A 91,477-nucleotide genomic window follows, 5' to 3' on the forward strand; every position below is an offset into this window, starting at 1 on the left:
CGGCATCTTCTTCGAGGAGGAGTACGCCCGCTCGGCCGCCTCGACGCTGGAGCGCGAGGGCTGGACGGCCCGGGTAAGCCGCGAGCGCTACCAGGGCGAGGACGACGACGAGGACCACCCCTGGTCGGTGGAGACCGACGCCCCGGAGATGGTTCTGGAGCTCCTGGTCGACCAGTACGACGGCTGGCTCGACATCCCCGAGGACGCACCGGACGACTCGATCGCCCCCGAACCCGTCGAGCTCCCCGACAACCCGAAGCGGATAAAGCGCCCCGACCTAGGATCGAGTTCGTGACTTCTCAGAAGAGCCTGCTGCTCGTGCACGCCCACCCCGACGACGAGACGATCGCGACGGGGGCGACGATGGCGAGATACCTCGCCGAGGGCGCCCACGTCACCCTGGTGACCTGCACGGCAGGGGAGATGGGCGAGATCCTGGTGCCCGAGCTGGCCCACCTCGCCGCGGACCAGGACGACGCCCTCGGCGATCACCGCCGGGGCGAGATCGAGGACGCGATGGCGGCCCTGAAGGCGCCCGACGGCAGCCAGGTCGACCACCGCTGGCTGGGCGGGTTCGGCAACTACCGTGACTCCGGGATGACTTGGAGCGAGGACCGCACCCACGCGCTTCCCGACCCCGACGCCCGCGAGAACGCCTTCTGGTACGCCGACCTCAACGAGGCCGCCGACCACCTCGTCACGATCATCCGCGAGGTGCGCCCGCAGGTGCTGGTCACCTACGACGAGTTCGGCAACTACGGCCACCCCGACCACATCCAGGCTCACCGGGTCGCGACGTACGCCGCCCATCTCGCCGCCGTGCCGACCTACAAGAAGGAGCTCGGCGAGGCCCACGAGATCGACCGGATCTTCTGGACCGCGATCGCGGAGAGTTGGATCCGCGAGGGGCTGCGGGCGGCCCGCGCCGCCGGCGACGAGGACGCGCTCGGCGGGATGGACCCCGAGGGTCCGCTGCCGATGGCCACCCCTGATGTCGACATCGCCGCCGCGATCGACGGCACCGCCTTCGCCGACCAGAAGGTCGCCGCGATGCGCGCCTACCCCACCCAGATGGACATGGAGCAGGGCATGTTCGCGATGACCAACAGCCTCGGCACGACCGCGTGGTCCCAGGAGCACTTCCGGATCGCCAAGGGAGCCGTTGAAGGGACTGTCGAAGGGGCTGTCGACGGGACCACCCTGACTGACCTCTTCGCCGGGTTGTGAGGCCGCTCGGCGGCGGCCTGGCTCGTTGTGGGGCCGGTCTTCTCCTCGGTCTCGTCGTCGGGGTCGCGGCGGTCGCTGTCCACCCGTGGTGGTGGGGTCTGCCGCTCGCGTTGGCCGCGTCCTCGGCGATGCTGCTCGTGCTCCCGCGCGGGGTCTCGAGGATCGCGTACGCCGCGGCCTGGGCGATCGTGGTCGCGTTGGCCGCGACGCCGAGGCCGACCGGCGGGTATGCCGTCGCGGGCGACGTGGCGGGATACCTGATGATCTTCTGGGCCGTGCTGATGATCGTGGTGGCCACCGCGACCGTGTCGAGGGTCGCTTCCAGGGCGGATCAGGACCTCACCGGGAAGTGACGAACGTCCCAAGATGGGCTACGGGTTCGGCCTAGGGGGGTATAGGTCCTAGGCTCTCCCGCATGTCCAATGAGCCCGAGGCCTCCAAGGCCCCCGAGCCCGCGAAGCAAACTGACGCGGCCGGGTCCAACGCCAGCCAAGCTGGCGCGGACGATGCTGCCATCGAGACGATCATGATCCCTCAGATCGAGATCGACGCCCGTGTTGCCGAGTCCACGGGTGCCAAGCCGGTTCCGAACGACGCCGATGACGAGCCTGACGGCGCGACCCGAATGGTCCCCGCCGGCGACTTCGACGAGGATCCGGCCGAGGAGACCCTGCTGCGCAGCACGATGCTGCGCTCGGAGCTGCCGAAGCGTGCCGAGCTGCCGGAGGAGGACAACTTCCTGTTCGTCTCGAAGAACCGGAAGTTCGCCCCCGAGCCGGACGCGGTCGACGCCGCCCCCGAGCTGGCCAGCGACGCGGCCACCGAGATCGCGCTCGACAACCAGGCCCAGAACGCTCCCGACTTCGATGACGAGCCGCTCGAGGAGACCGTCATGGGCGTCGGGCCGTTCGTCGTGCACGAGCCGGCCCCCGCCGACCAGCCCGGCTTCGACCAGCCCGGCTACAACCAGTCGGGCTACGACCACTCCGCCTTCGAGCAGCCCGACTACGCAAAGCCGGTCGCGGCCGAGAGCAAGCCGCTCGGCACCGGCACCAAGGTCGCCGCCGCGATCGCGGGCGGCGTCGCCATCCTGGCCTTCGCCGGCTGGGCTGCTGCGTACGCCGTGGCCGGGGAGAAGATCCCCGAGGGCACCACGGTCGCGGGCGTGGACATCGGCGGCATGACGGCCAGCGAGGCGACGCCGCTGCTGGACCAGAAGTTCGCGCCGGCCCACAGCCAGCCGATCAACGTGACCGCCGGCGACAGCACGACCGAGGTCAACCCGGCCGACGCGGGCCTGAGCTTCGACGCCGAGGCGACGATCGAGAAGACCGACGCCGTACGCAGCTGGAGCCCGATCAAGCTGTGGAAGCACTTCACCGGCGGTGGCGAGATCGAGCCCGTCATCAAGGCCGACGACAAGCTGATCGCCAAGGTCGCGGCCAAGGTGAACAAGCGCGCCGGCACCCCCTTCAAGGACGGCGACGTCGTCATCAAGAAGGGCAAGATCAAGACCACCCAGCCGGTCGCCGGCGAGGGTGTCAGCGACGAGGCGCTCCGGACCGCGCTCGCCGGTCAGCTGCTCGTCGAGGGCGACCGCAAGGCCGACGTACCTCTCGCGGAGCTCACCCCCGACGTCGACGAGGCCGACGTCCAGGAGGCGGTCGACAAGGTCGCCACCCCGGCGGTCTCCGGCCCGATCACGCTGAAGTTCGAGAAGACCCCGGTGGAGCTGTCCCCGAAGGAGTTCGGCGACGCGATCCGGTTCGACCCCAAGGACGGCGAGCTGCAGGCCTCGGTGGCGCCCAGCAAGCTCAAGAAGGTGCTCAAGAAGGCCCTCGCCGACGACGCCGCGAAGCCGGTCGACGCGACCATCAAGATGGTCAACGGCGCTCCGAAGGTCATCCCCGCCAAGCCGGGTGTCACCTTCAACCAGAAGGACCTGGAGGCGGTCTTCCTCGACGTCGTCACGGCGCCCAAGGGCGAGCGCACCGTCGAGGTGAAGTCGAAGGTCGCAAAGCCGAAGGTCACCACCGAAGAGGCCAAGGCCTGGGGCGTGAAGGAGAAGGTCTCGACCTTCACCACCAACTTCCCCTACGCCGAATACCGCAACGTCAACATCGGCCGCGCCGCCGAGCTGGTCAACGGCACCGTGCTCGCGCCGGGCGACACCTTCTCCCTGAACGGCATCGTCGGGGAGCGTACTGCTGCCAACGGCTTCACCAAGGGCTGGATGATCCAGAACGGGATCTTCCGCGAGGACTACGGCGGCGGTGTCTCGCAGATGGCGACGACCACGTTCAACGCGATGTTCTTCGCCGGTCTCCAGGACGTCGAGCACAAGGCGCACTCGCTCTACATCGACCGCTACCCGATCGGCCGTGAGGCGACGGTCGCCTGGCCCTCGCTGGACCTGAAGTTCAAGAACAACACCAAGTACGGCGTCCTGATCCGCTCCTGGGTCAACCCCGCCAGCGCCAGCGGCCAGGGTTCGGTCACCGTCGAGATGTGGTCCACCAAGATCTGGGACATCAAGACCCGCACCGGCGAGCGCTACGACTTCAAGCAGCCGGGCAAGCAGAAGATCACCGACGGCAACTGCGAGAACACCGTCGGCGCCCCGGGCTTCTCGATCAACGTCTGGCGCGACTTCTACAACCCCGGATCGGGCGCGAAGGTCGACACCCAGACCTTCAAGACCACCTACATCCCGCAGGACGAGGTCGAGTGCACCGACGAGTCGGAGAAGCCGCCGCCGCCCGCCGACCCCAACTGACCCGAGTCGGCCGGTTCTGACCACAACCAACGCCGAGTCGGCGCGTCATGACGCGCCGACTCGCCGTCGTTGACCGTGACGCGGATCACAGCTGCTCGTTGAAGCAGTCATGCGCCCGTTTCTGTTGAGTCTTCTCGCTGCTGTCGCACTCGTCCTGACCCCGATCGCGTCACCCGCAGCGGCGGGGCCGAGCCGGACCGGGATCCCGCTGCCGGGATCGCCCTACGGCGACCCGGCCGGGTCCAACGACTGGGCGTGCGCGCCGTCGGCGGAGCGCCCGACGCCGGTGATCCTGGTGCACGGCACCTTCGGCGACCGCCGCTCGCTATTGGACCCGATCTCGCTGGCCATGAAGCGGGCCGGGTTCTGCGTCTACTCGTTCGACTACGGCAACCGTGCGACCGGCGACATCCGGGACTCTGCGGCTCACCTGGGTGAGTTCATCGAGCGCGTACGCGAGGTCACCGATGCCGACAAGGTGTCCCTCGTCGGTCACTCCCAGGGCGGGATGATGCCGCGCTACTACATCAAGAACCTCGGTGGAGCCGCTCACGTCGAGGACCTCGTCGGCCTCGCCCCCTCCAACCACGGCACGGCCATCGTCTTGGACGGGACCGCGTTCGGGGCCACCGGGCTGTGCCAGTCCTGTGCCCAGCAGGCCGCGGGCTCGCAGTTCCTCGCCGACCTGAACGCCGGCGACGAGACCCCGGGCGACATCTCCTACACCCAGATCGTCACCGCCACCGACGAGGTGGTCGTGCCCCACACCTCCGGCCTCCTCGCAGAGGGCCCGAACACCACCAACGTACGCATCCAGGACGCCTGCGCCCTCGACCTCTCCGACCATCTGCTCATCCCGATGAGCACCTCCGCCATCGCCCTCACCCTCGACGCGCTCACCCACGAAGGCCCCGCATCCCAGGCCCTGAAGACCTGCTGACCGCGCCCTACCGTTCACCCATGCACCTGGACCTGGTCACGATCGTCGTTCCCGACTACGACGAGGCGGTGGGGTTCTTCCGCGACGTCCTTGGCTTCGAGGTCACCGAGGACGCCCCGTCGACCACGAACGACGGCCGCCCGAAGCGATGGGTGGTCGTACGCCCGCCCGGCGGCGGCACCGGCTTCCTACTCGCCCGGGCCGACGGCCGCGCACAGACCGAGAGGGTCGGTGACCAGACCGGCGGCCGGGTGACGTTCTTCCTGCGCGTGGACGACTTCACAGCGGCGTACGAGAAGCTGGTCGGCGCCGGGATCGAGCTCGTCGGGACGGTGCGCGAGGAGCCCTACGGCACCCTCCAGGTCTTCAGAGACCCCTTCGGCAACCTGTGGGACCTGCTGGCGGGCTGACTCTACTGAGTGGGCGAGGCGTAGTAGCGGCAGCGGTGGTGCTCGGTGAAGCCGAGGCCCTCGTAGAGCGCGAGGCCGGGGGCGTTGTTGGTCTCGACGTGCAGCCAGGCGGCGCGGGCACCGCGTTCGGCGCCCCACTCGAGCAGGGTGGCGAGGGCCTTGGTGGCGAGGCCCTGGCGACGGTGTGGCTCGGCGACCTCGAGGTCGTGGATGGCCAGCCAGTCGCGTTCCATCGTGCCCATGATCCGGGCGGTGTCGCCGAGGGTGATCAGGACCTGTGCGTCGTTTGCCTGGATCTCGACGCGGGCGTCCTCGACGGGGGGAGGCAACAGGCGGCGGGTGGCGGCGAGTCCGGCGAGCTGGAAGCCGACGGTCACATCCTCGACCCAGCCGCGCGCGACCACGGCCTCCTCGACCGTGGAGCCGACCTCGATCTTCACCCGCGGGCGCTTGTGGCGGCTCCGGTAGTAGCTCTCGACCCGGTCGATGGCCTCATCCAGCCCGACGCCGGGGTCGCCGATCGCCAGCGCCGAGTTGGGCCGCCGCCGGACCGAGACCTCGTGGTCGAAGAGCACCCACTCGCCCAACGGCTCAGAGGTGGTGCCGGGGAAGATCGCGGCGCTGAGCAGCTCGGCCTCGCGCACCCCGATCCGCAGGCGTACGTTCGGCCGCGGCGGCACCGGTTTGCCGGAGACGATCTCGGCGACGGGCACGCTCACCTGCTCCCCGGACTCACGCTCGATGACCGCGATGCCGTCGGCCCAGGACGTACAGACTCCGAGGATGTCGGTGAAGGCGGGGCCGCCGGTGGGCCCGGTCTCGCCGGGCACAAGACGACGGATGACGATCCGCTTGCCGACGACATGTGGTCCCAGGAGATGAGCAGGCACGTGGGGATACTAGGCTGTTCCCTGAAGGGCCAGTCGTGCCCCTCTGACTTTCGTGATACCCCGCTTGGAGGAGCCCCGAATGACGTACGTCATCGCCCAGCCCTGTGTTGACGTGAAGGACAAGGCTTGCGTCGACGAATGTCCGGTGGACTGCATCTACGAAGGCAAGCGGATGCTCTACATCCACCCCGACGAGTGTGTCGACTGCGGCGCCTGCGAGCCGGTGTGCCCGCCCGAGGCGATCTTCTACGAGGACGACACCCCGGAGGAGTGGAAGGAGTACTACGACGCCAACGTCAAGTTCTTCGACGACCTCGGTTCGCCCGGTGGCGCTGCCCGCATGGGTGAGATCGACAAGGACCACCCGTTCGTCGCCGCGCTGCCCCCGCAGAATCAGGACTGATGCCGGCCTCGATCCCAGTCTCGCAGCGGCTGCCTGACTTCCCCTGGGACAAGCTCGCTCCCTTCAAGGAGAAGGCGTCCGCGCACGCTGACGGGCTGGTCGACCTCTCGGTCGGGACTCCGGTCGACTCGACCCCGGCGGTGGTGCAGAACGCGCTCCGTGGGGCCGCAGACTCCCCGGGCTACCCGACCACGATCGGCACACCCGCGGTACGTCAGGCCGCGATCGATTGGCTTGCGCGCAACCACGGGGTCGACGGCCTCGGGCTGGACAACATACTGCCGGTGATCGGCTCCAAGGAGCTGATCGGATCGCTGCCGCTGCACCTCGGCGTCGGGCAGGGTGACCTGGTCGCCTACCCGGAGCTCGCCTACCCGACCTACGAGGTCTCCGCGGCTCTCGTCGGCGCCGACACCGTCGCCACCGACTCGCTGGTAGCGCTGGGCCCGAAGGCGCCGAAGATCCTGTGGATCAACTCGCCCTCCAACCCGAGCGGCCGGGTGCTCCCGGTCGAGCACCTGCGCAAGACGGTCGAGTGGGCGCGCGAGCGCGGCACGCTACTGATCTCCGACGAGTGCTACATCGAGTGCGCCTGGGAGGCCTCGCCCGTCTCGGTGCTCCACCCGGACGTCTGTGGCGGCTCCTACGAGGGCATCCTCGCCGTCCACTCGCTCTCCAAGCGCTCCAACCTCGCGGGCTACCGCTGCGCCTTCGTCGCCGGCGACGCTTCAGTCCTGGGTGAGGTCCTCGCGGTCCGCAAGAACCTCGGCCTGCAGATGCCCGGCCCGCAGCAGGCCGCCATGGTGACCGCGCTGGGCGATGACCAGCACGCCAAGGAGCAGCACGCCCGCTACGCCGCCCGGCGCACCAAGCTCAAGACGGCGTTGGAGTCGGCCGGCTTCCGCATCGACCACTCCGAGGCCTCCCTCTACCTGTGGTCGACCCGTGACGAGGACTGCTGGGCCACCGTCGAATGGCTCGCCGAGCGCGGCATCCTCGCCGCTCCCGGCACCTTCTACGGCCGCGCCGGCAGCCAGCACGTGCGCATCGCCTTCACCGCCACCGACGAGCGCGTCGACGCGGCCGTCGCCCGCCTCGCGGCCTGAGACTGGAGTGTCTGACGGTCGCGACCGTGTCTCATGGGCCAGCCATGACTGGATGTTCGACCTGGTCGGCGACGATGAGTTACGTCGTCGACGTGCCGTGGCACGTAGCAACCGGCTGATCGAAGACCATCGACGGGCGAACGTCGCACGGAACGATGTCTGGTGGCGTGCGGGGAAGTCATGGGCCCCGGACGACGAGGCATTGGCCACGGAGATGAGGGCGGCAAGCGCGGTGCACTCTGCCACCTTCGACGAGACGATCTATGCGCCAATCAGTTCGTACCTTGAATCCCAGTACGTCCGTCGGTTCCAGTCGCTGGAACATGGAGAGCCCTACGCCGTGCTGTTCCTGACCTGGGGAGCGCGGTTTCCGGACGAGTGGAGGCGCGCCGACAAGTGGTGGTCTCGCGCGAGCACCAAGGACATGATTCTTCGGACGATGGCACGTCACGGGGTCACAGAGGAGCGCCGCGAAACTGTGGAAGGTCTGCTGCTGAGCGCCGTCAGCGGCCCGTACCGATGCAAGGACTGGCGCTACTCCGCGGTGGCTCGGATGATCGACAGTGAGGCATTGCGGGCCGGTCTCGACCAGATCGCGTCTGGCGCGGACGCGGATGCGAGCCTTCGCGCGCAGTTCGTGCTTTCCAGGCTTGAGGACCGCGCGCTCAGCGTCAATATCCGGTCATACGGGAACTGGCTCGCTCAGCGGTGACGACGGGTTCCTGTCCACTCGGCGAACGCTGACCAGAGCGGCGACCTAGTCGGCGACGTCGACGTGGACGTGGTCGCGGTGCTCGAGGATGGCCTGATCGCCGCCGCGGGGCGGGACCTCGTAGTCGCGCCAGCCGGCGCCGGAGCGGAACTTGGTCCAGATGCGGTCGTCGTAGATGACGGTCTCGATGTCGAGACGGTCGGCGTTGGCGACGAGATACTGCGCCAGGGACCAGCCCTTGATGTTGTTGGGGGCGTTGATGGGCCGAAAGAAGTAGTCGACCGCGCGGCCCTCGTAGTGGGCCGAGCCGACCATGTGTCCGGTGGTCACCCCGCCGGGCTGGAAACCGCCGTCGGGGAGGCTCCCGTAGATATTGCGTACGTCATCGCGCAGCGCCTCCGCGCGCGAGGTGAGCCCGGCGCCGCTGAGCCTGTCCGGGACCTCCTCGGCGCCGCCCTTGACGACACACGAGAACGCCTCGGGGGTGTTGCCGGTCAGCGCCGAGGCCAGGGCTCGCGCCTCGGGCTCGGCGTCGCGGTAGCTGTCGCGCGAGCCGTCGCTGATCTGCTGGGCGACGCCAGGGACGGACTGCTGGCGGTAGTCGGCGACGCCGGAGAGGCGGTCGTAGAGGCCGGCCGCCTTCGCCGGATCCCGTTCGAGCGAGTGGTCCGCGATCTCGACCGCCAGCACGACGGATGCCGCGCGGGCAGGGAGCCCGCGGCGTACAGCCTGGGCGGCGATCGCCGAGGCACGTTCGGCCTTCTCGGATGAGAGGTCGTAGGTCTCGCCCTCGGAGGTGACGGTGCAGGACTCGCGGGCGAGGACCGGGATGCCGCTGACTCCGACGCCGAGGAGCCGCAGGCCGGCGAAGACGAGGGCGACGGCGATCACGACGCCGAGGACTATGAGGTGCTTGCGAACCGGCCGCAGCTGCTTGCGGGCTTCCCGCGCCGACTTTCGCAGCGCCTCGCGCGCCGGTTCCGGCAGTCTCGGGGTCGCTGGCCGTCCAGTTGGGGGAGGCGCACTCGGAGGTGCACCGTGCGGTGGACTGGTCGGCGGACCCGTCGGGGTTCCCGGATTCGCGCTCACGGCACCAATCTTTACGTATGGAGCAAGTCAGGCGAGGGTGACGACGATCCGGTCGCCGTTGACCTTCGGGGTGTCGGCCCACTCCTCGTCCTTGCCGGCGGACCAGGTGCGGCCGTCGTAGGCGATGGAGGTGGCGCCGAACTCGCTGGCCCGGGCGAGTACGTAGTGGGCGACGGCCCAGCCGTTGCGCTGGCCGGTCTCGCCGGCGTCGACGGGGATGATCACCGTGCTGCCGTCGACCCGGGCGCGGCCGACCATCTGGCCGAGCAGCTGGTTGACCTCGGTCTTGGTCGCCTGAGGCTTCCCGGAGCCGGCCTCGGGCTCGTCGATCCGGCAGGTCAGCGCTGCGGGGGAGTAGCCGCTGATCGCGGAGGCGATGGCGCGGCCCTCGCCCTCGTGGTCGGCGTACGCCTCGGGGTAGGCCGAGCGCTGCACCTCCTGCGCCGCCTCGGTGACCACCATGTCCTCGTAGCCCTCGATCTTCACCAGCGCGTCGTAGAACTTGTTGGTGGCGTAGACCGGGTCCTGGACCTGCTCCTCGGTGCCCCAGCCCATCGACGGGCGCTGCTGGAAGAGGCCGAGCGAGTCCCGGTCGCCGTGGCTGATGTTGTAGAGCTTCGACTCCTGGATCGCGGTCGCGATCGCGATCGTGGCCGCCCGCGCGGGCAGGCCGCGCTTGAGCCCGAGCGCCGTGATCACGGCGGCGTTGCCCATCTGCTCGGGGTCGAAGCGCGCCTCGTACTCACCCGCGACCGCAGTGCACTGCTGCAGGTCGGGCAGGATCGAGTCCAGCTTGTCCGTCGCGGCCTGGACGACCCAGTAGATGCCGCCGGCGATCACGCTGAGCACCACCAGGGCGGTGAGAAGCTTCTTCAACTCGGCACTCTGCTCTTCGGTGAGAGTCAGTTGGCGTGGAGGGCGGCGTTGAGCTCGATGCCCTCGCCCTTCCACGGAACTGCCTCGATGGCGCCGCTGACAGAGTTGCGGCGGAAGAGAATGTTGGAGGCGCCGGAGAGCTCGCCGGCCTTCGTCACGGTGCCGTCGGGGAGCGTGACCTTGGTCCCGTACGTCACGTAGCACCCGGCCTCGACCACGGCGTCGTCACCCAGGGAGATGCCGATGCCGGAGTTGGCGCCGAGCAGGCAGCGCTGGCCGATGGAGATGACGGCCTTGCCGCCACCGGAGAGGGTGCCCATGATCGAGGCGCCACCACCGACGTCGGAGCCGTCGCCGACGACGACGCCGCCGGAGATCCGGCCCTCGACCATCGAGGCGCCGAGGGTGCCGGCGTTGAAGTTGACGAAGCCCTCGTGCATCACGGTGGTGCCGGAGGCCAGGTGGGCGCCGAGGCGGACGCGGTCGGCGTCGCCGATCCGGATGCCGCTCGGGACGACGTAGTCGACCATCCGCGGGAACTTGTCCACGCCGTAGACGGTGACGTGCTGGCCCGCGGCGCGCAGCCGGGCGCGGGTGAGCTCGAAGCCCTCGACGGCGCACGGGCCGGCGCTGGTCCACACCACGTTGGTGAGCAGTCCGAAGATGCCGTCGAGGTTCTGCCCGTGCGGCTGCACGAGGCGGTGGGAGAGGAGGTGGAGTCGCAGCCAGACGTCCTCGGTGGTCTCGGGCGCGGTCTCGAGGTCCTTGACCTCGACCAGGGCGACCCGCTGGGTGACCTGACGCACCTCGTCGGCGCCCTCGAGCGCGGTCAGCTCGGCCGGCGCCGTCGCGTCGGCGGGCTTCTCGCCCAACTGCGGGGCGGGGAACCACACGTCGAGGACGGAGTTGTCGGCGGCGTACGTCACGAGGCCGAAGCCCCAAGCTGCATTCGTCACGGGGCGCAGTCTAGTGGCCGAGCCTGAGTGGTCCCTTATCGACGGTCTCGACGTGCGAACATGTGGAGGTGAGTAAGAAGAGCGCGCCGCCGATGCCCCAGCTCCTCCAGGCCGAGGACGGCACCTGGACCCTGGAGATCCCCGGAGTGGCGACCAGCAAGGGTCATCCGGCGCCGGAGTGGGCGATGGCGAAGGGCGTGGAGGTCGTCCGCCGCGCCGCCTCCGACATCGTCCGCAGTTGGATCAACGGCAAGCCGGTGAGCGACGCCGAGAAGCAGGTGGTCCTGCTCGTCACCCGAGGTGACTCGCAGGTGTACGCCTGGCTCGACGCCGCCTTCGCCGACGACAGCCCCCGCTAGACCGCTAGCAGCAGCGGGCCTGCGGGTTGTGCTCCTTCTCGTCGGCCCGGTGACGTTCGAACGCGCGCCGGCTCATCGGCTCGACGCCCTCGCGCTCGCACCGGGCGACGTACTCGTCCCACTTCGCCTCCCCGGTCGCCTGGCGGAGCAGCCGCCAGGCGCCGGAGACACGCTCGGTGAGCTGACTCATGAGACCGGCGTCTTCTGGGAGGCTTCCCACTCGCGTACGGCTTCCTTCTCCTCCTTGGTGGCGAAGAAGTCGGAGGGCGCGACGATCGTCGACTCGACCTTCGGGACCTCGGTGGTCGGCAGCCCGCCGGCGCGGATCGCCTTGACCACAGTCACCGCGGCACCGGCGACGATCACGATCACCAGCAGCGCGAACGCTGCCTGCAGGATGCCGCTCTGGGTCGAGTTGTAGATGATCTGGTCGACGTCCGCCGGGGTCTTCGCAACGCCGTAGAGCTCACCGGCGTCGCGTGCCTCGCGCGCGGCAGAGGCCTGGGCGAAGTAGCCGATGGCGGGGTTGTCGCTGAACACCTTCTGCCAGCTCGCCGTCATCGTGACGATGAGGTCCCAGACCAGCGGGATGCCCGGCACCCACGCCCACTTGAGCTTGCCGTGCTTGATCAGCAGCGTCGTGGCCAGGGTCAGGGCGATCGCGGCGAGCAGCTGATTGGCGATGCCGAAGAGCGGGAAGAGCTGGTTGATCCCGCCGAGCGGGTCACCGACGCCGATCCAGAGCATGTAACCCCAGGCCAGTACGACCAGCGCGGAGGCCGACCAGGCCGCCGGCCGCCAGGAGGTGTCGGCGTAGCGCTTCCAGACGTTGCCGATCGTGTCCTGGAGCATGAACCGGCCCACGCGAGTGCCGGCGTCGACGGCGGTCAGGATGAAGAGCGCCTCGAACATGATCGCGAAGTGGTACCAGAAGGCGGCCAGGCCGCCACCGAACGCCTCGGTGAAGATCAGCGACATCCCGAACGCCAGGGTCGGGGCGCCACCGGTGCGGGAGATGATCGACTCCTCCACACTGGCCGCGGCTGCCTCGAGATCCGCCGGGGTGATCGAGAAGCCGAGCCCGTTGACGAAGGCGGCCGCGGTCTCCGGGGTGCCACCGGTCGCGCCGGCGGCGGCGTTCATCGAGAAGTAGATGCCCTGGTCGATGACCGAGGCCGCGATGAGGGCCGAGATCGCCACGAACGACTCCATCAGCATGCCGCCGTAGCCGATCATGCGGACCTGCGACTCCTTGGCGACCATCTTCGGCGTCGTCCCCGAGGCGATCAGGGCGTGGAAGCCGGAGAGGGCGCCGCAGGCGATGGTGATGAAGACGAACGGGAACAGCTTGCCGGCGAAGACCGGACCCTCGCCGTTGGTGGCGAAGTCGGTGACGGCCTCGTTCTGCAGCACCGGGGCCGCGAGGACCAGGCCGACGGCCAGCAGCACGATGACGCCCACCTTCATGAAGGTGGAGAGGTAGTCACGCGGAGTGAGCAACATCCACACCGGGAGGATCGAGGCGACGAAACCGTAGACGACCAGGCAGACCACCAGCGTCTCGTGGGAGAGGGTGAGGGCGTTGTCCAGGCCCATCTCCTCGACGTACCCACCACCGATGATGGCCAGCAGCAGCAGCGCGACGCCGATGACGGTCACCTCGCTGACGCGGCCGGGGCGCAGGTAGCGCAGGTAGAAGCCCATGAAGAGCGCGATCGGGATGGTGAGGCCGATCGAGAAGACGCCCCACGGCGACTCCGCGAGCGCGTTGACGACGACCAGCGCGAGCACCGCCAGGATGATGATCATGATCGCGAAGACCGCGATCAGCGCGGCCACGCCGGCAACAGTGCCGATCTCCTCACGCACCATCTGGCCGAGGCTCTTGCCGTCGCGGCGCATCGAGAAGAACATCACGACCATGTCCTGTACGGCACCGGCGAAGATGACGCCGACGATGATCCAGATCGTGCCCGGCAGGTAACCCATCTGCGCGGCCAGCACCGGGCCGACCAGCGGGCCGGCACCGGCGATTGCGGCGAAGTGGTGCCCGAAGAGCACACGCCGGTCGGTGACGTCGAAGTCCTGCCCGTTCTCCAGCCGCTCGGCCGGGGTGGCCCGGGTGTCGTCGACCTTCAGCACCTTGTTGGCGATGAACTTCGAGTAGAACCGGTAGGCGATCGCGTACGAGGCCAGCGCGGCAAACAGGATCCACAGTGCCGAGACATCCTCGCCTCGGGACAGGGCGAGCATGGCCCAGCAGACGGCGCCGACGACGGCGACGGCGGTCCAGATGACAATTGACTTCACGTTGGGCCCGGACCGTGGGCCCGAGCTGGTGGGGTTGGCGGTCGACGTCGACATGGTCTCCCTCTGATTCAGCGCGCGGTAACGGTCGTTGTGACCGCTGTCTCAGCCTAGTCTCAGGAAACCGCCTGGTGGGCGGGGGAGGGGCTACTGCCCGGTACGCCCGTCGATGACCTCACGCAGCAGGTCGGCGTGACCTGCGTGGCGGGCGTACTCCTCGATCATGTGGACCAGGATGTCGCGGATGCTGGTCGGCTCGTCGCCGCGGCCGACGTCCCGGGTCTCGCCGAGCACCGAGTCGTCGATCGAGTCGAGCCACTCGTCGGCCGCCGCGACCTGCTCGCGCCAGCTCGCGAACGCCTGGTCGACCGACTCCTGGGTCGGCTCCACCTTGTGGAACCCGCCGGTGGGGTCGTCGGCGTCGAGCCGCGGCAGCTCGAGGTTCTCCTTCAGCACCCGCTGGAACCAGCTGTGCTCGACCCGCGCCATGTGGCGGATGAGCCCGAGCAGGCTCAGGTCGCTCGGCGGGACGCTCTGCTTGGCCAGGTCCTCCGGACCGAGGTCCTCGCACTTGAGCTCGAGGGTGAGCCGGTAGTGGCGCAGATAGTCCCGGTACGTCGCCAGCTCGCCGACGGCCTGCTGATCCTGGTGGCGTGGATCCTTGCCCTCGGGAAGCCAGATTCCGCCGAAGCCCACCTGTCGCTGATCACTGCTCATGGGTTCACCCTCGCGGAACGAGCGCCTCTCGGCCAATGATTTCAGCCGGTGAAGCTGGGCGGCCGCTTCTCCAGGAAGGCGTTGATGCCCTCGCGGCCCGAGGCCGAGCCACCGAGCGCGGAGATCGACTGCGCCTCGCGGCGCAGCGCGGACTCGGGATTGGGGTCGGCTACGTCGCGGATGAGGTGCTTGGTGCTTGCCAGTGCCTCGGGGGAGCCGGCGAGTAGGGTCGCGACGACCTCGTCCACGGTGGCGGCGAGGTCATCGGCCGGTACGACGCGGGCGACCAGCCCGGCCTCGAGCGCCTCGGTCGCGGAGAGCATGTCGCCCAGCAGGGTCAGCCGGAGCACCCGGTGCAGGCCCAGGGTGTGTACGAGGAGCGACCCGCCGCCGTCGACCGACAGCCCGACCTTGGCGTAGGCCAGGCTGAACTTCGCCTTGTCGGCCGCGATCACGATGTCGGCGGCCGCGGCCAGCGGGAACCCGACCCCCGCCGCGGTGCCCTGGACGGCGCTGACCACGATCGCGTCGCAGCGTACGAGCTCGGTGATGATCCGGTTGGCGCCCTCGGCGAGCTCGAGGATGAACGGCCCCAGGTCGTCGGCGGCCGCGAACCCGGCCAGGTCGCCACCGACGGAGAAGTACTTCCCCTCCGCCGCCAGCACGATCACCCGCGCCGAGTCCGCCTTCGCACGCAAGATCGCCGCCAGCATCTCCGCGCCCGCCTCGGGCTTGAAGACGTTTCCCCGGTCCGGGTTGGTCATCGTGATGCGGGCGCAACCGTCGGCGTACTCGTAGCGAATCAGGCTCATGCGCGCATCCTGCCAGGTGCCCCGACGAGGCTGTCCGAACTATGGTCACGAGGTGACATCTCCGATCGCCTTCACCGTCACCCGTGTGCAGGCCGCCGAGACCTATCCGCTTCGAGCGCTGGTCCTCCATGGCGGTGCGCCACCCGCGACGGCAAGGGTCGCCGGCGACGACCGGCCAGACGTGGCCACCTTCGCCGCCAAGGACGCCCATGGCGAAGTGGTCGGATGTGTCGGCCTGTTCCCGGCTCCGGAATCCAACTGGCGGGTCCGGCGTCTGGCGACGGCCGAGGCGTGGCGCGGCCGTGGAGTCGGCACCGCCGTTCTTGCCGCAGCGCTGGCACATGCGGACCGCCTCGGTGGCGGGACCATCTGGTGCAACGCCACGCCCGCCGGCGCCGCGTTGTTCCAGCGGGCGCGGTTCGAGCAGGTTGGGGCACCGTGGGAGGACCCGGAGTTCGGGTGGAATGTGCGGATGGTGCGGGAGGTATGAGTGTGAGCTGCCGTTCGACGAGGCGCTGTGTGTCGCCGACTCCGCATTGCGCGTCGGTGTCGGCCAAGAGGAACTGATCTCGACGGCCGATCGGACATTCGGTCCGGGTGCCGGCAGCGTCCGGCGGGTGGCGCACCTGGCTCATGGGGGCGCCGACAATGCCTTCGAGAGCTGCCTGCGTGCGATCGCGATCCAGGTGGACGGGCTGGATGTGGAGCCTCAGGTCAGGATCGCCGAGCCCGACTTCCTCGGTCGCGTCGACCTCGCCGACCGTCGGCTTCGGATCATCATCGAGGCGGACTCGTACGAGTTCCACGGAACGCGCCGGGCGCTGGTGGAGGACGCGGGTCGGTACAACCGATTCGTGGCAGCGGGCTGGATCGTCCTGCGGTTCACCTGGGAGGACGTCATGCTGCACCCGGAAGTCGTCCACGAGGCTCTTTCTGGAGCCGTCGCCGATCGGTTGCGGTCCAGGTCTGCATGATTGACGGCATGATCGACGTGCGCCGGGTGGCGGTTGAGGAGACGTATCCGTTGCGGGCGAAGGTGTTGCGCAACGACGGACCGCCGGAGGCGGCGAGGGTGCCGGGGGATGATGGTCCCGAGGTCGCTACGTACGCAGCGCTGGATGTGGACGGGAGCCTGATCGGGTGCGTCGGGCTCTTCCCCGAAGCGTGCCCTGACCTGGCCGAACACCCCGGGAAGGGATGGCGGATCCGGGGGATGGCGACGGCGGACGGATGGCGCGGCAAGGGTGTCGGGGCCGAGGTGCTGCAGGCGGCGCTGGACCACGTCGCGGCCAGAGGCGGTGGGCTGGTCTGGTGCAACGCGCGTACGCCGGCGGTGCCGTTCTACGAGAGGGCCGGGTTCGTCGAGATCGGTGAGCCGTGGGACGACCCCGAGATCGGTCCGCACGTGCGGATGTGGCGCGCGGTGTAATCGGGTTCGCGTGGCGGGCGCCGGGCGGCGTACTCTCTTCCTTAGAGGCGTTCGAGCCGTCATCAGCGGCGAGCCCCGGGAAGAAAGCCTTCGGGCAAGTAGAACCCGGCGGGAGTGGCCCGTCACAGCCGTAACGAAGTGGTCCGGCAGGACAAGCAGGGTGGTACCGCGGTCGAAAGATCGTCCCTGTGGTGAAGACAACCCACTACCACCCAGCAGGAGATGCGTCGATGGCCTATCCGAAGGTCAACTCAGCCAAAGTCCCGGCCAGCCCACGCTTCCCGGAGATCGAGACGCAGATTCTCGATTACTGGAAGAAGGACGGGACCTTCCAGGCGAGCATCGACAACCGTGACGCCGGGGAGAACGGCGAGAACGAGTTCGTCTTCTACGACGGCCCGCCGTTCGCCAACGGCCTGCCGCACTACGGCCACCTGCTGACCGGCTATGTGAAGGACATCGTCCCGCGCTACCAGACGATGCGCGGCAAGCGCGTCGAGCGGCGCTTCGGATGGGACACCCACGGCCTGCCCGCCGAGCTCGAGGCGATGCGCCAGCTCGGCCTGAAGACGACCGACGAGATCGTCGAGATGGGCATCGACAAGTTCAACGCGGCCAGCCGTGCCTCGGTGCTGAAGTACACCGGCGAGTGGCGCGACTACGTCACCCGCCAGGCGCGCTGGGTGGACTTCGACCACGACTACAAGACCCTCAACCCCGACTACATGGAGTCGGTGATCTGGGCGTTCAAGACGCTCTACGACAAGGGCCTGGTCTACGAGGGCTTCCGCGTCCTGCCCTACTGCTGGCAGGACGAGACCCCGCTGTCCAACCACGAGCTGCGGATGGACGACGACGTCTACAAGGACCGCCAGGACCCGGCGGTCACAGTGGGCTACGCGCTCGACGCCACCGGTGAGGACGAGGTCCTCGACAACGCCCACATCCTGATCTGGACCACCACGCCCTGGACCCTGCCGTCCAACCTCGCCGTCATGGTCGGCTCCGAGATCGACTACGTCGTGGTCGAGGGCCCGGTCCCGGGCACCGACAAGACGGCCAAGTACGTCCTCGCGGAGGCTCGCCTCGCGGCGTACCAGAAGGAGCTCTTCCCCGACGCCGACGAGGCGACGGTCCTGGGCCGCTACAAGGGTGCCGAGCTGCTCGGCCGCACCTACCAGCCGCCGTTCTCCTACTACGCCGGTCACCAGAACGCCTTCCGCGTCGTGGCTGCCGACGACGCCGTCACCACCACCGACGGCACCGGGGTCGTCCACACCGCCGGTGCGTTCGGTGAGGTCGACAAGGAGGTGACCGACCGCGAGAACATCGAGGCGGTCATGCCGGTCGGCAAGGACGGGCGCTTCACCGCGCCGGTGGTCGACTACGCCGGTGTCCAGGTCTTCGACGCCAACCTGCAGATCATCGACCACCTCAAGGCGGTCACCCGCGGCGAGGCCGGAGGGTCGGTGACCGCGGGCACGATCCTGCTGCGCCGCGAGTCCTACAACCACTCCTACCCGCACTGCTGGCGCTGCCGTCAGCCGCTGATCTACAAGGGCGTCTCGAGCTGGTTCGTCGAGGTCACCAAGATCAAGGACCGGATGCTCGAGCTCAACCAGCAGATCCGCTGGGTGCCCGAGCACATCCAGGACGGCCAGTTCGGCAAGTGGCTGGAGAACGCCCGCGACTGGTCGATCACCCGCAACCGCTTCTGGGGCTCGCCGGTGCCGGTGTGGAAGTCCGACGACCCGGCCTACCCGCGCCTGGACGTCTACGGTTCGTTCGCCGAGCTCGAGCGCGACTTCGGCACCCTGCCCAAGGACGCCGAGGGCAACCCCGACCTGCACCGTCCGTACGTCGACGACCTGGTCCGCCCCAACCCCGACGACCCGACCGGCAAGTCGATGATGCGCCGCGTCTCCGACGTCCTCGACGTCTGGTTCGACTCCGGGTCGATGTCGTTCGCTCAGAACCATGTCCCGTTCGAGAACGAGGAGTGGTTCCAGCACCACTTCCCGGGCGACTTCATCGTGGAGTACATCGGCCAGACCCGCGGCTGGTTCTACACCCTGCACATCCTGGCGACCGCGCTCTTCGACCGTCCGGCGTTCTCGAGCTGCATCAGCCACGGCATCGTGCTGGGCTCCGACGGCCAGAAGATGTCCAAGAGCCTGCGCAACTACCCCGACGTCAACGAGGTCTTCGACCGCGACGGCGCGGACGCGATGCGCTGGTTCCTGATGTCATCGCCCATCCTTCGCGGCGGCAACCTGGTCGTCACCGAGCAGGGCATCCGGGACTCCGTACGCCAGGTGATGATCCCGCTGTGGAACAGCTGGTACTTCTTCCAGCTCTACGCCAACGCGGCCGACCTGGAGACCACCGGCTCGACGGCGTCCGAGGACCCGCTGGACCGCTACGTCCTGGCCAAGCTGCGCGACTACGTCGCCGAGATGACCTCGGCGATGGACGACTACTACGTCGCCGAGGCCTGCGAGGCGACCCAGCGGTTCATCGACGTGCTCACGAACTGGTACATCCGGCGGAGCCGGGAGCGGTTCTGGAACGAGGACAAGGCCGCCTTCGACACCCTCTACACGGTGCTGGAGACTGTGACCCGCCTGGTCGCGCCGCTGCTGCCGCTGACCACCGAGGAGATCTGGCGCGGCCTGACCGGTGGCCGCTCGGTGCACCTGGCCGACTACCCGGTCGTCGAGGACCTTCCTGCTGATGCCGACCTGGTCGCCCGGATGGACGCGGTCCGCACGGTCTGCTCCTCGACCTCCGCCCTGCGCAAGGCCCGCAAGCTCCGCAACCGCCTGCCGCTCGGTGGCCTGACGGTCGTCGGTGCCGACATCGCCGGCTTCGAGGAGATCGTCGCCGACGAGGTCAACGTCAAGTCCGTCCGGCTGCTCGCGGCCGACTCGGAGGAGGCCGGCACCTACGGCATCGAGCAGCGGCTCGCCGTCAACGCCCGCGCCGCCGGCCCGCGGCTGGGCAAGGACGTACAGAAGGCCATCAAGGGCTCCAAGTCCGGTGACTGGTCGGTCGACGAGTCCGGTGTGGTGACCGCGGGTGGTCTCGAGCTGGTCGAAGGCGAGTACACCCTGGAGACCGTTGCCGGTGCCGCCTCCGACGACATCGCCGTCTCGATGCTGCCCACCGGTTTCATCGTCCTGGACACGGTCGTCACCCCCGAGCTCGCCGCCGAGGGCCTCGCCCGAGACCTGATCCGCGCAGTCCAGCAGGCCCGCAAGGACTCCGGCCTCAACGTCGAGGACCGCATCACCCTCTCGGTGGCCGGCTCCGAGACCGTACGCCAGGCAGCCACCACCCACGCCGACCTCATCTCCCGCGAGACCCTCGCCACGACGTACGACGTGGTCGACTCGCTCGAGGGCAACCCGGTCGACCTGGGCGACGGCGAAAAGGCCCAGATCGCGGTAGCCAAAGTCTGACGATCGTTGAACCCTAGGAGGGTGCGTCACGCCTGTCGTGACTCACCCTCCTAGGGTTCTGGGGCTTTACGTGGGATAACTGGGAGTGTGGAGGACTCGGGGGTCACCAGCGGTCACGAGGATGTCTGGGAGCGGGAGTATGCCGCCAGGCTGATGGAGGCGCAGCGACGTCAGCAGGATGGTCTGCTCAGTCATGCGCAGCTCGCGGCCGGTGGGCTGACGCGCGCTGACATGATCAGGATGCAGCGGCGCAAGGAGATCGTGCGGGTGCATCCGCGGGTGTACGTCGATCACACGGGTCCGCTCACGTGGCACCAGCGCGCCTGGGCAGCTGTCCTCTATGCCGCACCCGCCTACGTGTGCGGTCCGAGTGTCGAGGCGCCTCGCACGGAGCGGCCGATGGTGCCCGGGATGGTCCCCGACCCGATCCATGTCGCCATCGACCAGACCCGGAGGGTCGCACCCCAGCCCGGCATCGTGATCCACCGCCTCACCAACCTCGAGACCCATGCCCACGGTGGCGTCCCGCCTCGCCTGAAGCTGGAGGACAACGCGCTGGCGATGGCGCACGACGCCCGCTCGGAGATCGACGCGATCGCCAGCCTGGCCAACGTCGCCGGGCGGGCGTATGTCACCGCCGGCTCGCTCCGTGGGGCGCTGAGTCGTTTCCCCTCCATGCGCCGCCGTGCCTGGATCGCCAAGATCATCGACGATCTGGAGTCCGGCACGAACTCCGTGCTCGAGCACGGCTATCTCACCAAGGTCGAGCGCGTCCACGGGCTGCCACAGTCCCAGCGACAGGCGGTGCGGGCGACGCCGAACGGCAATCAGTTCAGAGACGTGGAGTATGCGGCGTACGGGCTGGTCGTTGAGCTCGACGGAGCGTTGGGGCATGACGCATGGCGCGACCAAGCGCGAGATGCCGACCGAGCGCTCGACGACCTCGCCGCCACCGGCACTGTCACCGCGCGACTCCGTTGGCACCAGGTCTTCGACACGCCTTGCCGGACGGCGCGGAGCATCGCGCGAGTCCTGGCATCCCGCGGCTGGACGGCCTCCCCGACGGCGTGCGGCGACGACTGCCCGATCCCGCGGCAACCCTAGGAGTCCCAGTCGCCTGTGGCGTGCCTGGGTCTCCTAGGGTTCATTGAGAACGAAGACGCGAGGGCTCCAGCGACACCTATGGTTGAGGTGTGGAGGGGCCTACGCTCAGAGAACTCGCCGTCCAGGCGCTGTCGTCGGTGGAGCATGGTTACGACCTGCTGGCGCCGAAGTTCGACGCGACGCCGTTCCGGACGCCGGACTGGTTGCTCGCCGCGACCATCACCGCGCTGCGGGAGTACGGGCCGTTCGAGCGAGGACTCGACGTGTGCACCGGCACCGGGGCGGGGCTGGAGCTGCTCGCGGAGGCGACCGCGGAGCGGCCGACGGGGGTCGACTTCAGCGTGGGGATGCTCGAGCAGGCCAGGGCCGCTCACCCCGACGCCGACCTGGTGCGGGCGGATGCTCGAGCGCTGCCGTTCGAGGCTGCATACGACCTGGTGGTGAGCTTCGGGGCGCTGGGGCACTTCCTGCCGGAGGAGCGGCCGGAGCTCTTCGACGGCATCCATCGGGCGCTGCGGCCGGGCGGCGTGTTCGCGCTGCCGGTCAGCCGGGCCCTGGGGCCGACCCACCCGGCCTACTGGCTGCTCTCCGGCTTCGACCTCGCGATGCGGGTGCGCAACGCGGTGTGGCGGCCGAAGTTCGTCATGTACTACCGCACCCATCCCAGGCCGGCGCTCTTCGCCGACCTGGCCAACGCCGGGTTCACGGTCGAGACGACGCCGATGCCCGGTGTCGGCGAGCTGATCATCGCTCGCCGGCCACCGGACTGACGTCCGCAGACACCTCAGGCGCGGCGCGGGTTGCGCTCCGCGAGCCGGGCGGCGATGACGGGGACGATCACCACCGCGGCGACGAGGTGGGAGATCACCAGCATGATGTTGGTGGCGTAGGAGTCGGTGACGGCGACCAGGCTGGGCACGATCGAGAGCGCGGTCAGGCTCCAGGCGGTGCGCTTCCAGGTCGAGCGCGGACGCTTTGCGAAGCGGTCGAGGCAGACGGCGACGATGATGCCGATCAGGCCGAGCTCGGCGACGGCCCAGGCGAGCCCGGTCGCGGGGATCGCGGCAGGATCGACTCCGGTGCCGGGAAGTGCGACGTTGAACGGCACCCCGACCGCCCGGGCGAAGAACTCGTAGACGCCGGTGACCAGGGCGCCGACAAGGACGGCGGCGACGCTGACGAGCCAGACCGGCATCCGCGCAGCGAACTGACCGCGGGAGGTGGTCGTGGCCTGGGTGTAGGTGCTGGTGCTCATGATGGTGCCTCTCATCCGGTGGTGGTTTGTCGCGGTCCGTACGGCCGCTTCTCACTCACTCCACGAACGGCTCGACACCGATCCGACAGGTTCCGCGAAAAAAGTTCTGCACGACGAAGATCACACCCTCCGGGGCTTTCATCCGAAGGTAAGTTAGGTGAGCCTTAGCCTGCATGACCCGCAAACCTCGGATCGCGAAGCTGCTGAGCCCCCTGATCGGGCTGTTCGGCCTCCTGTTCATCGCCAGTGGCGCCGCCGCCTACTACATGGCCCACACCCAGTTGAAGGCTCAGGAGATCACCGTCGCCGACGACGCCTCCTTCCTCGCCGGAGACCAGGTCGACGGCCCGTTCTCGGCCTACGCCCAGGCGGCCACCGTCGAGAAGCACGCCCTGGGGATCACCAAGGGCAAGACGTACGCCGAGCTCGAACAGGAGGACCCGATCCGCGCCGTCGCGGCGGAGTCGTCGTTCGTACGCGCCTCCCTGCTGACCGCGGTCACCGCCTTCGGCCTCTCGGCACTGGTCGCGGGCCTGGGCGTCGTCCTGCTCTTCGTCGCCTTCGCACTCGGGTCGCTGACCCGGGCCGTCGCACCGGCCAAGGAGAAGTCGGCGGAGGAGACCGACGGCCTCGAGCCGGCCACCGCCTGACCCCACCCATTCGCCAACGGGCCCGAGAAGGCATCGCCTTCCCGGGCCCGTTCTCCCTTCTCAGCCCAGGCGCCGGAACGCTCGGACCGAGAGCGGGACGAAGACCGCCAGCAGGACCGCGGGCCAGGCCAGAGCCAAAAGGGTCGCGTGGTCGGCGAGCACGCCGGAGGTGATCCCGGTCGGGTTGCCGAAGAGGTCGCGGCAGGCGGTGGCCGTCGCCGAGACCGGGTTCCAGGCGGCGATGAAGCCGAGCCAGCCGGGCATCGTCTCGGGCGAGACGAACAGGCTCGAGCAGAACCCGAGCGGCCACACCAGCACCTGCACCATCGTCAGCGCCCCCTCCATCCGCAGGGTGAGCCCGAGGAAGATGCCCAGCCACAGCATCGCCAGCCGCAGCCAGAGCAGCAGCCCGACCGCGGCGACCGCCTCGAGGAACGAGCCCTCGATCCGCCACCCGATCAGCAGGCCGCCGAGCATCAGGACGCCCAGCTGGACCGCCGAGTTGCCCAGGTCGGCGATGGCCCGCCCCAGCGGCACCGCGAGACCGCTCATCGGCAGCGACCGGAACCGGTTGGTGACGCCGCGCTTGGTGTCCTCGGTGACCACGGCCATGGTGCCGTCGATGCCGAACATCATCGTCAGCGCGAGCACCCCGGGCAGCAGATAGGGCAGGTACGACCCGCCGCCCGGCATCTCGATGGCGCCGCCGAACAGGTAGCCGAAGATCAGCAGCATCATGATCGCGAACAGGATCCCGAAGACCGGTCCCCACGGCTCGCGCTGCCAGTGCTTGAGGTCTCGGAGCGTGATCACCCAGGTCTGGGTCACGGTCTGTCGGAGGGTTGATGCGATGGCGGTCATCGGGCGGCTCCTTCAGGATCGGGTACGTGGCCGGGGGCGGTCAGGTGGAGGAACACCTCGTCCAGGGTCGGTCTGCGCAGCAGCACGTCGTCGACCGTGATGCCGGCGGAGTCGAGGGTGCGTACGACCTCCACGACCGCGGCACCGCCGCCGGCCGCGCCGGCCTCGACGGTGACCTCGTGCCGGTCGGGGTCGACGACGGCAGCGGAGCCGAGGACGCCGGCCATCCGGGCGAGGTCGTCCGGCCCGGTCGCGGTGATGATCACCCGGTCGCCGCCGAGATCGCTCTTGAGTGTCGACGGGGTGCCCTCGGCGATCACCCGGCCCGCGCCGAGCACGGTGACCATGCCGGCGAGCTGGTCGGCCTCGTCCAGGTACTGCGTGGTGAGCAGCACCGTCGTCCCGTCGGCGACCACCTGCCGCACCATCTCCCAGACCTCGTGACGGCCGCGCGGGTCCAGCCCGGTGGTCGGCTCGTCGAGGAAGAGGATCCGCGGACGGGTGACCAGACCGGCGGCGATGTCGAGGCGCCGCCGCATCCCGCCGGAGTAGCCCGAGACCTTCCGGTCCCCGGCCTCGGTGAGGCCGAAAGCATCGAGGAGCTCGCCGGCGCGGCGTACGGCATCGGGTTTCGAGAGGCCGTGCAGGCGGCCGAACATCACCAGGTTCTCCCGGCCGTGGAGGGCCTCGTCGAGCGCGGCGCTCTGGCCGACCAGGCCGATCGTGGAGCGGACCCGGGCGGGGTGGCGTACGGCATCGTGGCCGCCGACGCGGACCTCACCGGCGTCGGGCCGGGTCAGGGTCGCGAAGACGTTCACCGCGGTCGACTTGCCGGCGCCGTTGGGTCCCAGCAGGGCGTGCACGGTGCCGGTGGCGACCTCGAGGTCGAGGCCGTCGAGCGCCTGGGTGTCGCGGTAGCGCTTGCGCACGCCGCGCGCGGACAGGGGAGTCGAGGTCATCGGCCCACCTCGATCCGGAACACGCCGCAGCTGCCGGCGACCGCCTCGAACGCCTCCGGCGTCACCGCCGTGACCACGCCGGCGTCGAGCATGATCTTCGCGCCGTCCGTCATCCGCTCCGGCCAGGCCCGGAGCACGGTCAACGCCTCCTCGCCCTCCACCTCGACGAGACGCACCTCCTCGGTGTCTTTGCCGATCCTGAGAGTGGCGCGACCGGCGGCGGCACGTACGTTGCGGGCCCAGTCGGCTCCCGGAAAGCCCTCGAGCAGATAGCGGCGTCCGTCCAGGTCCAGGACCGAGAGCGGGGTGCTGCGGGGTTTGCCGCTCGCGCGGCCCGGCACGGTGAGCACCGGCAGATCCTTCATCCCGAGCCCGGTCTTCGACAGGGTCATGAAGACCTTGTTCATCGGCTTGAGCCAGCGCGGCGGGACCGGCTTCGCGTCGTTCGGCATACACGTTCCTCCAATTTCGTACGTCGTACGAAGATGTCAACGGAGCGACTGTAGCATTTGTTCCGTACAATGTACGAAATTATTTCGGATGAGGTTACGATGAGCGACGTGCCGGACCAGTCAGACCAGTCGGACCCCTCCCTGCGCCTGCTGTGGCGCCATCGGGCGGGAGCGCGCGAGGAGCCGAAGACCAAGCGCGGACCGAAGCAGAAGGTGAGCGTCGACGAGATCGTCGACGCCGCGATCGACCTCGCCGATGCCGAGGGCCTCGCTGCAGTCACGATGCGCGCGATCGCCCAGCGCTTCGGCCTGGGCACGATGACGCTCTACTCCTACGTGCCCAACCGGGACGCGCTGCTGGTGCTCATGGCTGACCAGGTGACCGGCCGCGCCCCGCTCCCGGAGCTGCCCGGGGATCCGCGCAAGCGCCTCGAGCTGATCGCCAACCTCACGCACGACGAGCTCCGGGCCCATCCGTGGCTGCTCGAGGTGCAGGACGTACGCCCCTGGCTGGGCCCCAACATGAGCGATCGCTACGAGTGGCAACTGCAGGCCGTCGACGGCCTCGGGCTCTCCGACCTGGAGATGGACCAGACGGTCGCCGTGCTGGTCGGCTTCGCGGGCAACATCGCCCGCAGCGAGCTCATGAAGCGCCGCGCCGAGCAGGTCACCGGGATGACCGAGTCGGAGTGGTGGGAGGCCAACTACGACACGCTGGGCGAGGTCATGGCGGGCACCCACTATCCGCTGGCCAACCGGGTCGGCACCGCCGCAGGCGAGGCCTACCAGGCGGCCAGCGACCCCGCGAGCGAGCTCGACTACGGGCTCGCCCGGATCATCGACGGCGTGCTCGCGCACGTGGGCCGTTAGCCGACTCGGCTCGTTAGAACGAGCCGACTCGGCGTGGGGTGGTTGTGCAGAGTGGTCAGCCGGCGGTGCGGCGGCGGGCAGGGTCGGCGAGCCGCTGCGACAGGTGGGCGACCAGGTCGGCGGAGTCGTCGCGAGCGCCGTCGATGTAGGTCGAGCGCCGACGCCGCAGCACCGGGAGCCCGGTGACGTAGAGGCCGGGCAGGTCGGTGACGCCGCCGTCGTGGCGGATCGCGCCCTTGCGGTCGAAGACGTCGGCGTCGAGAAAGCCGTGGTCAGGCTTGATGCCGGTCGCCCAGACGACGGAGCCGATCTCGCCGGAGGTCAGCGAGAGCGACAGCAGCGGCTCGGGCACGCGGGTCGGCTCGAGTCGCTCCCCGGACCAGCCGAAGGCGTGGTCGATGCCGTTCAGCAGCCGGTTGGCCTTGAGGTCGGCGAGAGCCGCCATGTTGGTCAGTGAGCCCGAGAAGAGGGCCTCGCCGTCGCGCAGCGCGGCCAGCTTGCCGACCACGCGTACGCCTGCCTCCTGCAGCGTGTTGAGGTCGAGCGTGGCGGTGCCGCCGACGAGCTGGAAGGAGGAGAGCCGCCGGGCGCGGGTGATGTCGTCGAGCTCGTCCCAGCGCTCGTCGAGGATGCCGGCTTCCTCGATCCAGGCGAAGATGTCGCGCCCGCGGTAGCGGCGCGGCACCCGGACGTGCTCGCCGACCGCGAGGGTGACCGGGCGGCCCGAGGCCTGCAGCTCCGCCGCGATCTGTACGCCGCTGGCGGCCGCCCCGACCACCAGCACACCGCCGGGCGGGAGCTGCGAGGGCCGCCGGTAGTCGATGGCGTGCACCGAGGGGAGCCCGGGCGGGAGGTCGGCGGCGAGGGCGGGTACCACGCCGCGTACCGAACCGGTGGCGAGCACGACCTGCTCCACCGACCACGGACCCGCGGAGGTCTCGACCAGGAAGCCGCTCCGGTCGGGGGAGACGCGGTGGACCTCGACGTTCTCGTGCACCGGCGCCGCGATCACGTCGGCATAGCCGGTGACCAGCGAGGTGACCTGGGCGGCGGTGAGGAACTCGTCGGCCTCGGCAGGGCCGAGCAGCGGGTCGGCGAGCCCGGGCAGCCGGTTCATCCAGCCAGGGGTCAGCAGGCGGAGCGAGTCCCAGCGCTGGGTGCGCCACGAGTGAGCGACCTGACCGCGCTCGAGGACGACATGGTCGATCCCTTCGGCGCTGAGTCGGTGGCTCACCGCGAGGCCGCTGTGCCCCGCCCCGATCACCGCGACGGTGGTGCGGCGAGACGGGACACTCATGGTCACGAGACCGAGACGCTGACCGCGGTCGGGTTGGTGAGGATGTCGAAGACGGCCGAGCGCTTCTGGGACTGAGCGACCAGTGCCTCGACGTCCTCGGGAGAGGCGTCGGCGTCGATCGAGTAGTTCACGCGTACGCCGGTGAAGCCGTTGCGTACGTCCGCGTCGGCGCCGAGGATGCCGCGGATGTCGTGGTCGCCCTCGATGGTCGCGGTCACGGAGTTGAGCTGGATGCCCCGCTGCTGGGCGACGGCGGCGACGCCGGCCGTCAGGCAGCCGCCGAGCGCGACCAGGACGGTCTCGACCGGCGTGGGGCCCTGGTTGTCGGCGGCGAACTGGGGCGGGTGGTCGCCGTCGGACTCGAAGGAGCGCTGGGTCTCCTGCTCCTCGCCGAGGCCGAAGAAGCCCTCGACCTTGCTCTTGGAGTGGGTGCCCTTGACCCAGGTGTTGGTGGCGCGCCAGGTGAACTTGGCCGCCTCCGGGGTCTCCTGGAGGGCCGCACGTGCGCCGAGCAGGGCGGCGACGTTGACGCCGTTGTCGATGGTGGTCTCTGTCATGGTGGTTCCTCGTTTCGATGGGTGTGGATGCGGCGGTGGAGGCGAGTCAGGCCAGCGAGACGTTGACCGGGACCGCGCTGCCGAGGGTGTGGCCGACGGGCGAGCTGGCGAGCACCTTGGCGTGGAGCGCCTCGAGCTCCTCGCGGGGTGCCTCGGACGCGATGGTCACCGTGGCGTCGATCGTGTCGAAGCCGGCGTGGCCCTCGGCCAGGCCGAGGAAGACCGTGAGGTCGACGTCGCCCTTGAGGTCGATGCGCAGGTCGTCGAGCTCGATCCCGGCGACCGAGGCGTTCGCGGCGTAGCCGACGGCGAGGCAGTTGCCCAGGGCGCCGAGAAGCTGCTCGACGGGGTTGGCGGCGGTGTCGCCGCCGCCCAGGCCGGTCGGCTCGTCGGACGGGGTGGGATCGAAGGATCGGACCTTCGCCTCGGACGCGAAGGCACCCTTCCAGGTCACGTGGGCGGCCCAGGTGGTGCGCGCCTTGGCGGGATCGTCCTGGATCGCCTGGACGAGGTTGCCGACGGCGGCGAGGTCGACATCGTTGAGCTGCGTCGTTGAATCGATGCTCATGAGAACGCTCCGGGGTCGAGGGAGTGGATTTATCGAGATAATAGACTAACTAACTCGACTAAAGAAGGAGTCTCACCGCCCGGTCGGGCGCGAGGTGATCACCCCGGTGTCGAACCCGGCCAGGTGCAGGCCGCCGTGGAAGCGGGCGTGCTCGATCTTGAGGCAGCGGTTCTGTACGACGCTCAGCCCTGCCGCGCGCGCCGCCTCCGCGGCCTCGTCGTTGGTCAGCCCGAGCTGGAACCACACGACCGGCGAGCCCAGCGCGACCACGTCGTCGACGACTGCGGGCAGGTCGCTCGCCCTCCGGAAGACGTCGACGATGTCGGGGGTCTCCGGGAGATCCGCCAGGCTCGCGTAGACCGGCTGCCCGAGCACCTCGCGACCTGCGGCGTTCGGGTTGATGAAGTAGAGCCGGTAGTCGGTGTCCTGAGCGAGGTAGGTGGCGACGTAGTAGCTCGACCGTGCCGTGTTGGGGGAGAAGCCGACGATCGCGATCGACTTCGCCGCCCGGAGCAGCCCCTGCCGCTCGCGCGCGGTCGGCTCGTGGGGAATCTGCGGGATGGCCATCAGGGCTCCTTCGTGGCGGCCGTCAGCGCCTGGTCGAGGTCGTAGATGATGTCGTCGGCGTCCTCGATGCCGACGCTGATCCGCACCAGCCCGGGCGTGACGCCGGCCTCGCCCAGCCGTGCCTCGCCGAGCTGGCGGTGGGTGGTGGAGGCGGGGTGGATCACCAGGGTCTTGGCGTCGCCGATGTTGGCCAGATGGCTGGCGAGCTCGACGGACTCGATGAACCGCTCGCCGGCGGCTCGACCTCCCCGGACGTCGAAGGAGAAGACGCTGCCGGGCCCCTTGGGCAGATACTTCTGCGCTCGCGCATGGTGCGGGTGGGAGGGCAGGCCGGCCCAGCGTACGTTCTCGATCCGGTCATCGGCGTCGAGCCACTCGGCGACGATCCGCGCGTTCTCGACGTGGCGCTGGACCCGCAGGGACAGGGTCTCGACGCCGAGGGCGAGCTGCCAGGCGGACTGCGGGCTCAGGGTCGCGCCCACGTTGCGCAGGTGCTCGGCGCGCAGCCGGGTGAGGAAGGCGTACTCGCCGAAGTTGCCCCACCACGACAGCCCGCCGTAGTGCTCGACCGGCTCGTGGAAGAGCGGGAACCGCTCGGGCGAGTACTCGAAGCGGCCCGACTCGACGACGACTCCGCCGAGCGTGGTCCCGTGTCCGCCGAGGAACTTGGTGGCCGAGTGCACCACGATGTCGGCGCCCCACTGGATCGGCCGGGACAGGTACGGCGTCGGGATCGTGGAGTCGACCACGAACGGCACCCCGTGAGCGTGCGCGACGTCGGCCAGCCCCTCCAGGTCCGCGATGTCGCCGGACGGGTTGGCGACGGTCTCGGCGAAGACGAGCTTGGTCTCGGGGCGGATCGCCGCGGCGTACGCCTCCGGGTCGGTCGAGGAGACGAACGTCGTGGAGACGCCGAAGCGGCGCAGGGTGACGTCGAGCTGGGTGACCGAGCCGCCGTAGAGCTGGGCCGAGGCGACGATGTGGTCGCCGGCGCCGGCCAGGGAGGCGAAGGTGACGAACTCGGCCGAGAGGCCCGAGGCGGTGGCGACCGCCCCGATGCCTCCTTCCAGGGAGGCCAGACGCTCCTCGAACGCGGCCACGGTCGGGTTGCCGACGCGGGTGTAGATGTTGCCGTACTTCTGCAGCGCGAAGCGCGCGGCGGCATCGGCGGTGTCGTCGAAGACGAACGACGCCGTCTGGTAGATCGGCAGCGCCCGGGCGCCGCTGACGCCGTCGGGGATGTTGCCGGCGTGGATCGCACGGGTGTTGAAGCCGTACGCGTGGTCACTCATGAACCAACTCCAGTTCGATCGTTGAGGAAGCTCCGGACGAGGTCGAGGTAGCCGGGCGGGTCGAGGAGGAACGAGTCGTGGCCCCAGGTCGAGGCGATCTCGTGGCGCTCGACGTCGACGCCCGCGCGGCGCAGCTCCTCCTCGATCAGGACCGAGTGGGAGGTGGCGAAGCGCCAGTCGGAGTCGAAGGAGATGACCTGGAACCTTGTGTCCCGGATCCCCTCGGCGAAACTCGCCGAGGCGAACGGGTCGAAGTAGTCGAGGAGGCGGGAGAGGTAGAGGTAGGAGAGCGCGTCGAAGCGGTCGACGAACGAGCTCGCCTGGTGGTCGAGATAGCTCTCCACCTCGAAGTCGATCCCGAATCCCGGGGTGGCGCCGCGCCGAGACCGGCCGAACTTCGCCTCCAGTCCGGGCTCCGAGACGTACGTGACGTGGCCCAGCATCCTCGCCACCGAGAGTCCGTCGGCGGGGACCACGCCGTGGTCCGGGTAGCGTCCGCCGCGGAAGGCGGGGTCGCGCAGGATCGCCTGTCGGGCGACGTTCGAGAGCGCGATGTTCTGGGCGCTCAACCGGGCCGAGGCGGCGACGAGGACCGCCCGCTCGATCTGCCCGGGCGCGTCGGCGGCCCACTGCAGGACCTGCATGCCGCCGAGCGAACCACCGACGGCGGCGTAGAGCCTCTCGATGCCGAGGTGGGCCAGCAGCCGGCGATGGACGCTGACCAGGTCGGCGACCGAGATCAGCGGGAAGTCGAGCCCCCAGGCCCGGCCGGTGGTGGGGTCGGTCGAGGACGGCCCGGTGGTGCCTCGGCAGCCGCCGAGGAGGTTGGCGCAGACCACGAAGAACCGGTCCGTGTCGACCGGTCTCCCGGGTCCCACCATCGTCGGCCACCACGTCGCGGCCTCGGCGTCGCCGGTGAGCGCGTGGGCGATGAAGACGACGTTGTCGCGGGCGGGCGCCAGGTCGCCGTAGGTGGCGTAGGCGACGTCGACGGGCGCCAGTGTGTCGCCGCCGCACAGGCGGAGCGGGTCGGCCTCGTCGAAGAGGCGGGCATGGCGCACGGCGGCCATCGACACCCCTCTCTCCATTAAGTCGAGTTTCTAACTACAGAATGTAGCGTGCGTGTCGAGCCCCGCGGATGGATGTCCGGCATCCAGGCGACAGGTCCCCGCGTGATCTCTCATGGAGGGCTGGTTGACTAGCGCCTGTGACAACCAGTCCTGACACTCCCGAGATCGACCTGACGACCGACGTGGTGACGCTGACCCGGCAGCTGATGGACATCGACTCGGTGAGCCTCAACGAGCTCGAGCTGGCCGACGCCGTGGAGCGGGCGCTGGCTGCGTACGACCACCTCGTCGTCGAGCGGCGGGGCAACTCGATCGTGGCGCGCACCGACCTCGGCCTCCCCGAGCGCGTCGTCATCGCGGGCCACCTCGACACGGTGCCGGTCAACGGCAACTTCCCGAGCCGCCTCGACGAGGCCACCGGCATCCTGCACGGCCTCGGCGCATGCGACATGAAGTCCGGCGACGCGGTCATCCTCAAGCTCGCCGCGACCCTTCGGACGCCCAACCGCGACGTGACGTACGTCTTCTACGACGCGGAGGAGATCGAGGCCGTCCACAACGGTCTCGGCAAGCTCGCGGCCAGCGAGCCCGACCTCCTCGCCGGAGACTTCGCGATCCTGATGGAGCCCTCGAACGCCGGCGTCGAGGCCGGCTGCCAGGGCACGCTGCGGGTCGAGGTGCGCACCACCGGCGAGCGCTCCCACAGCGCCCGCTCCTGGCGCGGCGTCAACGCGATCCACAAGGCCGGCGAGGTGCTCCGCCGCCTGGAGTCGTACGTCCCGCGCAAGCCGGTCATCGACGGGCTGGAGTATCACGAGGGCCTCAACGCGGTCTTCGTCGCCGGGGGAGTGGCGGGCAACGTGATCCCCGACGAGTGCGTGGTGACGGTCAACTTCCGCTTCGCGCCGGACCGGAGCGAGGAGGAGGCGCTGGCGTTCGTGACCGAATTCTTCGAGGGCTACGACGTCACCCTGACCGACTCGGCGCCGGGCGCGCTGCCGGGCCTGGACCGGCCGGCGGCGAAGGACTTCATCGCTGCCGTCGGCGGCGAGGTCGGGCCCAAGTTCGGCTGGACCGATGTGGCGCGGTTCACGGTTCTCGGCATACCGGCGGTCAACTATGGTCCAGGTGACCCGATGTTCGCCCACAAGGCCGACGAGCACGTGCGGATCTCCGAGATCACCGCGTGCGAGCAGGCCCTTCGTGATTGGTTGACCGCATGACCCGACGCAGCGGCTCCGGCCCACGCCCCACCAAGGGGCGCCCCGCCGGCAGCACCACCGACCAGCGACTGCTGGACAGCTCCGGCCACGGCGACTGGGTCCACACCGATCCGTGGCGGGTCATGAAGATCCAGGCCGAGTTCGTCGAGGGGTTCAACGACCTCTCCGAGATCGGCCCGGCGATCAGCGTCTTCGGGTCGGCGCGCACGCCCCAGGACCACCCGACCTACGCCCAGGCCGAGGCGATCGGCCGCGGCCTGGCCGAGGCCGGCTTCGTGGTGATCACCGGCGGTGGCCCGGGCACGATGGAGGCGGCCAACAAGGGCGCTCTCGAGGCCGGTGGCGAGTCGATCGGCCTCGGCATCGAGCTGCCCTTCGAGGCCAGGCTCAACGACTACGTCAACTTCGGGCTCAACTTCCGCTACTTCTTCGTGCGCAAGATGATGTTCGTGAAGTACTCCCAGGGCTACATCGTCATGCCCGGCGGGCTCGGCACCATGGATGAGCTCTTCGAGGCGATGACGCTCTCCCAGACCAAGAAGATCACCCAGTTCCCGATCGTCCTGATGGGCGTGGAGCACTGGCAGGGGCTGCTCGACTGGATGCGCGAGACGATGCTGGCCGACGGCCGGATCAAGCAGAGCGACCTGGACATGATCACCCTCACCGACGACGTGGACGAGGCGGTCGAGCTGATGTTGAAGGCGCGTGACTGACCGATGGGTTGGATCTTCGCGGCACTCATCGTGCTGGCTCTCGGAGGAGTCGCCCTCGTAGCCGCCGGGACAGGTGCGCCGTTGGGGGAGGAGTACGGCGACCAGCCCGACGCTCTGGTGCCCCGCGACCGCGTCCTGGAGGCCTCAGATCTGCGTCACGTACGTTTCTCGGTGGCTTTCCGTGGCTACCGGATGGACGAGGTGGACGCTCTGATCGCCCGCCTTGCCGAGGAGGCAGAATGGCGTGAGTCGACCGCGGCCGGGGATGCCGGTGCCGAGGTCGGAGTCGGGGGACTCACATCACATACGCCCGAGCCCGATTCGGGCTCGCCCGACGTCTAGGACAGAATCGCTGCCGTGAGCTTCGCTGCCGTACTCGTCTACGCCGTGACCGCCCTGGTCGCGGTGATCGTCGCGCTCACCTATCTGAAGCCACATCTCCTGCAGCCGCAGGAGGCGGGGCTGCCGCCCAAGATCCACCTGTACGCCGGCGCAGCCGGCCTGCTGGTCTGGGTCCTCTTCCTCGCCTCGCCGTCGTCGTTCTTCCTCGGCGGCGACATCCCGGGCGTGATCGGGCTCTTCGGGATCTGGCTCGCCGCGATCGCGGGCCTCTACCTGCTCGCCCGCCGGCTCAAGGAGCAGCGCGCCGCAGCCTCCGGCCACGACGACTACGGCTATGACGACGGCTACGGCGAGGAGTACGCCGAGGACGGCTACGCCTACGACGAGACCGGCTATGCAGAGGCTGGTTACGACGACTACGCCGAGCCTGACGGCCGGGCGGCCTACGCGGACCCACGCCGACCGGTTCAGCAGCCTGTTCCTCAGCCCGTCGCCCAGCAGGGACGTCCGGCCGAACGCCGGCCCGAGCCCCGGCGAGCAGCGTCGGGTGTCGACGAGACCGCCGTGATGGCGCCGATCGAGCGTGACCCCTCGCCTGCGCCGCCGCCTGCCCCTGCCCCGGCACCCGCTCCTGCTCCGGCTCCTGCTCCGGCTCCGCCGGGGGACGGGCAGATCGGTCGCCGCGTGGCCGGGCGGCAGACACCGCCCCCGCCCGCGCCGCAGCCTGCATCGCAGCCCCAGCCCTCCCCGCAGCGGCCTCCGCGGCGGGCAGCCGCACCCCAGCCGCCGGCACCCCAGCAGCCCGTACGTCACCAGCCCGCGCCCCAGCCGCCGGCCCCGGAGGCTCCTGCCCGACCGCGGCAGGACCGCCCGGCTCCCGCGCGCCCCGCACAGGAGCGGCGAGCCCCGGAGCAGCCGATGCGCGAGCGTCCAGCACCCCAGCGTCCCGCCCCGCAGCGTCCCGACCCGCAGCGTCCGGCCCCGCAGCGTCCGGCCCCTCAGCGCCCGGCCCCTCAGCGCCCGGCGCCCGAGCAGCCCCAGCCGAGTCAGGGCGAGCCGGGCCGGAGCGGCCAGGACCCGTGGGGTCGCCGGCAGGAGCCGCCGCAGCGCCGCTCGCGCGGCTACGACGATCGCTACGACGACCGCCGCAACGACAGCCACGACGAGTTCGCCGACCGCCGCTACCGGCGCGACAGCAGCTACTCCGACTACCCGGGCCAACAGCAGCCGAGCCCGCCGCGCGCGCCGCGCCCCGCACCCCGGCCCGCGCCCCAACCGGCACCCCAGCCCGCACCCGCGCCTGCGCCGCCGCCGGCGCCGAGCCGGCAGTCCGGCCGCCCGGCGGGGCAGCAGCAGCCCGAGACGTACGATCCCTACTCGTTCGAGTCCTACGGTCCCAGCGACCGCGACCGGGGTCGAGGCCGTGACCGCGACCGGACCGAGACCCCTGCCCCGACTCCGCCCGCGCCAGACGTGCAGCCCCGTCGAGGGCAGCGCGAACAGGGCTACGACGAGCCGGCCTATGCGGGCTACGAGCAGGGCTACGACCAGGCGTACCCGCAGGGCTACGACTACGACGAGGCCTACGACCGCGGCTATGACGACCGCTACGACGAGCGCTACGACGATGCGTACGACCGATCCGTCGGAGGCGACCGCCGGGACCGGGACGGAGCGTTCCACGAGTCGTCCGGAGCGGCCATCGCGGTGCACCTCACGCTGGTGATCCTCGCGATCTGGCTGACCTGGGCCTACGGAACCTCGGTCATCTGACAGGTTCGAAGGCAGGCAACCCGCCGAAACTCCCACCTTGCCGTCAGGTCTGCTGACCTGATGAGGGATAATGGACGTGCAAAGCGCGCTCCGAGGCCATCCGGCAGGTGAGCGCCGACACGCGAGACACGGAAGAAGGTGCCGCATGGCGGCGATGAAGCCGCGGACGGGAGACGGTCCGCTGGAGGTCACCAAGGAAGGTCGGGGCATCGTGATGCGCGTCCCGCTCGAAGGTGGTGGCCGGTTGGTCGTCGAACTGAACGCCGAAGAGGCCGCCGCGCTCGGCGAAGAGATCAAAGGTCTTGGGCTGAACGCGTAGATGACCACAACGCTGCCGTCACAGGCTCTGCCGTCGCAGGTCGGGCCGCCCACCTTCACGCTCAATCCGCTCGGCCCGGACAGCCTCGATGCCGAGATCATCGCGCTCCCGGTCATCCCGGGCGAGGACGAGTTGGTCATCGGCCCTGGCGCCGCCGACCTCGGCGACCACCACGACCTCCTGGGTCATCTCGAGTTCGAAGGTGCCACCGGCAGTGCCGGTGAGGTGACGACGTACGCCGTCACCGGCTCCGGCACTCTGCGGCAGATCCTCCTGATCGGTGTCGGCGCACAACGTCGCGACGACTTCCGGCGGGCGGGGGCCGCGCTGGCTCGCGCCGTGCGGGGTCGGTCCGAGGTGGTCACCACCATTCCGGCGGCCGATCCGGAGGTCGGGCTGGAGCCGTTCGTGGCCGGCGCGACGCTGGGGTCCTTCCTCTTCCACTGGCGCTCCGAGGGTGCGCCGTGGAAACCGGTGGAGACGATCACGCTGGCCGATCTCGGCGACGACCAGGCGGCAGCGTTGGACCGGGCCCAGGCGATCGCGCGCGCCAGCTGGCGCGCGCGGTTCTTCTCCTCGGTCCCGAGCAACTTGAAGAATCCGGGCTGGCTCGCAGAGCAGGCGACGACACTGGGCGCCGAGACCGGCCTGAAGGTCACCGTCTGGGACGAGGACCAGCTCGCGGCCGAGGGCTTCGGAGGCATCGTCGCGGTCGGCCAGGGCTCGGCGACCCCGCCGAGGCTGATCCGGCTCGACTACACGCCTCGCAAGTCGGGGCGGCTGAACTCGTTGAAGACGGTGCCGACGGTGGTGCTGGTCGGCAAGGGCATCACCTTCGACACCGGCGGGCTCAACATCAAGCCGGGCGACGGCATGCTCAACATGAAGCGCGACATGACCGGCGGTGCGGTGGTGCTTGCGGTGATGTCGGCGCTGGCCGAGATCGGCTGCCCGGTCAAGGTGATCGGCCTCATCGCCGCCGCCGAGAACGCCATCTCCGGCTCGGCGCTGCGCCCCGGCGACGTGGTCACCCACTACGGCGGCCGCACCTCCGAGGTCACCAACACCGACGCGGAGGGCCGCCTCGTGCTGGCCGACGCGATGGCGTACGCCGTGGACAAGCTCAAGCCGGCTGCGCTGGTCGACATCGCCACCCTCACCGGTGCGATGCGAGTCGCGCTCGGGCAGACGATGGCCGGCTACTTCGCCGACGACGACGCGCTGGCCACGCTGCTGGCCGAGGCGTCCGAGGTCTCCGGCGAGGTGCTGTGGCGGATGCCGTTGGTCGCCGACTACGAGGACAAGCTCTCCTCGAAGGTCGCCGACGCCGACAACGCCCCCGGTGGCCCCGGCGCCATCACCGCCGCGCTCTTCCTGCACCACTTCACCGGTGGCATCCCGTGGGCCCACATCGACGTCGCCTGCGGTGACGCGTACGCCGACGTCCACGAGCTCACCCCCGGCCCCACCGGTTTCGGTGCCCGGGTTCTCCTCAGCTGGCTGGCGAGCGCCGACCCGCTCTCCGGCGTCGGTTCCTGACGAGACGTCACCCGCGTCGGCCGAGAGGTCACGTACGTCGGCCGAGATGGCACTCAGGTGCCGCCTCGGCCGACGGGGGTGACGTCTCGGCTAGATCTTCCGGGCGAGCAGGAGGCCGTCGCCCACCGGGAGCAGCAGCGGGATCAGGCCGTCGTTGTCGGCGACCTGCTGGTTGAGCTCGCGGATGGTGGCGGTCTCCTCGTCGCGTACGGACGGGTCGGCCACGCGGTCGTGCCACAGCGCGTTGTCGAAGGCGACGACGCCGCCGGGACGGAGCAGACGCAGCGCTTCCTTGAGGTAGGCCGCGTATTCGGTCTTGTCGCCGTCGACGAACACCAGGTCGTAGTGGTTGTCCGTGAGCCGGGGGAGTACGTCGAGGGCGGCGCCGGCGATGCACCGCGCCTGCCGCTGACCGAAGCCGGCCTCGGTGAAGCTCTGGCGGGCCAGCCGCTGGTGCTCGGTCTCGATGTCGACGGTGGTCAGGACCCCCTCGGGGCGCATGCCGCGCAGCAGCCACAGCCCGGAGACACCCGTGCCGGTGCCGACCTCGACGACGTTCTTGGCGTCGAGGACGGAGGCGAGGAAGCGCAGCGCCGCACCGCCGCCGGGCCCGATGGGTGCGACTCCGACCTCCTCGGCCCGAGATCGGGCGGCTGCGAGGAGGTCGTCCTCACCGACGAACTCGTCGGCGTAGGTCCAACTTGCGGTCGAAACAGGGCTGGTCACACCGCAAAACCTAACCTGTTTCGCGTAACGGTGCGGGAACGCCTGATCCAACTTGTGCGTTGGAACAGCACGGGAAGAGGAAAAATAGGAGCCTCACAGGCAACTCTCAGCCCTTCCGGTCCCAGGCGATCTACCGTAGGAGATGTCAGCGATCAGCGAGACAGACGACAGGAGCACCATGACCGCGGAGCCCACGCAGAGCCCGACCGTAGAGCCGGGTGTTCCGACGTGGGACGAGATCGTGGAGAAGCACTCCGACCGGGTCTACCGGCTCGCCTACCGTCTCACCGGCAACCGCCACGACGCCGAGGACCTCACCCAAGAGGTCTTCGTTCGCGTCTTCCGCTCTCTCGACACCTACAGCCCCGGCACCTTCGAGGGCTGGCTGCACCGGATCACCACCAACCTCTTCCTCGACCAGGCCCGTCGTAAGCAGCGGATCCGCTTCGATGCCCTCTCCGACGAGCGCGCCTCGCGCCTGACGAGCAGCGGCCCGACGCCCGACGTGGCCTACACCGACCAGCGCTTCGATGACGACATCGAGCGCGCGCTGGCGACGCTGCCGCCCGACTTCCGGGCCGCGGTCGTGCTCTGTGACGTGGAGGGGCTCTCCTACGAGGAGATCTCCGAGATCCTCGGTGCCAAGCTCGGCACCGTCCGCTCGCGTATCCACCGCGGCCGGGCGATGCTCCGTGACAACCTCGCCCACCGCGCCCCGCGCGGCGGACGACTGCGTCACTCCGGGCCCAAGGTGTTGTGGGGCGGGGCTTCATGAGTCTTCTCGGTAACCACCTCGGCGCACGCATCAGCGCTCTTCTCGACGGACAGCTTCCCGCAGCGGAGGAGGAGCGCGCCTGGGCGCACGTGCACCAGTGCTGCGCCTGCCGCCGCGCAGTGGAGCGTGAGGGCTGGCTCAAGCGACGCCTGGCCGGCCTCAGCGTCGACCCCGGAGTCACCGCACCGGCTGACCTCAAGGGCTCGCTCCGCGGTGGCGCCCTGGCCGCCGCCTCGATGTGGCCCGCCGACGACCTCGACGAGACCTACTCCGACCCCCGGTCGATGCGGCGTACGTTGGTGATGGTCGCCGCCGGTGGCGGTGCTGTCGGTGCCGCCGTCTTCGGCATGTTCACCTTCGCCGCCGCTCCGGCCGACGCGCCGGTCCCCAGGAATCTCCCGGTCACCGCGGTCACCCAGCTCCCGGGCACTCCGGGCGCTCCCGTCGTCGCCCACGTACGCCGCTGAGCATCGGCCCGGCGACGCGACACGAGACCCGGGCTGCCCATTGTTGGGGCGGGTGGGAAGAATGGGTGTCGTGACGCAGGAACCACAAGACGACCAGTCGCGGCCGATCTCTCGTTGGGCACCACCCTCCGACGTGCCTCCGGCCGGGCAGTCGTCCCCTGACGACCTTGTCGACGACGAGCGGGACACGGCCGAGGTGCCGTTGCCGGGCATGCCGAGACCCGCCGTCGAGCCGGTTCCGGCCGCCGACACCGCTCCGCTGCCTCCCATGGTGCCGCCACCGCCGGGTGGTTCCCTGCCCGGGTTCGACGCCCCGCCTGCGCCACCACCGTCCTCACCCCGGACCGACTCCTCGCAGCGCCGCCGGATCCCCGGCCCGATCTGGGCTCTCGCTGCTGCCGTCGCGTTCTTGCTCGGCGTGCTGGGCGGCTATGCCGGCGGCGTACTCGAGGACCAGGACGACATGTCGAGCCTGGCCGGCGGTGGGCTCGACCCGGGCTCGATCGAGACCGACGCGCCCCTGGAGGGCGACGACGCCAGCATCGTGAAGGTGGCCGCGACGCTGCTGCCCTCGACGGTCCAGATCTTCGCCGAGTACCAGGGCGTGGAGGACGCCGCGACCGGCTCCGGTTTCATCTTCGACCGCAACGGCCACGTGGTGACCAACAACCACGTGGTCGCCGACGCCGCCAAGGCCAAGGGCAGCATCGAGGTAGTCGACCACAAGGGCCGCCGCTACAAGGCGGATGTGGTCGGGCGCAGCGCGGTCTACGACCTCGCGGTCCTCGACGTTCCCGAGGTCAAGGAGCTCGAGCCGGCCTCGCTCGGCAGCACGTCACGGCTGAGGATCGGTGAGGGGGTCGTCGCGATCGGGTCGCCGCTGGGCCTCAGTTCCACGGTGACCTCGGGCATCGTCAGTGCGCTCCAGCGTCCGGTGAGCACCGGTCAGACAGAGGACGACACCTCCTACATCAACGCCGTCCAGACCGACGCGGCGATCAACCCCGGCAACTCCGGTGGTCCGCTGGTCAACCTCGTCGGCCAGGTGATCGGGGTCAACTCGGCCATCGCGACCGCCGGCGGGGGAGAGGGTGGCGAGGGCGGCAGCATCGGCGTCGGCTTCGCGATCCCGATCGACCAGGTCAAGGTGACCGCTGCGCAGATCCTGAAGACCGGCAAGGCGACCTACCCGATCGTGGGCGCCTCCGTCGACGTGCAGGCCGCCGACCACAACGGAGCGCTGATCTCGGTGGTCGACGCCGGCTCGCCGGCCGCCGCCGGTGGGCTCAAGGACGGCGACCGGGTCACCAAGGTCGGAGACGTCACTGTCACCGACGGGATCGGCATGATCGTCGCCATCCGTGCTCACCAGCCCGGGGAGACGGTCGCGTTCACGGTGATGCGCAACGGTGCCCGCCACGAGCTCAAGATCAAGCTCGAGGCGCAGACCGAGAACCTCGCCTAGACCTCGACGCCACGCTCCGCCGCGACCAGCTCCCGCACAGCCGGGGCGATCTCGGCGCCGAGGCGCTCGGTGATGGCGGGGTCGTCGCCCCCGATGAGGTACGCGGAGAAGCCGTGCTCCAGGGTGAGCCCGGCGAGATCCTCGACCCACTGGTCCGCCGGTCCGTCGAGCAGCCCGCGGCTGGCCGGCTGGAGCGAGACGTTCATGATGTTGAGAAGACGGCGTACGTCATCGGGCGAGCGGCCCGCTGAGACGGCCGCCTCGTCGATGCGCTCGTTGAGGCCGGGGACCGCGGCCGGACCACCCTCGATGTACTCCATCGTGGGCAGCCACCCGTCGGCGTGCGCACCGGTCAGCGCCAGCATCCTGGGCTTGTAGGAGCCGACCCAGATCGGGATGTCGTGGGCAGGGGCGGGGCCGCGCTTGACGCCGTCGGCGACGTAGTGGTCGCCGCGGAAGTGGACGCCGCCGGGACTGTCGGTGTCCCACACGTCCCGGATGATGCCGATCGCCTCGCGCAGCGCGTCGACCCCCGCGCCGGCGCCGAGCCGGCGACCGCCCATCGCGGCGATTCCGTCCCAGAAGGCTCCGGCGCCGAGTCCGAGCTCGATGCGGCCTCCGGTCAGTCGATCGAGGGATGCGACCGCACGGGCGAGCGTTGCGGGCGGGCGCAGCGGCAGGGACAGTACGTTGCCGGCCAGATGGATGCGCTCGGTGCGCGCAGCGGCGTACGAGATCAGGGTCCAGGCGTCGAGGAGCGCCGGCTGATAGGGATGGTCCTGGAAAGTGACCAGGTCCAGGCCCGCTCGGTCGGCGGTGACGGCAAGATCGACGACGCGTTGCGGCGTCCGTGCGCTGGGGGTGACGAAGGTGCCGAAGAGTAGGTCGTGTCCGTAGTCGCTCATGCGTCCTCCGCCGGGTCGTTGTCCGAGTTGTTCGAGTTGTTCGAGCTGAACTGTGGTGCGATGTTGAAGTTGTCGCGGAACAGGTTCTGCGGGTCATGGCGTCGCTTGATCTCCCGCAGCCGATCCAGCGCCGGGGTCCCGAAGGCGTCGGCCAGCCGGTCCGGATCGGTGTCGGTCTCGAAGCTGAGATAGAGACCGTCCAGATGGTTGCGCACCCCGTCCCAGGCTGCGTCGAGTGCACGCCGGTTCCCGCCGAGCGCGGTCACCTGGAAGGCGGAATCGCGGTGCGGGAAGGCGGTCGCGCCGGGGTGCACCTCGGCGATCGCGCCGCCCATGGTGCGCAGCTGGAAGAACTGCACACCGCCCGTACGCAGCATGTCGGCCGCGTCGCGCGCGAACTCCGGGGTGACCGCGCCGATCAGGCCCGAGTGCGAGTGTGGCTCGCCGTGGCCGTGGTGCCCGTCGCTGCCGACGTCCGGCGCCTGGTTCATGACGTCGGTGTAGCGGGCCAGCACCACCTGCTGCTGGACGAGACTGCCGAGGCCGGCGAACGGGTTGAGCCGTTCGACGATGGTCTCGGGATCGGGGGAGTCGACCAGCCCGTAGAGCTGGATCACCGACCCTCCAGGCTGCGGTGGGCCGGTCACCAGGAACACCGTGGTGTCGCGAGGTGCGGAGGTGGCGAGATCCCCGAAGCGGAGCAGCGCCTCCTCCAGGTCCGGAACGACCAGCATCAACTGGGCCGAACCGACCTCGGCGACCTCGTGGGCCTCGAGCTCGAAGGCGGTGACCACGCCGAAGTTGGCCCCGGCACCGCGTACGCCCCAGAACAGGTCGGGGTTCTCGGTCGCGCTGGCGCGGACCTTCGACCCGTCGGCGAGCACCATCTCGACCGCGATCAGATGGTCGATGGTCAGTCCGTGCTCGCGCGAGAGGAAGCCGATGCCGCCCGCGGTCGCCAGTCCGCCGACACCGACACCGCCGTAGTCGCCGGAGCCGATCGCCCAGCCGTACGCGTCGAGGGCGACGGCCACCTGCTTCCAGGTGGCGCCGGGGCCGATGCGGACCAGCCGCCGCGCAGGGTCGATCACCTCGATCCGGTTCATGGCGCCGAGGTCGATCACGATCCCGCCGTCGTTCGTCGAGCGCCCGCTCACCCCGTGCCCGCCGCTGCGGATCCCGAGGGGCAGATGGGTGTGGCGGCGGGCGAAGCCGATCGCGTCGGCCACCTCGGCCGGCGTGCGCGGCCGCAGCACCAGACCGGGGCTCCCACCGCGCAGATAGGTCGACCGTACGCCGCGATAGCCCGGGTCACCCGGCTCGACCGCGCCGGCCACCAGGGTCGCCGGGATCTCGTCGTAGGCGATCCCCGGCCGGCGCAGCGCCCGCACCGCCGCGGGACGCCGGGGCCTGCCCGAAGCCGGGCCGCCGAGCTCGGCGAGCAGCCCCGCGACCCGGTCGACCTCGGCCTCGGTCGTGGCAGAGACGACCACCGCGCGGCCGCCAAAGCCGCTCGATGTCAGCGAGTCCGCGGTCGCCCCCGCGGGGGCGGCGATCCAGGCGGAGGTGTCGGTGAGCAACCGTGCGCCGGCCACCTGGGCGAGGCTCTGACTGGCTTTCTCGGTCACCTGTGGGAGCCACCCGTCAGGAGCGGAGAGGTCCGCCACCCCGGCCGCCTCGATGCCGACCCCGACCTGGATCGCCTTCGTGCTGCCGAGCAGCCAGGTGGCAACGGTCCAGGGATCGTGGGCGCCGGGGTCGAGCACGACCAGGTCCAGACCACCCTCCTCGGCCCGGCGGGCCAGGGCGAGCAGTCGGTCCGGGGCGAGGCCGGCGGCGAGGGCGACGCCCAGCTCGATCGTCATGCACATCCTCCAATACGCGGTGAAGGAGATCGTATGTGAAGCAGACGATTGGTTAAACAGCAGGAATTGATAGGATGTTCCCGTGACCACGAACGCAGACGAGCAGACCGATGCCGACCTCGGATGGAGCCTCGGCACCCTGCTGCGCGGCTACCGGGAGCACGTCAACGCCGCGATCGGTGAGTTCCCGCACGGGCAGCGCGGCTACGAGACGATGTGCGCGGTCGTCCGGGGCGACCAGCCCAGCCAGCTCGCCCTCGCGACCCACCTGGGCATCGACCGCACGGTGATGACCTACCTCGTCGACGACCTGGTCGAGGCCGGACTGGTCGAGCGGCGTGCCAACCCCGCCGATCGTCGCCAGCGCCAGGTGGTCGCGACCGAGGCCGGCGCGGAGGCCGTCGCTGCGCTGTGCCGCCAGGTGGCCGCCGCCGAGGCGGGCGTGCTCTCCGGTCTGGAGCCCGAGGAGCGCGGCACGCTGCGCCAGCTGCTCCGGAAGGCGGCCGGCGCGGCCCCCGCGCACAGCCCGGAGGCCTGCGCGGTGGTCACCGGCGAGGACCCCAAGGCGTGAAAAGACGCGAAGAGCCGCTCGGCAGCATGCCTGGCAGCTCTTCGCGTTGTTGTGGGGAAGGTTTAGTTGTGGGGGTTGAGGTTGCTTTGACTCAAGAAGCGTCCGGCGTGGCAGCGGGCGCGGGGGCCTCGGCCTCGACGAACGGGTGGTCGGCCACAAAGGCCTTGGTCTGCGAGTACATGTCATCGATGAACTTCTCGAGGACGCTGGACTCAACGCGCCACTGGCCGCGCCCGCCGATCTTGATGGCGGGGAGCTCACCACGGCGGACAAGGGCATAGACCTGTGCGCTCGAGGTGTTGAGCACCTCGGCGACGTCGGCAAGAGTCAGGAAGCGGGGGGTACCAGACATAAGGATCAGTCTCCCAGACTCTGCAAGCGGCCGTAAACCATCGAGCCAACCTGTTAGTCCGCATTAGGTACTGTTGCGCTGCTTTGTGGATGCGTGGTGGGTGAACCGTGAAGCAGCGACGCGCTATGCAGCGAACAACAGATACAACCCACCAACAGTGAAGCCGACCATCGTGAGCAGAAGCGGGATCTGCCCGGTCACCAGGTGCTGCCGCGGAAGCACCTGGAGCGCCCGGATGTGGGCCGACCAGACTCCCAGCACGTGTCCGGTGATCACCGCGGCCACCTTGATGACGGCCAGCAGCGTGGCGTGGAAGGCGAAGAAGTAGGAGACCGGCATGTCCGCGGTTCCGAACCAGTCGCTTCCGTTTCCGAACGGATCCGAGGCGTTGCGCAGCGTTGCCAGCCCGCTCTCCCAGAAGTAGCTGAGGTAGTGGGCCACGACGTAGCCGACGATGATCGGCACCAGCGAAGGCGCCAGCTCGCCGGGCAGCGCCCGGCGCGGCACGTCACCGACGCCGGTCAGCATCGTCCCGGTGCAGTAGAAACCGGCCACGAGCAGCGGGAACGCGATCAGTGCGACGTTGCTGATCAGGTAGGCGGTGTTGGCCGACATCTCGGGGTTCTGCACGAACTGGAGCCACGCCGGCGACTCCCGGTAGGAGTCGTAGACGATGGTGCCGAAGAGCACCGACACGACTGCGACCAGCCCCGGGGTCGGACGCAGGGTGTCCAGGTTGCCGAGCGGGGTCCGCAGGACCAGGTTGCCGGCCTGCGTGCGTCCCCACACCGACAGCCGCGCGGTCAGCGACGAGTAGACCTCGAACGGGTCGCAGCGCTCCAGGAACTTCTCGCCGAAGAGCACGCCGCCGAGGATCATCACGGCCAGGTAGACGGCCAGCCAGAGGCGTACGGGGCCGAGGTAGTTGTTCTCCGGGTAGACCAGCTCGAGCCAGGCGAAGGCGAGCAGGGTGAACGCCGCCGGCCAGTAGCCGAGACGCTCGGGCAGGCGCAGCGGCGGATCGCCGGTGCCGCGCAGCCATGTCAGTCCGGCCACGATCGTGCGGGCCGGGCTGATCGCCCGGAAGACCCGTCCGAAGATGAGGGAGAACGGGACGAGGCCGACCCACAGCCAGACGTACGTCATCCCGAAGATGGGGTTGTTGGCGTTGTCGGAGCCGGCGAAGGCGACCAGCACGAAGTAGGCGAAGATCAGCAGCCCGACGACGCGCCACAGGGCGATCCAGGCGGGGGAGTCGACGACACGCCCGAGGCGGGGCACCGGCCAGCCGCGTGGGTTGCGTACGCCGACCACCTGGCCCTCGGCGGCGCGCTTGGTGGTCAGCACCAGCAGCCCGAAGGAGACGAGGAGGGCGAGGACTGCGCCCGCGATGACGTACTCGAGCGGCAGTGGGAGGTCCTGGCGACCACCCACACCGTGGGTGAGGATCACTTGACTTCGAGGGTGACGATGGTCTTGCCGAGGGTGTGTGACTCCACCTCGTACTGACCAGGGATCTCGAACGCGCCCAGGCTGATCCGCGTGGTGCCCACGCCGTAGGCGGCGGACTGCTCCGGGTCGGAGTGCACGTGGATCTCGCCGGCGGCGTCGGCGGTCACGTCGAGCTCGACTCCGTGGCCGACGGGGACGTCGATCTGGGTCCCGTGCGGGTCGACCGAGTCACCGGAGAAGTTGATCTCGACGACCACCGGGTCGCTGTCTTTGCTGGGCTCGGTGGCGACGTCGTTTCCGCAGGCTGTCGCGACGCACGCGATCCCGCAGATTGCTGCCACGACCGCGATTATCCGGGCCGTGAGGCGCATTGCTTCCCCGTTTCGTGGACTAAGTTCAAGCTGGCGTCTGCCACAATCGCACATGAACCAAAGAGGGGGCTGAGAGGGCATGAGCGAGCGCCAGCGAGCGAATCACGGGGCCAACACGCCGCCGCGTCCGTACGATTGCGCCTGCGCTACGGAGGTGGCGGCGTGAGTGATCGGCTGAAGGCACGGGACGTGGCCTTTCTGGACGGGGAGACGCTGTCCGTTCCGCACCAGGTGGCGAGCATCGAGCTGATCGAGCCGAAGCGGAGCTCGAGGCAATCAGCGGAGCCGAAGGCCGAGGGCTTCGACTACGGCGCGTTCCTCGAGCACGTCGAGGACCGGCTGTCCTTCGTGCCCCGCTACCGCCAACGGGTCCGTGTCGTGCCCGGCCGCATCGCCTATCCGGTCTGGGCCGACGACGACCGTTTCGACCTCACCTACCACGTACGCCGCTCCGCGCTGCCCCGTCCGGGCTCGATGGATCAGCTCCTCGACCTCGCCGGACGGATCGTCTCCCGGCCCCTGGACCGGTCCCGGCCGCTGTGGGAGCTGTACGTCATCGAGGGGCTGGCCGGCGACCGGGTCGCGCTGATCACCAAGACCCACCAGGCGCTGGTGGACGGCGCCGAGACCGTCGACCTGGTCCAGCTGCTGCTCGACGACAAGCCCGAGGTCGGGCCGGTCGTGCCGGACCTGTGGGAGCCACCGGAACCGCAGTCGAGCGCGCGCCTGGTCGCGGGCGCGGTCTTCGAGGCGGTCACCTCGGTCAGCGGCCTGACCGACACGGCGCGCAGCCTCGGCGGCTTCGCCCTGGGGCGGGTCACCGGTGTCGCCAAGGACGTCCAGAACGCGGGCACCGGCATCGCCTGGGCGCTCACCCGCCGCGCTCCGGAGCGGCCGACGCCGCTCAACGGGACCCTCTCCCAGCAGCGTCTCGTGGTCACCCTCCAGGCCGACCTGGCCGACTTCCGCCGCATCCGGGACACCCACGGCGGCACAGTCAACGACGTCATCCTCGCTGCCGTCACGGGCGGCCTGCGCGACTGGCTGATGACCCGGCAGCAGGCCCTGGCCGGCGTACGCCAGGTGCCGGCGCTGGTGCCGGTCTCGGTGATCGACGAGGAGCTCGACCCGACCCAGCTCGGCTCCGCGGTGGCGCCCCACTTCGTGGTGCTGCCGGTCGCCGAGCCGTCGCCGGTGGTCCGTCTCCACCAGGTGTCCTACTCCTTCGAGCAGCACCAGGCCAACGCCCGCACGGTCAGTGCGCAGCGACTGGCCGGGATCAGCGGCTTCGCCCCGGCGACCTTCCACGTCGTCGGCTCCCGGGTGGCCGCCGAGAGCGAGCACGACTACCTGCTCTCGGTGTGCAACGTGCCCGGCCCGCAGGAGCCGCGCTATGCCGCCGGCTCCCGGCTGGTCGCCTCCTATCCGATCCACCCGCTGGCCGAGGGACACACCCTGGCGATCGGCGTGACCTCCTACGACGGCCAGGTCTTCTTCGCGATCACCGCCGACCGTGACCTGGTGCCCGACGCGTCGCTGGTCGGACAGTGCATCAGCGAGGCCCTCGACGAGCTGCTCGACACCGTCTCCGGACGCCGGTTCCGGGCGCCTCGGGGCCTGCGCGTGGTCAAGAACTCCGGCGAGTGAGGCAGAATCCGACCCGTGACCCGCATCTACGTACCCGCCACGCTCGAGCTCCTCGCTGACTGGTACGCCAAGGGCGAGCTGCCCGGCACCGCCGACGGCTACGCAGCCCCCGACGACAGCGAAGAGGCCGAGTACGCCGCCCTGATGAGTGCCGCCGACGACTCGGCGGCGCTCCTGGCAGGTGCCGGGCGCAGGGTGGTGGTCGTCGTCGACGCTCCGGCGGCGTTAGGGGATCAGGTGGTCCCGCTCAAGCTCGTCGTCGCGGTCCACGCCGACCTGGCAGATCGCCCGGCCGGCGCGGACCCCGACGAGGATCTGGGCTGGTTCGCGACCCAGGAGATCCCCGACCTGATCTAGGTCACTCCTCCTCGCCCCACCAGGTCTCGGTGTCGATGCCCTGGTAGGGAGGGACCTTGACGGTGCGGGCGCCGGCCTTGCCGCCGATGATCACGGTGCGGTGGCTGACGTTGTTGGACCGGGTGGTCTCGTAGAGGTTGCCGTCCGGGTTGACGGTGACCTTGATCCGGTAGGTGCCGTTCTTGACCTTGGAGAGGTCAAAGGCCTGGGTCTGGGACTGGTCGTAGGTGTCGCCCCAGCCGGACGGCAGGCTCTCCCGCAGCCACAGCGCGGACTTCGAGCCGCAGGCCGATTCCAGGCCGGTCTGCCCAGGCCGCAGCGTCGCACCGGGCACGGTCAGGTCCACCGGGTCGGTGGGAACCAGGCACCACGACTGCTTGCCGCTGGTCGAGACGACCTTGTCCTTGGCGTCGACCAGCTCGTACTTCGCGAAGTCGAGGAAGTGCCAGTGGTTGTGCTCCGGCGCCTCGTGGAACTCCATGGTGCCGGTGCGCTTCATCCCGACCTGCTCACCGTCGCGGTAGAACATCTGGTAGGCGTCCATCACCGGAGCGGTGCCGCGCCGGAAGCCCTCGACGATCATCGGAGCCGGTCCGGCGTTCCACTCGTTGGCGGCGAAGTTGAGGCGGTCGGTGCCCTCCTCGTCGACGGCGGTCGAGATCTGCCAGGCGGGCACGGAGACGAGGTCGGGCAGGCTGCTCTTCTTGGGCTTGCCGTGCGACGTACCTCCGGCGCCGCCGCCGAGCGGGAGTCGTCCACGACCGTCCTCGGAGCCTTCCAGCGACTCTCGCGGGACCACCGTGCGAGCGCCGTCATCGGCTCCGTGGGATCCATGGGCTGAGCGAGCGCCCATCTCGCCCTCACCCTCGCAGCCGCCCTCGGGGCAACCGTCGACGATGACGAGGTTCTGCTTGGCGCTGCGGCTGGCCTTCGGCAGACCGAGGAAGTCGGCGACGGGCTTGCTGACGCTCATCGTCATGGTCAGCTTGGTCTCGCCCTTGGTCTCGAACTCGAGGTCGGAGACGGTCGGGACCGCCATGCCCCGCTCGATCCCGTACAGCACGCCCTTGGTGAACCAGTTGCCGCCGCAGAACTCCGGGTAGACCGGGCCGGTGGCACCGTCGGTCTGCACCCGCTGCCGGTCGTAGCCGCCGGGGCACAGCGGTCGGTTCTCGTCGAGGATCACCTTGCCGGCCTTGTTCTTGAGCGTGACCCGCAGGCCGTCCTTGAAGCCCTTCATCCCGTCGACGATCGAGGCGGGCGCGGTCGTGGTGGTTCGCTTCTTGCCCCGGATGATGGTCTTGGTCAGCTTGACCGGCTTGTCGTAGGCCGTGTGGCTGGCGCGGAACTCGAAGGCCGCGTCATAGGCGGCCAGCCAGACCGACGGCTCCACGTACGCCATCCCGTCGTAGGACGCCACCTCGACGGTGTCGGCGGCGGCGACGAGCTTCAACGTTCCCTTGCCGGTGGTGCCGCTCGCGGCACCGTAGTTCGCCGTCACCGTCGTGGTGACGACGAGTGCAGCTGCGACCAGCCCGATGCCGGCCGAGACCAGCTGCCGGACGCGAGTGCGAGGTTTGACCATCGAGATCCCCTTATAACGGCCTTGGATCCTCCCGATCCGAGGCGCCGAGTGGCCGGCAATCTAGTGCCCGCCACATATGGGGACGGTTGGTTTTCTGGTCTGGTTGCACCAGATCGGTGAGATCAGCGAGAAAGGTACGCCGCGCCGACCGCCTGCTCGAGGTCGAAGGCCTTGAGCATGAGCTCCTCGACGTACTCCTCGAGCTTGGCCCCGACCAGCGGCACAGGCACCTTGATGCTCAGCCGCACGCTCTCGGTGGTGCGTCCGTCGGACTCGGACAGCGAGATGTTGCCGCGCAAGGTGGCCAGGCCGCCGGGGACGGTGATGTCGACGACGGCGACGGTGTCGGAGGACCAGACCTCGTTCTGATGGACGGTGAGGTCGCCGGAGACGATGCGCTTCGCGAAGGAGGGTACGCCGACGGTCGACTGCACCCGGTCGATCCGGACCTCCCGCGGCGCACCGCCGATGGTCACCCGGCGACGGAGCGCTCCCTGGGCGTCGGCGACCCGCTCGCGGAAGCCCGGATCAGCGAGCATCGCGGACACCTCGCCCATGCGGGCGTCGTAGACGAGCTCGTGCTGAAGGGTCGTCGTCATTGCCGAATCCTTTGGGGCTCTTCTGCGGGTTGGGACGGGGGATGAGGGGGCTCAGGCGGCGAGCCAGCGGGTGCCTACCTCATGCTCCTTCTCGAGCGCCTTCTTGAAGATCGAGAGGATGAGATCCTCCAGCTTTCCGCTGACCAGGGGCACATTCACCGTAGCGGTCAGGGTGACCGTCTCGATTGTCTTCGTGCCGTTCTCGGCCACCCGTGCGATGCCGGAGAGCGAGCCCGGCTTGCCTGGCAGGGTGACCTTGAGGTCGCCGGAGGTGAAGTCGGCCGACCAGATCTCGTCCTGGTGCACCTCGATGGTGTCGCCGACGAACTTCTTCGCGAACCCGGGCACGCCGCTCACCTTCTGCTCGTAGCGGATGCTCACCGTCGAACCGGTGATCGCCACGCTCCTGGACAGCGCGTGCTGGGCGTCGCAGACCTGCTCGCGGAACGCCGGGTCGGCGAGCATCCCGGAGACGGCTGCGATCGGGGCGTCGTAGGCCAGATCGACCGACAGCTTTTTGCTCATAACCACACATCATGACGCCTAGTCCGGCCAGAGTCATCAGCGGAGCGACCGAGAGAACGGACACATTCCAGGAGTATGCTCTTTACCCCCAGGCCAGTGGGAGGTCGTGAGCCTATGACTCACATCGGCGATTCCTTCGGATCCAGCCGCCTACTCAGAGCCCTCGCGGGATACCGTGACAGGTGTGTCAACGGAGACGCATATCAAACCTGTCCAAGCTCAGCAGAACGTCCTGCAGAACCGCCTGCCGAGCACCACCTACTTCCGCCATGTAGCCCCCGAGGAGCTCACCGGCCGCAGCGAGGCTGATCTCGCCGGCGCGGTGGGATCGCATCTGGCGCTGGCGGCGAACCGCCCGCAGGGCACCGCCGCCGTGCGCATCCTCACCCCGACCACCGCCGCAGACGGTTGGTCCGCCGGAGGCCGCAGCGTCGTCGAGATCGTCGTCGACGACATGCCCTACCTCGTGGACTCGGTCAAGACCGAGCTCTACCGTCGTGGCCTCGACGTACATCTTGTCGTCCACCCCGTCATCGACGTCGCCCGTGACGTGACCGGTGCGCTCGAGGGGGTGAACGAAGGCGACATCAGCGAGTCCTGGATGCACATCGAGATCGACCGGCTCGCCCCCGACGCCGCCAAGGAGATCGTCTCCGGCCTCGAGGGAGTCCTGGAGGACGTACGCGAGGTCGTCGAGGACGAGCCGAGGCTGCACCGCCGGCTGGCGGAGATCGCGGCCGGCCTGCGCTACACCCCGCCCAACAGCGTGCCGCGCGAGGAGGCCTCCGAGGCCGCCGAGCTGCTGGCCTGGCTGGCAGAGGACCACTTCCTGCTGACCGGCTACCGCGAGTACCGCCTCGACGGCGACTACCTGCGCGGTCGCTCCGGCACCGGACTGGGCATCCTGCGCGCCGATCCGCCGCAGGCGCCCGACCACGGCAAGATGCCGCCCAAGGTCGCAGCCCACGCCCGCGACAAGGTCATGCTCGTCCTGGCCAAGGCCAACTCACGCTCGACTGTCGGGGAGCCCGCCTACCTCGACCATGTCGGCATCAAGATCTTCAACGGCGCCGGTGAGGTGATCGGCGAGCACCGCTTCCTCGGCCTCTTCACCACGAAGGCGGCTCGCCAGTCGGTGACCCGGATCCCGGTCGTACGCGGCAAGGTCGCCGCGGTCCTCGACCACACCGGCTACGACGCCCGCAGCCACACCGGCAAGGCGATGCTCGACGCGATGGAGTCCTACCCTCGCGAGGAGCTGTTCCACGCCTCCACCGAGGAGCTGATGGACCTCGCCGAGGCCGCGCTGGGAGCGATCGAGCGTCGCATCCTGCGAGTGGCCGTCCGGCCCGACACGTACGGCCGCTATGTCTCGGTCCTCGTCTCGCTGCCGCGTGACCGCTACAACACGACGGTCCGCGAGCGGTTCTCGAAGGTGCTTCTCGACGCGCTCGGCGGCACCGACCTGGAGTTCACCGTACGCATCAGCGAGTCGACCACCGCCCGGGTGCACTTCGTGGTCCACGGCACCACCGAGTCGCTGGGGAAGGCCCTGGACACCCCGGGGCTGGTCGACAGCCTCGAGTCGCGGCTGCGCAAGGCCGCGCGGAGCTGGCGTGACGACCTGGTCAGCGCTGTCATCGCGCATGCCGGCGAGGACGGCGCGGCCCGGCTCTCGCACGTGCTCGACGCGTTCCCGGAGGCCTACAAGGAGGACTTCGACGCCGACACCGGCGCCGCCGACCTGACCCGGCTCGAGATGCTCTCGCACCAGGGCGAGGCGGTCGACTTCTCCTTCTACAAGGATCCGGAGAGCCCCGGCGGTTTCCGGATCAAGATCTACCGCACCGGTGGCCCGCTCTCGCTGTCCCTGATGCTCCCGATCCTGTCCTCGTTCGGCTTCGAGGTCACCGACGAGCGGCCCTACGACCTCGAGGGCGTCGGCACGTCCGGGTCGGAGGAGTGGTTCATCTACGACTTCGGCCTCGCCTACTCGGGCACCCCGGTCGGCACCCCGACCCAGCTGGTCGCCGCGCTGCACCAGGCCTGGTCCGGTCGCAGCGAGGTCGACGGGCTGAACGCGCTCGTCCTGGCCGGTCTCGACCACGGTCAGGTGACGCTGCTGCGTGCCTACGGTCGCTACCTGCGCCAGGCAGGCACGCCCAACTCGTTCCAGACGATCGCGGGCGCGCTGTGCGCCAACCCGGGCATCGCCCGGCAGATCGTGGAGCTGTTCGAGACCCGGTTCGACCCCTCGCTCACCACGCGTGACGAGACGAAGCGGGCCGAGGCGATCATCGAGGCTCTCGACGACGTGGCGAGCCTGGACCAGGACCGGATCCTGCGCAGCTACGTCTCGACGATCCTGGCGACGACGCGGACGAACTACTACCGCGGCCGGAGCTACCTCGCGTTCAAGTTCGACCCCCAGCAGGTGCCCGACCTGCCGCTGCCACGACCGGCGTACGAGATCTTCGTCTACTCGCCCGACGTCGAGGGCGTGCACCTGCGCTTCGACCCCGTGGCCCGTGGCGGCCTGCGGTGGAGCGACCGGCGCGACGACTTCCGCACCGAGGTGCTCGGGCTCGCGAAGGCGCAGCAGGTCAAGAACACCGTGATCGTGCCGGGCGGCGCGAAGGGCGGCTTCGTCCCCAAGGGCGTGGCCGGTCCGGACGCGTACGTCACGTTCCTGCGTGGCCTGCTCGACGTCACCGACAACCGGGTGGACGGTGAGATCGTGCCGCCGGCCGACGTGGTGCGCCACGACGGCAACGACTCCTACCTCGTCGTCGCCGCCGACAAGGGCACCGCGACGTTCTCCGACCTGGCCAACTCGGTCGCGGCGGAGTACGACTTCTGGCTCGGCGACGCGTTCGCCTCCGGCGGCTCGGCGGGCTACGACCACAAGGCGATGGGCATCACCTCGCGTGGCGCCTGGGTCTCGGTGCAGCACCACTTCAAGCGGCTCGGCATCGACCCGCAGACCGACGAGATCACCGCGGTCGGCGTTGGGGACATGTCCGGTGACGTCTTCGGCAACGGCATGCTGCGCTCGGATCGAATCCGGCTCGTGGCCGCCTTCGACCACCGGCACATCTTCATCGACCCCACGCCCGACGCGGCGGTGGGTTTCCAGGAGCGGAAGCGGCTCTTCGAGATGCCCCGGTCGACCTGGGAGTCCTACGACACCTCACTGATCTCGGCGGGCGGCGGCGTGTGGTCGCGGCAGCTGAAGTGGGTGCCGATCAGCCCCGAGGTGCGGCAGGCGCTCGGTCTGGCGACCGACGTCAAGCGGCTCACGCCGCAGGAGCTGATCAGCGCGATCCTCCGCGCGCCGGTCGACCTGCTGTGGAACGGCGGGATCGGGACGTACGTCAAGGCGTCCAGCGAGACCGACGACGACGCCGGTGACCACGCCAACGACGGGGTCCGGGTCGACGCCGCCGAGTTGCGGGTGCGGGTCGTCGGTGAGGGTGGCAACCTGGGCATCACCCAGGCCGGCCGCGTCGAGTTCGCCCGCAAGGGTGGGCTGATCAACACCGACGCGATCGACAACTCCGCCGGTGTCGGCACCTCCGACCACGAGGTCAACCTCAAGATCCTGCTGGACCGAGAGGTACGCGCGGGCTCGCTGACGCTGGCCGCGCGTGACGAGCTCCTCGAGGAGATGACCGACGAGGTCGCCGCGCTGGTGCTCGCTCACAACGAGGCCCACAACGTGACCCTTACCCGTGCGGTGGCCTCGGCCCCGCAGCTCCTGGAGGCTCACGAGCGCCAGATCGCGGAGTGGGTCACGGCCGGACTGCTCGACCGCGAGGTGGAGGGCCTGCCCTCCTCGACCGAGGTCGCCCACCGTCTGGAGGCGGGGGAGGGGCTCACCGCCCCCGAGCTGGCCGTGATGCTCGCCTGGACCAAGATCGAGCGCCGACGCGAGCTGGTCGCCGCGGGTCTTCCCGACCCGGCCGCGGATCCGGAGATGACGGAGCGTCTGGTGGCCTACTTCCCGACCGCGATCCGCGAGCGGTTCCCCGAGGCCATCGTGGATCACCCGCTGCGGTGGGAGATCTGGGCGACCTCGGCGCTCAACGAGGAGGTCAACCTCGCCTTCGGGACGCTCGACGCGCTGTCACGGTGAGCACCGTGCCGGCGAGCAGGAGCGAGATGCCGAGCGCGGCGAACACCCACGACGGGCCGCCGGTCTCGGGGAGCGAGCTCTGAGGTGAGGTCTCCGTCGGCGGTCCCGGGTTCGGGGCCGTCGGCGGATTCTCATCTCCGCCGGGAGTCGGCAGGTCGGTCGGGTCCGGCGTGGGCGTCGGGTCCGGGGTCGGCGTGGGATCCGGGGTCGGGTCCGGCGTCGGGGTCGGGTCCGGTGTGGGGCTCGGCGAGGGGACCTCGTCGAGCCTGAAGTCCTGTCCGCCCCGGATCTCGCCGGCCGAGGTGATCGTGACCGTACGCGAGGCCTCACCCACGACCCGCATGCCGTCGGGTGCGGTGACGGTGACGGTGTAGTCGCCCGGCGGGAGATCCTCGACGATGTAGCCGCCCGCCTCGTCGGTGGTGGCGGTGACCGGGCCGTCGGGCCCGTCGACGGTGACGGTGACGCCGGCGACCGGGTCTCCGGTGGAGGCGTCGGTGACCCGCCCGGCGATCGTGCCGGGACGGGTGAGGTCGAAGTCGACCCCGGTCACGTCGCTCGTGGCCACGGTGACGGGTCGCGTGGTGGCGCCGGTGTAGCCCTCGGGTGCCTCGATCTCGGCGGTGTAGTCGCCGGGCGGCACCCCGTCGAGCCGGTAGCTGCCGTCACCGTCGGTGACTGTGGTGATCGGGTCGCCGCCGCCGGCGGGGACCAGGCGCACCTGGACGCCGCCGAGCCCGCTGCCGCCGCCGGTCACGGTGCCGGAGACGCTGGCCAGCTGGTTGACCACGAAGTCCTGGTCGGTGATCGGGGTGTCGTCGACGGTGATGTCGGAGCGGGTCGTGCCGTCGGGGCCCGCGGTGTAGCCGTCGGGCACCGTCAGGGTCACCGAGTAGCCGGTGCCGACCGCGTTGTCGTCGAAGAGATAGCTGCCGTCGGTGCCGGTGGTCGTGGTCGCGGTGGTCCCGTCGGGCCGGGTCAGGGTCACCGCCGCGCCCGGGACCGGAGCGCCGGCGTCGTCGCGTACGGTGCCGCTGATCGCCTGTGGGATCACCTGCCGCACCTCGAAGTCGGCCCGCGAGGCGGGGTCGTCGTCCTCGCCGCGGTTGCTGACGGTCGCCTCGGTCTGTCCGACGACCGCACATCCGTCGGGCTGGCTCAGCCGGACGGTGTAGCCGTCCTGGGTGGCGAAGTCGCCGAAGGAGTAGGTGCCGTCGTCGGCGGGGCTCGTGGTGGCCAGGGTCTCCCCGTGGGGCGAGACGAGGGTGAGCACCGAGCTCTCGACCGGGCACGACCCGGAGGTGGAGACGTCGGAGACCATGCCGCCGATCGGCCGCGCCCTGCTCACGAACCAGGTCTGGTAGACCGGGAACCCGGCCCGGCGGGTGAAGACGAAGGTCAGGCTGGTGAGCCGGATGTCGGGCTCGTACCAGCCGCTGGCGCCGTTGGTGTCGGTGGCGGTGGGGTTGCCGGTCAGCGTCGAGGTGGCCGGGTTCCAGGTGGGCTGGTCGGTGCCGCCGGCGTAGTTGAACGAACCCTGGAACCACGAGGAGATCTCCGCTGCCGGGACATCCTCGCCGTTCTCGTCGGTCGCCTGGACCTGCACCTGGTCGGAGTCGATGTCACCGAGCACGAACGCCCAGCCGGTGTCGGGCGTGGGGTTCTCGAAGGCGTACGTCGTGGTCGAGGCGCCGGTCGGGGTGTCGGCCTTCGGGCGCAGGTTGATGTAGGCCGAGCCCCGGCTCGATCCGTACTTCGCTCCCGGAGGCGCGCTGGTGTCGAGGAACGTGCTCGCGCCGCTGGGAAGGGCGACGTTGGCCCGGGAGTCGCTGGCCATCTGGGCCGCGGGGAAGCCCGCGGACCGTTGCGTCATCGTCGTGGAGTAGTCGTTGGACGCCCCGGAGACGGGCGCCCACTCGGCCCACGAGTCGGTCACGGCGTGAGCCGGTCCCGGGGACAGCACCGTGACGAACACGCCGGCCAGAAGCGCCAACGCCAGACAGGCCCGGTTGAACATGCGAGGGGATCCTTTGCTTCCGAGGAGCAAAACGTTGCGTTGGGGGACTTTGAGAAGGTTAGCCCTGCGGAACCGGATTTTTACGCTCTGAAGCGCGTGTGTGACCGAGGTTGTCGTCGTTCGAGGACAGCGTCTGCCAGTCCGCGGGGCGCGGGATCGACCGCACCGAACGGGCGAGCGTGGGGATGAGAGCGGCGAGAGCGACCAGCCCCGTGACCGCGAGGACCGCGGTGGTGCCGTCGGTGACGGCGAGCAGTGCCCCGGCCAGGGCGGGCGCCAGCGGGATCGAGAGCATGGAGACGAACTGGGCCGCGGACTGCACGCGTCCGACGAGCTCCGGCGGGGTGATCGCCATCCGGTACGCCGCGACGCCGGCGTTGCCTGCGGGGTTGAGGAAGAGGCCGACGGAGACCGCCAGGGCCATCACTGCGGGGTGGGTCCAGAACGCGAGGGGGATCGAGAGCGGCACGAAGCTCCACGCGACCAGGGCGGTGAGTCTGCCCGTCGGGATCTTGTCGATGAGCCAGGGAGCGACCAGCGCGCCGAGGATCCCGCATGCTCCGATCGCCGCCTCGGCCAACCCGATCTGCCAGGCCGGGAACCCGGCCTCGATCAGTCGCAGCAGGGCCATGAAGAAGAGCGCGTTGACGGCCAGGTTGGCGGCGGGTCCGAAGAAGAGCAGCGTACGCAGGAACGGCTGCTGCCAGCTGTAGCGCAGTCCCGCGGCCAGGTCGGACGAGGCTTTCTCGCGAGGCGCGCGGGCGAGGGCCGGCGGTGCCGAGAGGTCGGCTCGGACGCGTCCGAGGAGCAGCCAGCCGGCGGCGTACGCGATGGCGTTTCCGGCGAACGGCGCCCAGCGGGTGAAGCCGAGCAGCACGCCGCCGAGCGGCCCGCCGAGCAGTCCGGCGATGTGCTGGCGTGCCTGCTGCTGGGAGAGGGCGGTCGGGAGGTCGTCTGCCGCGACGACCGATCTGATTGCTGAGTTCTCGGCGGGGAGGAAGAGCCCGTTGAGCGCTCCGGTGAGGAGGGCGACGAGGAGCAGGTGGGGGAGGGTGAGCGAGCCGAGGATCCCGGCGATCGCCAGCGAGGCGTACAGGACGGTGCCCGAGCCGTGGGCGAACCGCATGATCCGCAGCCGATGGCGGCGGTCGGCGATCACTCCGGCGGGCAGCAGCATGCCCACCATCCCGATGAGGTGGATCGCCTCCGCGGACGCTGCCCAGAAGGCGGATCCGGTCATCGCGTAGGCGACCAGGGGCATCGCGAAGAGGCTCACCCGGGTCCCGAGCTCGGCGACGGTGGCGCCGATCCAGAGGGCGGTGAAGTCGTGGTTGCGGGCGAGCTCGCGGTAGGAGGGCATACCCGCACCATAAAGTGCGCAAGATGTATTGCGCAATATGTATTGCGGAATTCTGTAGACTGCGGCCATGGCTACGTACGACGACCCGAGGATCCTGCGCGCGATCGCCCACCCGACTCGCAACCGGGTGCTGCACGAGCTGTCTGCAGCTGGATCTCTCCGCGCCGCGGATGTCGCGCAGCGCACCGGCATCCCGGCCAACCAGGCCAGCTTCCACCTCCGGCAGCTGGCGAAGTACGGCCTGGTGGAGATCGACCCTGACGCCGGCCGGGACAAGCGCGACCGGGTCTGGCGGCTCACCGACGACGACATCACCATCAGCCCGAGAGAGATGGTCCAGCAGCCGGGTGGCGAGGCGGCATACACGGTGTTTCAGCGCAGCTCCGTCGCCTGGGGTCATCACCTGGTCGACGAGGCCTTCAAGGTCTCCTCGGAGCTCGAGGACGATCCGGCCAGGCGGCTCGTGTCGGAGTCGTCGCTGCGGCTGACCAAGGACGAGGCCCTCGAGTTGCAGCAGGAGCTGAACCAGGTCGTCGCGCGCTACCGCGAGACCGGACGCCAGCCATCCGGCGAGGAGGAGCGGGACCTCTACTCGGTCTACCAGATCGTCCAGCCGATGCCGGACCTGGCCGGTGAGGCCGATCCGGGGGCGGCGACGTGAGTCATGTCTCAACGCCTGCCTCAGGCTGCCTCCTACTCGCGAGTCACCGAGAAGTTGGTTTACCGTCCGAAGTCGCGCCCATCCCAGGACGCCAGTAGGGAGATAGACGAACGATGAGCACGAGCCAGATCGCCGAGAAGCGCGAGGTCCGCGAAGCCAACCGAGTCGAGGGCCACAACGCCCGGTCCTGGCTGCTGGTCTCCGCGATGCGGACGGAGATTTTCGACGACGCCCAGCTGAGCCGAGCCGACCAGATCATCCTCGACATGGAGGACGCGATCGACACCTCCCTCAAGTCGCAGGCGCGCGAGAACGTGACCAGCTGGCTCAAGGGTGGCGGCCGTGCCTGGGTACGCATCAACGACTGGACCACCGAGGACTGGAGCGAGGACATCGCGGCCCTCGCCGGGATCGAGACGCTCGCCGGTGTGATGCTCGCGAAGACCGAGTCGCCGGACCAGGTGACCGACACGTTCCAGCGGCTGGGTGGCAAGACCCCGGTGATCCCGCTGCTCGAGTCGGCGCTGGGGATCGAGGACGCCGCGACCATCGCGCGCGCCCGGGGCGCCTACCGGCTCGCCTTCGGCTCCGGTGACTACCGCCGCGACACGGGCGCGGAGAACGACCCGCTCGCGATGGCCTACCCGCGCACCAAGCTGGTCCTGGCCTCGCGGATCGGCAACCTGTCCGGTCCGATCGACGGCCCGACGGTGGGCAGCAGCCACCCGCTGCTGCGTGAGCAGTCGGCCGACGGCGTCGCGATGGGTATGACCGGCAAGCTCTGCCTCGACATCGAGCAGCCCTCGGTGATCAACGAGTCGTTCAGCCCGTCCCCGTCCGACGTGACCTGGGCCCACGAGTTCCTCCAGAAGTTCGAGGAGGGTGGCCGCGTGATCCGTGACGGCAGCGACAAGCCGCGTCTGGCCCGCGCCGAGACGATCAAGCGCCGTGCCGAGCTGTTCAAGATCAAGCCGGACACCGAGGCCTACGACGCCCCCACCTCGGGCCCGAGCGTCTACTGATCGACGCCGACTCGGCGCTCTGGGATGGGACAGACGCGCCGGGTCGGCACGGCTCGGCTAGCGTTGACGTCGTGGATCTGCAGCAGCGCATCAATGACCGGGCCGGTGAGATTCTCCTGTTCGCCGTCACCCCGCCGAGGGTGACGACGGCACCCGAGAGGGTGCAGCAGATCGCGGAGGTCACGCTCGAGCGGATCCGGCCCCTCGATGTCGACGGACTGATCCTCTACGACATCGACGACGAGTCCGACCGCAACCCGGAAGAGCGGCCGTTCCCGTTCGTACGCACCCTCGACCCCGCCGAGTTCCTCGAGCGCAACCTCGCCGGCCTCGACGTGCCGGCCGTCGTCTACCGCGCCACCGGGAAGTACGACGAGCCGACGCTGCGCGACTGGGTCAAGACCCAGGATCCCGCCAAGGCGCTGTCGGTCTTCGTCGGCGCCTCCTCGGGTGAGAAGCGGGTCGCCACCAGCCTGCGCCGCGCCCAGCAGATCCGGAACGAGGCCAACCCCGACCTGCTCCTCGGCGCCGTCGCCATCCCCGAGCGCCACACGGCCAAGGGCGACGAGCACCTTCGCCTGATCGCCAAGCAGGAGGCGGGCTGCTCCTACTTCGTCACCCAGGTCGTCTACGACGTCAACGCCGCCAAGAACCTCGTCTCCGACTACCGCTACGAGTGCGAGACCCGTGGCCTCCAGCCGGTGCCGATCGTGTTCACCTTCTCCGTCTGCGGCTCGATGAAGACCCTCGAGTTCCTCCGCTGGCTCGGCGTCGACGTACCGCGCTGGATCGAGAACGAGCTGCGCCACGCCACCGACACCCTCGACGCCTCGCTCGAGCAGGCCGAGGCGACGGCGATCGAGCTGATGTCCTTCTGCCGCCAGCTCGGCGTGCCGTTCGGCATCAACATCGAGTCCGTCTCGATCCGCAAGGTCGAGATCGAGGCCTCCGTACGTCTCGCCGAACGGCTCCGCGGGAAGCTCGCGCGCTGACTCACAGCCCCGTGCGCATCGCCCACAGCTCGGGGAACAGGATGATGTCGAGCTGCTTGCGCAGGTAGGAGACACCGCTGGTCCCGCCGGTGCCGACCTTGAACCCGATGATCCGCTCGACGGTGGTCACGTGCCGGAACCGCCAGACCCGGAAGGCGGTCTCGAGGTCGGTGAGCTCCTCACCGAGCTCATAGAGGTCCCAGTGCTTCTCCGGGTCGCGGTAGACCTCGCCCCAGGCGGCCTCGACGGCGTCGGAGGCGGCGTACTCCTGCTTCCAGTCCCTGTCGAGATGATCGGCCGGGATGTCGAAGCCGCGCCGGGACAGCAGGCGCAACGACTCGTCGTAGAGAGACGGACGTCCGTACGCGGCGAGCACATCCTGCTCGTGCGGGCGTCCCTCGTGCACGCGGAGCGTGTAGGCGGCCTTGTTGCCGAGCGCGAACTCGATGCAGCGGTACTGCCACGACTGGAAGCCCGAGCCGGTGGCCAGGTAGGGGCGGAACTTGTCGTACTCGGTCGGGGTCAGCGTCGAGAGGACGTCCCAGGCGTGCACGAGCTGCTCCATGATCCGCGAGACCCGGGCCAGCCCCTTGAACGCCGGACGCACCGCATCCTCGGCGAGGAGCCGCTGCGCCTCGGTCAGCTCGTGCAGCGCGAGCTTCATCCACAGCTCCATCGCCTGGTGCTGCACGATGAAGAGCATCTCGTTGTGGTCGCCCGAGAGCGGGTGCTGCGCGCCGAGCACCTCCGGCAGATGGAGATAGTCGGAGTAATCCATCGGAAGGTCCTGCGTGCTGCTCATGTGACTGCTCCTCGGGTCCAGAAGCGCTCGTCGCGCCATTCGTCGTTGTCCATCACCGAGACAAGGTGGTCGACGGCGTCCCACACGTCGACGTAGCGGGTGTAGAGCGGGGTGACGCCGAAGCGCAGGATGTCGGTCCCACCGGCCGGTCCAGCGCGGAAGTCGCCGACCACACCTCGCTCGATGAGCGCCTGCACGATCGCGTACGCCCCGTCGTCGGCGACGCTCAGCGACAGCTGGCTGCCTCGGCGGGTGTCGTCCAGCGGGGACTCGATCGTGAATCCGGGAAGCCGAGACGCGACGAGGTGGGCGAAGAGCCGGGTCAGCGCGAGCGACTTCTCCCGGATCGCCTCGAGACCGCCGTACGTCTCGGCCGCCAGCAGGGTGTCGACCCCGCACTCCAGGGCGGAGATGCCGATGACGGCGGGGGTGCCGGACAGGTAGCGCGAGATCCCCTCCGCGGGCCGGTAGCCCGGCGACATCTCGAACGGCGCGGCGTGACCCATCCAGCCCGACAGCGGCTGCTCGAAGCGGTCGACGTGGCGCGGGTTGACCCACAGGAACGCCGGCGAGCCGGGGCCGCCGTTGAGGAACTTGTAGCCGCAGCCGATCGCGAAGTCGGCGTCAGCGCCTCGGAGGTCGACCGGCACCGCACCGGCCGAGTGGCACAGGTCCCAGACGGCGAGCACGCCGTGCTCGTGCGCGAGCGCGGTCACCGAGGCCATCGAGTGCAGGTAGCCGGTGCGGTAGTTGACCTCGGTCAGCATCAGCACCGCGGTGCGATCGAGCAGCCCCTCGATCTCGTCGGGGGAGTCGACCAGGACCAGCTCGTAGCCACGCTCGCGGCACAGCGAGGAGGCGATGTAGAGGTCGGTCGGAAAATTGCTGCGCTCGCTGACCACGACCCGGCGATCGGGTGAGTCGACCGAGGCGATCGAGAGCGCCGAGGCGAGCACCTTGTAGACGTTGAGCGAGGTCGAGTCGGCGACCACGACCTCGCCCTGACCTGCGCCGACGAGCCGGGCGATCTTGTCGCCGACGCGCTGGGGCAGGGTGATCCAGGAGGCGGTGTTCCAGGACTCGATCAGCCCCTGACCCCACTCCTGCGTGACAACCTCGGCCACCCGGCCGGCGGTGGCGCGGGGGAGCGCCCCCAGGGAGTTGCCGTCGAGGTAGATCGTCTTCTCGGGCAGGTCGAAGAGGTCCCGCAGCGGGGCCAGTGGGTCGGCCTGGTCGAGAGCGACGGCATCGTCGCGGTTCATTCGGCAGTCTCCTTGATCGGCCTGAGCACGGCCCGCACGGGCGCGGCGTCGGCGGTGGTGAGCTTGAGGGGGAGCGCGATCAGCTCGTAGTCGCCCGCGGGCACCTCGTCGAGCAGCAGGTTCTCGAGGATGCGTACGTCATGACGGTGGGTCGCGAAATGGGCCGGAAGATCCTTGGAGGAGGACGGGTCCAGGCTGGCTGCGTCGGTGCCGACCAGCCGCACCCCGTGGGCGGCCAGGAGATCGATCAGCGCGGGGTCGAGGGCGCAGAAGTCGTCGTCCCAGGTCGTCGGCTGGGTGGCGTACGTCCGGAACAGCACGCGCGGCGGCAGATCCGTGACGTCGATGTCGTCGACGGTGACCAGCGGCCGCACCGCAGATACGTCGATCACGCGGCACGGACCGAGGAACGGCTCCAGCGGCATCTCGCCGGCGGGTGTGCCGCCGTCGGTGAAGTGCAGCGGAGCGTCCGCGTGCGAGCCGACGTGGGCCGACAGGGTCAGCTCGGCGACATTGACCGGACACCCGGGGCCGATCCGGAACGTCCAGTCGACCTCGGTGGCATGGTCGCCGGGGAAGACCGGCGACTCCGCGTGAACGGGTGGTGAGATGTCCCACAATTGCGCCATGCTCCGCAGCCTAGATGACCCGATTCTCCGCCGACTCGGCGCATCGTGACCGGTCATCCCGCCGAGTCGGCGCGTTATGACGAGCCGACTCGGCGCGGGATCGCGTTAGGACAAGCCGACTCGGCGCTCGGGCGCGTCACGATGAGCCGACTCGGCGGTTCAGGCGGTGAAGAACTCGGTGGCCACCGGAGCCAGGGCGTCGGCCTTGACCATGTGGTCCTGGCCGTCCAGGACGACGTAGCGGCCCTCGGGAACGGCCTTGGAGATGGCCTGCTGGGCGTTGGTCATGTAGGTCGGGCTCTTGCTGCCCGCCACCGACAGCACGGGCACCGACACGTTCTTGAAGTAGCCGCCGGGCAGGGGCAGACCCTGCTGGAACGGCACGCACATGCCCAGGTCGTAGACCAGCGTGTGGGCGACCGGGGTGAGCTTCTTGAAGGCCGGGGTGAGCCGCATGACCTTGACCGCGACCAGCGGCATGCCGACCATGCGCATGAACAGCTCGACCGCGGCGGCCCGCTTGCCCTTCTCCACCAGGGCCTCCACCTGCTGCGCCATGTCGGCGTCGTTGGGGCGGTGGGTGTCGTCGAGGATGAGTGGCGCCTCGTAGGCGACGATCTTGTCGATCGGCAGCCCGGCCCGCGCGGCCTCCAGGGCGAGGAACGCACCCGAGCTCAGGCCCAGCAGATGGGCGTGCCCGCCGGCCGCCTCGATCACCGCCCCCAGGTCGGCGACCTCCTGCTCGACCGCCTCCATGGTGCCGGCGGCAGCAGGCTTGGCGATGTTGCTGTCGCCGCGGCCGCGACGGTCGTAGCGGTAGACGGTGAACCGGTCCGAGAACGCGTCGGCCAGCTCCTTCGACGGCCCGAAGCCGCGGTAGCACATGGCTCCGTCGACCAGGACGAGCGCCGGGCCGGTGCCGACGACGTCGTAGGCGATCGTGGTGCCGTCGGCGGAGGTGGTGGTTGTGGTCATCGTCTGCTCACTTCTGTCGCGGTGGTCGAGCCGGTTGATACTTACGCGTCGGACGAGACCTCGTCGCTTCGACACGCGGCCGCACGTTTCTCGAGAAGTTCCTGCTCCCCCGCGTTGGTGGTCAACGAGGCTGCCTCATCGAACGCCGCCGCGGCCTCGAGGTGCCGCCCGGCGCGATGCAGCAGGTCACCACGTACGCCGGCGGGCAGATGCGACCCCGGAAGCGCTCCCTCGGGAAGTGCCGCCAGGATGGCCAGCCCGGCATCGGGACCGAAGGCACGACCGTGCGCCACCGCCCGGTTGACCTCGATGACGGCGCCCGGGACGCCGGTCGCGAGCATGTCGTAGAGGCGCGCGATCTCGGCCCAGTCGGTGTCCTCGGCCCGCCGGGCGCGGCCGTGGCACGCGGCGATCATGGCCTGCACCAGATAGCTCCCGCCGGGGGTGCCGGAGGAGGCGAGCGCCGTGGCCCGGTCGACCGCGGCCAGGCCACGCCGCAGCAGCAGGTGGTCCCAGCGGGTCCGGTCCTGGTCCTCGAGCAGCACCGGGTGACCCTCGGCATCCGCCCGGGCCGCGAGCCGTGACCCCTGGATCTCCAGCAGCCCCTGCAACGCCTGCGCGTCGGGATCGCCCGGGGCGTGCGCGGCCAGCATGCGGGCCAGCCGCATCCCCTCCAGGCACAGCTCGGGCCGGGTCCACGACGGCCCCGACGTGGCCGCGTAGCCCTCGTTGAAGACCAGGTAGATCGTCTGCATCACGTCGCGCAGACGTGCCGTCCGCTCCTCGCCGGTGGGCAGCTCGAACGAGGCCCCGACCTCGGCCAGGGTGCGCTTCGCCCGCGAGATCCGCTGTCCGACGGCCGACTCCTTGGCGAAGTAGGCCCGGGCGATCTCGGCGGTCGTCAGACCGCCCACGAGCCGCAGCGTCAGCACCGTTCGGGAGTCGGGGGCCAGCACCGGATGGCAGGAGAGGAACATCAGCCGCAGCACATCGTCCTCGATAGGTCTGAACGCAGTGGCCTCGACCGCGGCAGCCAGGTCAGGCATCTCACCCTCCTCCAGTTCGTGGCCCAGCAGGGCGACCTTGCGGCGCAGCACCTCGTCACGGCGGAACCCGTCGATCGCGCGCCGCTTCGCGATCGACATCAACCACGCGCCGGGGTTGCGAGGGATGCCCTCGTGCGGCCACTGCTCCAGCGCCGCGACAAGGGCATCCTGGGCGAGGTCCTCGGCCAGGTCGAGGTCATGCGTCATCCGCGCCAGACCGGCGAGGAGACGTACGGACTCGTTGCGCCAGACCGCGACGATCGCTTCTTCGGTAGGCGAGCTCATTCCGCCGCTGGGTCCGGCGGTCCGACCAGCGGCCGCATCTCCACGGCCACGTCCTGACCGGGCCAGAGCTCCTCGTGGAACCGGACCATCCGGCGTCCGATCTCGGCGGCCTCCTCGTGGGAGCGGACCTCGAACAGCGAGAACCCGCCGGCGACCTCCTTGGCCTCGGCGAACGGCCCGTCGATGTGGGTCACCTCCCCGGCGGTCAGCCGGATCTCCAGCCCGGGCCCGAGCCCGTCGGCGTCGAGCAGGATGCCGTCGGCGTGCTGCTGCTTGATCTCGGCCTCCACCGCCTCCATCAGAGCGACCGGCGGCGGCCCGGCGTCGGGGGCCATCTTCACCAGCATCATGTAGCGCATCAGTTTCTCCTTGCGGGTGCGCGACGCCTCCGTCGTGCGTCGTCGCCTACGCGTCGAGCAGAGCCTGCCGCTTTCGACACGCCGACACCAGAGATTTGGGTACGTGTTGCGCTAGGACGCCTTCGACTTCTTCTTCTTGTTCTCCTCGGCCTCATCGGGGACCTTCTCGCCACGCGACTTCTTCGCGTCGGCGACCGAGCGCTGCAGGGCTGCGAGCAGGTCGACGACCTCGCCGGAGGTCTTGGTGGAGGTGGGAGTCCGCTCGACCTCGCCGCCCTCGATCTTGGCCTTCACCATCTCCTCGACGGCGCTGGCGTAGTCGTCGGAGAACTCCTCGGGATGGAAGTCGCCCGCGAGAGTCTCGACGAGCATGTTGGCCATCTTGATCTCGGAGTCCTTGATCTCGCCGGCCTCGACCTTGAAGTCGGGCACCCGGATCTCGTCGGGCCACATCATCGTCTGCAGCACGATCACGTCGCCGTTGTCGGTCGGCCGCACCCGCAGCGCCGCGACCGTGGTGCGCTGCCGCAGCGCGACGGTCACCAGGGCGACCCGGTCGGCCTCGAGCAGGGCCTGGCGCAGCAGCGCGTAGGGCTTGACCCCGGTGTTCTCCGGCTCCAGGTAGTAGCTCTTCTCGAAGAGCATCGGGTCGATCTGGTCGCTCGGCACGAACTTCTCCACCGCGATCTCGCGCGAGGAGGTGGTCGGCAGGTTGGCGAAGTCGTCGTCGGTGAGCACGACCATCTCGCCGTCCTCGGTCTCATAGCCCTTCGCGATCTCGGAGTAGGGCACCTCCTCGCCGTCGATCGAACAGATCCGCTGATAGCGGATCCGACCACCGTCGGACTGGTGCACCTGGCGGAAGGAGACGTCGTGGGACTCCGTCGCCGAATAGAGCTTCACGGGCACGCTGACCAGCCCGAACGACACCGCGCCCTTCCAGATCGCACGCATGGTGACTCCCTCCGCAACGGCAACGTCCTGCCCAGTATCTGCCGGATTCCGCATTCTCGGTACCCCTTAACCCCACGCGTCACACTGCGAGCGAGAGGAATGCACTCTCCAGGGTCGGCTCACGCGACCGCGGCGCCCATGGTCACAGGTCGCGGCCGGTCCAGCGGTAGCGGCCGACGAGAAACGCCGCCACGACCAGGCCGACCGAGCCTGCGAGCCACACGAGTGCCTCCGGGCGGCGCTCCTCGGGAGTGGTCCAGAAGCACATGTCCTCGGGGCGCAGCCCGGTCCCGCACGATGGTGCGTCGAGGGGCATGAGCCCGATGTAGGCAGCGACGGCGACGGCGATCAGCGCGGCAAAGACGAACAGCACACGTAGGTGGGTGGTCATGGGTCCAGGCCCCTCTCTCCCCGGTTGGGGTGCGAAGCGGAAACGGGCCCCCTCCGCCAACCCAACGGAGAGGGCCCACGGGGCGCTGACCCGCGAACCAGACGCTAGGCCTGCCTGGTCAGGCGCGGCAGCCGAGCACAGCCCGAGGTACCCGATCTGGAGTAGCGCCTCAAAGTCGGACCGCCCCGGGCAAGGCGTGCCGTGTCGACGTCGACTGGCGGTGAGGATTGGACAGATCTGCCCGGCGCCACCACTTCATAGAGGCAAGATGGACGCATGCGTCCGATGCTCGCCACCCCTGGCGCCCACGTTCCGCCGGGGGAGGAGTGGGTCCATGAGGTCAAGTGGGACGGCATCCGGCTCATCGGAGAATCGGGGCAGGGAACTACGCAGACCCGCCTCCTCACCCGCAACGACAACGACGCGACCCCCGCCTGGCCCGAGATCGCGACGGGCCCGGAACGCGACATCGTCGTCGACGGCGAGGTGATCGCGCTCAACGACGCCGGGCTGCCCGACTTCCGGGTGCTCATGGATCGGATGCACAACCGCGACGTCCGTCGGGCGGCGCGGTTCGCGGAGAGGATCCCGGCGACGTACATGGTCTTCGATCTGCTCCGTCTCGACGGCCGGCTCCTCATCGAGGAGCCCTGGGCCGAGCGCCGCAAGATCCTCGAGGCCGTCCATGCCGACGGCGACCTGGGCTCGTGGCAGGTGCCGGCGACGTACGACGACGGCAGGATGCTCCACGAGGTGACGCAAGCGCAGGGGCTGGAGGGGATCGTGTCCAAGCGGCGCGGCAGCCGCTACCGGCCGGGGGAGAGGAGCAAGGACTGGGTGAAGCTGCCCCACCGCTACCGGGCCTCGCTGGTGGTCGGCGGCTGGCGCCCTGAGGTGGGCACCGAGGGCAGCACCGAACGACTCGGCGCTCTGCTGGTCGGGCAGCCGACTCCCGACGGTCTGATCTACCGCGGGCGCGTCGGCAGCGGCATCACCGGCAAGCGGGCCCAGCGGCTCGGCGAGCTGCTGCGCGAGACCAGCCGGAGCCCCTTCGCCGGACCCGACGTCGACCCCGACGGGGGAGTGCCGTCGCTGGACGCTCGGGGCACTCATTGGGTCGAGCCGCTCCTCGTCGTCGAGGTGGAGACCCACGGCGCTGCCGTCGCGGCGGCGAGCTACAAGGGCCGGCTGCGGCAGCCGAGCTTCATCGGGATCAGGGACGACGTCTCACCGGAGGATCTGTGATGGTCGAACGAGAAGAGGTACGCGTCGAGGTCGACGGCCGGGTCCTGACCCTGACCAGCCTCAGCAAAGTGCTCTATCCGCGTACGGGCATGACGAAGGGCGAGGTGCTCAACTACTACGCCCAGGTCGCGCCGGCGCTCCTGCCGCAGCTCCGAAACCGTGCCGTGACGAGGATCCGCTGGCCGCACGGCGTCGGCGACATGTCGTTCTTCGAGAAGAACGCACCGGCCGGCACCCCCAGCTGGGTCCGTACGGTCATCGTTCCGACAACGGGATCCCGAACCGCCGACCACAGGGAGGGAACACTCACCTTTCCGATCCTCGACAGCCTCGCCGCCCTCACCTGGGCCGCGAACCTCTCCGCGCTGGAGCTGCACGTCCACCAGTGGACGGTCGGTGGCGACGGCACCCCGGCCGGCGCGAACCGGATCGTGATCGACCTCGACCCCGGCGAGCCGGCCGGCCTGCAGGAGTGCTGTGAGGTGGCGCTGCTCGTACGGGAGGCGCTGGGAGCCCGTGACCTCTCCGCGACCCCGGTGCTCAGCGGGAGCAAGGGCGTGCACCTGTACGCCGCCCTGCCGGAGCCCGTCGAGCCGGACGTCGCCACGGCGCTGGCCAAGGAGATCGCCGAGGACCTCCAGAAGGCCCACCCGCGCAAGGTGACCGCGACCATGACCAAGAGTCGCAGGTCAGGCAAGGTTTTCCTGGACTGGTCGCAGAACTCGGGATCGAAGACGACGATCTGTCCCTACTCGCTGCGGGGCAAAGGGGTCCCCACGGTCGCTGCCCCGGTGACCTGGGACGAGGTCTCCGAAGGAGCCGAGGATCCGCTCGCTATCGACCAGCTCGGACCTAACGATGTGATCACGCGCTTATCTGAAAGGGGGGATCTCTTCACAAGCCCTACGGGGCTGTAACTATTGTTCTCTTCATGTCGAACTCCGTGCTTGTCGTAGAAGACCAAGAGGACATCGCTGCTCCCCTGGTGCGCACGCTCCAGCGTGAGGGCTATGACGTCACCTGGGTCGACTCCGGCAAGAAGGCGCTGGAGCTGCTGGCACCTCCGTACGACGCCGAGCTGGTGCTGCTCGACCTGGGCCTTCCGGACATGGACGGGCTCGAGGTCTGCAAGGCCGCTCGCGACAACGGCTACGAGGGCGGGATCATGATCCTCACCGCCCGCGACGCCGAGATCGACCTGGTCGTCGGCCTCGACGCCGGTGCCGACGACTACCTGGCCAAGCCGTTCGCGCTGGCCGTCCTCCAGGCGCGGGTCCGCGCCCTCCTGCGCCGCTCGGGTCCGGTCGAGCCCGGCGCCGACGACGACGCCCTGCGCATCGACGTGGCTGCCCACCGGGTCTACGCCGGCGAGCGCGAGGTGACCCTGACCGGCAAGGAGTTCGCGCTGCTGGCCGTCCTGGCCGCCTCCCGCGACAAGGTCGTCTCCCGTGACCGGCTGATGGCCGAGGTCTGGGACGAGAACTGGTACGGCTCGACCAAGACGCTCGACGTCACGGTCGGACGCCTTCGCCAGAAGCTCGAGGCGGCCGGTGTGCAGGAGAAGGTCGTCGCGGTCCGCGGCGTCGGTTTCCGGCTCGAAGCCGCGGAGTAAACGCAAGTTCGACACGGCGTCATACGCGTGTTCAGCGCGTGAGATGTTTCACAAACGACGGCAAAGTCACGCGTGAACACGCCGATTGTGCTCCAGATACGGCCATTCGGGATTGGATCCGTTCCAGATCGCATGTCACCTTGGATGAGCCGTGCAGAACGCACGACCGGCCCCGGGTACACGCCGAATCCTGTCCCTCCGGAAGCCGGCCCCTACTACTGAACCCCCTTTACCCCTCACACTCAGCAGTACGTATGGGACAGGAGCGGGGGACCCAAGTTCCACGCGACTAACTCGGACGGTCGCTTGGGGTGAAGCCATCGAAGGATGGCCGGGCAACCTTCTAGCCCGAACCCGACAGCTCACCTCGCAGGCGTGGGAAGGAACTCACGCATGTCCAAGTCCGTATCTCGTCGTGCCCATCGAGGCACGTCGCGCCCGTTCCGGTCGCCGAACGTCTCGATCGTCCGGACGATCGCAGGATCGCTCAGCGGCCACGGCAAGCTCGTCGGCCGCATCGCTGCCAGCGGCATCGCCGCCGGTGCCCTGGTGGCAGTGCCCGCCGCCAACGCCGCCCCGGTCTCTCATGAGACCACCACCGTCGAGCCGACCGTCGAGCCCGCCAAGTTGGTGGAGGCTCCGACGCTGGAGGCCTCGGCCACCCCCACGGCGGTGCTCACCGACATCAAGCAGCTCGAGAGGGCTGTCGAGGTGCAGGAGCGCAAGGCCGAGGCAGCCCGCAAGGCCGCCGAGGCGAAGCGCAAGGCAGCGATCGCCGCCAAGAAGGCCGCGGAGGCGAAGAAGAAGGCCGAGGCAGAGGCGAAGGCCTTCGCTGCGAGCCAGGAGGGCAAGATCGAGCGGGCGATCAGCGTCGCCTCGGAGCAGATCGGCGACCCGTACGTCTGGGGTGCCACCGGTCCGAGCTCGTTCGACTGCTCCGGCCTGACGCAGTACGCCTTCAGCGCCGCCGGCATCGAGCTTCCCCGGGTCTCGCGGGACCAGGCTGCTGCGCTGCCTACGGTCCCGAACGACCAGATCCAGCGCGGCGACCTGATGTTCTGGGGCAGCCCGGTCTACCACGTGGGCATCTTCCTGCGCTGGGAGAATGGTCAGGCGATCATGCTGCACGCCCCCAAGCCGGGCGCGTCCGTTCGTGAAGAGGCTGCCTGGGACGGCTGGTTCGCCGGCTCGACCCACCAGGCCTGAGGTTTCTCGGGGCCTATATCCCCCTGGCGCTCGCCCTCCGGTTCCCCGTGCCGGAGGGCGAGCGCATATTTGTGGGTCCGCGAATCGGGTGCGGCACCACGCGTCAAGTAACCTGTAAGACGTGGCAGGCCCCGAATTCGACACCGAGATCAAGCAGCTCCAGGCAACGATGCAGACCATCGGCCAGGTGCTGGACCTGGACGCGATGCGCAAGGAGATCGCCGACCTCGGCGAGCAGGTCGCCGCGCCCGACCTCTGGGACGATCAGGACAACGCCACCCGCGTCACCGGCCGTCTCTCCCTGCTTCAGGGCGAGCTCAACAAGTTCACCGAGCTGCGCACCCGCATCGAGGACCTCGGCCTGATGGTCGAGATGGCCCAGGAGGAGGGCGACGCCGACTCGCTCGCCGAGTCCGAGGCCGAGCTGGGCCGGGTCAAGAAGGCCGTCGAGAGCCTGGAGATCCGCACCCTGCTCTCGGGGGAGTACGACGCCCGCGAGGCCCTGGTGACGATCCGCTCCGGCGCCGGTGGCGTCGACGCCGCCGACTTCGCCGAGATGCTGATGCGGATGTACGTCCGCTGGGCCGAGCGCAACAAGTACCCGGTGGAGGTCTTCGACACCTCCTACGCCGAGGAGGCCGGGCTCAAGTCCGCCACCTTCGCGATCCACGCCCCCTACGCCTACGGCACCCTCTCCGTCGAGGCCGGCACCCACCGTCTGGTGCGGATCAGCCCCTTCGACAACCAGGGCCGTCGTCAGACCTCCTTCGCCGCGGTCGAGGTCGTGCCCGTGCTGGAGCAGACCGACGAGATCGAGCTCGACGAGAACGAGATCAAGGTCGACGTCTACCGCTCCTCGGGGCCGGGTGGCCAGTCGGTCAACACCACCGACTCCGCGGTCCGGCTGACCCACATCCCCACCGGCACCGTGGTCTCCTGCCAGAACGAGAAGTCGCAGCTGCAGAACAAGGCCGCCGCGATGATCGTCCTCAAGGCCAAACTCCTCGCGTTGAAGAAGGCCGAGGAGGAAGCCCACCTCAAGGATCTCAAGGGTGACGTCGCTGCCTCGTGGGGCGACCAGATGCGCAACTACGTGCTCAACCCGTACCAGATCGTCAAGGACCTGCGTACGACCTACGAGACCGGCAACCCGCAGGCGGTCTTCGATGGCGACATCGACGGGTTCCTCGAGGCCGGCATCCGGTGGCGCCGCGGCGCCGAGAAGGCCGAACAGAACTGACCTGATGGATGCGCTGACGCGCACCAGGCTTCCACTCCCGGGCCGGGGAGCGGCGTACGTCTATGACGCCTACGGTCCTGAGGACGGGGTGCCGATGGTGCTGTTGCACGAGCTCGGAGGCAGTGCGAAGCGGTGGCAGGGTGTGGTGCCGCCGTTCGCGGCTGCCCACCGGGTGCATGCCTTCGACATGCGTGGGCACGGGGACTCGGACTGGGCCTCGGAGTACTCCCATCGGCTCATCGCCGACGACGTCATCGTGGCGATGGACGCGCTCGGGATCTCGGGTGCCGTGGTCGTGGGGCACTCGACCGGCGGCAACGTCGCCCTCCTGGTCGCGATGCACCGGCCCGACCTGGTCTCCCGGCTGATCATCGAGGACGTGGTGCCACCCGCGCCGCGCCGGCGCAGGTCGCCCGGGCGCCCGGCCAGGCCGATGCCCCACGACTGGGAGTGCATCGCGTCCCTGCTGGTCGAGGCCACGATGTACGACGCGTGGATGTGGGAGCAGCTCGAGCTGCTGCCCATGCCGACCCTGATCGTGGCCGGTGGCGGCAACAGCCACATCCCGCAGTCGGACCTGGAGAAGGTCGCCCAGCGGATTCCGCACGCAGACCTCGTCCACTTCGACGTCGGTCACTTCGTGCATCGCAACCAGCCGGCCGAGTTCGCCGACACCGTCCTGGCCTGGCTCGCGTCGCGGTGCTGGATGCGACGCGTCCCGCGTCGCGGGTGGGATCCCCATCCCTAAGGACCCCACCCGCTCTCGCCAGCCGGCCCTGCTCTGACTCAGTGCCCGCGGCGGCGCGCGCCGCCCGGTGAGGTGCCTACCCGGCCCGAGCGACTAAGTCGATTAAAGCACTAGACTTTAGGTCGGTGCAAACGACGCGCCGGGACCGGTTCTCGATCGAGAACCTCAGGCGTCAGCGGCGGCCGCGGTGAGGGTCACCAGGCACCAGCGGGAGGCGCGCTTCTGGACCGTCGCGGGCGCCTCGCCGGCCTTGCCGGTGAGCTCGCAGGAGAGCCAGGCGTCGCCGAAGAGGCCGCGGTGGACCACCTTCGTCTGCTTCTTCGCGTCGGTGCAGGTGAGGGCGACCGACGGCTTCCCGTACGCAGGGGTCGAGGCGGCCTTGCAGCCCTTGGGCACGCTCTTGGTCATCTGCGTGGCCCAGTCCAGGGTGACCGGCGGCGCGAAGACCCAGGCCCGCGCCGAGGTGGCCGAGTCTTCCGGCCCGGTCCAGATGCAGCCGTACTCCTGCGCGACGTCGTTGACCCCGCCCGAGATGGCGGTCTGGTCGCCGTCGCCGTAGGCCTTCTTCTCCTTGGCGGCACCGCCGAGGGCCTCGGTCGCGTCCTCGGTCGGGACGCGGTCGCAGAACGCGCCGCGGCGTACGTGCATCGTGGTGGTGTCCGCGGTGCTCAGGTCGCCCTTCACCTCGGCGACCTCGGGCTCGTCGTCTTTCAGGGTGAGTACGCCGACCCCGACCGCGATCGCGGTGAGGACTACGGCACCGATGAGGATCCGGACTGCAGAGCGCACGCCGTCAGAGTACAGGGGCAGGTATCTCCGAGCCGAAGTGCTGAGCCCACCACCGTTGCACTACCCTCGGTGCGGTGATCCGCTTCGAGAAGGTCAGCAAGGCCTACCCAGGGCAGGCGCGCCCCGCCCTCAACAGCCTTTCGATCGACATCCAGAAGGGGGAGTTCGTCTTCCTCGTGGGCCAGTCCGGCTCGGGGAAGTCGACGGCGCTCAAGCTGATGCTGCGCGAGCAGCGCCCGACCACCGGCCGGGTCTACGTCGCCGGCAAGGAGATCAACCGGCTCGCCGGCTGGAAGGTGCCGCGGCTGCGCCGCCAGGTCGGCACGATCTTCCAGGACTTCCGCCTTCTGGCCAACAAGAACGTCGCCGAGAACGTCGCCTTCGCGATGCAGGTGACCGGTCACTCCAACCGCGAGATCCGGGAGCGCGTCCCGGAGACGCTCGAGCTGGTCGGTCTCGACGGCAAGGGCGACCGGATGCCCGACGAGCTCTCCGGTGGTGAGCAGCAGCGCGTGGCCGTGGCCCGCGCGTTCATCAACCGGCCGATGATCCTGATCGCCGACGAGCCGACCGGAAACCTCGACCCCGGCAACACCGTCGGCATCATGCGCCTGCTCGACCGCATCAACCGGTCCGGCACCACGATCGTGATGGCGACCCACGACGTCCAGATGGTCGACCAGATGCGCAAGCGCGTCATCGAGCTCGAGCACGGCCACCTCGTACGCGACCAGGTCCAGGGCGGCTACGGAGCCCAATTCTGAGGCTTCAGTTCTGAGCCCCGGACCCCCTCACCTTCGACCAGGTTCTACAACCCAGAAAAGGTTCCTCGACCCGCCATGCAGCTGCGCTATGTATTCACCGAGCTCCGCCAGGGGCTACGCCGCAACCTGTCGATGCACGTCGCGGTGGCCCTGACGCTGCTCGTCTCGCTCACCCTCGCCGGCGTCGGCCTGCTGCTGCGTGAGCAGGCCCAGCTGACCGAGGAGGTCTGGGGCGACGAGCTGCAGATCACCTTCTACATGTGCAACGGCGCCAACGATCGCAACCCGCAGTGCGCCGGCGCGGTCGACGACAGCCAGAAGAAGGTCATCACCGACGCTCTCGAGGACAACAGGTACGTCGACAAGATCGAGGAGGAGAGCCAGGAGCAGGCCTACGAGCGTCTGCAGGCTCTCGACGTCGAAGGCGTCAGCGGTCCCGACCCGGTGGTCAAGTCCAGCGACATGTGGGAGTCCTACTGGGTCACGATGACCGACCCGCACCACTCCGCCGAGATCATCGAGGCGGTCGCCGGCCTGGACGGCATCGACCACGTCGGTGACGTCCACGAGGTCACCGGACCCATCCTCGCCGCCGTCGACGGGCTGCAGAGCGCGGCCCTGGTCGGCGCGATCGTGCTCGTGATCGCGGCGCTGCTGCTGGTCGCCAACACCATCCGGCTGGCAGCCTTCGCCCGCCGTCGTGAGATCGGGATCATGCGACTGGTCGGTGCCTCGACCCTCTACATCGCGCTGCCGTTCCTCCTGGAGTCGCTCGTGGTGGCCCTGGTCGGCATCGGGCTGTCCGGGATCGCGCTGGCCGCGGTGATGTACTTCGGCGTCGAGCAGCGGCTCTCGTCCACCGCGGTGACCCAGTGGGTCGGCTGGGAGGAGTTCTTCAGCTCCTTCGCGATCGTCGCGATCCTCGGCATCCTGCTCACGCTCGTCCCGACACTCCTGCTCACCCGCAAATACATCAAGGTCTGACCCGGATCCCCTACCGTCGGAGCCGTGCACGTCTTCCCCCGTGCCGGTTCGCTCGCCGCTGTGCTCTGTTGCGCCGTGGTGGCTGCCGTGCTGCTCTCGCCCACCCTTCCGTCCTCAGCCGACGAGAAGGACCGCCTCGAGCAGGAGCAGCGCGAGGTCCAGCAGGACCAGAAGGCCGCCGCCGAGGATCTCGAGCACTCCAGCGCCGGCCTGCGCAAGGCGTCGGCGACGTACGCCGCGGCCCGGAAGAAGCTCGACCAGGCCCAGACCCGTCTCGATGAGCTCAACGCCAAGCTCGTCGAGGTGCAGGCCGCGCACGACAAGCTCGAGGCCGAGCTCGCCGAGCAGAAGCTGCTGCTCGCCGAGGCGAAGCGGGAGCTCGCCGAGGGCCAGGCCGAGGTGAAGGTGCAGCGCGAGGAGATGCGCGACGCGATCCTGACCCGGTTCACCGGCGGAGACCCGCAGCTCGCCCAGGCGGCGGCCCTGCTCTCCGGAGGCTCCCTCGAGGACCTGATGCGCCAGCAGACGTACGTGGACGCGGCTTCCGCGGGCCAGGACGCCACCCTCCAGCGGATGGAGGCGACCGAGACGATGCTCGTCGTCCGTGAGGGCGAGGTGCAGGAGGCGACCGACGCGATCGCGGCCAAGGAGAAGAAGGCCCGGCAGCTGGTCGCCGAGGTCGACTCGCTCCGGGACCAGGCCGCCGCGGCCCACGCCGAGATGTCCACGCTGGCCGACCAGGCAGCGACCGCGAAGCAGTCGGCCGAGGCGGCCCGAGCGGCGGACGCCGCCGAGCTGCGCAAGCTCGAGGCCGAGGAGTCGGCGCTGCGTACGAAGATCCGGTCGCTCGCCTCGGCGGGCTCCGGCTCCGACCGCAACGTCGGGTCGGTCGGCGGGCTCTTCGGGCAGCCGGTGACCGACACCTACGTCACCTCGCCGTACGGCATCCGCAAGCACCCGATCTACGGCTACGTCTCGCTGCACAACGGCACCGACTTCTCCGCGCCCTGCGGCCGCCCGCTGCTCGCCGTCGACTCGGGGCAGATCATCTCGACCTCGTACTCCAGCGTGTGGGGCAACCGCCTGCACCTGTATCTCGGCAAGGTCAACGGGCGCTCCTACACCGCCGTCTACAACCACATCTCGAGCTACGCGAGGACCTCAGGGGCCGTCGGGCGGGGTCAGACCGTGGCGTACGCAGGGACCACCGGCTGGTCCACTGGCTGCCACCTGCACTTCACGATCCTGCGCGACGGCACTCCGGTCGACCCGATGCCGCTGATCGGCGGGTAGTCCCCCAGCGGCAAAACGGGGGCTTCCCCGATGCGCCCGGAACCGTGGACGGGCGAGCATCGAGACATGTCGCTCACTCACCGGCTCGGGACGTCTCGCATGCTCATCGCATCGGTCGCGGCACTGGCCGCATCGGTCGCCATCGTCGCGCCCGCCGCGGCGCGCACGGAGTCCGACGACCCGGCCCTGCAACGTCGGCTCGACTCGATCGTCCCCGCCGGAGCGATCGGGGTCGTCGCCGAGGTTCGCACCGAACGTGGTGTGTGGCGCGGATCGAGCGGGGTCGCCGAGCTGGGCACGTCACGGAAGGTGCCGATGCGCAGCAGATTCCGCGCGGGGAGCGTCATGAAGACGTTTCTCGCCACCGTCGTCCTCCAGCTGGTGGCGGAAGATCGGTTGCGGCTCGAAGACTCGATCGAGGAGTGGCTGCCCGGCGTCGTACCCGGTGGGGAGCGGATCTCGTTGCGACAGCTGCTCGCCCATACGAGTGGCCTGTTCGATGTCGTACGGACGTTCCAGCTGCCGCCGGACCCGTGGTTCGCGGACAACCGATGGCGCACCTGGACCGTCGACGAGCTGACCCGGCGCGGCCTGGCCGAGCGACCCACCCACGCACCGGGCTCGGCCTTCGCGTACTCCAACACCGGCTACCTGCTGATCAGCCAGGTGATCGAGCGGGTGACCGGGCGGTCGTACGACATCGAGGTCAAGCGCCGCATCCTCGAGCCGCTGCGTCTGCGTCACTCCGAACTGCCGGGAACGTCGCCGTGGATCGGCCGACCACACATGCACGGCTACATCCCGGTCCGGCGCGACGGCGCGACGCGGCTCATCGACTTCACCGTGATGAACCCCTCGGTCTTCGGTCCGCCGGGCGAGCTGATCTCGACGACGAAGGACCTGAACACCTTCTACGCCGCGCTGCTCGCCGGCCGCCTCATCCCTGAGCACCTCCTCGAGGAGATGAAGACGCCAGGGGTTGAGGGGGAGACGTACGGCCTGGGGTTGCGGTGGGAGACGAACACCTCGTGCGGCGTGCCTGTCTATGGTCACGACGGCGACGCGCTGGCGTACCAGACGTGGTCGTTCGCGACCGAGGACAGACATCGTCAGGCGACGGTCGCGGTCACGCCGACCGCCGACGGTGACGTCGACGACGCGGTCGCCGACTTCATCGACCAGGCGGTGTGCGGCTGACCCGACGTCTCGGCGTCGCACAGCAAACGTTTCGCGCTGGTGCCCTCGGGCCTGAGAGAATAGAGGAATGGCGAAGGAGCAGGGGCGCAAGATGATCGCGCAGAACAAGAAGGCGCGGCACGACTACCACATCGAGGACACCTACGAGGCCGGCATGGTCCTGCAGGGCACCGAGGTGAAGTCGCTGCGTGAGGGTCGCGCCTCCCTGGTCGACGGCTTCGTCGACATCGACCGTGGCGAGGCCTGGATCCACGGGATCCACATCCCCGAATACCTCAACGGCACTTGGACCAACCACTCCGCCCGCCGTAAGCGCAAGCTCCTCCTGCACCGTGCCGAGATCGACAAGATCGAGCGCAAGGTCTCCGAGAAGGGCCTCACCGTCGTCCCCCTCGCCCTCTACTTCCTCAACGGTCGCGCCAAGGTCGAGATCGGCGTCGCCAAGGGCAAGAAGTCGTGGGACAAGCGCAACACCATCGCCGAGCGTACGGCCAAGCGCGAGGCCGAGGTCGAGGTCGGCCGCAAGCTCAAGGGGATGACGGGATAAACCGAGTGGGGAATGCCGGCGGGGGACTGTAGTGTTGTCCTGTTGCCTGGTTGCAGGCGTTGAAAACTCAAAAGGGGCTGATCGGTTTCGACTTGGGACGTTGCTCCCAGGGGAAGCGGGTCGAGGAGCCAGCGTCATCTCGTAAACGATCGCTGGAAACCAATAACTGCCAACGCTAAGCGCAGTTCCTTCGCTCTCGCCGCCTGAGCGGTGATCGAAGCGTCTGACCGAGTATCCGTCTCCGGCTCGGATCCAGGCGTCATCTAGGAGACTCCACCTCATGCACATGCCGACGGGGCATGAGGGACATCTAGTCGGCTGAGCCTGTCGGGGACGTGTCTGCGTCGAGCCCCGGGGATGAGAGAACGCCACCCACAGACTGCACCCGGAGAAGACCTGGCACGGCGCTCGAGGACCGGGGTTCGATTCCCCGCAGCTCCACAAACCTTTGGTCGACGTGTGCCCTCCTGACGGAGGGCCACGTCGGTTTGTCATTTCAGGCGACGCTTCGCGTCGCGGCGGGGGCTTCGCCACCCGCACCCCCTGGTTCCGCGTGGCTGGTGTTTCTTGCCTGGTCGCGTCTGTCGGAAGACTTCCGGTTGTTCATCTCCCTGGCGGGATGACTTCTCTTGCGTGCGCGATAGGGTTGTGAGGCGTACGTCACATGGAGGTAAGGATGTTCGAGGAAGGACAGCTCTACTCGCCCGTCACCGTGGGCGAGGATGGGCAGGTCGAGGTGCATCTGGGGGACAACCACCCCGGGTTCGCAGACCAGGACTACCGGGCACGGCGGAGCGAGATCGCTGCCGCGGCGCTGGGTTGGAAGCCGGGGGACGCGGTGCCCCGGATCGACTACACCGAGACGGAGAACGAGATCTGGCGCACGGTGTGCCGTGAGATCGCACCGCTGCACGCGAAGTACGCCTGCCGCAACTACATCGCGGCCGTGGAGGCTCTCAACCTCCCCCAGGACCGGGTGCCGCAGCTCGACGAGGTGAGCGCCGGTCTGAAGCCCCTGACCGGCTTCGAGTACGTCCCGGCCGCGGGGATCGTCCCGCTGGAGGAGTTCTACGGGAGCCTGGCCGACGGGCAGTTCCACTCGACGCAGTACCTGCGTCACCACGCCGTGCCGCTCTACACCCCGGAGCCCGACATCATCCACGAGGTGATCGGCCACGGGAACCTCCTCGCCGACCCTCAGGTCGCCGAGGTCAAGCGTCTCGCCGGTGCCGCCGCGCGCCGCGTCGAGACCAGGGAGGCGCTCCAGGTCGTGGCTGACGTCTTCTGGTTCACCATCGAGTTCGGTGTGCTCCATGAGGACGGGGAGCTGAAGGCGTACGGGGCCGGGCTGCTCTCGTCCTACGGCGAGATCGAGGAGATGCGGGAGGTGGAGGTGCGTCCGATCGACTTCGCCCAGATGGCGACGGTCGACTACGACATCACCCACTACCAGCCGGTGCTCTTCGCGGCGGAGTCGTTCAGCCACATGGTCGACGAGGTCGGGAACTTCTTCGCGACCTGCGACGACGACACGCCACAGCGTCTCGGCGCTGCCTAGGCCGATCCGGCCAGGTCCGAGGGTTAGCCTCGGAAGATGATCGACGGCTACCGCAACCGCGCGCTGGAGGCGGCGCTCGCCGCCGCTGACGCCGACGCGGTCGGTGCCGCGCTGCGTACGGGGCAGGTTGTCGTTCCCCAGCTCGACGAGGCCCGGATCAGGGTCTTTCCTGGGGTTCGCGGCAACCGGCCACCGTACGAGGCGATGCTCTTCTCCTCCCAGGAGGCGCTGGAGACCTTCCTCGCCGAGGACACCCGTCGGCGCGCGCAGCTGCGCAGCGCCGACGGGCTGCGGGAGTTCCTCACCGCCAACATCGAGGAGATCGCGTACGTCACCTTCGACCCGGCCGGCCCGAACCGGTTCCGGGCGGGCATCAAGGACGTGCTCAAGGCGATCGGCCCCAAGCCGCACGTCGACCTGCGGCTGCCGAAGGCGCAGGAGTGGTACGTCGTGGACATGTCCGACGAGGACGTACGCGACTACCAGCTCGCCGACCTGGCCGCCAAGGTCCTCCCGAAGGTGCAGCGGTCCAGGGTCGAGCAGCCCGACTGGGCACAGTGGATGGCTGCCGCCAAGGACGCGGCCGTCGAGCAGGGCGCGGCGTTCCTGGCCTACTGGCTGCAGCGGGTCGGGCGGCGCCCGGCCGGGCTGGCGGTCGCGCTGAGCCGGCCGGCCCCGTTCGGCATGGTGCGGCACCCGCTGCAGGCTGAGACCACGACCGTGGGGGAGCGGTGGGTGGCCTCGCCCGACCGGCTCTACGAGTCGCGGCTGATCTACTCCTTCCCGCACCCCGACCTCGCCGACCTGGCCCTGCCGACCATCGACCTCGTCGTCGCGACGCTGTCGTGGGGAGACGAGTCGTGAGCTGTGTCTTCTGCGACGTCGTCGCCGGCGACCTGGCCGCCGAGGTGGTCTTCGAGGACGACGGCTTCCTGGCCTTCCTCGACCATCGGCCGGTCCAGAAGGGCCACATCCTGATGGTGCCCAGACAGCATCTCGCGACGCTGCTCGATCTCCCTCCTGACCTGCACGAACGCTTCGTGGTCAACGCCCAGCGCCTGGCCGCAGCGGTCGTGGACGGACTCGGCGCCCAGGGCAGCTTCGTGGCGATCAACAACGTGGTCAGCCAGTCCGTCCCGCACCTTCACCTGCACGTCGTTCCCCGCACCCGCGGCGACGGCCTCAAGGGCTTCTTCTGGCCGCGCCACAAATACCGCGAGGGCGAGCAGAAGGTGTACGCCGACCGGCTGCGAGCCGTGCTGGGCTGACTCCGGGCTGAGTTCACCGAGGCGTACGGCTTCGGCCATCAAGGCGTCGGGGCGAGGTCGGGGAGGGCCGATTCACTCGAGATCAGTTGTTGTCCACTGATCCGGGGAGTGCGCAATGTCGCTGTCGTCCGTCGCGTCCAAAACCTTCACCTCAACACTGGCCGGCGTCGCGCTGGCAGCAGGCACGATGATCGTTCCGGTGGCGGTCAACGCCGTCGAGGCCAACCGGGCCGACGACATCACCGTCACCGCCCACCGTGGGGCGAGCTCCTACGCACCCGAGAACACCCTCGCGGCCTTCGCCGTCGGCATCGAGCAGCGGGCCGACTGGATCGAGTCGGACGTGCAGGCCACCAAGGACGGCGAGCTCGTGCTGATGCACGACACCACCTTGTCGCGCACCACCGACGTCGAGCAGCGCTTCCCCGGCCGCTCGCCGTGGAACGTCAAGGACTTCACCCTCGCCGAGATCAAGACGCTGGACGCCGGCTCCTGGTTCAGCGAGAAGTACGCCGGCGAGCCGGTGCCGACGCTGAGGGAGATGGTCGAGCAGGTGCGGCCGACGCGGTCCGGGATCCTGATGGAGCTCAAGTCGCCGGAGCTCTACCCGGGGATCGAGAAGAAGGTCGCGGCCGAGTTCGAGTCCTTCCCCGGCTACGTGCCCGCCGCGGTCGCCGCCGGCCGCCTCGCCGTGCAGAGTTTCGACTTCGACTCGATGAAGACCTACAAGAGCGTCCAGCCCGAGGTGCCGGTCGGCCTTCTCGGCACCCCGGCCTACGCCGACCTGGACAGCTACACCTGGGCCGACCAGATCAACCCGCACTTCGGCTCCTTCGACGCGGGCTACGTCGCCCGGGTGCACGCGCTCGGGATGCACATCCACTCCTGGACGGTCAACGACGCCGCGACCATGAGCGCCGTCTTGGACCGCGGTGTCGACGGCATCATCACCAACAGCCCCGACGTGCTCCGCGAAGTGATCGCAGGGCGGCGTACTCCCTCCCTAGACTTGGGCGATGCTGCTTGAGGCGCTTCGGCAGATCGTCACGCCACGTTCACCGCACACCGGCCCCAGAGACTCCCTGGGCCGGTGTGATCGGGGCATGACCACGCTGAACCCCACTCGCATGCGTACTCTCGCGCTTGCCGCCGCCGCGGCGCTCGCCGCCGGGACCGTTCTGGTCTCGCACCCCGCCTCCGCGACGGCCACCACCACGACCGCCGTCCAGGCGGCCAAGCACAAGCACGCCGACCCGATCGTCTTCGGTCACCGCGGTGCCTCCGGCTACCGGCCCGAGCACACCCTGGCGGCGTACGACCTGGCCATCCAGCAGGGTGCCGACTTCATCGAGCCCGACGTGGTCTCGACCAAGGACGGCGTGCTCGTCGCCCGCCACGAGAACGAGATCTCCGGCACGACAGACGTCGCCGACCGCCCCGAGTTCGCGGCGCGGAAGACCACTAAGACCATCGACGGCAACGCGTTGACCGGCTGGTTCACCGAGGACTTCGCCCTCGCCGAGCTGAAGACCCTGCGCGCCAAGGAGCGCATCCCGGGCGACCGCCCGGCCAACACCGCGTACAACGGCCTCTACGAGGTGCCGACCCTGGACGAGGTGCTCGACCTGGTCGACGCCAAGGAGGCCGAGACCGGCCGCACCATCGGCGTCGCCCCGGAGACCAAGCACCCGACGTACTTCGACTCCATCGGTCTCTCCCTGGAGGAGCCGCTCGCGAAGAGCCTCAAGCGCCACGGCCTCGGCGGCAAGCGCGCCGCGGCGGTCATCCAGTCCTTCGAGGTCAGCAACCTCAAGGACCTCAACCGCATGGTCGACACGCCGCTGGTGCAGCTGATCGACTTCGGCGGCGCGCCCTACGACCAGGTGGTCGCCGGCACCGGCGTGACCAACGACTACCTGGTCACCAACAGGGGCCTGCGAGGCATCAAGAGGTACGCCGACCAGGTGGCGCCGTACAAGTTCTACTTCATCCCGCGCAACGCTGACGGCACCCTGGGCGAGGCCACCGACCTCGCCGACCGCGCCCAGCGCATCGGGCTGCCGACCGTCATCTGGACCATGCGCGCCGAGAACAAGAACCTCCCCACCGAGTGCCGCATCGGCACCGACCCGATCGCTATCGGTGACCTGGGCTGCGAGGTTGGTCCCTACCTCGACGCCGGTGTCGACGCGTTCTTCACCGACCACCCCGACCTGGGCGTGGCTGCGCGCGACGCCTGGCTGGAGAATTGATGGAACCTACCAATCAGTAGACACCTCGCGACATGACGTACGGCCCTCGCTATTGTCGGCGGGGGCCGCACGTGTTCGTGGGCCTGGTCACAACCAAAGGAGTTTGAGTCATGGGTCGTTTCGACGGACGCGTCGCAGTCATCACCGGTGCAGCGCGCGGGATCGGTTTCGGAGTCGCCACGCGTTTCGCCGAGGAGGGTGCCTCGGTCGCGATCATCGACCTCGACGAGGCGGCCGCCGCTGAGGCCGCCGCCAAGCTTCCGCTGGCCGAGGGTGCCAAGTCGGTCGGCATCGGCGCCAACGTCGCCAAGGCCGAGGACACCGAGGCCGCGGTCGCTCGCATCGTCGAGGAGCTCGGCGGCCTGCACATCCTGATGAACAACGCCGGCATCACCCGCGACAACCTGCTCTTCAAGATGACCGAGGACGACTGGGACCTGGTCATGAACGTCCACCTCAAGGGCCACTTCCTGATGTCGAAGGCCGCGCAGGCGGTCTTCGTGAAGCAGAAGTACGGCAAGATCATCAACGTCTCCTCCACCTCGGCCCTGGGCAACCGCGGCCAGGCGAACTACTCGGCCGCCAAGATGGGCGTGCAGGGCTTCACCCGCACCCTCGCGCTCGAGCTCGGCCCGTTCGGCGTCAACGTGAACGCCATCGCGCCGGGGTTCATCGCCACCGAGATGACCGACCAGACCGCGGCCCGCCTCGGGCTCGATGTGGACGACTTCCGCAAGCTCTCGGCCGACGCCAACCCGGTCAAGCGCGTCGGCGAGCCCGCCGACATCGCAGCCGCCGCGGCCTTCCTGGCCAGCGACGAGGCCTCCTACATCACCGGCCAGACCCTCTATGTCGACGGTGGCGCCACCGTCGCCTGAGTCCTTCGAAGAAGGAACCCCGGGCGCGGGCGCGTCAACCGCAACGATTACCGTCTGTCACTCGTCTTGGTAATGAGCCGATGCAGATGGAGATTGATGATGCGTACGTCCCGCCCGGGGTTCTTCCTGCGAGCAGCGGCGACGCTGGCCGCCGCGGGGCTGGTCCTGACCGGCTGTGGGTCTTCGGAGGAGCCGACGGATGCGAAGGCGTCGCCGTCCGCGCCCGCTGAGCCCGACCACGAGCCGCTGACGGGCGTCGAGCTCCCCGAGGGGCAGACCGCCGCACGCAAGCATCCCGCCTACATCGTCAAGATCGACAACACCGCGGCCAGCGACCCGCAGTACGGTCTCGCCAAGGCGGACATGGTCGTCCAGGAGCTGGTCGAGGGTGGCGTGACCCGGTTGGCCGTCGCGTACTACTCCCAGCTTCCCAAGGAGGCCGGTCCGGTCCGTTCGATGCGGGCCACCGACGCGGGGATCGCCGCGCCGATCGATGCCAAGATCATGACCAGCGGCGCGGCGCCGTACACCTTCGCGCAGCTGAAGAAGCACGATGTGGAGTGGATCGACATGTCCACCCCCTACGTCGTACGCGACACCAGCAAGCCCCACGACTTCCTGCACAGCGTGGTCGGCAAGGTCGCGAAGGCCGGCAACGCGGCCGCGAAGGACGGCAAGGCCAAGCGGCCCGGCGACTTCATGCCCTGGGGCGACGCGACCACCAAGCTGACCGGTGGCAAGCCCGCCAAGGCCGTCGACGTGAAGTTCTCCCAGGCGCGCACGGACAACTGGGTCTTCAAGGGCGGCAAGTACCGCCTGCAGAACAACTACATGTCCAAGAGCGGCCAGTTCCTCGCCGACACCGTCGTGGTCGCGCAGACCAAGACCACCATCGCCCCCTACAAGGACCCGGGCGGCGCGATCGTGCCGGTCTCGCACTTCACCGGCCGGGGCAAGGCGTGGATCATGCGTGCCGGCCAGATCGTCGAGGCGACCTGGGTGAAGAAGGGCGAGAAGGGTGCGGTGACGTTCACCGACGCCAGCGGCGCCGCGATCGAGATCCCGCCGGGCAAGGTCTGGCTGGACCTGATCCCGAAGGGCAACGGCCAGGTCGAGCCCGGTGGCGTGATCGTCAAGTAGCGCCCAGAGATCGGGCTCTCAGCGCATGTCCTCGACCTTGACGCCCTGCTTCGCCAGGGTCTGGACCCCGGTCAGCAGGTAGGTCACGGCCAGCTCGATGCGCTCGGCCGCGTCCTCGGGGTCGCTGGCCTCGGTGACGGACTCGCCGGCCGCCGACATCGCGCCGAAGAAGAGCCGGGCGAAGGTCGCGACCATCTCGTCGTCGACGCTCCGGTCACCGGCCCGCAGGACGGCGGCGACGATGTCCTCGACGACGGTGAAGGTGGAGCGCTCCTCCTGCTCGCGGTAGCGCTGGTAGCCGAGGACAGCAGGACCCTCCTGCACGACGATGCGGCGGTAGGTGGGCTGCTGGACGGCCTCCAGGAACGTACGCAGCCCGGCTCGGGCCTGTTCCCACGGGTCCTTCGTCTCGCGCATGGCGGCGTCGATGCTCTGCGCGGTGGCCGCCTCGACCTTCTCGAAGACGACCTCGTAGAGCGCCTGCTTGCCGCTGAAGTGGTGGTAGAGCGCGCCCTTGGTGACCTCGGCCCCGGCCACGATGGCGTCCAGCGAGGTGCTCGCGTAGCCGTGCTCGGTGAAGAGTCGCTCCGCGACCTCGACGAGCGTCTTCTTGGTCGAGGCGGAGAACTGCTGCCTCCGTGACATCCCCGGCACCGACGGAAGCGGAGGAACCTTGGGGACGAGCTTGCTCACGGACGACTTTGCCACTCGTCCACTCTAACGGCCGTGTTCGGAATCACCGTCCCAGGTGTTGGCCATACCGTCAGTATGTCCAATACTATAGGTACGTACTCACGGTATGTGAGTGCTCACCTTCCGCAAGGAGCCGACAAATGAGCTGGACCAGCCATCACAAGCGCGGAGAGATCCTCCGCGGCGTGGTCGCCGTGATCGACGAGCGTCGAGACGGTCTGCTGCCCATGGATCTTCCCGGCGTCACCGAAACCTTCACGGACGAGCTCGACCTGCTCGCCGCCCTGCAGCTGCGCTGGCACACCCGCCTGTCCGGCCGCATCGAGAGCGAGCTCGCCACCCAGCCGATGGACCTCGAGGACGCCGTCGTCCGGGCCTGGCACGGCGCTGCCGACGACCTGCCCGGCATCCGCACGGTCCTCGACCGCTATCACGCGCTCCCTGTCGATGAGGCGATGGCCACCGCGCTGGCCAAGTCGCAGGCCAAGGAGCACCTGACCCTCGCGGTCATGGCCGGCCGCGGCGCCTTCGCCGACGCCGAGTGCGTCCGTCTCGGCTCGATGATCGAGGCTCGTGCCCGCGCCGAGTACGAACCGGCCGTCGAGGTCGTCGAGCGCGGGCCCTTCGCCGGCCTCGTCGACATGTTCCGAGCGGTCCGCTCGGCAGCCTGAGCTGAGTACGGGCCGTCTGACCAGGCCCCGGGTGCCGGTGCGCTCCCTCCGCGGACTCCCTCCGCACCTCCCTAAGTGCCGGCCCCGGGGCCTTTTCCTGTCTCGTTCCGATCGGCGGGCTTTGTTGGTTTCTTGTTGCGGCTGACGTGACCGGGGTGGTGCGATCATGGCGTCATGACGGAGAAGAAGGACGTACGCGCCGGGCGGCTGCTGATAGCCACCCCGGAGCTTCGCGACCCCAACTTCGTCGACACCGTGGTGCTCCTGATCGAGGTCAACGACGACGGTGCCCTCGGCGTGGTGCTGAACCGTCCCTCGCCCGTGCCGGTCGCCGAGGTGCTGCACCCGTGGGCGACCTCCGTCGCCGATCCCGACGTCCTCTTCCAGGGCGGCCCGGTGAGCACGGACTCCGCGATCGCGGTCGCGCTCCTGGTCGACTCCGACGACCCGCCGCTGGGCTTCCGGCCCGTGGTCGGGCGCCTCGGACTGCTCGACCTCGACACGCCCGTCGAACTGGTCGACGGCACCTTGTCGCGGCTGCGCATCTTCGCCGGATACGCCGGCTGGGGCGCGGCTCAGGTCCAGGGCGAGGTGGACGAAGGGTCCTGGTATGTCGTCGACAGCGAGCCGTACGACTCCTTCCTCGACGACGTGAGCTCGATGTGGGCAGCGGTGCTCCGTCGCCAGCCCGGTGAGCTGGCCTTCCACGCCACGCGACCGCCCGACCCCGAACTGAATTAGCGGGCTAGTAAGGTTGGGGTCATGGGCATCCTGGGATTCGGCACGAAAGAAGCCGTCAAGGAACGGGAGGACATCCGCGAGCAGGACGTCCCCACCGAGGAGGGTGACCACGACCGCTACTCCCACTACGTGGAGAAGGACAAGCTGACCGAGGCGATGGTCATGGGCACGCCCGTGGTCGCGCTGTGCGGCAAGGTGTGGGTGCCGAGCCGCGACGGGTCCAAGTTCCCGGTCTGCCCCGACTGCAAAGAGATCTTCGAGGGGATGCCGCCCAGCGGCGGCGAGGGCGACGACGAGTGAGTCGCGCCGATCTTCCCGGCGCACTCACACCCGCGTGGCCCAACAAGGCTGCCTGGGGAACTGCGACCAAGCTGCGCGCTTGGCAGCAGGAGGCGCTGTCCAAATACCTGTCCGAGCAGCCCCGTGACTACCTCGCCGTCGCGACGCCCGGTGCTGGGAAGACGACCTTCGCGCTGACTGTCGCCGCCGAGCTCCTCGGCCGCAGACTGATCGACCGGGTCACCATCGTCGCGCCCACCGAGCACCTCAAGGTCCAGTGGGCAGAGGCGGCCGCGCGGGCCGGGATCGCGATCGACCCGACCTACTCGGCCGGACAGGGCAAGACCTCCGCCGACTATGTCGGGATCGCGGTGACGTACGCCGGGGTGGCGGTCAACCCGCTCGCGATGCGGATCCGCACCGAGCGGTTCAAGACGCTGGTGATCCTCGACGAGGTGCACCACGCCGGCGACGCGCTCTCGTGGGGCGAGGGGGTCCGGGAGGCCTTCGAGCCGGCTGCGCGGCGGCTGGCACTGACCGGTACGCCGTTCCGCTCCGACACCAACCCGATCCCCTTCGTCACCTACGCACCCGGCGAGGACGGGATCCCGCGCTCGGCTGCCGACTACACCTACGGCTACGCCGAGGCGCTGCGCGACCACGTCGTCCGGCCGGTGCTGTTCATGGCCTATTCGGGACAGATGCAGTGGCGCACCCGGGCCGGCGACGAGATCGCCGCCCACCTCGGAGAGCCGCTGACCAAGGACCTGACCTCGCAGGCGCTGCGGACCGCGCTCGACCCGGCCGGATCGTGGATCCCGTCGGTGCTGGCGGCCGCCGACAAGCGCCTGACCGAGGTGCGGCGTCACGTCCCGGACGCGGGCGGGCTCGTCATCGCCACCGACCAGGACTCGGCCCGCTCCTACGCCAAGACGCTGAAGACCATCACCGGGCAGAGCGCGACCGTGGTGCTCTCCGACGAGAAGGCCGGCTCGAAGAAGATCGCCAAGTTCTCCGAGTCCGACGACCGCTGGATGGTCGCGGTCCGGATGGTCTCCGAGGGCGTCGACGTGCCCCGGCTCGCGGTCGGGGTCTACGCGACCACCACCTCGACGCCGCTCTTCTTCGCGCAGGCGGTGGGGCGCTTCGTACGTGCTCGCACGCGGGGTGAGACCGCCTCCGTCTTCCTGCCGTCGGTCCCGAACCTGCTCGGCTTCGCCTCCGAGCTGGAGCTGCAGCGCGACCATGTGCTCGGCAAGAAGGTGACCAGCGAGGACGACATCTTCGCCGCCGAGGACGCACTGATGGCCGCGGCCAACGCCGAGGAAGGCGCCTCCGAGGAGGAGCTGGGAGCCTGGGAGGCCATGGGCTCCGAGGCGCGCTTCGACCGGGTGCTCTTCGACGGCGGCGAGTTCGGCCACTCCGGCGAGGTGCACGTCGGCTCCGAGGAGGAGATGGACTTCCTCGGCATCCCCGGGCTGCTCGACACCGAACAGATGAAGACGCTGCTCCAGCAGCGGCAGAGCGACCGGGCTCGCAAGCAGAAGTCGGCCTCCGCGCCGGTCGCTGCCGACGAGCCCGTCGCCGCGGTCGCCGCCCACGAGCAGCTCGCCGTGCTTCGCCGCGAGCTCAACGGCCTGGTCGCCGCCTGGCACCACCGCACCAAGACGCCCCACGGCGTCACCCACAACCGGCTCCGCAAGGAGTGCGGCGGCCCGCCTGCCGCGGTCGCCAACGCCGACCAGCTCAAGGCCCGCATCGACACCCTGCGCGACTGGGCCGCGCGCGGCTCGGCCTGATTTCGGCGAGTCGGCCCGTCCTGACCGAAATTCCCGCCGAGTCGGCTCGTCAAGACGAGCCACCTGCCCGTCGAGGTCGAGGACGGTCACCTGGTCCGCGGTCATCGTGGCGAACGACGCCCCGGTCGCGGTGATCG

Annotated in this window: 95 protein-coding genes, 1 other RNA gene and 1 riboswitch (1 of these 97 only partly in view); of the genes, 57 read left to right on the top strand and 39 right to left on the bottom strand. The window is 69.4% G+C overall.

Annotated elements, in window-relative coordinates; all coding sequences use genetic code 11:
* From ABZY89_RS07190 to ABZY89_RS07215, 6 genes are all read left to right on the top strand, one after another.
* A protein-coding gene (locus ABZY89_RS07190; RefSeq protein WP_355225869.1) for a (deoxy)nucleoside triphosphate pyrophosphohydrolase crosses the window boundary here: on the top strand, window positions 1–295 show its 3' portion. The gene continues 419 nt to the left of window position 1, outside the view; only the last 295 of its 714 coding nucleotides appear in the window; its start codon lies off the left edge, out of view; the stop codon is at window positions 293–295.
* Window positions 292–1,227 (top strand): N-acetyl-1-D-myo-inositol-2-amino-2-deoxy-alpha-D-glucopyranoside deacetylase, encoded by a 936-nt coding sequence (gene mshB / locus ABZY89_RS07195; protein WP_355225871.1) that lies wholly within the window; start codon window positions 292–294, stop codon window positions 1,225–1,227. The genes ABZY89_RS07190 and mshB overlap by 4 nt, the downstream gene beginning before the upstream one ends.
* Window positions 1,224–1,580, top strand: a complete 357-nt coding sequence (locus tag ABZY89_RS07200; RefSeq protein WP_355225873.1) for a hypothetical protein — start codon at window positions 1,224–1,226, stop codon at window positions 1,578–1,580. The genes mshB and ABZY89_RS07200 overlap by 4 nt, the downstream gene beginning before the upstream one ends.
* Window positions 1,581–1,642: 62 nt before the next feature.
* A complete protein-coding gene (locus tag ABZY89_RS07205; protein WP_355225874.1) occupies window positions 1,643–4,003 on the top strand; it encodes a VanW family protein in 2,361 nt (786 codons plus the stop codon).
* Between the two features lie 109 nt (window positions 4,004–4,112).
* On the top strand, window positions 4,113–4,943 hold the full coding sequence (locus tag ABZY89_RS07210) for an alpha/beta fold hydrolase (protein ID WP_355225876.1): 831 nt from the start codon (window positions 4,113–4,115) through the stop codon (window positions 4,941–4,943).
* A gap of 20 nt (window positions 4,944–4,963) precedes the next feature.
* Complete coding sequence (locus tag ABZY89_RS07215) at window positions 4,964–5,353, top strand: VOC family protein (protein WP_355225878.1); 390 nt, start codon at window positions 4,964–4,966, stop codon at window positions 5,351–5,353.
* Between the two features lie 2 nt (window positions 5,354–5,355).
* Here the strand turns inward: ABZY89_RS07215 and ABZY89_RS07220 are convergent, their stop codons facing one another.
* A complete protein-coding gene (locus tag ABZY89_RS07220; protein ID WP_355225879.1) occupies window positions 5,356–6,243 on the bottom strand; it encodes a GNAT family N-acetyltransferase in 888 nt (295 codons plus the stop codon).
* Between the two features lie 79 nt (window positions 6,244–6,322).
* Between ABZY89_RS07220 and fdxA the strand changes: the two genes are divergently transcribed.
* Genes fdxA through ABZY89_RS07235 form a run of 3 tightly spaced genes read left to right on the top strand, consistent with a single transcriptional unit; the run spans window position 6,323 to window position 8,464 of the window.
* On the top strand, window positions 6,323–6,646 hold the full coding sequence (gene fdxA, locus ABZY89_RS07225) for a ferredoxin (protein ID WP_008358813.1): 324 nt from the start codon (window positions 6,323–6,325) through the stop codon (window positions 6,644–6,646).
* Window positions 6,646–7,752 carry a succinyldiaminopimelate transaminase gene (gene dapC, locus ABZY89_RS07230; RefSeq protein ID WP_355225881.1) on the top strand — a complete coding sequence of 369 codons (1,107 nt, stop codon included), beginning with the start codon at window positions 6,646–6,648 and terminating at the stop codon, window positions 7,750–7,752. Before fdxA ends, dapC begins: the two co-directional genes overlap by 1 nt.
* Window positions 7,753–7,804: 52 nt before the next feature.
* A complete protein-coding gene (locus ABZY89_RS07235; RefSeq protein ID WP_355225883.1) occupies window positions 7,805–8,464 on the top strand; it encodes a hypothetical protein in 660 nt (219 codons plus the stop codon).
* 45 nt (window positions 8,465–8,509) lie between these two features.
* Here the strand turns inward: ABZY89_RS07235 and ABZY89_RS07240 are convergent, their stop codons facing one another.
* The 3 genes from ABZY89_RS07240 to dapD form a co-directional block, all read right to left on the bottom strand.
* Entirely contained in the window at window positions 8,510–9,355 is an 846-nt protein-coding gene (locus tag ABZY89_RS07240; protein WP_355225885.1) for a hypothetical protein, read from the bottom strand.
* Window positions 9,356–9,580: 225 nt separating this feature from the next.
* The gene (locus ABZY89_RS07245) at window positions 9,581–10,429 is read right to left on the bottom strand and encodes a hypothetical protein (protein WP_355225887.1); all 849 of its coding nucleotides are present in this window, start codon (window positions 10,427–10,429) and stop codon (window positions 9,581–9,583) included.
* Between the two features lie 26 nt (window positions 10,430–10,455).
* A complete protein-coding gene (gene dapD, locus ABZY89_RS07250) occupies window positions 10,456–11,385 on the bottom strand; it encodes a 2,3,4,5-tetrahydropyridine-2,6-dicarboxylate N-succinyltransferase (protein ID WP_141803449.1) in 930 nt (309 codons plus the stop codon).
* Window positions 11,386–11,453: 68 nt separating this feature from the next.
* Here dapD and ABZY89_RS07255 point away from each other — a divergent pair, with 68 nt between their 5' ends.
* Window positions 11,454–11,744: a hypothetical protein gene (locus ABZY89_RS07255; RefSeq protein WP_355225889.1), complete on the top strand. Its 291-nt coding sequence runs from the start codon at window positions 11,454–11,456 to the stop codon at window positions 11,742–11,744.
* 4 nt (window positions 11,745–11,748) lie between these two features.
* Here ABZY89_RS07255 and ABZY89_RS07260 read toward each other — a convergent pair whose 3' ends face one another.
* The 4 genes from ABZY89_RS07260 to ABZY89_RS07275 form a co-directional block, all read right to left on the bottom strand.
* Window positions 11,749–11,934: a YbdD/YjiX family protein gene (locus ABZY89_RS07260; protein ID WP_355225891.1), complete on the bottom strand. Its 186-nt coding sequence runs from the start codon at window positions 11,932–11,934 to the stop codon at window positions 11,749–11,751.
* Entirely contained in the window at window positions 11,931–14,108 is a 2,178-nt protein-coding gene (locus ABZY89_RS07265; protein ID WP_355225892.1) for a carbon starvation CstA family protein, read from the bottom strand. Before ABZY89_RS07265 ends, ABZY89_RS07260 begins: the two co-directional genes overlap by 4 nt.
* Window positions 14,109–14,198: 90 nt before the next feature.
* Window positions 14,199–14,768 (bottom strand): DinB family protein, encoded by a 570-nt coding sequence (locus tag ABZY89_RS07270; protein ID WP_355225894.1) that lies wholly within the window; start codon window positions 14,766–14,768, stop codon window positions 14,199–14,201.
* A 41-nt stretch (window positions 14,769–14,809) separates the two neighbouring features.
* Window positions 14,810–15,580: an enoyl-CoA hydratase-related protein gene (locus ABZY89_RS07275; protein WP_355225896.1), complete on the bottom strand. Its 771-nt coding sequence runs from the start codon at window positions 15,578–15,580 to the stop codon at window positions 14,810–14,812.
* Between the two features lie 52 nt (window positions 15,581–15,632).
* Between ABZY89_RS07275 and ABZY89_RS07280 the strand changes: the two genes are divergently transcribed.
* The 6 genes from ABZY89_RS07280 (at window position 15,633) to ABZY89_RS07305 (ending at window position 22,344) form a co-directional block, all read left to right on the top strand.
* A complete protein-coding gene (locus ABZY89_RS07280; RefSeq protein ID WP_355225898.1) occupies window positions 15,633–16,070 on the top strand; it encodes a GNAT family N-acetyltransferase in 438 nt (145 codons plus the stop codon).
* Window positions 16,071–16,197: 127 nt separating this feature from the next.
* On the top strand, window positions 16,198–16,554 hold the full coding sequence (locus ABZY89_RS07285) for a DUF559 domain-containing protein (protein WP_355225900.1): 357 nt from the start codon (window positions 16,198–16,200) through the stop codon (window positions 16,552–16,554).
* 8 nt (window positions 16,555–16,562) lie between these two features.
* A complete protein-coding gene (locus ABZY89_RS07290; RefSeq protein ID WP_355225902.1) occupies window positions 16,563–17,009 on the top strand; it encodes a GNAT family N-acetyltransferase in 447 nt (148 codons plus the stop codon).
* Window positions 17,010–17,239: 230 nt separating this feature from the next.
* On the top strand, window positions 17,240–20,470 hold the full coding sequence (gene ileS / locus ABZY89_RS07295) for an isoleucine--tRNA ligase (protein ID WP_355225904.1): 3,231 nt from the start codon (window positions 17,240–17,242) through the stop codon (window positions 20,468–20,470).
* Between the two features lie 87 nt (window positions 20,471–20,557).
* Window positions 20,558–21,574: a hypothetical protein gene (locus tag ABZY89_RS07300; protein ID WP_355225905.1), complete on the top strand. Its 1,017-nt coding sequence runs from the start codon at window positions 20,558–20,560 to the stop codon at window positions 21,572–21,574.
* Between the two features lie 89 nt (window positions 21,575–21,663).
* On the top strand, window positions 21,664–22,344 hold the full coding sequence (locus ABZY89_RS07305; RefSeq protein ID WP_355225907.1) for a methyltransferase domain-containing protein: 681 nt from the start codon (window positions 21,664–21,666) through the stop codon (window positions 22,342–22,344).
* 14 nt (window positions 22,345–22,358) lie between these two features.
* On the opposite strand, the gene ABZY89_RS07310 is transcribed toward ABZY89_RS07305, so the two are convergent.
* Entirely contained in the window at window positions 22,359–22,829 is a 471-nt protein-coding gene (locus tag ABZY89_RS07310; protein WP_355225909.1) for a DUF6069 family protein, read from the bottom strand.
* Between the two features lie 173 nt (window positions 22,830–23,002).
* Here ABZY89_RS07310 and ABZY89_RS07315 point away from each other — a divergent pair, with 173 nt between their 5' ends.
* Entirely contained in the window at window positions 23,003–23,479 is a 477-nt protein-coding gene (locus tag ABZY89_RS07315) for an aromatic ring-opening dioxygenase LigA (RefSeq protein WP_355225910.1), read from the top strand.
* Between the two features lie 60 nt (window positions 23,480–23,539).
* Here ABZY89_RS07315 and ABZY89_RS07320 read toward each other — a convergent pair whose 3' ends face one another.
* Genes ABZY89_RS07320 through ABZY89_RS07330 form a run of 3 tightly spaced genes read right to left on the bottom strand, consistent with a single transcriptional unit; the run spans window position 23,540 to window position 25,751 of the window.
* Window positions 23,540–24,340 carry an ABC transporter permease gene (locus tag ABZY89_RS07320; RefSeq protein WP_355225912.1) on the bottom strand — a complete coding sequence of 267 codons (801 nt, stop codon included), beginning with the start codon at window positions 24,338–24,340 and terminating at the stop codon, window positions 23,540–23,542.
* Window positions 24,337–25,299 carry an ATP-binding cassette domain-containing protein gene (locus ABZY89_RS07325; protein ID WP_355225914.1) on the bottom strand — a complete coding sequence of 321 codons (963 nt, stop codon included), beginning with the start codon at window positions 25,297–25,299 and terminating at the stop codon, window positions 24,337–24,339. Before ABZY89_RS07325 ends, ABZY89_RS07320 begins: the two co-directional genes overlap by 4 nt.
* Window positions 25,296–25,751 carry a nitroreductase/quinone reductase family protein gene (locus tag ABZY89_RS07330; protein ID WP_355225916.1) on the bottom strand — a complete coding sequence of 152 codons (456 nt, stop codon included), beginning with the start codon at window positions 25,749–25,751 and terminating at the stop codon, window positions 25,296–25,298. The genes ABZY89_RS07325 and ABZY89_RS07330 overlap by 4 nt, the downstream gene beginning before the upstream one ends.
* A 99-nt stretch (window positions 25,752–25,850) precedes the next feature.
* Here ABZY89_RS07330 and ABZY89_RS07335 point away from each other — a divergent pair, with 99 nt between their 5' ends.
* The gene (locus ABZY89_RS07335) at window positions 25,851–26,621 is read left to right on the top strand and encodes a TetR/AcrR family transcriptional regulator (protein WP_355225918.1); all 771 of its coding nucleotides are present in this window, start codon (window positions 25,851–25,853) and stop codon (window positions 26,619–26,621) included.
* Between the two features lie 55 nt (window positions 26,622–26,676).
* Here ABZY89_RS07335 and ABZY89_RS07340 read toward each other — a convergent pair whose 3' ends face one another.
* The 6 genes from ABZY89_RS07340 to ABZY89_RS07365 all read right to left on the bottom strand — a co-directional run bounded on the left by ABZY89_RS07340 (window position 26,677) and on the right by ABZY89_RS07365 (window position 31,972).
* Window positions 26,677–27,918, bottom strand: a complete 1,242-nt coding sequence (locus tag ABZY89_RS07340) for an NAD(P)-binding domain-containing protein (RefSeq protein ID WP_355225920.1) — start codon at window positions 27,916–27,918, stop codon at window positions 26,677–26,679.
* Window positions 27,919–27,920: 2 nt separating this feature from the next.
* Window positions 27,921–28,475 (bottom strand): OsmC family protein, encoded by a 555-nt coding sequence (locus ABZY89_RS07345; RefSeq protein ID WP_355225922.1) that lies wholly within the window; start codon window positions 28,473–28,475, stop codon window positions 27,921–27,923.
* A 46-nt stretch (window positions 28,476–28,521) separates the two neighbouring features.
* The gene (locus tag ABZY89_RS07350) at window positions 28,522–29,043 is read right to left on the bottom strand and encodes an OsmC family protein (protein WP_355225924.1); all 522 of its coding nucleotides are present in this window, start codon (window positions 29,041–29,043) and stop codon (window positions 28,522–28,524) included.
* A gap of 72 nt (window positions 29,044–29,115) precedes the next feature.
* Window positions 29,116–29,610, bottom strand: a complete 495-nt coding sequence (locus ABZY89_RS07355) for a CoA-binding protein (protein WP_355225926.1) — start codon at window positions 29,608–29,610, stop codon at window positions 29,116–29,118.
* Window positions 29,610–30,902 carry an O-acetylhomoserine aminocarboxypropyltransferase/cysteine synthase family protein gene (locus ABZY89_RS07360; RefSeq protein ID WP_355225928.1) on the bottom strand — a complete coding sequence of 431 codons (1,293 nt, stop codon included), beginning with the start codon at window positions 30,900–30,902 and terminating at the stop codon, window positions 29,610–29,612. Before ABZY89_RS07360 ends, ABZY89_RS07355 begins: the two co-directional genes overlap by 1 nt.
* Entirely contained in the window at window positions 30,899–31,972 is a 1,074-nt protein-coding gene (locus tag ABZY89_RS07365) for a homoserine O-acetyltransferase (RefSeq protein WP_355225930.1), read from the bottom strand. Before ABZY89_RS07365 ends, ABZY89_RS07360 begins: the two co-directional genes overlap by 4 nt.
* 137 nt (window positions 31,973–32,109) lie before the next feature.
* On the opposite strand from ABZY89_RS07365, the gene dapE reads away from it, so the two are divergent.
* The 6 genes from dapE (at window position 32,110) to ABZY89_RS07395 (ending at window position 37,884) form a co-directional block, all read left to right on the top strand.
* Window positions 32,110–33,195, top strand: coding sequence for a succinyl-diaminopimelate desuccinylase (gene dapE, locus ABZY89_RS07370; RefSeq protein ID WP_355225931.1), 1,086 nt, complete (start codon window positions 32,110–32,112; stop codon window positions 33,193–33,195).
* Complete coding sequence (locus ABZY89_RS07375; protein ID WP_355225933.1) at window positions 33,192–33,911, top strand: TIGR00730 family Rossman fold protein; 720 nt, start codon at window positions 33,192–33,194, stop codon at window positions 33,909–33,911. Before dapE ends, ABZY89_RS07375 begins: the two co-directional genes overlap by 4 nt.
* A gap of 3 nt (window positions 33,912–33,914) precedes the next feature.
* Window positions 33,915–34,253, top strand: coding sequence for a DivIVA domain-containing protein (locus ABZY89_RS07380; RefSeq protein WP_355225935.1), 339 nt, complete (start codon window positions 33,915–33,917; stop codon window positions 34,251–34,253).
* A gap of 15 nt (window positions 34,254–34,268) precedes the next feature.
* Complete coding sequence (locus tag ABZY89_RS07385; RefSeq protein WP_355225937.1) at window positions 34,269–36,026, top strand: hypothetical protein; 1,758 nt, start codon at window positions 34,269–34,271, stop codon at window positions 36,024–36,026.
* Window positions 36,027–36,171: 145 nt separating this feature from the next.
* The gene (locus ABZY89_RS07390) at window positions 36,172–36,345 is read left to right on the top strand and encodes a DUF3117 domain-containing protein (RefSeq protein WP_008358749.1); all 174 of its coding nucleotides are present in this window, start codon (window positions 36,172–36,174) and stop codon (window positions 36,343–36,345) included.
* On the top strand, window positions 36,346–37,884 hold the full coding sequence (locus tag ABZY89_RS07395; RefSeq protein WP_355225939.1) for a leucyl aminopeptidase family protein: 1,539 nt from the start codon (window positions 36,346–36,348) through the stop codon (window positions 37,882–37,884).
* 90 nt (window positions 37,885–37,974) lie between these two features.
* Here the strand turns inward: ABZY89_RS07395 and ABZY89_RS07400 are convergent, their stop codons facing one another.
* Window positions 37,975–38,610: an O-methyltransferase gene (locus tag ABZY89_RS07400; RefSeq protein ID WP_355225941.1), complete on the bottom strand. Its 636-nt coding sequence runs from the start codon at window positions 38,608–38,610 to the stop codon at window positions 37,975–37,977.
* Window positions 38,611–38,788: 178 nt separating this feature from the next.
* Between ABZY89_RS07400 and sigE the strand changes: the two genes are divergently transcribed.
* The 3 genes from sigE (at window position 38,789) to ABZY89_RS07415 (ending at window position 41,317) form a co-directional block, all read left to right on the top strand.
* A complete protein-coding gene (gene sigE / locus ABZY89_RS07405; protein ID WP_355225943.1) occupies window positions 38,789–39,385 on the top strand; it encodes an RNA polymerase sigma factor SigE in 597 nt (198 codons plus the stop codon).
* Window positions 39,382–39,852: a hypothetical protein gene (locus ABZY89_RS07410; RefSeq protein ID WP_355225945.1), complete on the top strand. Its 471-nt coding sequence runs from the start codon at window positions 39,382–39,384 to the stop codon at window positions 39,850–39,852. Before sigE ends, ABZY89_RS07410 begins: the two co-directional genes overlap by 4 nt.
* A gap of 70 nt (window positions 39,853–39,922) precedes the next feature.
* Window positions 39,923–41,317 carry a trypsin-like peptidase domain-containing protein gene (locus ABZY89_RS07415; protein WP_355225947.1) on the top strand — a complete coding sequence of 465 codons (1,395 nt, stop codon included), beginning with the start codon at window positions 39,923–39,925 and terminating at the stop codon, window positions 41,315–41,317.
* On the opposite strand, the gene ABZY89_RS07420 is transcribed toward ABZY89_RS07415, so the two are convergent.
* Both ABZY89_RS07420 and ABZY89_RS07425 read right to left on the bottom strand, forming a co-directional pair.
* Window positions 41,314–42,222 (bottom strand): LLM class flavin-dependent oxidoreductase, encoded by a 909-nt coding sequence (locus ABZY89_RS07420; RefSeq protein ID WP_355225949.1) that lies wholly within the window; start codon window positions 42,220–42,222, stop codon window positions 41,314–41,316. The genes ABZY89_RS07415 and ABZY89_RS07420 overlap by 4 nt on opposite strands.
* Window positions 42,219–44,087 carry an FAD-binding protein gene (locus ABZY89_RS07425; protein ID WP_355225951.1) on the bottom strand — a complete coding sequence of 623 codons (1,869 nt, stop codon included), beginning with the start codon at window positions 44,085–44,087 and terminating at the stop codon, window positions 42,219–42,221. Before ABZY89_RS07425 ends, ABZY89_RS07420 begins: the two co-directional genes overlap by 4 nt.
* Before the next feature lie 82 nt (window positions 44,088–44,169).
* Here ABZY89_RS07425 and ABZY89_RS07430 point away from each other — a divergent pair, with 82 nt between their 5' ends.
* A complete protein-coding gene (locus ABZY89_RS07430) occupies window positions 44,170–44,658 on the top strand; it encodes a MarR family winged helix-turn-helix transcriptional regulator (RefSeq protein WP_355225953.1) in 489 nt (162 codons plus the stop codon).
* A gap of 91 nt (window positions 44,659–44,749) precedes the next feature.
* Here ABZY89_RS07430 and ABZY89_RS07435 read toward each other — a convergent pair whose 3' ends face one another.
* The 3 genes from ABZY89_RS07435 to ABZY89_RS07445 form a co-directional block, all read right to left on the bottom strand.
* Window positions 44,750–45,010, bottom strand: coding sequence for a helix-turn-helix domain-containing protein (locus tag ABZY89_RS07435; RefSeq protein ID WP_091049065.1), 261 nt, complete (start codon window positions 45,008–45,010; stop codon window positions 44,750–44,752).
* Window positions 45,011–45,133: 123 nt separating this feature from the next.
* Window positions 45,134–46,462: a hypothetical protein gene (locus tag ABZY89_RS07440; RefSeq protein WP_355225955.1), complete on the bottom strand. Its 1,329-nt coding sequence runs from the start codon at window positions 46,460–46,462 to the stop codon at window positions 45,134–45,136.
* Window positions 46,459–46,803: a hypothetical protein gene (locus ABZY89_RS07445; protein ID WP_355225957.1), complete on the bottom strand. Its 345-nt coding sequence runs from the start codon at window positions 46,801–46,803 to the stop codon at window positions 46,459–46,461. The genes ABZY89_RS07440 and ABZY89_RS07445 overlap by 4 nt, the downstream gene beginning before the upstream one ends.
* 192 nt (window positions 46,804–46,995) lie before the next feature.
* Between ABZY89_RS07445 and ABZY89_RS07450 the strand changes: the two genes are divergently transcribed.
* Both ABZY89_RS07450 and ABZY89_RS07455 read left to right on the top strand, forming a co-directional pair.
* A complete protein-coding gene (locus tag ABZY89_RS07450) occupies window positions 46,996–48,480 on the top strand; it encodes a wax ester/triacylglycerol synthase family O-acyltransferase (protein WP_355225959.1) in 1,485 nt (494 codons plus the stop codon).
* A gap of 15 nt (window positions 48,481–48,495) precedes the next feature.
* Entirely contained in the window at window positions 48,496–48,837 is a 342-nt protein-coding gene (locus ABZY89_RS07455) for a hypothetical protein (protein WP_355225961.1), read from the top strand.
* A gap of 1 nt (window position 48,838) precedes the next feature.
* On the opposite strand, the gene ABZY89_RS07460 is transcribed toward ABZY89_RS07455, so the two are convergent.
* From ABZY89_RS07460 to ABZY89_RS07470, 3 genes are all read right to left on the bottom strand, one after another.
* A complete protein-coding gene (locus ABZY89_RS07460) occupies window positions 48,839–50,422 on the bottom strand; it encodes a lysyl oxidase family protein (protein ID WP_355225963.1) in 1,584 nt (527 codons plus the stop codon).
* Between the two features lie 122 nt (window positions 50,423–50,544).
* Window positions 50,545–51,021, bottom strand: a complete 477-nt coding sequence (locus ABZY89_RS07465; protein WP_355225965.1) for a DUF2505 domain-containing protein — start codon at window positions 51,019–51,021, stop codon at window positions 50,545–50,547.
* A gap of 51 nt (window positions 51,022–51,072) precedes the next feature.
* A complete protein-coding gene (locus ABZY89_RS07470; RefSeq protein ID WP_355225966.1) occupies window positions 51,073–51,546 on the bottom strand; it encodes a DUF2505 domain-containing protein in 474 nt (157 codons plus the stop codon).
* A gap of 184 nt (window positions 51,547–51,730) precedes the next feature.
* Between ABZY89_RS07470 and ABZY89_RS07475 the strand changes: the two genes are divergently transcribed.
* Window positions 51,731–55,681, top strand: a complete 3,951-nt coding sequence (locus ABZY89_RS07475) for an NAD-glutamate dehydrogenase (RefSeq protein ID WP_355225969.1) — start codon at window positions 51,731–51,733, stop codon at window positions 55,679–55,681.
* Here ABZY89_RS07475 and ABZY89_RS07480 read toward each other — a convergent pair.
* Both ABZY89_RS07480 and ABZY89_RS07485 read right to left on the bottom strand, forming a co-directional pair.
* Window positions 55,641–57,698: a carboxypeptidase-like regulatory domain-containing protein gene (locus ABZY89_RS07480; RefSeq protein WP_355225971.1), complete on the bottom strand. Its 2,058-nt coding sequence runs from the start codon at window positions 57,696–57,698 to the stop codon at window positions 55,641–55,643. The two genes, ABZY89_RS07475 and ABZY89_RS07480, sit on opposite strands and share 41 nt — an antisense overlap.
* Window positions 57,699–57,756: 58 nt before the next feature.
* The gene (locus ABZY89_RS07485; protein WP_355225972.1) at window positions 57,757–59,058 is read right to left on the bottom strand and encodes an MFS transporter; all 1,302 of its coding nucleotides are present in this window, start codon (window positions 59,056–59,058) and stop codon (window positions 57,757–57,759) included.
* A 67-nt stretch (window positions 59,059–59,125) separates the two neighbouring features.
* Here ABZY89_RS07485 and ABZY89_RS07490 point away from each other — a divergent pair, with 67 nt between their 5' ends.
* From ABZY89_RS07490 to ABZY89_RS07500, 3 genes are all read left to right on the top strand, one after another.
* Window positions 59,126–59,719, top strand: a complete 594-nt coding sequence (locus tag ABZY89_RS07490) for a helix-turn-helix domain-containing protein (protein WP_355225973.1) — start codon at window positions 59,126–59,128, stop codon at window positions 59,717–59,719.
* A 113-nt stretch (window positions 59,720–59,832) separates the two neighbouring features.
* Window positions 59,833–60,741 carry a CoA ester lyase gene (locus ABZY89_RS07495; protein WP_355225975.1) on the top strand — a complete coding sequence of 303 codons (909 nt, stop codon included), beginning with the start codon at window positions 59,833–59,835 and terminating at the stop codon, window positions 60,739–60,741.
* Between the two features lie 71 nt (window positions 60,742–60,812).
* The gene (locus ABZY89_RS07500; RefSeq protein WP_350716160.1) at window positions 60,813–61,733 is read left to right on the top strand and encodes a methylenetetrahydrofolate reductase; all 921 of its coding nucleotides are present in this window, start codon (window positions 60,813–60,815) and stop codon (window positions 61,731–61,733) included.
* A gap of 1 nt (window position 61,734) precedes the next feature.
* Here the strand turns inward: ABZY89_RS07500 and kynA are convergent, their stop codons facing one another.
* The 8 genes from kynA to ABZY89_RS07540 all read right to left on the bottom strand — a co-directional run bounded on the left by kynA (window position 61,735) and on the right by ABZY89_RS07540 (window position 68,436).
* The gene (gene kynA, locus ABZY89_RS07505; RefSeq protein WP_355225977.1) at window positions 61,735–62,535 is read right to left on the bottom strand and encodes a tryptophan 2,3-dioxygenase; all 801 of its coding nucleotides are present in this window, start codon (window positions 62,533–62,535) and stop codon (window positions 61,735–61,737) included.
* Window positions 62,532–63,797 (bottom strand): kynureninase, encoded by a 1,266-nt coding sequence (gene kynU, locus ABZY89_RS07510; protein WP_355225979.1) that lies wholly within the window; start codon window positions 63,795–63,797, stop codon window positions 62,532–62,534. The genes kynA and kynU overlap by 4 nt, the downstream gene beginning before the upstream one ends.
* On the bottom strand, window positions 63,794–64,426 hold the full coding sequence (kynB, locus tag ABZY89_RS07515; RefSeq protein ID WP_355225981.1) for an arylformamidase: 633 nt from the start codon (window positions 64,424–64,426) through the stop codon (window positions 63,794–63,796). Before kynB ends, kynU begins: the two co-directional genes overlap by 4 nt.
* Window positions 64,427–64,585: 159 nt before the next feature.
* Window positions 64,586–65,401: an alpha/beta hydrolase gene (locus ABZY89_RS07520; RefSeq protein ID WP_355225982.1), complete on the bottom strand. Its 816-nt coding sequence runs from the start codon at window positions 65,399–65,401 to the stop codon at window positions 64,586–64,588.
* 41 nt (window positions 65,402–65,442) lie between these two features.
* On the bottom strand, window positions 65,443–66,732 hold the full coding sequence (locus ABZY89_RS07525; protein ID WP_355225984.1) for a sigma-70 family RNA polymerase sigma factor: 1,290 nt from the start codon (window positions 66,730–66,732) through the stop codon (window positions 65,443–65,445).
* On the bottom strand, window positions 66,729–67,091 hold the full coding sequence (locus ABZY89_RS07530; RefSeq protein WP_355225986.1) for a YciI family protein: 363 nt from the start codon (window positions 67,089–67,091) through the stop codon (window positions 66,729–66,731). Before ABZY89_RS07530 ends, ABZY89_RS07525 begins: the two co-directional genes overlap by 4 nt.
* A 111-nt stretch (window positions 67,092–67,202) precedes the next feature.
* Complete coding sequence (locus ABZY89_RS07535) at window positions 67,203–68,045, bottom strand: Ku protein (RefSeq protein WP_355225987.1); 843 nt, start codon at window positions 68,043–68,045, stop codon at window positions 67,203–67,205.
* Window positions 68,046–68,187: 142 nt separating this feature from the next.
* Entirely contained in the window at window positions 68,188–68,436 is a 249-nt protein-coding gene (locus tag ABZY89_RS07540; RefSeq protein ID WP_355225989.1) for a hypothetical protein, read from the bottom strand.
* A gap of 276 nt (window positions 68,437–68,712) precedes the next feature.
* Here ABZY89_RS07540 and ABZY89_RS07545 point away from each other — a divergent pair, with 276 nt between their 5' ends.
* From ABZY89_RS07545 to ABZY89_RS07570, 6 genes are all read left to right on the top strand, one after another.
* On the top strand, window positions 68,713–69,681 hold the full coding sequence (locus ABZY89_RS07545; RefSeq protein ID WP_355225991.1) for a DNA ligase: 969 nt from the start codon (window positions 68,713–68,715) through the stop codon (window positions 69,679–69,681).
* The gene (gene ligD / locus ABZY89_RS07550; protein WP_355225993.1) at window positions 69,681–70,598 is read left to right on the top strand and encodes a non-homologous end-joining DNA ligase; all 918 of its coding nucleotides are present in this window, start codon (window positions 69,681–69,683) and stop codon (window positions 70,596–70,598) included. Before ABZY89_RS07545 ends, ligD begins: the two co-directional genes overlap by 1 nt.
* A gap of 14 nt (window positions 70,599–70,612) precedes the next feature.
* Complete coding sequence (locus ABZY89_RS07555) at window positions 70,613–71,293, top strand: response regulator transcription factor (RefSeq protein ID WP_176884042.1); 681 nt, start codon at window positions 70,613–70,615, stop codon at window positions 71,291–71,293.
* A gap of 214 nt (window positions 71,294–71,507) precedes the next feature.
* Window positions 71,508–71,681: riboswitch (cyclic di-AMP (ydaO/yuaA leader) on the top strand.
* A 5-nt stretch (window positions 71,682–71,686) separates the two neighbouring features.
* Window positions 71,687–72,499, top strand: coding sequence for a C40 family peptidase (locus ABZY89_RS07560; protein WP_355225995.1), 813 nt, complete (start codon window positions 71,687–71,689; stop codon window positions 72,497–72,499).
* 121 nt (window positions 72,500–72,620) lie between these two features.
* Window positions 72,621–73,739, top strand: a complete 1,119-nt coding sequence (gene prfB, locus ABZY89_RS07565) for a peptide chain release factor 2 (protein WP_355225996.1) — start codon at window positions 72,621–72,623, stop codon at window positions 73,737–73,739.
* Between the two features lie 4 nt (window positions 73,740–73,743).
* Window positions 73,744–74,487 (top strand): alpha/beta hydrolase, encoded by a 744-nt coding sequence (locus ABZY89_RS07570; protein WP_355225998.1) that lies wholly within the window; start codon window positions 73,744–73,746, stop codon window positions 74,485–74,487.
* Between the two features lie 165 nt (window positions 74,488–74,652).
* Here the strand turns inward: ABZY89_RS07570 and ABZY89_RS07575 are convergent, their stop codons facing one another.
* Window positions 74,653–75,276 carry a hypothetical protein gene (locus ABZY89_RS07575; protein ID WP_355226000.1) on the bottom strand — a complete coding sequence of 208 codons (624 nt, stop codon included), beginning with the start codon at window positions 75,274–75,276 and terminating at the stop codon, window positions 74,653–74,655.
* 74 nt (window positions 75,277–75,350) lie between these two features.
* Between ABZY89_RS07575 and ftsE the strand changes: the two genes are divergently transcribed.
* From ftsE to ABZY89_RS07640, 13 genes are all read left to right on the top strand, one after another.
* Window positions 75,351–76,040 (top strand): cell division ATP-binding protein FtsE, encoded by a 690-nt coding sequence (gene ftsE, locus ABZY89_RS07580; RefSeq protein ID WP_008358693.1) that lies wholly within the window; start codon window positions 75,351–75,353, stop codon window positions 76,038–76,040.
* Window positions 76,041–76,115: 75 nt separating this feature from the next.
* Window positions 76,116–77,024: a permease-like cell division protein FtsX gene (gene ftsX / locus ABZY89_RS07585; RefSeq protein WP_160024728.1), complete on the top strand. Its 909-nt coding sequence runs from the start codon at window positions 76,116–76,118 to the stop codon at window positions 77,022–77,024.
* A gap of 24 nt (window positions 77,025–77,048) precedes the next feature.
* Entirely contained in the window at window positions 77,049–78,317 is a 1,269-nt protein-coding gene (locus ABZY89_RS07590) for a peptidoglycan DD-metalloendopeptidase family protein (RefSeq protein ID WP_355226002.1), read from the top strand.
* A 66-nt stretch (window positions 78,318–78,383) separates the two neighbouring features.
* Complete coding sequence (locus tag ABZY89_RS07595; RefSeq protein WP_355226004.1) at window positions 78,384–79,514, top strand: serine hydrolase domain-containing protein; 1,131 nt, start codon at window positions 78,384–78,386, stop codon at window positions 79,512–79,514.
* Window positions 79,515–79,581: 67 nt separating this feature from the next.
* Complete coding sequence (gene smpB / locus ABZY89_RS07600) at window positions 79,582–80,061, top strand: SsrA-binding protein SmpB (RefSeq protein WP_160024725.1); 480 nt, start codon at window positions 79,582–79,584, stop codon at window positions 80,059–80,061.
* Window positions 80,062–80,134: 73 nt separating this feature from the next.
* Window positions 80,135–80,505: a transfer-messenger RNA gene (ssrA, locus tag ABZY89_RS07605) on the top strand.
* A 232-nt stretch (window positions 80,506–80,737) separates the two neighbouring features.
* The gene (locus ABZY89_RS07610; RefSeq protein WP_355226006.1) at window positions 80,738–81,619 is read left to right on the top strand and encodes a phenylalanine 4-monooxygenase; all 882 of its coding nucleotides are present in this window, start codon (window positions 80,738–80,740) and stop codon (window positions 81,617–81,619) included.
* A gap of 36 nt (window positions 81,620–81,655) precedes the next feature.
* Window positions 81,656–82,483 (top strand): hypothetical protein, encoded by an 828-nt coding sequence (locus tag ABZY89_RS07615; protein ID WP_355226008.1) that lies wholly within the window; start codon window positions 81,656–81,658, stop codon window positions 82,481–82,483.
* Entirely contained in the window at window positions 82,480–82,887 is a 408-nt protein-coding gene (locus ABZY89_RS07620) for an HIT family protein (RefSeq protein WP_355226009.1), read from the top strand. The genes ABZY89_RS07615 and ABZY89_RS07620 overlap by 4 nt, the downstream gene beginning before the upstream one ends.
* A 115-nt stretch (window positions 82,888–83,002) precedes the next feature.
* Window positions 83,003–83,914, top strand: a complete 912-nt coding sequence (locus ABZY89_RS07625) for a glycerophosphodiester phosphodiesterase family protein (RefSeq protein WP_355226011.1) — start codon at window positions 83,003–83,005, stop codon at window positions 83,912–83,914.
* Between the two features lie 76 nt (window positions 83,915–83,990).
* Complete coding sequence (locus ABZY89_RS07630; protein WP_355226013.1) at window positions 83,991–85,139, top strand: glycerophosphodiester phosphodiesterase; 1,149 nt, start codon at window positions 83,991–83,993, stop codon at window positions 85,137–85,139.
* 110 nt (window positions 85,140–85,249) lie between these two features.
* The gene (gene fabG, locus ABZY89_RS07635; RefSeq protein ID WP_355226015.1) at window positions 85,250–86,017 is read left to right on the top strand and encodes a 3-oxoacyl-ACP reductase FabG; all 768 of its coding nucleotides are present in this window, start codon (window positions 85,250–85,252) and stop codon (window positions 86,015–86,017) included.
* A 99-nt stretch (window positions 86,018–86,116) separates the two neighbouring features.
* A complete protein-coding gene (locus ABZY89_RS07640) occupies window positions 86,117–87,157 on the top strand; it encodes a DUF3048 domain-containing protein (RefSeq protein ID WP_355226017.1) in 1,041 nt (346 codons plus the stop codon).
* A gap of 18 nt (window positions 87,158–87,175) precedes the next feature.
* Here ABZY89_RS07640 and ABZY89_RS07645 read toward each other — a convergent pair whose 3' ends face one another.
* A complete protein-coding gene (locus tag ABZY89_RS07645; protein ID WP_355018655.1) occupies window positions 87,176–87,865 on the bottom strand; it encodes a TetR/AcrR family transcriptional regulator in 690 nt (229 codons plus the stop codon).
* Between the two features lie 125 nt (window positions 87,866–87,990).
* Between ABZY89_RS07645 and ABZY89_RS07650 the strand changes: the two genes are divergently transcribed.
* From ABZY89_RS07650 to ABZY89_RS07665, 4 genes are all read left to right on the top strand, one after another.
* Window positions 87,991–88,521, top strand: a complete 531-nt coding sequence (locus tag ABZY89_RS07650) for a hypothetical protein (protein ID WP_355226019.1) — start codon at window positions 87,991–87,993, stop codon at window positions 88,519–88,521.
* Between the two features lie 174 nt (window positions 88,522–88,695).
* Window positions 88,696–89,262: a YqgE/AlgH family protein gene (locus ABZY89_RS07655; RefSeq protein ID WP_355226020.1), complete on the top strand. Its 567-nt coding sequence runs from the start codon at window positions 88,696–88,698 to the stop codon at window positions 89,260–89,262.
* Window positions 89,263–89,283: 21 nt separating this feature from the next.
* On the top strand, window positions 89,284–89,562 hold the full coding sequence (locus ABZY89_RS07660) for a DUF3039 domain-containing protein (protein WP_160024715.1): 279 nt from the start codon (window positions 89,284–89,286) through the stop codon (window positions 89,560–89,562).
* Entirely contained in the window at window positions 89,559–91,340 is a 1,782-nt protein-coding gene (locus ABZY89_RS07665) for a DEAD/DEAH box helicase (RefSeq protein ID WP_355226022.1), read from the top strand. The genes ABZY89_RS07660 and ABZY89_RS07665 overlap by 4 nt, the downstream gene beginning before the upstream one ends.
* Window positions 91,341–91,477 lie beyond the last annotated feature (137 nt).

This window comes from Nocardioides sp. NPDC006303 (genome assembly GCF_040613175.1).
Classification (GTDB): Bacteria; Actinomycetota; Actinomycetes; order Propionibacteriales; family Nocardioidaceae; genus Nocardioides.

What these genes read in the sequence shown, in the direction of transcription:
- ABZY89_RS07205 (WP_355225874.1), top strand. Translation starts at nt 1,643, where the DNA reads ATGTCCAATGAGCCCGAGGCCTCCAAGGCCCCCGAGCCCGCGAAGCAA.
- ABZY89_RS07210 (WP_355225876.1), top strand. Translation starts at nt 4,113, where the DNA reads ATGCGCCCGTTTCTGTTGAGTCTTCTCGCTGCTGTCGCACTCGTCCTG.
- ABZY89_RS07215 (WP_355225878.1), top strand. Translation starts at nt 4,964, where the DNA reads ATGCACCTGGACCTGGTCACGATCGTCGTTCCCGACTACGACGAGGCG.
- fdxA (WP_008358813.1), top strand. Translation starts at nt 6,323, where the DNA reads ATGACGTACGTCATCGCCCAGCCCTGTGTTGACGTGAAGGACAAGGCT.
- dapC (WP_355225881.1), top strand. Translation starts at nt 6,646, where the DNA reads ATGCCGGCCTCGATCCCAGTCTCGCAGCGGCTGCCTGACTTCCCCTGG.
- ABZY89_RS07235 (WP_355225883.1), top strand. Translation starts at nt 7,805, where the DNA reads ATGTTCGACCTGGTCGGCGACGATGAGTTACGTCGTCGACGTGCCGTG.
- ABZY89_RS07260 (WP_355225891.1), bottom strand. Translation starts at nt 11,934, where the DNA reads ATGAGTCAGCTCACCGAGCGTGTCTCCGGCGCCTGGCGGCTGCTCCGC.
- ABZY89_RS07265 (WP_355225892.1), bottom strand. Translation starts at nt 14,108, where the DNA reads ATGTCGACGTCGACCGCCAACCCCACCAGCTCGGGCCCACGGTCCGGG.
- ABZY89_RS07270 (WP_355225894.1), bottom strand. Translation starts at nt 14,768, where the DNA reads ATGAGCAGTGATCAGCGACAGGTGGGCTTCGGCGGAATCTGGCTTCCC.
- ABZY89_RS07275 (WP_355225896.1), bottom strand. Translation starts at nt 15,580, where the DNA reads ATGAGCCTGATTCGCTACGAGTACGCCGACGGTTGCGCCCGCATCACG.
- ABZY89_RS07290 (WP_355225902.1), top strand. Translation starts at nt 16,563, where the DNA reads ATGATCGACGTGCGCCGGGTGGCGGTTGAGGAGACGTATCCGTTGCGG.
- ileS (WP_355225904.1), top strand. Translation starts at nt 17,240, where the DNA reads ATGGCCTATCCGAAGGTCAACTCAGCCAAAGTCCCGGCCAGCCCACGC.
- ABZY89_RS07310 (WP_355225909.1), bottom strand. Translation starts at nt 22,829, where the DNA reads ATGAGCACCAGCACCTACACCCAGGCCACGACCACCTCCCGCGGTCAG.
- ABZY89_RS07315 (WP_355225910.1), top strand. Translation starts at nt 23,003, where the DNA reads ATGACCCGCAAACCTCGGATCGCGAAGCTGCTGAGCCCCCTGATCGGG.
- ABZY89_RS07320 (WP_355225912.1), bottom strand. Translation starts at nt 24,340, where the DNA reads ATGACCGCCATCGCATCAACCCTCCGACAGACCGTGACCCAGACCTGG.
- ABZY89_RS07325 (WP_355225914.1), bottom strand. Translation starts at nt 25,299, where the DNA reads ATGACCTCGACTCCCCTGTCCGCGCGCGGCGTGCGCAAGCGCTACCGC.
- ABZY89_RS07330 (WP_355225916.1), bottom strand. Translation starts at nt 25,751, where the DNA reads ATGCCGAACGACGCGAAGCCGGTCCCGCCGCGCTGGCTCAAGCCGATG.
- ABZY89_RS07335 (WP_355225918.1), top strand. Translation starts at nt 25,851, where the DNA reads ATGAGCGACGTGCCGGACCAGTCAGACCAGTCGGACCCCTCCCTGCGC.
- ABZY89_RS07340 (WP_355225920.1), bottom strand. Translation starts at nt 27,918, where the DNA reads ATGAGTGTCCCGTCTCGCCGCACCACCGTCGCGGTGATCGGGGCGGGG.
- ABZY89_RS07345 (WP_355225922.1), bottom strand. Translation starts at nt 28,475, where the DNA reads ATGACAGAGACCACCATCGACAACGGCGTCAACGTCGCCGCCCTGCTC.
- ABZY89_RS07350 (WP_355225924.1), bottom strand. Translation starts at nt 29,043, where the DNA reads ATGAGCATCGATTCAACGACGCAGCTCAACGATGTCGACCTCGCCGCC.
- ABZY89_RS07355 (WP_355225926.1), bottom strand. Translation starts at nt 29,610, where the DNA reads ATGGCCATCCCGCAGATTCCCCACGAGCCGACCGCGCGCGAGCGGCAG.
- ABZY89_RS07360 (WP_355225928.1), bottom strand. Translation starts at nt 30,902, where the DNA reads ATGAGTGACCACGCGTACGGCTTCAACACCCGTGCGATCCACGCCGGC.
- ABZY89_RS07365 (WP_355225930.1), bottom strand. Translation starts at nt 31,972, where the DNA reads ATGGCCGCCGTGCGCCATGCCCGCCTCTTCGACGAGGCCGACCCGCTC.
- ABZY89_RS07375 (WP_355225933.1), top strand. Translation starts at nt 33,192, where the DNA reads ATGACCCGACGCAGCGGCTCCGGCCCACGCCCCACCAAGGGGCGCCCC.
- ABZY89_RS07380 (WP_355225935.1), top strand. Translation starts at nt 33,915, where the DNA reads ATGGGTTGGATCTTCGCGGCACTCATCGTGCTGGCTCTCGGAGGAGTC.
- ABZY89_RS07390 (WP_008358749.1), top strand. Translation starts at nt 36,172, where the DNA reads ATGGCGGCGATGAAGCCGCGGACGGGAGACGGTCCGCTGGAGGTCACC.
- ABZY89_RS07395 (WP_355225939.1), top strand. Translation starts at nt 36,346, where the DNA reads ATGACCACAACGCTGCCGTCACAGGCTCTGCCGTCGCAGGTCGGGCCG.
- sigE (WP_355225943.1), top strand. Translation starts at nt 38,789, where the DNA reads ATGACCGCGGAGCCCACGCAGAGCCCGACCGTAGAGCCGGGTGTTCCG.
- ABZY89_RS07410 (WP_355225945.1), top strand. Translation starts at nt 39,382, where the DNA reads ATGAGTCTTCTCGGTAACCACCTCGGCGCACGCATCAGCGCTCTTCTC.
- ABZY89_RS07420 (WP_355225949.1), bottom strand. Translation starts at nt 42,222, where the DNA reads ATGAGCGACTACGGACACGACCTACTCTTCGGCACCTTCGTCACCCCC.
- ABZY89_RS07425 (WP_355225951.1), bottom strand. Translation starts at nt 44,087, where the DNA reads ATGACGATCGAGCTGGGCGTCGCCCTCGCCGCCGGCCTCGCCCCGGAC.
- ABZY89_RS07435 (WP_091049065.1), bottom strand. Translation starts at nt 45,010, where the DNA reads ATGTCTGGTACCCCCCGCTTCCTGACTCTTGCCGACGTCGCCGAGGTG.
- ABZY89_RS07460 (WP_355225963.1), bottom strand. Translation starts at nt 50,422, where the DNA reads ATGGTCAAACCTCGCACTCGCGTCCGGCAGCTGGTCTCGGCCGGCATC.
- ABZY89_RS07465 (WP_355225965.1), bottom strand. Translation starts at nt 51,021, where the DNA reads ATGACGACGACCCTTCAGCACGAGCTCGTCTACGACGCCCGCATGGGC.
- ABZY89_RS07470 (WP_355225966.1), bottom strand. Translation starts at nt 51,546, where the DNA reads ATGAGCAAAAAGCTGTCGGTCGATCTGGCCTACGACGCCCCGATCGCA.
- ABZY89_RS07480 (WP_355225971.1), bottom strand. Translation starts at nt 57,698, where the DNA reads ATGTTCAACCGGGCCTGTCTGGCGTTGGCGCTTCTGGCCGGCGTGTTC.
- ABZY89_RS07485 (WP_355225972.1), bottom strand. Translation starts at nt 59,058, where the DNA reads ATGCCCTCCTACCGCGAGCTCGCCCGCAACCACGACTTCACCGCCCTC.
- ABZY89_RS07490 (WP_355225973.1), top strand. Translation starts at nt 59,126, where the DNA reads ATGGCTACGTACGACGACCCGAGGATCCTGCGCGCGATCGCCCACCCG.
- ABZY89_RS07495 (WP_355225975.1), top strand. Translation starts at nt 59,833, where the DNA reads ATGAGCACGAGCCAGATCGCCGAGAAGCGCGAGGTCCGCGAAGCCAAC.
- kynA (WP_355225977.1), bottom strand. Translation starts at nt 62,535, where the DNA reads ATGAGCAGCACGCAGGACCTTCCGATGGATTACTCCGACTATCTCCAT.
- kynU (WP_355225979.1), bottom strand. Translation starts at nt 63,797, where the DNA reads ATGAACCGCGACGATGCCGTCGCTCTCGACCAGGCCGACCCACTGGCC.
- kynB (WP_355225981.1), bottom strand. Translation starts at nt 64,426, where the DNA reads ATGGCGCAATTGTGGGACATCTCACCACCCGTTCACGCGGAGTCGCCG.
- ABZY89_RS07520 (WP_355225982.1), bottom strand. Translation starts at nt 65,401, where the DNA reads ATGACCACAACCACCACCTCCGCCGACGGCACCACGATCGCCTACGAC.
- ABZY89_RS07525 (WP_355225984.1), bottom strand. Translation starts at nt 66,732, where the DNA reads ATGAGCTCGCCTACCGAAGAAGCGATCGTCGCGGTCTGGCGCAACGAG.
- ABZY89_RS07530 (WP_355225986.1), bottom strand. Translation starts at nt 67,091, where the DNA reads ATGCGCTACATGATGCTGGTGAAGATGGCCCCCGACGCCGGGCCGCCG.
- ABZY89_RS07535 (WP_355225987.1), bottom strand. Translation starts at nt 68,045, where the DNA reads ATGCGTGCGATCTGGAAGGGCGCGGTGTCGTTCGGGCTGGTCAGCGTG.
- ABZY89_RS07540 (WP_355225989.1), bottom strand. Translation starts at nt 68,436, where the DNA reads ATGACCACCCACCTACGTGTGCTGTTCGTCTTTGCCGCGCTGATCGCC.
- ABZY89_RS07545 (WP_355225991.1), top strand. Translation starts at nt 68,713, where the DNA reads ATGCGTCCGATGCTCGCCACCCCTGGCGCCCACGTTCCGCCGGGGGAG.
- ligD (WP_355225993.1), top strand. Translation starts at nt 69,681, where the DNA reads ATGGTCGAACGAGAAGAGGTACGCGTCGAGGTCGACGGCCGGGTCCTG.
- ABZY89_RS07555 (WP_176884042.1), top strand. Translation starts at nt 70,613, where the DNA reads ATGTCGAACTCCGTGCTTGTCGTAGAAGACCAAGAGGACATCGCTGCT.
- ABZY89_RS07560 (WP_355225995.1), top strand. Translation starts at nt 71,687, where the DNA reads ATGTCCAAGTCCGTATCTCGTCGTGCCCATCGAGGCACGTCGCGCCCG.
- ABZY89_RS07570 (WP_355225998.1), top strand. Translation starts at nt 73,744, where the DNA reads ATGGATGCGCTGACGCGCACCAGGCTTCCACTCCCGGGCCGGGGAGCG.
- ftsX (WP_160024728.1), top strand. Translation starts at nt 76,116, where the DNA reads ATGCAGCTGCGCTATGTATTCACCGAGCTCCGCCAGGGGCTACGCCGC.
- ABZY89_RS07595 (WP_355226004.1), top strand. Translation starts at nt 78,384, where the DNA reads ATGTCGCTCACTCACCGGCTCGGGACGTCTCGCATGCTCATCGCATCG.
- smpB (WP_160024725.1), top strand. Translation starts at nt 79,582, where the DNA reads ATGGCGAAGGAGCAGGGGCGCAAGATGATCGCGCAGAACAAGAAGGCG.
- ABZY89_RS07610 (WP_355226006.1), top strand. Translation starts at nt 80,738, where the DNA reads ATGTTCGAGGAAGGACAGCTCTACTCGCCCGTCACCGTGGGCGAGGAT.
- ABZY89_RS07615 (WP_355226008.1), top strand. Translation starts at nt 81,656, where the DNA reads ATGATCGACGGCTACCGCAACCGCGCGCTGGAGGCGGCGCTCGCCGCC.
- ABZY89_RS07625 (WP_355226011.1), top strand. Translation starts at nt 83,003, where the DNA reads ATGTCGCTGTCGTCCGTCGCGTCCAAAACCTTCACCTCAACACTGGCC.
- ABZY89_RS07630 (WP_355226013.1), top strand. Translation starts at nt 83,991, where the DNA reads ATGACCACGCTGAACCCCACTCGCATGCGTACTCTCGCGCTTGCCGCC.
- fabG (WP_355226015.1), top strand. Translation starts at nt 85,250, where the DNA reads ATGGGTCGTTTCGACGGACGCGTCGCAGTCATCACCGGTGCAGCGCGC.
- ABZY89_RS07640 (WP_355226017.1), top strand. Translation starts at nt 86,117, where the DNA reads ATGCGTACGTCCCGCCCGGGGTTCTTCCTGCGAGCAGCGGCGACGCTG.
- ABZY89_RS07650 (WP_355226019.1), top strand. Translation starts at nt 87,991, where the DNA reads ATGAGCTGGACCAGCCATCACAAGCGCGGAGAGATCCTCCGCGGCGTG.
- ABZY89_RS07655 (WP_355226020.1), top strand. Translation starts at nt 88,696, where the DNA reads ATGACGGAGAAGAAGGACGTACGCGCCGGGCGGCTGCTGATAGCCACC.
- ABZY89_RS07660 (WP_160024715.1), top strand. Translation starts at nt 89,284, where the DNA reads ATGGGCATCCTGGGATTCGGCACGAAAGAAGCCGTCAAGGAACGGGAG.